General features: G+C 74.1%; 86 protein-coding genes and 2 pseudogenes. 47 read left to right on the top strand and 41 right to left on the bottom strand.

Annotation, left to right across the window (positions count from 1 at the left end; all coding sequences use genetic code 11):
• Positions 1-83: 83 nt before the first annotated feature.
• On the bottom strand, positions 84-1,208 hold the full coding sequence (locus ACWGJO_RS08650; RefSeq protein WP_452182784.1) for a HoxN/HupN/NixA family nickel/cobalt transporter: 1,125 nt from the start codon (positions 1,206-1,208) through the stop codon (positions 84-86).
• A gap of 258 nt (positions 1,209-1,466) precedes the next feature.
• Between ACWGJO_RS08650 and ACWGJO_RS08645 the strand changes: the two genes are divergently transcribed.
• The 5 genes from ACWGJO_RS08645 (at position 1,467) to ACWGJO_RS08625 (ending at position 7,510) form a co-directional block, all read left to right on the top strand.
• Positions 1,467-2,438 (top strand): hydrolase, encoded by a 972-nt coding sequence (locus ACWGJO_RS08645; RefSeq protein WP_452182783.1) that lies wholly within the window; start codon positions 1,467-1,469, stop codon positions 2,436-2,438.
• 148 nt (positions 2,439-2,586) lie between these two features.
• A complete protein-coding gene (locus tag ACWGJO_RS08640) occupies positions 2,587-4,437 on the top strand; it encodes a CocE/NonD family hydrolase (protein ID WP_452182782.1) in 1,851 nt (616 codons plus the stop codon).
• A gap of 57 nt (positions 4,438-4,494) precedes the next feature.
• Positions 4,495-5,199 (top strand): aspartate/glutamate racemase family protein, encoded by a 705-nt coding sequence (locus ACWGJO_RS08635; RefSeq protein WP_452182781.1) that lies wholly within the window; start codon positions 4,495-4,497, stop codon positions 5,197-5,199.
• Positions 5,200-5,911: 712 nt separating this feature from the next.
• A complete protein-coding gene (locus ACWGJO_RS08630; RefSeq protein WP_452182780.1) occupies positions 5,912-6,910 on the top strand; it encodes a helix-turn-helix domain-containing protein in 999 nt (332 codons plus the stop codon).
• 129 nt (positions 6,911-7,039) lie between these two features.
• Complete coding sequence (locus tag ACWGJO_RS08625) at positions 7,040-7,510, top strand: hypothetical protein (protein WP_452182779.1); 471 nt, start codon at positions 7,040-7,042, stop codon at positions 7,508-7,510.
• Between the two features lie 70 nt (positions 7,511-7,580).
• Here the strand turns inward: ACWGJO_RS08625 and ACWGJO_RS08620 are convergent, their stop codons facing one another.
• From ACWGJO_RS08620 to ACWGJO_RS08595, 6 genes and pseudogenes are all read right to left on the bottom strand, one after another.
• Positions 7,581-8,477, bottom strand: coding sequence for an aminoglycoside phosphotransferase family protein (locus ACWGJO_RS08620; protein ID WP_452182778.1), 897 nt, complete (start codon positions 8,475-8,477; stop codon positions 7,581-7,583).
• A gap of 113 nt (positions 8,478-8,590) precedes the next feature.
• A complete protein-coding gene (locus ACWGJO_RS08615; RefSeq protein ID WP_452182777.1) occupies positions 8,591-9,256 on the bottom strand; it encodes an HAD family hydrolase in 666 nt (221 codons plus the stop codon).
• A gap of 75 nt (positions 9,257-9,331) precedes the next feature.
• A pseudogene (locus ACWGJO_RS08610) lies at positions 9,332-10,057 on the bottom strand (putative Ig domain-containing protein); the annotation flags it as partial.
• Between the two features lie 204 nt (positions 10,058-10,261).
• Positions 10,262-10,879 (bottom strand): annotated as a pseudogene (locus ACWGJO_RS08605) (S1 family peptidase); the annotation flags it as partial.
• 163 nt (positions 10,880-11,042) lie between these two features.
• Positions 11,043-11,978 (bottom strand): hypothetical protein, encoded by a 936-nt coding sequence (locus ACWGJO_RS08600; RefSeq protein WP_452182776.1) that lies wholly within the window; start codon positions 11,976-11,978, stop codon positions 11,043-11,045.
• Positions 11,979-12,139: 161 nt separating this feature from the next.
• Positions 12,140-12,895 (bottom strand): hypothetical protein, encoded by a 756-nt coding sequence (locus ACWGJO_RS08595; protein ID WP_452182775.1) that lies wholly within the window; start codon positions 12,893-12,895, stop codon positions 12,140-12,142.
• A 299-nt stretch (positions 12,896-13,194) separates the two neighbouring features.
• Between ACWGJO_RS08595 and ACWGJO_RS08590 the strand changes: the two genes are divergently transcribed.
• Together ACWGJO_RS08590 and ACWGJO_RS08585 are read left to right on the top strand one after the other, a co-directional pair.
• A complete protein-coding gene (locus ACWGJO_RS08590) occupies positions 13,195-14,316 on the top strand; it encodes an alpha/beta hydrolase (RefSeq protein WP_452182774.1) in 1,122 nt (373 codons plus the stop codon).
• 71 nt (positions 14,317-14,387) lie between these two features.
• Positions 14,388-16,775, top strand: coding sequence for an ArnT family glycosyltransferase (locus ACWGJO_RS08585; RefSeq protein WP_452182773.1), 2,388 nt, complete (start codon positions 14,388-14,390; stop codon positions 16,773-16,775).
• A 78-nt stretch (positions 16,776-16,853) separates the two neighbouring features.
• Here ACWGJO_RS08585 and ACWGJO_RS08580 read toward each other — a convergent pair whose 3' ends face one another.
• From ACWGJO_RS08580 to moaA, 3 genes are all read right to left on the bottom strand, one after another.
• Positions 16,854-18,419 carry an alpha/beta hydrolase gene (locus tag ACWGJO_RS08580; protein WP_452182772.1) on the bottom strand — a complete coding sequence of 522 codons (1,566 nt, stop codon included), beginning with the start codon at positions 18,417-18,419 and terminating at the stop codon, positions 16,854-16,856.
• Positions 18,420-18,489: 70 nt separating this feature from the next.
• Positions 18,490-19,260: an HNH endonuclease family protein gene (locus ACWGJO_RS08575; protein ID WP_452182771.1), complete on the bottom strand. Its 771-nt coding sequence runs from the start codon at positions 19,258-19,260 to the stop codon at positions 18,490-18,492.
• Between the two features lie 142 nt (positions 19,261-19,402).
• On the bottom strand, positions 19,403-20,422 hold the full coding sequence (moaA, locus tag ACWGJO_RS08570; protein WP_452182770.1) for a GTP 3',8-cyclase MoaA: 1,020 nt from the start codon (positions 20,420-20,422) through the stop codon (positions 19,403-19,405).
• 130 nt (positions 20,423-20,552) lie between these two features.
• Between moaA and ACWGJO_RS08565 the strand changes: the two genes are divergently transcribed.
• The 5 genes from ACWGJO_RS08565 (at position 20,553) to ACWGJO_RS08545 (ending at position 25,709) form a co-directional block, all read left to right on the top strand.
• Positions 20,553-21,170, top strand: a complete 618-nt coding sequence (locus ACWGJO_RS08565) for a nucleotidyltransferase family protein (RefSeq protein ID WP_452182769.1) — start codon at positions 20,553-20,555, stop codon at positions 21,168-21,170.
• Between the two features lie 174 nt (positions 21,171-21,344).
• Entirely contained in the window at positions 21,345-22,193 is an 849-nt protein-coding gene (locus ACWGJO_RS08560; RefSeq protein WP_452182768.1) for a hypothetical protein, read from the top strand.
• A gap of 350 nt (positions 22,194-22,543) precedes the next feature.
• Positions 22,544-23,311: a hypothetical protein gene (locus ACWGJO_RS08555; protein ID WP_452182788.1), complete on the top strand. Its 768-nt coding sequence runs from the start codon at positions 22,544-22,546 to the stop codon at positions 23,309-23,311.
• A gap of 162 nt (positions 23,312-23,473) precedes the next feature.
• Positions 23,474-24,397 (top strand): (2Fe-2S)-binding protein, encoded by a 924-nt coding sequence (locus ACWGJO_RS08550; protein WP_452182767.1) that lies wholly within the window; start codon positions 23,474-23,476, stop codon positions 24,395-24,397.
• Between the two features lie 214 nt (positions 24,398-24,611).
• Entirely contained in the window at positions 24,612-25,709 is a 1,098-nt protein-coding gene (locus tag ACWGJO_RS08545; RefSeq protein WP_452182766.1) for a DUF2637 domain-containing protein, read from the top strand.
• 63 nt (positions 25,710-25,772) lie between these two features.
• On the opposite strand, the gene ACWGJO_RS08540 is transcribed toward ACWGJO_RS08545, so the two are convergent.
• A complete protein-coding gene (locus ACWGJO_RS08540) occupies positions 25,773-28,202 on the bottom strand; it encodes a SpoIIE family protein phosphatase (protein WP_452182765.1) in 2,430 nt (809 codons plus the stop codon).
• Positions 28,203-28,525: 323 nt separating this feature from the next.
• A complete protein-coding gene (locus ACWGJO_RS08535; RefSeq protein ID WP_452182764.1) occupies positions 28,526-28,900 on the bottom strand; it encodes an ATP-binding protein in 375 nt (124 codons plus the stop codon).
• Between the two features lie 703 nt (positions 28,901-29,603).
• On the opposite strand from ACWGJO_RS08535, the gene ACWGJO_RS08530 reads away from it, so the two are divergent.
• From ACWGJO_RS08530 to ACWGJO_RS08515, 4 genes are all read left to right on the top strand, one after another.
• Positions 29,604-30,314, top strand: coding sequence for an urease subunit gamma (locus ACWGJO_RS08530; RefSeq protein ID WP_452182763.1), 711 nt, complete (start codon positions 29,604-29,606; stop codon positions 30,312-30,314).
• On the top strand, positions 30,311-32,032 hold the full coding sequence (locus ACWGJO_RS08525) for an urease subunit alpha (protein ID WP_452182762.1): 1,722 nt from the start codon (positions 30,311-30,313) through the stop codon (positions 32,030-32,032). The genes ACWGJO_RS08530 and ACWGJO_RS08525 overlap by 4 nt, the downstream gene beginning before the upstream one ends.
• Positions 32,033-32,067: 35 nt before the next feature.
• Positions 32,068-33,117, top strand: a complete 1,050-nt coding sequence (locus ACWGJO_RS08520; protein WP_452182761.1) for an agmatine deiminase family protein — start codon at positions 32,068-32,070, stop codon at positions 33,115-33,117.
• 76 nt (positions 33,118-33,193) lie between these two features.
• Entirely contained in the window at positions 33,194-33,793 is a 600-nt protein-coding gene (locus ACWGJO_RS08515; RefSeq protein WP_452182760.1) for a TetR/AcrR family transcriptional regulator, read from the top strand.
• A gap of 101 nt (positions 33,794-33,894) precedes the next feature.
• Here ACWGJO_RS08515 and ACWGJO_RS08510 read toward each other — a convergent pair whose 3' ends face one another.
• Entirely contained in the window at positions 33,895-35,655 is a 1,761-nt protein-coding gene (locus ACWGJO_RS08510) for a protein phosphatase 2C domain-containing protein (RefSeq protein WP_452182759.1), read from the bottom strand.
• A 400-nt stretch (positions 35,656-36,055) separates the two neighbouring features.
• On the opposite strand from ACWGJO_RS08510, the gene ACWGJO_RS08505 reads away from it, so the two are divergent.
• The 4 genes from ACWGJO_RS08505 to pth all read left to right on the top strand — a co-directional run bounded on the left by ACWGJO_RS08505 (position 36,056) and on the right by pth (position 38,873).
• Entirely contained in the window at positions 36,056-36,523 is a 468-nt protein-coding gene (locus ACWGJO_RS08505) for a hypothetical protein (RefSeq protein ID WP_452182758.1), read from the top strand.
• Between the two features lie 101 nt (positions 36,524-36,624).
• Positions 36,625-37,290 (top strand): DUF3105 domain-containing protein, encoded by a 666-nt coding sequence (locus ACWGJO_RS08500; RefSeq protein WP_380547876.1) that lies wholly within the window; start codon positions 36,625-36,627, stop codon positions 37,288-37,290.
• Positions 37,287-38,066, top strand: a complete 780-nt coding sequence (locus ACWGJO_RS08495) for a DUF305 domain-containing protein (RefSeq protein ID WP_452182756.1) — start codon at positions 37,287-37,289, stop codon at positions 38,064-38,066. The genes ACWGJO_RS08500 and ACWGJO_RS08495 overlap by 4 nt, the downstream gene beginning before the upstream one ends.
• Positions 38,067-38,222: 156 nt before the next feature.
• A complete protein-coding gene (pth, locus tag ACWGJO_RS08490) occupies positions 38,223-38,873 on the top strand; it encodes an aminoacyl-tRNA hydrolase (protein WP_452182755.1) in 651 nt (216 codons plus the stop codon).
• Here pth and ACWGJO_RS08485 read toward each other — a convergent pair.
• A complete protein-coding gene (locus ACWGJO_RS08485; RefSeq protein WP_452182754.1) occupies positions 38,851-40,389 on the bottom strand; it encodes an MFS transporter in 1,539 nt (512 codons plus the stop codon). The two genes, pth and ACWGJO_RS08485, sit on opposite strands and share 23 nt — an antisense overlap.
• Before the next feature lie 192 nt (positions 40,390-40,581).
• On the opposite strand from ACWGJO_RS08485, the gene ACWGJO_RS08480 reads away from it, so the two are divergent.
• Both ACWGJO_RS08480 and ACWGJO_RS08475 read left to right on the top strand, forming a co-directional pair.
• Positions 40,582-41,112, top strand: a complete 531-nt coding sequence (locus ACWGJO_RS08480; RefSeq protein ID WP_452182753.1) for a MarR family winged helix-turn-helix transcriptional regulator — start codon at positions 40,582-40,584, stop codon at positions 41,110-41,112.
• A 43-nt stretch (positions 41,113-41,155) separates the two neighbouring features.
• On the top strand, positions 41,156-41,665 hold the full coding sequence (locus ACWGJO_RS08475) for a GNAT family N-acetyltransferase (protein ID WP_452182752.1): 510 nt from the start codon (positions 41,156-41,158) through the stop codon (positions 41,663-41,665).
• A gap of 167 nt (positions 41,666-41,832) precedes the next feature.
• Here the strand turns inward: ACWGJO_RS08475 and ACWGJO_RS08470 are convergent, their stop codons facing one another.
• Positions 41,833-42,342, bottom strand: a complete 510-nt coding sequence (locus ACWGJO_RS08470; protein ID WP_452182751.1) for a methylated-DNA--[protein]-cysteine S-methyltransferase — start codon at positions 42,340-42,342, stop codon at positions 41,833-41,835.
• Positions 42,339-43,997 carry a DNA-3-methyladenine glycosylase 2 family protein gene (locus ACWGJO_RS08465; RefSeq protein ID WP_452182749.1) on the bottom strand — a complete coding sequence of 553 codons (1,659 nt, stop codon included), beginning with the start codon at positions 43,995-43,997 and terminating at the stop codon, positions 42,339-42,341. Before ACWGJO_RS08465 ends, ACWGJO_RS08470 begins: the two co-directional genes overlap by 4 nt.
• Before the next feature lie 196 nt (positions 43,998-44,193).
• Here ACWGJO_RS08465 and ACWGJO_RS08460 point away from each other — a divergent pair, with 196 nt between their 5' ends.
• On the top strand, positions 44,194-44,652 hold the full coding sequence (locus tag ACWGJO_RS08460) for an ASCH domain-containing protein (RefSeq protein WP_452182748.1): 459 nt from the start codon (positions 44,194-44,196) through the stop codon (positions 44,650-44,652).
• Between the two features lie 63 nt (positions 44,653-44,715).
• On the opposite strand, the gene rsgA is transcribed toward ACWGJO_RS08460, so the two are convergent.
• Together rsgA and ACWGJO_RS08450 are read right to left on the bottom strand one after the other, a co-directional pair.
• The gene (rsgA, locus tag ACWGJO_RS08455; RefSeq protein WP_452182747.1) at positions 44,716-45,861 is read right to left on the bottom strand and encodes a ribosome small subunit-dependent GTPase A; all 1,146 of its coding nucleotides are present in this window, start codon (positions 45,859-45,861) and stop codon (positions 44,716-44,718) included.
• 375 nt (positions 45,862-46,236) lie between these two features.
• The gene (locus ACWGJO_RS08450; protein WP_452182746.1) at positions 46,237-47,391 is read right to left on the bottom strand and encodes a cytochrome c oxidase assembly protein; all 1,155 of its coding nucleotides are present in this window, start codon (positions 47,389-47,391) and stop codon (positions 46,237-46,239) included.
• Between the two features lie 288 nt (positions 47,392-47,679).
• Between ACWGJO_RS08450 and ACWGJO_RS08445 the strand changes: the two genes are divergently transcribed.
• A complete protein-coding gene (locus ACWGJO_RS08445) occupies positions 47,680-49,242 on the top strand; it encodes an FtsW/RodA/SpoVE family cell cycle protein (protein ID WP_452182745.1) in 1,563 nt (520 codons plus the stop codon).
• A gap of 102 nt (positions 49,243-49,344) precedes the next feature.
• On the opposite strand, the gene ACWGJO_RS08440 is transcribed toward ACWGJO_RS08445, so the two are convergent.
• Entirely contained in the window at positions 49,345-50,811 is a 1,467-nt protein-coding gene (locus ACWGJO_RS08440; protein WP_452182743.1) for a YihY/virulence factor BrkB family protein, read from the bottom strand.
• A 178-nt stretch (positions 50,812-50,989) separates the two neighbouring features.
• Here ACWGJO_RS08440 and ACWGJO_RS08435 point away from each other — a divergent pair, with 178 nt between their 5' ends.
• The 11 genes from ACWGJO_RS08435 (at position 50,990) to ACWGJO_RS08385 (ending at position 60,746) form a co-directional block, all read left to right on the top strand.
• A complete protein-coding gene (locus tag ACWGJO_RS08435; RefSeq protein ID WP_318264789.1) occupies positions 50,990-51,073 on the top strand; it encodes a putative leader peptide in 84 nt (27 codons plus the stop codon).
• Between the two features lie 198 nt (positions 51,074-51,271).
• On the top strand, positions 51,272-52,996 hold the full coding sequence (locus tag ACWGJO_RS08430; protein WP_452182742.1) for a nitrite/sulfite reductase: 1,725 nt from the start codon (positions 51,272-51,274) through the stop codon (positions 52,994-52,996).
• The gene (locus ACWGJO_RS08425) at positions 52,993-53,175 is read left to right on the top strand and encodes a hypothetical protein (protein WP_452182741.1); all 183 of its coding nucleotides are present in this window, start codon (positions 52,993-52,995) and stop codon (positions 53,173-53,175) included. Before ACWGJO_RS08430 ends, ACWGJO_RS08425 begins: the two co-directional genes overlap by 4 nt.
• Positions 53,156-53,857 (top strand): phosphoadenylyl-sulfate reductase, encoded by a 702-nt coding sequence (locus ACWGJO_RS08420; protein WP_452182740.1) that lies wholly within the window; start codon positions 53,156-53,158, stop codon positions 53,855-53,857. Before ACWGJO_RS08425 ends, ACWGJO_RS08420 begins: the two co-directional genes overlap by 20 nt.
• A gap of 47 nt (positions 53,858-53,904) precedes the next feature.
• Complete coding sequence (cysC, locus tag ACWGJO_RS08415) at positions 53,905-54,486, top strand: adenylyl-sulfate kinase (RefSeq protein ID WP_452182787.1); 582 nt, start codon at positions 53,905-53,907, stop codon at positions 54,484-54,486.
• Positions 54,483-55,421, top strand: coding sequence for a sulfate adenylyltransferase subunit CysD (gene cysD, locus ACWGJO_RS08410; RefSeq protein WP_452182738.1), 939 nt, complete (start codon positions 54,483-54,485; stop codon positions 55,419-55,421). The genes cysC and cysD overlap by 4 nt, the downstream gene beginning before the upstream one ends.
• 2 nt (positions 55,422-55,423) lie before the next feature.
• Entirely contained in the window at positions 55,424-56,764 is a 1,341-nt protein-coding gene (locus tag ACWGJO_RS08405) for a sulfate adenylyltransferase subunit 1 (protein WP_452182737.1), read from the top strand.
• Between the two features lie 244 nt (positions 56,765-57,008).
• Positions 57,009-58,163 (top strand): aliphatic sulfonate ABC transporter substrate-binding protein, encoded by a 1,155-nt coding sequence (locus tag ACWGJO_RS08400; RefSeq protein WP_452182736.1) that lies wholly within the window; start codon positions 57,009-57,011, stop codon positions 58,161-58,163.
• 121 nt (positions 58,164-58,284) lie between these two features.
• A complete protein-coding gene (locus ACWGJO_RS08395) occupies positions 58,285-59,097 on the top strand; it encodes an ABC transporter ATP-binding protein (RefSeq protein ID WP_452182735.1) in 813 nt (270 codons plus the stop codon).
• On the top strand, positions 59,084-60,001 hold the full coding sequence (locus tag ACWGJO_RS08390; RefSeq protein ID WP_452182734.1) for an ABC transporter permease: 918 nt from the start codon (positions 59,084-59,086) through the stop codon (positions 59,999-60,001). Before ACWGJO_RS08395 ends, ACWGJO_RS08390 begins: the two co-directional genes overlap by 14 nt.
• Before the next feature lie 10 nt (positions 60,002-60,011).
• Entirely contained in the window at positions 60,012-60,746 is a 735-nt protein-coding gene (locus tag ACWGJO_RS08385) for a sirohydrochlorin chelatase (protein ID WP_452182733.1), read from the top strand.
• Between the two features lie 3 nt (positions 60,747-60,749).
• On the opposite strand, the gene ACWGJO_RS08380 is transcribed toward ACWGJO_RS08385, so the two are convergent.
• The 7 genes from ACWGJO_RS08380 to ACWGJO_RS08350 form a co-directional block, all read right to left on the bottom strand.
• Positions 60,750-61,061, bottom strand: a complete 312-nt coding sequence (locus ACWGJO_RS08380) for a hypothetical protein (RefSeq protein WP_387693326.1) — start codon at positions 61,059-61,061, stop codon at positions 60,750-60,752.
• 9 nt (positions 61,062-61,070) lie between these two features.
• Entirely contained in the window at positions 61,071-61,346 is a 276-nt protein-coding gene (locus tag ACWGJO_RS08375) for a hypothetical protein (RefSeq protein WP_452182732.1), read from the bottom strand.
• Between the two features lie 284 nt (positions 61,347-61,630).
• The gene (locus tag ACWGJO_RS08370; protein ID WP_452182731.1) at positions 61,631-62,248 is read right to left on the bottom strand and encodes a hypothetical protein; all 618 of its coding nucleotides are present in this window, start codon (positions 62,246-62,248) and stop codon (positions 61,631-61,633) included.
• A 219-nt stretch (positions 62,249-62,467) separates the two neighbouring features.
• Entirely contained in the window at positions 62,468-63,181 is a 714-nt protein-coding gene (locus ACWGJO_RS08365) for a ricin-type beta-trefoil lectin domain protein (RefSeq protein ID WP_387693330.1), read from the bottom strand.
• A 330-nt stretch (positions 63,182-63,511) separates the two neighbouring features.
• On the bottom strand, positions 63,512-65,272 hold the full coding sequence (locus ACWGJO_RS08360; protein WP_452182730.1) for a DEAD/DEAH box helicase: 1,761 nt from the start codon (positions 65,270-65,272) through the stop codon (positions 63,512-63,514).
• 70 nt (positions 65,273-65,342) lie between these two features.
• Positions 65,343-65,549: a cold-shock protein gene (locus ACWGJO_RS08355; protein ID WP_030060364.1), complete on the bottom strand. Its 207-nt coding sequence runs from the start codon at positions 65,547-65,549 to the stop codon at positions 65,343-65,345.
• A 314-nt stretch (positions 65,550-65,863) separates the two neighbouring features.
• Positions 65,864-68,041 (bottom strand): MMPL family transporter, encoded by a 2,178-nt coding sequence (locus tag ACWGJO_RS08350; RefSeq protein WP_452182729.1) that lies wholly within the window; start codon positions 68,039-68,041, stop codon positions 65,864-65,866.
• 570 nt (positions 68,042-68,611) lie between these two features.
• Here ACWGJO_RS08350 and ACWGJO_RS08345 point away from each other — a divergent pair.
• From ACWGJO_RS08345 to ACWGJO_RS08335, 3 genes are all read left to right on the top strand, one after another.
• Entirely contained in the window at positions 68,612-70,846 is a 2,235-nt protein-coding gene (locus tag ACWGJO_RS08345; protein WP_452182786.1) for an MMPL family transporter, read from the top strand.
• A gap of 184 nt (positions 70,847-71,030) precedes the next feature.
• On the top strand, positions 71,031-71,924 hold the full coding sequence (locus ACWGJO_RS08340) for a phosphotransferase enzyme family protein (RefSeq protein ID WP_359909662.1): 894 nt from the start codon (positions 71,031-71,033) through the stop codon (positions 71,922-71,924).
• Between the two features lie 173 nt (positions 71,925-72,097).
• Positions 72,098-73,156: a polysaccharide deacetylase family protein gene (locus tag ACWGJO_RS08335; RefSeq protein WP_452182728.1), complete on the top strand. Its 1,059-nt coding sequence runs from the start codon at positions 72,098-72,100 to the stop codon at positions 73,154-73,156.
• Between the two features lie 132 nt (positions 73,157-73,288).
• Here ACWGJO_RS08335 and ACWGJO_RS08330 read toward each other — a convergent pair whose 3' ends face one another.
• The 6 genes from ACWGJO_RS08330 to ACWGJO_RS08305 all read right to left on the bottom strand — a co-directional run bounded on the left by ACWGJO_RS08330 (position 73,289) and on the right by ACWGJO_RS08305 (position 79,283).
• The gene (locus ACWGJO_RS08330; protein WP_452182727.1) at positions 73,289-73,756 is read right to left on the bottom strand and encodes a GNAT family N-acetyltransferase; all 468 of its coding nucleotides are present in this window, start codon (positions 73,754-73,756) and stop codon (positions 73,289-73,291) included.
• On the bottom strand, positions 73,753-74,454 hold the full coding sequence (locus ACWGJO_RS08325; protein ID WP_452182726.1) for an exonuclease domain-containing protein: 702 nt from the start codon (positions 74,452-74,454) through the stop codon (positions 73,753-73,755). Before ACWGJO_RS08325 ends, ACWGJO_RS08330 begins: the two co-directional genes overlap by 4 nt.
• Positions 74,455-74,786: 332 nt before the next feature.
• Positions 74,787-76,727 carry an FtsX-like permease family protein gene (locus tag ACWGJO_RS08320; RefSeq protein ID WP_452182725.1) on the bottom strand — a complete coding sequence of 647 codons (1,941 nt, stop codon included), beginning with the start codon at positions 76,725-76,727 and terminating at the stop codon, positions 74,787-74,789.
• Positions 76,724-77,473: an ABC transporter ATP-binding protein gene (locus ACWGJO_RS08315; protein ID WP_380545554.1), complete on the bottom strand. Its 750-nt coding sequence runs from the start codon at positions 77,471-77,473 to the stop codon at positions 76,724-76,726. Before ACWGJO_RS08315 ends, ACWGJO_RS08320 begins: the two co-directional genes overlap by 4 nt.
• A gap of 56 nt (positions 77,474-77,529) precedes the next feature.
• A complete protein-coding gene (locus ACWGJO_RS08310) occupies positions 77,530-78,045 on the bottom strand; it encodes a GNAT family N-acetyltransferase (RefSeq protein ID WP_452182724.1) in 516 nt (171 codons plus the stop codon).
• Between the two features lie 47 nt (positions 78,046-78,092).
• Positions 78,093-79,283 carry an SAV2148 family HEPN domain-containing protein gene (locus tag ACWGJO_RS08305; protein ID WP_359909683.1) on the bottom strand — a complete coding sequence of 397 codons (1,191 nt, stop codon included), beginning with the start codon at positions 79,281-79,283 and terminating at the stop codon, positions 78,093-78,095.
• 490 nt (positions 79,284-79,773) lie between these two features.
• Here ACWGJO_RS08305 and glgX point away from each other — a divergent pair, with 490 nt between their 5' ends.
• From glgX to treZ, 3 genes are all read left to right on the top strand, one after another.
• The gene (glgX, locus tag ACWGJO_RS08300; protein WP_452182723.1) at positions 79,774-81,897 is read left to right on the top strand and encodes a glycogen debranching protein GlgX; all 2,124 of its coding nucleotides are present in this window, start codon (positions 79,774-79,776) and stop codon (positions 81,895-81,897) included.
• Positions 81,898-82,077: 180 nt separating this feature from the next.
• Positions 82,078-84,564 carry a malto-oligosyltrehalose synthase gene (gene treY / locus ACWGJO_RS08295; RefSeq protein WP_452182722.1) on the top strand — a complete coding sequence of 829 codons (2,487 nt, stop codon included), beginning with the start codon at positions 82,078-82,080 and terminating at the stop codon, positions 84,562-84,564.
• Positions 84,564-86,336 carry a malto-oligosyltrehalose trehalohydrolase gene (gene treZ / locus ACWGJO_RS08290; RefSeq protein WP_452182721.1) on the top strand — a complete coding sequence of 591 codons (1,773 nt, stop codon included), beginning with the start codon at positions 84,564-84,566 and terminating at the stop codon, positions 86,334-86,336. The genes treY and treZ overlap by 1 nt, the downstream gene beginning before the upstream one ends.
• Positions 86,337-86,345: 9 nt before the next feature.
• On the opposite strand, the gene ACWGJO_RS08285 is transcribed toward treZ, so the two are convergent.
• Both ACWGJO_RS08285 and ACWGJO_RS08280 read right to left on the bottom strand, forming a co-directional pair.
• Complete coding sequence (locus tag ACWGJO_RS08285) at positions 86,346-87,239, bottom strand: transketolase family protein (RefSeq protein WP_452182720.1); 894 nt, start codon at positions 87,237-87,239, stop codon at positions 86,346-86,348.
• 107 nt (positions 87,240-87,346) lie between these two features.
• Positions 87,347-88,081, bottom strand: coding sequence for a thiamine pyrophosphate-dependent enzyme (locus ACWGJO_RS08280; RefSeq protein WP_452182785.1), 735 nt, complete (start codon positions 88,079-88,081; stop codon positions 87,347-87,349).
• A 78-nt stretch (positions 88,082-88,159) separates the two neighbouring features.
• Here ACWGJO_RS08280 and soxR point away from each other — a divergent pair, with 78 nt between their 5' ends.
• Positions 88,160-88,708, top strand: coding sequence for a redox-sensitive transcriptional activator SoxR (gene soxR / locus ACWGJO_RS08275; RefSeq protein ID WP_359909625.1), 549 nt, complete (start codon positions 88,160-88,162; stop codon positions 88,706-88,708).
• 43 nt (positions 88,709-88,751) lie between these two features.
• On the top strand, positions 88,752-89,675 hold the full coding sequence (locus tag ACWGJO_RS08270; protein WP_452182719.1) for a phosphotransferase family protein: 924 nt from the start codon (positions 88,752-88,754) through the stop codon (positions 89,673-89,675).
• Between the two features lie 7 nt (positions 89,676-89,682).
• On the opposite strand, the gene ACWGJO_RS08265 is transcribed toward ACWGJO_RS08270, so the two are convergent.
• Genes ACWGJO_RS08265 through ACWGJO_RS08255 form a run of 3 tightly spaced genes read right to left on the bottom strand, consistent with a single transcriptional unit; the run spans position 89,683 to position 91,402 of the window.
• Complete coding sequence (locus ACWGJO_RS08265) at positions 89,683-90,204, bottom strand: GNAT family N-acetyltransferase (RefSeq protein WP_452182718.1); 522 nt, start codon at positions 90,202-90,204, stop codon at positions 89,683-89,685.
• A 35-nt stretch (positions 90,205-90,239) separates the two neighbouring features.
• Complete coding sequence (locus ACWGJO_RS08260; RefSeq protein WP_452182717.1) at positions 90,240-90,893, bottom strand: formylglycine-generating enzyme family protein; 654 nt, start codon at positions 90,891-90,893, stop codon at positions 90,240-90,242.
• A 47-nt stretch (positions 90,894-90,940) separates the two neighbouring features.
• Positions 90,941-91,402, bottom strand: coding sequence for a hypothetical protein (locus ACWGJO_RS08255; RefSeq protein ID WP_452182716.1), 462 nt, complete (start codon positions 91,400-91,402; stop codon positions 90,941-90,943).
• Positions 91,403-91,542: 140 nt separating this feature from the next.
• On the opposite strand from ACWGJO_RS08255, the gene ACWGJO_RS08250 reads away from it, so the two are divergent.
• Complete coding sequence (locus tag ACWGJO_RS08250) at positions 91,543-92,118, top strand: helix-turn-helix domain-containing protein (protein WP_359909615.1); 576 nt, start codon at positions 91,543-91,545, stop codon at positions 92,116-92,118.
• Positions 92,119-92,188: 70 nt separating this feature from the next.
• Here the strand turns inward: ACWGJO_RS08250 and ACWGJO_RS08245 are convergent, their stop codons facing one another.
• The 3 genes from ACWGJO_RS08245 to ACWGJO_RS08235 all read right to left on the bottom strand — a co-directional run bounded on the left by ACWGJO_RS08245 (position 92,189) and on the right by ACWGJO_RS08235 (position 96,222).
• Positions 92,189-93,109, bottom strand: a complete 921-nt coding sequence (locus ACWGJO_RS08245; RefSeq protein WP_452182715.1) for a dihydrodipicolinate synthase family protein — start codon at positions 93,107-93,109, stop codon at positions 92,189-92,191.
• A gap of 1 nt (position 93,110) precedes the next feature.
• Positions 93,111-93,911, bottom strand: a complete 801-nt coding sequence (locus ACWGJO_RS08240) for an aldolase (RefSeq protein ID WP_387693372.1) — start codon at positions 93,909-93,911, stop codon at positions 93,111-93,113.
• Between the two features lie 220 nt (positions 93,912-94,131).
• A complete protein-coding gene (locus ACWGJO_RS08235; protein ID WP_452182714.1) occupies positions 94,132-96,222 on the bottom strand; it encodes a HelD family protein in 2,091 nt (696 codons plus the stop codon).
• Positions 96,223-96,536: 314 nt separating this feature from the next.
• Here ACWGJO_RS08235 and ACWGJO_RS08230 point away from each other — a divergent pair, with 314 nt between their 5' ends.
• The gene (locus ACWGJO_RS08230) at positions 96,537-97,250 is read left to right on the top strand and encodes a class I SAM-dependent methyltransferase (protein WP_452182713.1); all 714 of its coding nucleotides are present in this window, start codon (positions 96,537-96,539) and stop codon (positions 97,248-97,250) included.
• Between the two features lie 30 nt (positions 97,251-97,280).
• Here ACWGJO_RS08230 and ACWGJO_RS08225 read toward each other — a convergent pair whose 3' ends face one another.
• Positions 97,281-97,772: a MarR family transcriptional regulator gene (locus tag ACWGJO_RS08225; protein WP_452182712.1), complete on the bottom strand. Its 492-nt coding sequence runs from the start codon at positions 97,770-97,772 to the stop codon at positions 97,281-97,283.
• Positions 97,773-97,871: 99 nt separating this feature from the next.
• Between ACWGJO_RS08225 and ACWGJO_RS08220 the strand changes: the two genes are divergently transcribed.
• The gene (locus ACWGJO_RS08220) at positions 97,872-98,255 is read left to right on the top strand and encodes a tautomerase family protein (RefSeq protein ID WP_452182711.1); all 384 of its coding nucleotides are present in this window, start codon (positions 97,872-97,874) and stop codon (positions 98,253-98,255) included.
• A 468-nt stretch (positions 98,256-98,723) separates the two neighbouring features.
• A complete protein-coding gene (locus tag ACWGJO_RS08215) occupies positions 98,724-99,491 on the top strand; it encodes a hypothetical protein (protein WP_452182710.1) in 768 nt (255 codons plus the stop codon).
• Positions 99,492-99,602: the final 111 nt, after the last annotated feature.

Genomic DNA, 99,602 nt, shown 5'->3' with positions numbered 1-99,602 from the left:
GGCGCCCGCCCGGCGCGCCCCCGTAAAGCCCCGAGGGGCCGGTGCCCGAACCCCCGGTCACCGGCCCCTCGGTCCTGCGCGTCCTACTCGGACTTCGCGGAGGCGGGGGCGGCACCGGCCGCGGCACCGGCGGCCAGCCCGGCCGACCACTTCTCCTCGACGTTGCCGAGCTTCCAGTAGGCGATCGCCGCGGCCCAGGTGAGCACGAACAGTCCGACGATCGCGTAGCCGACGAAGTTGAGGTCCAGTGCGCCGATCCAGGCGATCGGACCGCTGGTGATGTCCAGCTTCTCGCCGAGCAGGCCGATCAGCTCGATCGAGCCGATCACCAGTGCGACCAGCACCGACAGCCCGGTGACGGTCAGGTTGTAGTAGATCTTGCGGACCGGCTTGGAGAAGGCCCACTCGTACGCGAAGTTCATGAACGAGCCGTCGATGGTGTCCAGCAGGCTCATTCCGGCCGCGAACAGGATCGGCAGCGTGAGCAGCGCGTACCAGGGCAGCGAGAAGGCCGCCGCGCCGCCCGCCAGCACCAGCAGGGACACCTCGGTGGCGGTGTCGAAGCCCAGGCCGAACAGCAGGCCCACCGGGTACATGTGCCAGGGCTTGGTGACGGCCCGGGTGACCCTGCCGAGGATGCGGTTCATCAGCCCGCGCCGCTCCAGCTGGCGCTCCAGCTCCGCCTCGTCGTAGTCGCCCTCGCGCATCCGGCGGAAGACCTTGAGGATGCCGTTGAAGGCACCCAGGTTGATCAGGCCGAGCAGCAGCAGGAAGGTGCCGGAGACGGCGACGCCGATCAGGCCGGTCAGCTCGTGCAGCGTCGAGTCGTCGGACTCCACCTGGCCGGCCAGTGAGCGGATGCCGAGGGCCAGCAGCGCGCAGAGGCCGAAGACGATCGACGAGTGCCCGAGCGAGAACCAGAAGCCGACCGACAGCGGCCGCTTGCCCTGGCCCATCAGCTTGCGGGTGGTGTTGTCGATGGCGGCGATGTGGTCCGCGTCGAAGGCGTGCCGCATGCCGAGGGTGTAGGCGGTCAGGCCCATGCCGGCGCCGAACACCTGGCCGCCGACGTCGTAGTGCTCGGGCTCGACCACCGCGAGCAGGGTGAACCAGCCGATGACGTGGAGCGCGAGGATGAATCCGCCCATTCCGGCCAGGCGGATCCACTCCTCACGGGTGAGCCGGTCGCGCCAGCGGGGGGCGGTCATCGTCGTGTCCTTTCGGTCGGGCGGTCGAAGCTGGGCCATCTTTCCGCCTAGGTGCGCGCAGTTGCAAGTCATGCGCAATTACGGATTCGCCTCCCCCCGGTCCCCCCGGCTTCCACCCCCCTCCCGAAGATCGTCACGACCCGTACAAGGCTTCGTAACCTCGGAGGGCTTTCACCCTGCGCTCTACGCGCGGATACTCCCGTTCTACGCGCGAAAACCTGAGCGCTGCCCCCTCAACTCCCCACGGAGGAACGGCACATGACGATCCGCATCCGAACCGCCGCGGCCCTCGCCGGAACGGCCCTGCTCACGGCCGGTCTCACCACCCCCGCCGCCACCGCCGCGCCCGGCCCCGCCGCGCCCGCCGCACTCACCGCGCCCGCCGCGAGGACCGCCACCGCCACCCCGCACCGGGTGCTGTTCGACAACAGCAAGGCCGAGACCGCGGGCAACGCCGACTGGATCATCAGCACCAGCCAGCCCGACCCGCTGGCCCAGAACGCCAACCCCACCACCGAGAAGAGCTGGACCGGCGCCCTGTCCGCCTGGGGCGTCGCCCTCCAGAAGACCGGCCAGTACAGCCTGAAGACCCTCCCGGCCGGGTCCACCATCAGCTACGGCACCGGCGCCGCGCTCGACCTCGCCAACTTCGACACCTTCGTGATCCCGGAGCCCAATACGCGCTTCTCCGCGGGCGAAAAGGCCGCGATCATGAACTTCGTGAAGAACGGCGGCGGGCTCTTCCTGGTCTCCGACCACAACAACAGCGACCGCAACAACGACGGCTGGGACTCCCCGAAGATCATCAACGACCTGCTGACCAACAACGGGGTGAACAACAACGACCCCTTCGGCTTCTCGGTCGACCTGCTCAACATCACCACCGACAACCCGCGCGCGGCCGACGCCCCGACCGACCCGGTGCTGCACGGCCCCTTCGGCACCGTCACCGGCTCCATCCTGCGCAACGGCACCACCTTCACCCTCAAGCCCGCCGACAACCCGAACGTCAAGGGCCTGGTCTACCGGACCGGCTACAGCGGCAACACCGGCGCGTTCTTCGTCACCAGCACCTTCGGCTCCGGCCGGGTCGCGATCTGGGGCGACAGCTCCCCGATCGACGACGGCACCGGCCAGTCCGGCAACACCCTGTACAACGGCTGGGACGACCCGGCGGGCACCGACGCCGCCCTCGCCCTCAACGCCACCGCCTGGCTGAGCAAGGCCTGACCGGGGGCGCCCCCACCGGGCCCCCACCGGGCCCCCACCGGGCCCCTCCCATCAGGCCCCTCTCACCAGGAAAACGGCCGCTCCCTCCCCTACTGTCGGAAATACCGAACCGTCGGAAGGCCGACGCCAGGGACCGATGGGAGCGGCCATGCCGTCCTACCCCTTCCACACCACCCGCGAGGACCTGCGCATCCCGCTGCCCGACGGCACCCGGCTGGGCGCCCGGCTGTGGCGGCCGGTCGGTGACGAGCCCGGCCCCGCGCTGCTGGAGTACTCCGGCGGCCGCCTCACCGACCGGACCGCCGCCGAGGACGCCCGCCGCCACCCCTGGTACGCGGGCCACGGCTACGCCGCCGTCCGGGTCGACACCCGCGGGCACGGCAACTCCGAGGGCATCCCCGGCGAGCCCGGCGGCGAACAGGAGCTGGCCGACGGCGCCGCCGTGGTCGACTGGCTCGCCCGCCGACCCTGGTGCAACGGCCGGCTCGGCCTGCTCGGCACCGGCACCGCCGGCACCACCGCCCTGCGGCTCGCCGCCCGCACCCCCGGCACCGTCGGCGCCGTCGTCACCGCCTGCCCCGAGGGCGGCCACCGGCTCGGCGGGGCCGTGCTCGCCGCCGACCTGCACACCCGGCTCACCGCCCTGGTCGCCGACGCCGCCCTGCCGCCGGACCCGCGGCACGTCGGCGACGCCTGGCGGGCCGCCTGGCTGGCCCGGCTGGAGGCGCTGCAGCCGCCCGTCGACGACTGGCTCGCACCCCGCGAGAGCACCGTCCCGGTGTCCGTGCCCACCCTCGCCGTGGCCGGCTGGGGCGACCCGTCCTGCTCCTTCGTGCTGCGGCTGCTCGCCGAGTCCCCGACCGCGCGCGCCCTGATCGGCCCCTGGCCGCACGGCCTGCCCGAGGCCGCCCTGCCCGACACCCTGCGCTGGTGGGACCACTGGCTGCGCGGCATCGACACCGGCGCCCTCAAGGAACCCGCCCTGCGCACCTGGCTCGCCACCCGCTGGACCGGGGACGAGGCCTGGCCCTCCCCCGACGTCCGGGAGATCCACTACGGCCTGGACGGCCCGCTGCGCACCGCCGGCACCGCCGCCCACGACCGGTACGTCCCGGTCCGGTCCCCGCAGCACACCGGCCTCAACGCGGGCGCCTACGTCCCCCACGGCCGTCCCGCCGACCGGCCGCCGGACCAGCGCGAGGAGGACGGCCGCTCGGTCTGCTTCGACTCCCAGCCACTGCCCGAACCCGTCGAGCTGCTCGGCGCCCCGACCGTCCGGCTGCGGCTGCGCGAGGACGGGGCACCCGTCCAGGTGACGGTGCGGCTGTGCGCGGTCGGCCCGGACGGCACCTCGGAGCTGGTCACCCGGGGTTTCCTGGTCGCCGACGGGCCGGACGCCGAGGTCGATCTCGCGGCCTGCGCCTGGACGGTCCCGGCCGGGCACCGGCTGCGGCTCGCCCTCTCCTCGGTCTACTGGCCCTGGGTCTGGCCCCCCGCGGAGGACACCGGGTACGGCGTCGACCCGTCCCGCTCCACCCTGAGCCTGCCGGTGCGCCACCTCGCCGCCGACGTCGGCGCCCCGCCCGTCACCTTCGAGCCCCCGATGCTGCCCGCACCGCTCGACATCCACCTCACCGAACCGCTCACCGTCCGGCCCGAACACCTCACCGTGCACGACATCGGCCGCCACGAGTGGCGCACCGAGCTCTCCCCCGCCACCGACGGCACCCGCACCCACCCCGACGGCCTGGTCCGCGACGAACACACCGTCACCGCCTACCGGGTGCTCACCGGCGCCCCGCTCAGCGCCCAGGCCCGCACCGACCGCACCGTCCGTCTGGAACGGCCCGACATCGGCTGGGACGTCACCGTCCAGACCCGCACCCAACTGCGCTGCGACGCCGAACACTTCATCAGCGTCGTCCAGTTGCGGGCGCTGGAGGCGGGCTCGGTGGTGTTCGCCCGGGAGTGGCAGCACCGAGTGCCCCGGGAGAGCTGATCATAGATTTCCTTATATACTTGCCTCATATTTCGATCCTGGCTTATAAACAGCTCCATGAAGACCACGAAGACCATCGGCCTGATCGGCGGCATGAGCTGGGAATCCACCGCCGAGTACTACCGCCTGCTGAACCGGCTCACCCGCGAGCGCCTCGGCGGACTGCACTCCGCCCGACTCGTGCTCTACTCCGTCGACTTCGCGCAGATCGAGCGGCTACAGGCGGCCGGCCGATGGGAGGAGGCCGGCGAGGTCCTCGCCGACGCGGCCCGGTCACTGGAGGCGGCGGGCGCCGACCTGCTGCTGATCTGCACCAACACCATGCACAAGGTCGCCGACCAGGTCGCGGCGGCGTCCTCCATCCCCCTGCTGCACCTGGCCGACACCACGGCGGCGGCCGTCCGGGCGGCGGGCCTGCGACGGGTCGGGCTGCTCGGGACGGCCTTCACGATGGAGCAGGACTTCTACCGCGGCCGGTTGGCGGCAGGCGGCCTGGACGTCCTGGTGCCGCAGGCGGACTCGCGCGCCCTGGTCCACCGGGTGATCTACCAGGAACTGTGCGTCGGACTGGTCCGCGCGGAGTCCCGGGCAGCGTATCGGCGGGTGATCGGGGAACTGGTGGCCGGGGGCGCGGAAGGGATCGTCCTCGGCTGCACCGAGATCGAACTGCTGGTCCGGCCGGAGGACAGCCCGGTGCCCGTCTTCCCCACCACCCGGCTGCACGCCGAGGCGGCGGTCGACGCCGCCCTGGCCGGCCTCTGACGGGTCCGGAGGCGGCCGTTACGCGAGGCGGCCTCCGGGCGGGGAGGGATCGTCGGACAGGGAAGGGCCGTCGGCGGATCAGGGCGTGGGCCAACTCGGCCTCGTCCCAGCCCCGTTCCAGCCACTGTGTGACGAGCAGTGCCAGAGCCCGCGCCTCGGCCTCGCCGAGGTGTAGGCGGGGTTCGGACCGGATCACCCTGAACAGGGTGGCCACGGCCGCCCGCGTCCGTTCATCCGGGAGGGTGGGTTCTTGTCCCGGGTCCTTTACGGGAGGGGCGACAGCGCCGCCGGTGCCCCGCCCACCGGAAGCCGGGCGGGGGGCAACCGGTGCCAACTGCGGCGTGTCGAAGACATGGGCCTCGGACCGGACCGTCCCGTCGGCCAGCCGGACCGTGTCGACCCGGTAGCACCCCGCGTCTTTCAGTTCCTTGAGGGCCCGCCGCACGGCACCCCGCCCCTGCGGACTGCTGTCCGCCATCTGCCGCCCGTCCTCCCGCCACCCGTCGGGACGGGAGAGCAGGCCCGCTCTCTTCGGGCGGCCCGGCCGTTCTCGGCCGGACCGCCCGAAGAGGGCACCGCTTCCGGCCGAAGCTGTCCGGCGCGGGGCCCCGCCCGAGGGCGGCCTCGTCGGCTGATCCCCTCCTCCCCGGGCCGGATCCGTCAGCGGTGTGAGAATGCCGGGACGGGGAAGGCCAGCCAGGGGAGGGCGAGCATGCTGACCGAGTCGGTGTACCGGACCGAGGACGTGGAACCACGGGACCGCTTCGAGTACTGGCAGCAGCAACTCGCCCGGATGATAGCGCCGTTCGACGTCCGCACCGAGCACAGGGCCGACTTCCGGTCCGAGGTGCGCGTCATGCCGCTCGGCGACCTGGCGCTCTGGACGATGGAGCACCCGCCGCTCGCCGCGAGCCGGTCGCCACGCCTGATCCGCTCGTCCACCGACCCCGAGCTGTACCTGTTCTCGCTTCCGTTCGGCGACACCGCCACCGCGGTCCGCTCCGACGGCCTCGGCGCCTACCGCCCGCACGACGTGGTCCTGCAGGACAGCGCCCGGCCCGTCCTCCTCCGGGCGAGCACCGATGATCCGCGCCAGCGGTTCCGCGGGGGCTGGCTGACCGTGCCCCGGCAGGCGCTGCCGCTGTCGCCGGACCGGATCGGCACGCTCACGGCCCGCCGGATGCCCGGGGACGCGGGCGTGGGCGCCCTGCTCGTCCAGCTGCTCGCCGGCATCGCCGCCGACCCCGGCGCCTACCGGGCCGGCGACGCGCCCCGGCTGGGCACCGTCGCCCTCGACCTGGTGTCGGCGCTGCTCGCCCACCACCTCGACGCCGAGGACGCCGTCCCGCCGGAGAGCCGGCGCCGGGCGCTGGTCCAGCGCGTCCGGGCCTTCATCCGCGCCCACCTGCACGAGCCGGACCTCAACCCCGGCGCGGTCGCCGCCGCGCACCACATCTCGGTCAGCTACCTGCACCGCCTCTTCGAGGGCGAGGAGGAGACCGTCGCCGCCTGGATCCGCCGCCAGCGCCTCGAACGGGCCCGCCGCGACCTCGCCGACCCGGCCCTGGCCGCCACCCCCGTCCACGTCATCGCGGCCCGCTGCGGGTTCCCCCGCGCCGCCGACTTCAGCCGCGCCTTCCGCGGCGCGTACGGGCTGCCGCCCCGCGACTTCCGGCACGGCGCCGCCGCGACGGCCACGGGTGGACGCTGAGCGAAGCGGACCTGGTCCCGCTGCTAACGACAACCCCCCCGGGGGGTCGGCAAGCTGATGCTGTGTCCACCACGGGGGCTCCTCCGGTGGACACGGACCGACACCAGCACCCTCGAAGGGGGAACATCCATGTCCAGCAACGGAACCCGGCCCCGCACGACCCTGCGATCCGCCGCCGCCGTCGGCATCGCCGCGCTGACGCTCGGGCTCACCGCCCTCGGCGGCGGTCAGGCCGTCGCCGCGCCGCAGGCCGACCCGCTCGCGATCGGGACGCCCGTCACCCTGTCGGAGTCCGCGATCACGGCGGACAGCCTGCCGTGCATCACCAGCCCCGGGGTCAAGACCTGCTTCGACAAGGCCGGCGACAAGGTGCTCGTGCTCGACACCGCGAAGGACGGCTTCTCCGCCGTCGGCCGGTGGAGCACCGACTACGGCCGCACCGGCGCGTGCCGCAACGCCCTCGGCGTCGGCCAGTGGGCGGAGTGCAACTACGACATGCGCGAGACGGGGCGCATCCAGCTGAACAACGCCCTCTACGACGGCGACACCGGGCTGTTGGTGCTGACCAACACGTACTCGGGCTGGCTGTCGATCGGCTGACCCGCCGGCGGCCCTGCGGCTCTCCGCCCGTACGGCGGGCGGAGAGCCGCAGGGCGCGGCGCCCGTCCCGCTACGCGTGGTCGGCCAGGACCTCGGCGATGACGTGGCGGGCGATGGCGGTCATCCTCGGGTCGCTGTCCCGGTAGTAGGCCACCTCCAGCAGGGCGATGGACAGGGCCCAGCCGCGGGCCCTGTCCCACATCGCGTCGTCGTCGGCGACGTCCGTACGGAAGGCAGTGCGGGCGGCGGCGGGCAGGACGTACCAGGCGGGGATCAGGTCGACGGCCGGTTCGCCCAGGCCCGCGCAGCCGAAGTCGATGACGGCGGCGAGCCGGCCGTCCGGGGACACCAGCAGGTTGCCGGGCTGGAGGTCCCCGTGGATCCAGACCGGGGGGCCGGCGGGCGCGGGGGTGGCCAGGGCGTGCTCCCAGGCGGCGGTCGCTGCGGCGACGTCGACCAGGTCCGGCACGGCCGCGATCGCCTTCCTCGTCCCGGTGTCCCGGTCCGCCAGCGACTCGCTGCGGTAGGCGGCGGGCGCGCCGGCCGGGTCGATCCCGCGCATCGCGGTCACGAAGCCGGCCAAGTCCCGGGCCAGCAGCTCGGGTTCGGCCGGCCGCCCGGCGTCCGGGGTGTCGCCGTCCAGCCAGCGCAGCACCGACCAGGCCCAGGGGCAGCCGTCGACCGGACCGCCCACGGCCAGCGGGACCGGCACCGGGACGGGCAGCCGCGGGGCCAGGCGCCGCAGCCAAAGGTCCTCCTTGGCGATCTCCTCGACCACCCCGGGGATCCTCGGGATGCGCACCACCAGCTCCGCCCCGAGCCGGTACATCGCGTTGCTGGTCCCGGCCGGTTCCACCGGCTCGACCGGCAGACCGGCCCACTGCGGGAACTGCTCGGCGACCATCCGGCACACCAGGGCCTCGTCGATGTCCAGTTCGTCGGGGTGCAGCTTGCGGGAGGTGGCCATGGTGCCCGACCCTGCCACCCGTTTGCCGGGCCCGGCAAGCGAATTGGCGCGCCCGCCCGGCCGCCTGCGCCCGCCGGGGCGAGCGGGTCGTTCTTCCGCCCGGAGGGCGGGGCCTACCTCTGGTGAACCGCGCCCGCGGCGATCAGCCCGGGCAGGTCCCGCATGTCGTCGAAGACCACGGTGCCCGGCCCCGCCAGCCGCTCCGCGGCCGTGACGCCGCCCGCGTAGCCGAGCGCGCGCATCCCGGCGGCGCGGGCGGCCTCGACGCCGGGCCGGCTGTCCTCGACCACCACGCAGGCGGCCGGGTCGACGCCCATCGAGCGGGCGGCGTGCAGGAAGAGGTCGGGGGCGGGCTTGCCGCGGCCGACCTCGGTGGCGCTGAAGATCCGTCCGGCGAAGTGGTCGTGGAGGCCGGTGCGGCCCAGCGTGTGGCGCATCTTCTCGTGGGTGCCGCTGGAGGCCACGCAGGTGGGCAGGGTGATCGCGGCGAGCGCCTCCGGCAGACCGTCCACGGGGGTCAGCCCGGCGTCGACCGCCTCGGCGTGCAGTTCGACGAAGCGCTTGCTCCACAGGACGGCCGTCTCGGCGCCCAGCCGTTCGGCGACCGTCGTCCGGTTGGCGGCCTCGGACCGTCCGACGAAGAGCTCGATCGCCTCCGCCCCGGTCAGCGGCCAGCCGTGCTCCTCCCCCAGGCGCACCAGCACCCGGACGGCGATCACCTCGCTGTCCACCAGGACGCCGTCGCAGTCGAAAATCACCAGCTCTATCGGCTTGATCATCCGACCAGCATAGGCCGGTGCGCACCCGAGGGCGGTGACCGGCGAACCGGCCACCGCCCCTTGGGCGTTACCCGGTCAGCCGGTCTGGACGGAGGTGTCGTCGATCACGAAGCTGGTCTGGAGCGAGGCGTCCTCGGTCCCGGCGAACTTCACGGTGACGCTCTGGCCCGCGTAGGCCGACAGGTCGAAGGTGCGCTGCTGGTAGCCGGCCGCGGCGTCCACGTTGGAGTAGGTCTTCAGCGCGGTGCCGTTGACCGAGACGGTCAGCTTGTCGTACGCGGTGCTGCCCGACTCGGCGGTGTCGATGTGCAGCCAGAAGCTCAGCGTCGCCTTGCAGCCCGACGGGATGCTCACCGTCTGCGACAGCGAGTCCGAGTGGGTCGAGCCGTAGCCGTTCATCCACGCCTTCCAGGAGCCGCCGTGGGCCGCCTGCGAGGAGCTGTTGTCCACCACGCCGCTCGACGTCGTCCACGGGGTGGCGGTGCCCGTCTCGAAGCCCGCGTTGCCCAGCAGCTGCGCCGGGGTGCAGCCGCCGCCACCGGTGGAGACCGCCCAGGTGAAGGAGGCGGAGGCCGACGTGCCCGCGGCGTCCGTGACGGTGACGGTCACGGTGGAGCTGCCCGCGGTGGAGACGGTGCCCGCGATGACGCCGGTGGAGGAGTTGATCGACAGCCCGGCGGGCAGGCCGGTCGCGGCGTAGGACAGCGGGGCGGTGCCGCCGGAGGCGCCGATCTGGAGGTTCACCGCGCCGCCGACGACGGTGGACTGGTTGCCCGGGTTGGTCACCGAGACGGTGCCGCTGCCGGCCGGCTTGGTGAGCAGGCAGCCGGAGACGTTGAGGTCGATGGCCCGGCTGGAGTTCAGGCAGGTGGTGAACCAGTACGTCTCCTCGCCGTAGCTCTGGCCCTTGAAGGCCTTGGTGGTGCCGTCGGCGGCCACCTCGCACGGGTTGTTGAGGGTGCACATGGCGCCGTCGTCATTGCCGGTGTTGTTGATGCCGATGATCCGCCCGCTGGCGGAATCGACGATCGGCGAACCGGAGGTGCCGTGCGTGGTGTTGCAGCCGGAGCTGTAGCGCAGCGAGTCGTGCCAGGTCCACTCGTCCTCGCGCAGGGTCGGCACGAAGCCGTTGACGGAGCAGTTCCAGGTCTGCTTCCAGTACGACGAGGGTATGTACATCGACGCGCCGTCGGTCGGGTGCGAGTCGCTGATGGTCAGCGCGGTGGCGCCGTACTTGGAGCTGATCGACCCGTAGGTGTCGGTGAGTTGGTAGAGCGCGACATCGGTGCCGGTCATCGTCGCGTAGAGCACCTTGTCGGCCTGGACGGTGCCCAGGCTGTTGCCCGCGCCGTTCAGCAGGGTGCCGCTGCGGCTGGCGGTGGCGTTCTGGATCACCTGGCCGGCCGAGGGCATGGTCGGCAGGCAGTGCCCGTTGGTGAGCATCAGCGCGCGGTCGCCGGCCACCGAGGTGGGGTAACGGACCAGCGAGGCCGAGCAGTTGCTCAGGGCGATGGTGGACGTCAGGTCGGCCGCCTGGACGGCCTGCGCGGGGGCGGCGGCGAAGGCCAGCCCGCCCGCGACGACGGCACTGGTACCGGCCACCGCGACAAATCTCTTGAACATGGCTCTCCTTGTGGGGGATCGCGGGGTGTACGACTGGTCGCCGACGCCCGCGCCGCACGAAAGTGCCATGGCCACTTCAAGAGGTCAAGGATTGTGACCGAACTCGCCACTGCCCGGCACGGGCTGTGCCACCCGAAGGCAACGACCCGTCCCGATATGCCCGTTACGGCTGCGGGAAAGCGTCCGGATCCACGTCCCCGGTCTTGGCGTTGCCGTCGGCCACCGGCTGGAGGGTGATCTCCCAGGAGGTCGCGGTCCGGCCGGTCTCGAACGGGAAGGTGTCCTCGAACTTGGTGAAGTGGCAGTTCCGGGTGAACGCCTTGGCGTCGGAGTCCCAGTCCGCGCCCCCGGAGACGTAGACCTCGTACGTCCCGTCCTCCACCCCCTCGACCTTGGCGTCCTGCCCCTTGCCGACGAACAGCGAGTGCACGGCCTTGCCGTTCAGCGCGAGCGACACCACGGCGTCCGCCTTGCCGCCGTTCTCGACCTTGAACACGCCCTCACCGCGCAGCTTCCCCTTGCGGACCATGGTGCCGTTGTCCAGCGCGCGGGACTGCTGCTGGGGCAGCGGCGGGACGGCGAAGGTGGTCGGGTAGCCTGCCGCGGTCATCTTGGTGAGGGCCGCCGTCACCGCCACGAGCCCCTGGGAGGTGCCCAGTTCGGCCTCGGCCGAGCCCAGTGCGCAGAGCTGGTGGGCCTTGATGCCGCTGCGGACCTTGCCCGCGTCGGTGGCCAGCGAGGTCATCGCCGCCGCCAGCTCGGTCTGCGCCGTCGTGACGGCGAGCGGCTGGTCCGCCCTGGCCAGGGACCGGGCGGCGCTCTGCGCGCTGGTGGCGATGCCGCCGAGCACGGTGTCGAGATCGGCCAGGCTCTTGGCACCGGTCACCTGGGCGAGCGCGGTGGTGACCGGGTCGACGCTCGCGGCGAGCACCGGGCCGTACGGCGGCCGGGTCGGCGTCGGCGTCGGCGTCGGCCGCGGGGAGGTCACCGCCCCCGCCGAACCGGACGCGGCCGGGCCGCCCGCCGAACCGCCGCCCCCGCCACCGGAGCACGCCGCCAGCACCAGCGCCGCACCGGCGGCCAGAGCGGCCTTCCCCACGAACCCCTCGGACCCCGTGAACTTCGTGAACCCTGTGAACCCCATGACCCCACCCCCGGGAAGCCTGGACCGCGCGCACACCGCGCAGCCACGCGGTCACACATGGTCCCGAGCGCGAACGACCCGCGTCAACCCATTACCTGGCGGTCACCCTTCCAGGGTCAGGGCTGCGGAGCAGTGTTCACGGTCTGCCACTCGACGTCGGCACGGGCGTCCCCCGACTTCGCGCCGAGGCCCACCTTCCAGGTCGTCCCGTCCGGCTTGAAGGCGTACGAGCCCTGGTACTTGGTGAAATGACAGTCCTGGGTGAACTGCTTCGCCTCGGGATCCCAGTCCACCCCAGTGGTGAGGTAAAAGTCGTACGAACCGTCCTCGACGCCGTCGATGGTGGCCAGCTGCCCCTTTGCCGCGTACACCGAGGCCACCGAAGCACCGTCCCGGGCGAGCGTGAAGACCGAGTCCACCGAACTCTTGTTGTCGAAGCGCAGCTCACCCTTACCGCCCTTTCCGCCCTCGCGGACCATGGTCCCGTTCTCCAGGGAGCGCGGCTGCGGCTGGGGCGCGGGCAACGGCGGGACGGTGAAGGTGGATTGGTACCCGGACGCCGTCAGCTTGGCCAGAGCCGCCGAGACGCCCGGCAGTCCCTGTCCGGCTCCGAGGCGTGCCTGGCCGACGCCCAGGCCGCAGAGCTTCTTGCTCCAGATGTCCGCAGTGATCGCCGAGGTCTCCGACACCAGCGCGTCCAGGGCGCTCACAAGCTCGGTACGCGCGGTCTCCGCCCCCGCCGGGGTCGTGGCGGAGTTCAGGGTCCGGCCTGCGCGTCCGGCGTTGGACCCGACGATTCCCATCGCCTTGGCGAGATCGGCCGGGGTCTTGGCCTCCACCGCCTTTCCCAGCCCGGTGCCAACCGGTTCCAAGGCCTGACTGAGCACCGTGCCGTACGGTGTCGCCGAAACGCTCGGCGCGGCCGTCCCACCGCCCCCGCCGGAACAGGCCGAGAGCACCGGCACCCCGCCAACCACCAGTCCCACCACACCCGAAGACCCCACGAACCGCACCGACTTCACAACTCCACCCCGATGACAACCCGTACACGGACCATGCACGTTCGGGGCGACATGCCGCCGAGAACCGGCCACCCCGGTCAACACGATTCGGACGATCATCACAAGGGCCCGCCTCGGGCCGTCTCCGGAGGTCAACTACGATCGGGCTCGTGCTCAGTCTCACCGGACTCCCCCTCCAGATCATCGCCTCCCTCCTCGCGATCGCCGTCTTCGCCGCCACCATGTGGCTCTGGCCGCGGTTCGGCGGGAAGGGCTGGAAGGCGTGGCTGGGCCGGCTCGGGGCGTTCCTCGCCACCCAGGTGTCGGTGCTGGCCGCGATGGGCCTGATCGCCAACAGCTACTTCGGCTTCTACAGCTCCTGGACGGACCTGCTCGGCACCAGCGGCGGGCTCGGCACGGTGGTCGACCACCAGCCCAACGCCTCCGGGGTGGCCGTCACCGGCGAGCAGAAGTTCTACTCCGCCCAGGGCTCGGACCCGGAGCGCTCCGGCCTGATCCAGAAGGTCGACGTCAAAGGAGCCGGCAGCGGTCTGACCACCGAGGCGTACGTCTACCTGCCGCCGCAGTACTTCCAGCCGGACTACGCCAAGCAGCGCTTCCCGATGGCCCTGGTGCTGACCGGCTACCCGGGCACCCCCGAGAAGCTGATCTCGCTGATGCAGTACCCGGCGTCCACGCTGAACGCGATCGAGCAGAAGAAGCTGCCGCCGACCGTCCTGGTGATGACCCGCCCCACCCTGGTCGGCGACCGGGACACCGAGTGCGTGGACGTGCCGAACGGCCCCCAGGTGGAGACCTTCTTCACCACCGACCTGCCCAAGGCCCTCGCCACCACTTACCGGATCGGCACCGACCCGGCCAACCGGGCGGTGATCGGCAACTCCACCGGCGGCTACTGCGCGCTCAAGTTCGCGCTGCGCAAGCCCGACTCCTACCGCGCGGCGGTCGCCCTCTCCGGCTACTACAGCGCCGCCCACGACGCGACCACCGGTGACCTCTTCGGCGGCAACGACCGGCTGAAGCAGGAGAACGACCTGCTGTGGCGGCTGAAGAACCAGCCGCCGGCCCCGGTCTCGCTGCTGCTGACCACCGCGAAGGACGAGAACAACCGCGACGAGACCGAGGCCATGGTCGCCGCCTTCAAGGCCCCGACCAAGATGTCCACCATCACCCTGGACACCGCCGGCCACAACTTCCACACCTGGACCCGGGAGATCCCCCCGGCCCTGGAGTGGCTGGGCGAGCACCTCACCATGCCGCCGTCCGCCTGACTTTCCGGATCACACGCGCCTCACAGCCCCGTCTCACGGTTCTCTCAGCAGCGCCACCCACCGTATGGCGCATGACCACGAGCAGCTACTCCCCTCCGGCCGGCGAACCGTGGCCCGAGGCCGCGAACCACCCGCCGCCGGAGGTGCCGCCCGGCCCTGCCCGGCCGGACCCGGCGCCGCTCTTCCCCGAGCAGCCCCTGCCGCCCGCCGTCCCCGAGGGTCCGGCCTCCTGGTCCGGCCGGCTGCGCACCCTCCCGGCCCGCGCCTGGCGCGGGCGCGCGGACGACCCGCGCTGGGTGCGCCCGGCCCTGCTGGCGCTGCTGGTCGCGACCACCGTCCTCTACCTGTGGGGCCTGAGCGCCTCCGGCTGGGCCAACTCCTTCTACTCGGCCGCCGTGCAGGCCGGTTCCCAGAGCTGGAAGGCCTTCTTCTTCGGCTCCTCGGACGCGGCGAACTTCATCACCGTCGACAAGCCCCCGGCCTCGCTCTGGCCGATGGCCCTGTCGGCGCGGATCTTCGGCCTCTCCTCATGGTCGGTGCTGGCCCCGCAGGCGCTGATGGGAGCGGCCACCGTCGGCGTGCTGTACGCGACGGTGCGCCGCCGCTTCTCCCCGCTCGGCGGCCTGCTGGCGGGCGCCGCGCTGGCGCTCACCCCGGTCGCGGCGCTGATGTTCCGCTTCAACAACCCGGACGCGCTGCTGGTGCTGCTGCTGACGCTGGCCGCGTACGGGCTGGTGCGCGCGGTCGAGGCGGCGGGCACCCGGTGGCTGGTGTTCACCGGGGTGGTGTTCGGCCTCGCCTTCCTCACCAAGACCCTGCAGGCCTTCCTCGTGCTGCCCGCGTTCGCGGTGATCTACCTGGTCGTCGCGCCCACCGGCCTGTGGCGGCGGGTGCGGCAGCTGCTGCTCTCGGGCGCGGCGATGGTCGTGGCCGGCGGCTGGTGGGTGGCGGTCGTCGAGCTGCTGCCCGCCTCCGCCCGCCCGTACGTCGGCGGTTCGCAGGACAACAGCTTCCTCTCGCTCACCTTCGGCTACAACGGCCTCGGCCGGATCAACGGCGACGAGACCGGCAGCGTGGGCGGCGGCGGCCGCGGCTGGGGCCGGACCGGACTGACCCGGATGTTCGGCACCGACATCGGCGGACAGATCGCCTGGCTGCTTCCGGCCGCGCTGATCCTGCTGGTGGCCGCCCTCTGGGCGACCCGCCGCTACGCCCGCACCGACACCGCCCGCGCGGCCTTCCTGGTCTGGGGCGGCTGGCTGCTCTCCACCGCGCTGATCTTCAGCTTCATGTCCGGGATCTTCCACCAGTACTACACGGTGGCGCTGGCCCCGGCCGTCGCGGCGCTGGTCGGCATGGGTGTGGACGGCCTGTGGCGGGCCCGGCACCGGCTGCCCTGGGCGCTGGTGCTGGCCGGGACGCTCGCGGTGACGGCGGTCTGGGCGTTCGTGCTGCTCGGCCGCAGCCCGGACTTCGTGCCGTGGCTGCGCTGGGCGGTGCTGGTCGGCGGGCTGCTCGCGGCGGCGGCGCTGGCCGCCGGTCCGCTGGTCGCCGGTCCGCTGGCCGCCGGGTCGCCGACCGGGCGGTTCTCCGGCCGGACCGGCGCGCGGATCGCCTCGGTGGCGGGCCTGATGGGCCTGGCGGCGGCGCTCGGCGGTCCGGCGGCGTACGCGGTGGACACCGTGAACACCCCGCACACCGGCTCGATCGTGACCGCCGGGCCGGGCGTGGACGGCGCGTTCGGACCGGGCGGCACGGGGCGCAAGGGCGGCAAGGGCTTCCGGGGCGGCGGCAACGGGCGCGGCTTCGGCCAGGGCTTCCCCGGCGGCCAGAACGGTCAGAACGGTCAGCCGGGCTTCCCCGGCGGGCAGGGCTTCCCGGGCAGCGGCGCGGGGGCGGGCACCGACCACGGCAACGGCCGCCACGAACGCGGCAACGGCACCGGTGGCGGAACGGGCAACGGCAGCGGCTTCCCCGGCGCGCAGGCCCCCGAGGGTACGGGCACCGGCGTCCCCGGAGGCCTCCCCGGCGGCGCCACGGCCGACGGCCCGCCCCCCGGCGGCATGGGCGGCCTGCTCGACGGCCCCAAGGTGACCGACGAGGTCGCCGCCATGCTGAAGGAGAACGCCGACCACTACACCTGGGCGGCTGCCACGATCGGCTCGCAGACCGCCGCCGGCTACCAACTCGCCACCGGCGAACCGGTGATGGCCCTCGGCGGCTTCAACGGCACCGACCCCTCACTGACCCTGGACGGCTTCCGGACGTACGTCCAGGAGGGCAAGGTGCACTGGTTCATCGGCGCCGGCGGCTCCCACCGCGGCTTCGGCGGCGCGGGCGGCGACGAGGGCGGGCAGCAGAACGAGTCCGCCCGGATCGCGTCCTGGGTGACCGCCCACTTCACCGCGAAGACCGTCGGCTCGACCACCTTCTACGACCTGACGGCCCCCACCTCCTGACGGTGGGCCCGCAACCCCGAAGGGGGCGTGCCGCGTTCGCGCGGCGCGCCCCCTTCCGCCGTCCCCGGCCGGCCGTCCTCAGTCGGTCGCGCAGTGGGTGCCCGCCTCCGGCAGCCGTCCGTCCACCAGGTAGGCGGCCACCGCGTCCCGGACGCAGCTGCTCCGGTAGTAGGCCATGTGCCCGTCGCCGTCCCGGGTGAGCAGCACGCCGTGCTCCAGCCCGCCGGCCAGCCGCTGCGCCCAGGCGTAGGGGGTGACCGGGTCGCCGGTGGAGCCGATCACCAGGACCGGCGCGCTGCCCTGCGCCCGGACGGGCTGCGGCGTCTCGGGCGAGCGGTACGGCCAGGCCCGGCAGTCCGGGACGAGCAGGGTGCCCGTCGGGTCGTGCCCGGTGGTCAGCGGGGCGCGGGCGGCGAGTTCGGCGAGGGCCGGGCGCAGTTCCGCGTCGGTGGGCGGCGGCGGGCCGTCGGCGCAGGAGATGGCGGCGAAGGCGTCGGCCACGCTCTGGTAGCGGCCGTCCTCGCCACGTCCGTAGACGCTGTCGGCGAGGGCGAGCAGGCTCTCCCCCTCGCCCCGGGTGACGGCCGGTTCGATGGCGTCGCGCAGCCCGGACCAGGACTGGTGGCCGTCGGCGAGCGCGTCCAGCACGGCGCCCCAGCCGAGCGCGGCGGTGAGCGTACGACCGTCGGCGGTGCGCAGCGGGCGCTCGCGCAGGCCGTCGAGGAAGCGGGCGAGGCGCTGCGGGGCGGCGGCCGGGTCGGGGCCGAACGGGCAGGAGTCCCCGTCCTCGGTGGCGCAGTCGGCGGCGAAGGCCCGGAACCCGTCCTCGGCGGCGACGGCCTGTTCGATGCCGAGCCGGGCGGTGGGGACGCCGTGCTCGACGGCGCCGTCGAGGACGAGCCGGCCGGTGCGCTCGGGGAACTCCTCGGCGTAGCGGGCGCCGAGGTGGGTGCCGTAGGAGAAGCCGAGGAAGTCCAGGCGGCGTTCGCCGAGGGCGCCGCGCAGCACGTCGAGGTCGCGGGCGGTGTCGCGGGTGCCGAGGTGCGGGAGCAGGTCGGCGTGCCGGGCCTCGCAGGCCTCGGCGAGGACCCGGCCGCGGCCGTAGTCCGGGTCGTCGGTGGCGTCCCACTCGTCGCGCGTGGAGTCGTCCAGGCACTGGACCGGGACGGTGTCGCCGGTGCCGCGCGGGTCGAAGCCGACCAGGTCGTAGCGGTCGTGCAGCGGCCCCTGATAGTTCTTCCAGCCCCAACGGACCATCTTGACACCGGAGTTTCCGGGCCCTCCGGGGTTGAGCAGCAGGGCCCCGAGCCGGTGCTCGCGGTCCGCGGCGGGCACCTCGGTGACAGCGACGTCGATGGTGCGGCCGCCCGGATCGGCGTAGTCCAGCGGCACCTTGAGGGTGGCGCACCGCACGACGGCCGTGTCCGGGTCGGTGCCGTCGTCGCCGGGGCAGGGCTGCCAGTCGATGTGCTGGTCGTAGAGCGCGCGCAGGGCGGGTGTCGCGGTGGCGGCGACCCGCTCGTCCAGCGGAGGCCGGGCGGCACCGCCCGTGCAGCCGCTCGACAGCGCGAGGGCGAGGACGGCGGCGAGGGCGGGCACGGCGCGCCCGGACGAGCGGGGGAACCGTGAAGTGATCGGGGGCACCGCCCACGAATACCATCCGACCTGCGTCCGAAGCACATCGCACCCGCCCCCGGCCGGGGTCGACGGTCCGTCAGCCGTCGCACTGCTGGAGCATGGCCTTCTTGTCGGCGTCGGTGACGGGCAGCTGGTACTTCAGCGAGACCTGGGCGAAGCGCACCGCGTAGGAGCAGCGGATCCCGGTGTCGGCGGGCAGCCAGGTGGCCGGGCCGGAGTCGCCCTTGGAGGCGTTCTGCGAGCCGTCGGCGGGGATCAGGTTGAGCGGGTCGTTGGCGATCTGGACGCGCTTGGCCTTGTCCCACTTGCTGGCGCCCATCTGCCAGTCGTAGGAGAGCGGCATCACGTGGTCGATCTGGATCTTGGAGGCCTGCTGCTTGGTCCACTGGACGCTCTTGCCGGTGTACGGGTCCCAGATGGTCATCGCGGTGACCGTACAGTCCGAGCCGTCCTTGTGCTCGACGCCGGTGCCGTCCCGGGCGAGCAGGTCGTTGCGGGTGTCGCACTTGTTGCCGCCGAACGGGACGCCGTCGACGTTGTCCGTCCAGGCGGGGCCGAACTCGTTGCGGTCGTAGCCGTCCTTGGTGCCGACGGCGGCGGTGGCGACCTTGGCGATGACGTCCCGGCCGGCCTTCCGGTCCTCGGAGGTGGTCAGCGGCGCCAGGCCGGGCTTGGTGCCGTCCGGGTTCTGCAGCGGGCTGGTGCCGGTGGCCCCGGCGGCGGCGCCGCCACCGGGCTTGGGACCGGTCGACTTGTGGTCGCGGCCGCCGATCAGCCAGCCGACCAGCGCGAGCGCGCATATCAGGAACACGGTGGCGGCGGACAGGGTGGTGCGGCGGGCGGGCACGGAGAACTCCCGGGATCAGGGGCGGGGTGACGGCGAACCAGCAGATCAGCCACCCCGAGAGCAGGTCAAGCCGACGCCACGGGCCGGCCCGGAGCATGTCGAAGCTCACACCCGCTCATGCCACCCCGCCCCATCGGGGCGTTCAGCCGCCGATGGCCGACATCGGACGGTCGGGCCGGACGAACCGCGCGCTGCCGATGGCGTGCCCGGGCCCCTTGCCCGCCACCGCCACCCGCCAGGCCGCCTCGATCGCCGCGTCGTCCGCCCCGCCGCGCAGCAGTGCCCGCAGGTCCGACTCCTCGGTCGCGAACAGACAGGCGCGCAACTGCCCGTCGGCGGTCAGCCGCACCCGGTCGCAGCCACCGCAGAACGGCCGGGTGACGGAGGCGATCACTCCCACGACCGCGTCCGTGCCGGCGATCCGCCACTCCTCCGCCGGGGCGCTTCCGGCCCGGCCGACCGGCCGGAGGTCGAACCGCTCCCCCAGGCACGCCAGGATCTCCTCCGCCGTCACCATCGCCGAGCGTTCCCAGGCGCCTTGCGCGTCCAGCGGCATCGACTCGATGAAGCGCATCCGGTACCCGTTCGCGAGGGCGAAGGCGGTCAGCTCCACGATCTCGTCGTCGTTCACCCCGCGCACCGGCACCGCGTTCACCTTCACCGGCCCCAGCCCGGCCGCCTTCGCCGCCGCCAGCCCCGCGAGCACGTCACCGATGCGGTCCCGCCGGGTGATCGCCGCGAAACGCTCCGGGCGCAGCGTGTCGAGGCTGACGTTCACCCGCCCCAGCCCCGCCTCCCGCAGCCCGGCGGCCGTACGCGCCAGCCCGATCCCGTTCGTCGTCAGCGACAACTCCACGCCCAGCGCCGCGATCCGCCCGACCAGCCCGGTCAGCCCCCGCCGCAGCAGCGGCTCCCCGCCCGTCAGCCGCACCGAGCGCACCCCCAGCCGCTCCACCGCGATCCGCACCAGCCGCACGACCTCGTCGTCCCCCAGCACCTCGGCACGCGCGAGCCAGGCGGGCCCCTCCGCGGGCATGCAGTACGTGCAGCGCAGGTTGCAGCGATCGGTCAACGACACCCGCAGATCGGTGTGGACCCGGCCGAAGCGGTCCACCAGCGGGCGGGGCGCGGCCCCGGGTACGGGTGGGGGTGCGGTGTTCATCGCCCCAGTACAGGGGGCCCGGGCCAGGCCCGGCCAGCGGCCGAACCGCCGGGCCGCGGCCGCCGCGCGCGGCTTCCCGTTGTGGCTTCCCACAATGCGCGCCCCGGCCCCGACCGGGCAGGCTGGCCCCATGCAGACTGCGCCGACACCCGCCGGACCGGGCCCGGTCGCCGCCCTGGTCCTGGCCGCCGGGGGCGGGCGGCGCCTGGGCGGGCGGCCCAAGGCCCTGCTCCGGTACGGGGGCCGGCCGCTGGTGGAGCACGCGGTGGCGGTGGTCCGGGCCGGCGGCTGCGCGGACGTCACGGTGGTGCTGGGCGCGCAGGGCGGACGGGTGCGGGCCACCGCGCACCTGCCGGGCTGCCGGCTGGTCGGCAATCCGGACTGGGCGCAGGGCATGGGCTCCTCGCTGCGGGCCGGCCTGGCCGCCCTGCCGCCGCACGCCACGGCGGCGCTGGTGATGCTGGTGGACACCCCGGGCGTCACCCCGGCCGCGGTGGCCCGGCTGCTGGCCGCCCACCGGGCGGGCGCCGAACTGGCCGCGGCGGCCTACGGCGGGCGGCGCGGGCACCCGGTGCTGATCGGCGCCCGGCACTTCGCCGAGGCGTCGGCGGGCGCCCGCGGCGACGCCGGGGCCCGCGCCCTGCTGGCGGCGCACGCGGCGGAGCTCGTCCTGGTCGAGTGCGCCGACGTCGCCGCCCCGGACGACCTCGACACCCCCGCCGACCTGGCCCGCTGGTCCGCCGGGTGAACGTCCCGGTCCGGCCCGCCGGACATCCCCCTCGGGGAGGATTCCGCCCCCACCCGAGCGGGCAGGATTCCCTGATCCGTCCCTGAGGATTGCCTCATTCCGCGCCCGGCGCCGGACATTTCGGGGAGCATGGGAAACGTCCCACCCACCCGCCCCCGACGGACGGAGCCCGCGATGGCCGGACTGCCCGACGACTTCACCGGACACGACCCCACGCGGCCGGGGCCGGGCGGTGGCGCCCGGGCGATCCGCTGCCCCGCCTGCCGCCGCGAGCACCTCTACGAACCGCCCTCCCTCCCCTGCCCGTGCGGGGCCTCGCTCAAGGTGCCGTTGCTGCGCGGCGGGGTGCCGGTGCAGGTGCGCTTCCGGTCCTGGGAGGACTCCTGGCTGAGCATGCGCTGCCCGCACTGCGGCCGCTCCGACCAGTGGCCGCAGCCCGAGTTCACCTGCAACTGCGGCGCGACCGTCCGGCTGCCGGTGGACCGCGCCACCCGGCTGGGCGGCGGCACCGCCGCCCCGCTCGCCGCCCCCGGCCCGCAGGCCGCCCGCCCGTACCCGGCCCACCCGATGAACGCGCCCGCCCCGGCCCCGCCCGCACCGCCCTCGGCCGGCCGTCCCCGCCCGTTCCGCCACCGCGCGCCGTTCCGCCCCCATCCGGTGCGCACCTCGCAGGACGCGGTGTTCACCGCCGCCCGCTACCTGGAGTGGCTGGGCTTCGACGACCTGGAGCTGACCGAGGCCCAGGAGCGCGACGGGGTCACCCTGCTCGGCAGCCGGATGGTCGCCCAGGTGGACACCTGGACCGAGCCCGCCGACGTGAAGGCGGTCGAGTGCCTCTGGCTGCAGACCCTGCACGCCGAGGAGATGGCCGCCGCGATGTTCACCCTCGCGGGTTATTCGCACCAGGCCACCGTGCGCGGGGAACAGCTGCTGGTCGCCCTGTTCAGCCTGGACCTGGCGGGTGTGCCGCAGCCCGCGAACGGCGCCGCCGAGGCCCTGATGGAGACCGGCTGGACCTCCTGACCCGCCGGGCGGCCCGCCGGGCCGCCCCCACCTCCGCCCCCACCTCCCCCTCCCGTGTCTCCTCCGGCGTCTCCTCCCGTGCGCACCCCTAGATCATTTTTCCTCCAAAAGCAACAACCTTCGCTCGTGATCTGGTGCACAAGCTCACCCCCGTGTTGAATTGCGGCCACAGCGCGGGCCTTTCGCCCTGTCGTCGCCATGCGTGCGGGTCGTGGCGGCAGGGCCTCAGGGGCAGGTCCGCGCGCTTGCCGGATGGCGCACACAAGGAGGTGGCGTTGTCGGAGCACGGATGGAACCCGAGCGGCCCGGAGGAGCGGGAGCGGGCGGCAGCGGAGGAGCCGGGCGACACCGTGTGGCGGCTGAGGTCCCGGGGGTGCTGGCAGGAGGCCGCCGAACTGCTGCGGCCGCCCGCCGAGCACGACCCGGAAGCGGCCCTGGGGCGGGCCGAACTCCTCATCGAGCAGTGCCTGTTCACCGCGGCGCACTGGACCCAGGCGGAACAGGCGCTGCGCCTGGCGGAGGCACTGGCCTCCGGCACCGAGCAGCGCGCGGCCGCCGCCTGCGCCCGCGGCTTCCTCGCGTACGTGGCGAGCGTGCTCGGCCCGCGGGACCGGCTGGACGAGGCGCAGGCCGCCCTCGGCCGCACCTCGGCGCTGCTGCCGCCGGACGCCCCGGGCCGCCCGCTGCTGGACTTCCGGCGCGGACTGGTGGCCGAGAACCTGCTGCGCGACCGCAGCGCCGCGTGGATCGCCTACCGCCGGGCGCACGAGGGCGCCGGCGAGCGCGGGGACGAACTGCTGCGCTCGTACACCTGGCGGCACCTGGCCGCGCTGGCGCTCTCGCGCGGGGACCGCGGGAACGCCCGGGAGGGCTTCGAGGCCTCCCTGCGGCTGCGCGAGCAACTCGGCTTCACGGTGGGGGTGGCACCGGCGCTCGCGGCGCTCGCCGAGGTGTCCGAGCCGCCCGAGGCCGCGCGGCTGCGGGCCGAGGCGGCCCGGCTGGTGGCCGGCCTGGGCGGAGTCCCGGTCTGGCTCGCGCGCCAGTTGGCCGCCTCCCGTGCGCCGGGGCCTCCCCCGGACGGGCGCATCGCGAGCGAGACCGGAGGAACGATCAGCTAAGGTGAGGCTAACCTGGCCGGGGGGAGCAGTACCCCGGCCAGGTCGCCTTGCCGTTCCCCGGGCACCGCCATGCCCCGGTCCGGCCGCGTCCGACGGGCCCGTGCCGCCGGGCACCGCCGGGCACGGACCATGGGCGCCCCGGTCGACCCGATGGGGCCGCCCATGACCGCGAGCAGCACCCGGCCCGGCCCCAGGCCGCGGGTCCCCCGCACCAGCGGGACGCGCACCGCCGTCCCCGCCCCCGCCCCCACCACCCCGGGCGCCCCCTCGTACCACCGGCTGTCCGGACTCACCCCCGTTCTGACGGTGCGCTGCGCCCCGCCCCGGCGCCGCGACGGCTGGCTGCCCGCCGCCGACCTCACCACCCGCCCCGAGGCGGTGCGCGAGCTGATCGCCCACGACGCCCGGCAGGGCCTCGCCCGCTACGGGCAGCCGCTGCGCCCGGACGTCGCGGCCGGCTTCGGGCTGCACCGCTTCGTCTGGCCGGTCTCGCTGCTGTTCACGCTGCCGTGGTTCCTGGAGCGGCGCGTCCCGCTGCTCGCCCCGCGGGACGTCGCGCTGCGCAGGCGCCCCGACGCGGTCGAACTGACCGTCCGCGCGGCGGAGTTCGCCTGCCTGCCGGAGGACCGGGCGGCCGGCTCCGGGCAGGCCCGGACGGTGCCGGACGAGCCGGCGCTGGCCGCCGCCCTGCGGTCCGCCCTGGGCGCCTTCCTGGCCCCGGTGCTCACCGCCTTCGGCCCGGAGGCCCGGCGCGGACCCCGGGTGCTCTGGGCAATGGCCACCGACGCGGTGGTGGAGGGGCTCTGGTACGCGGGCGGGCTGCTCGGGGAGCAGGAGCGGGCGCGCACCGAACTGACCGCGCTGCTGGCGCCCGGCGGGGCCCTCGACCCCGCGCACACGCCCGGCGCGGACGACCGTCCCGCCCCGGCCCCGACGCCCTTCACCCCGGGCGCCGGTTTCGCGCCCCCGGCGCCCGGGGCGGAGGGCGCCCCGCCCCCGGACCGGTCCCGGGCCAGTTGCTGCCTCGTCTACACCGCCGATCCGAGGGACATGTGCGGCGGCTGCCCGCGCGTCACGCGGCGTTGACGAAAAGCCGTTCGACATCGGGTTCGAAAAGCCCGCCATTCCTGGAAAAACCCACGTCGCATTCCTATGACCATGCGATGGTCACCGGGTCAGAAATCCCTCTCCTCAGCGCATTGACGGCGAATCGGCCATTCCTCCGCGCGCAATCCGCCATGATGGTCCCCGCCATCACGGCGCAGAAAAGCGACGCAGGAAAGCGAGGCCGGTTCCGGCGATGAAATTGTCCGACATACCGCTCGGATGGGCGATCACCGCGGTCGTGGGACTGCTGGTCAGCGCACTCCTGGTGGCCCTGCTCCGAAGCCGGGGGGCCACCTCCTCCACCGCCGGCCCCGATTCCTGGGAACGTTCCGAGGAACGGCGCCGCCGCAAGGAATCCCTGTACGGCGGCGCCTCCTACACCCTGTTGTTCTGCTGCGCCGGCGTCGCGGCCGCGCTCTCCTTCCACGGCCTGGTCGGCTTCGGCGTGCAGAACCTCGGCCTGTCCGGCGGCTGGGAGTACCTCGTCCCGTTCGGGCTCGACGGCGCCGCGATGTTCTGCTCGGTACTCGCCGTCCGCGAGGCCAGCCACGGCGACGCGGCGCTCGGCTCCCGGCTGCTGGTCTGGCTCTTCGCCGGCGCCTCGGCCTGGTTCAACTGGGTGCACGCCCCCCGCGGGCTGACCCACGCCGGCGCCCCGCAGTTCTTCTCCGGCATGTCCCTCTCGGCGGCGATCCTCTTCGACCGGGCGCTCAAGCAGACCCGCCGGGCCGCGCTGCGCGAACAGGGCCTGGTCCCCCGCCCGCTGCCGCAGATCCGCATCGTCCGCTGGCTGCGCGCCCCGCGCGAGACCTACGCGGCCTGGTCGCTGATGCTGCTGGAGAACGTCCGCAGCCTGGACGAGGCGGTCGACGAGGTGCGCGAGGACAGGCGGGAGCGCACCGTCGAGAAGCAGCGCCGCAAGCTGGCGGGGCGCCGGGAACGGGCCGAGATCCGGGCGATCAACCGCTCCAACAGCGCCTGGCGGCGCGTCGGCGGTGCGACGGCACGGCGGCCGGAGGCCGGCCCGGAGCCCGCCGTGGCCCCCGGAGCGGGGCGTCCCGGGGTGGAACGGTCCGCGGCGGAGCGGGTCCGGGCCGAACGTCCCGGGGTGGAGCGGGCCGCCGCGCCGCGCGAGGTGGCGCCGGCCGAGGGCGCGGTCGTCCAGCCGGGCCTGCCGGCGCGTCCGGAGCGGCGCACCATCGACCTCACCATGGAGGAGGACACCGTCACCCTGCCCCGGCTGGACTCGCTGGAACGCAAACTGAAGGACCTGGAGCAGCAGTTCGGCTGATCCCCTCGGGCCCGGCCCCCGGGCGGCGCGCCGCCTCCCCGGGGAGCCGGAACCGAACGGGGGTCAGGCCGCTGCCGCCGCCGTCCCGCTGAGTTCGAACCACATCCGCTTGCCGGTGCCGCGCGGCTCCACGCCCCAGGAGTCCGCGAGCGCCTCCACCAGCATCAGCCCGCGCCCGGAGGAGGCCTGCTCCCCCGGCGTCCGGCGGGTCGGCCAGAGGTCCGACTCGTCCTCCACCTCGACCCGCAGCCGGGCCCGGCCGCCGTCCGCCTCCGGCTCCCGGTAGAGCCGGGCGGTGAACATGGCGTCCCGGTCGGTGTGCCGGATGGCGTTGGTGACCAGCTCGGAGGAGAGCAGCTCGGCGGTGTCGATGAACTCGGCCACGCCCCAGCGGCGCAGCGCGTCGCGCAGCTCGGCCCGCACCTCGGCCACCCGCGCCAGGTCGGCCTGGCCGATCCGGCGGCGCAGCTGCTGGGCGGTCAGGCCGCCGGCCGGGCCGTCCCAGCGCAGGAGCAGCAGCGCTATGTCGTCCTCGCGCTCGTTGGAGTCGGCGGCCTGGGAGGCGATCCGGTCGGCCAGCTCCTCCAGCGGGTCGCGGGCGGCCTGCGCGGCGTCCGGCAGCGGGCGGGCGAGCGCCCGGGTGAGCCGGGCGACGCCCTCGTCCAGGTCCATGCCGCGCGCCTCGACCAGGCCGTCCGTACAGAGCAGCACGGTCTCGCCCGGGTCCAGGCTGAACCGGGTGACCCGGTACTCCTGGTCCGGGTCGATGCCCAGCGGCAGCCCGCCGGCCACCGGCACCACGGCGGCGGTGCCGTCCGCGCGGCGCACCACCGGGTCGAGGTGGCCGGCCCGGACGGCGTAGACCACGCCGTAGTCCACGTTGACCTCGGCGTAGGCGCAGGTCGCGAAGTGGTCGGTGTCGAGGTCCGCGAGGAAGCGCGAGGCGCGGGCCATCACGGCGGCGGGCGGGTGGCCCTCGGCCGCGTAGGCGCGCAGCGCGATCCGCAGCTGGCCCATGATCCCGGCGGCGTGCACGTCGTGCCCCTGGACGTCGCCGATCACCAGGCCGACGTGTCCGCCGGGCAGCGGCACCACGTCGTACCAGTCGCCGCCGATCTGGAGGCCGGAGCCGGCCGCGAGGTAGCGCACCGCCGTGGTCACCCCCGGGACGGACGGGACGGTGCGCGGCAGCATCACCCGCTGGAGGCCGGCCGCCAGCTCGTGCTCGGCGTCGTGCAGCCGGGCCCTGGCCAGCGACTGGGCGACCAGCCCGCCCAGAGTGGTGAGCAGGGTGCGCTCGTCCGCGTCGAGCTCGCGCTCGTCGTCGAAGCTGACCACGCACACGCCGATCGCCCGGCCGCTCGCCACCAGCGGCAGGTACGCCCAGGAGCCCCGGCCGCTGCGGCTGGTCGGCTCCCACACCTCGGGGTAGCCCTCGCGGAACTCCTCGCGGGTCGAGACGAAGACCGGCGTACGGTGGCGCAGCGCCTCGGCCGCCGGGTGCCCGGGCGGCAGCACGGTGCGGTCCCAGACCGCCAGCGTGTCGGCGCGGTAGCCGGAGGCCCCGAGGATCTGCGCCCGGCCGGCCTCGAAGGAGGCCAGCACCAGGCCGTCCGGCGGCAGCCCGGGCAGCGGCAGCTCGGTGAACACCCGGGCCACGTCACGCACGGTGACGGCTTCGGAGAGGGCGCGCGCCGCCTCCTTGATGAACCGGGAGCGCTCCTCGCGCAGCAGGGCCATCCGGTCGGCGTGGTCCCGCTTGTGCAGCTCGACGGTGGCGTCCCAGACGAAGCCGACCATCCGGGAGGCCCGGCCGAAGGCGTCGGCGAGCACCCGGCCGCGGAAGCGCACCGCGCGCATGCCGCCCTTCGCCCCGACCGTGCGGTAGTAGGCGCCGCACTGGCCCAGCTCGGCCACCGCGCGCTCGACCCGGCGGCGCACCACGGGCGCGTCCTCGGGGTGCAGCAGGGCCAGGAAGGAGGCGGCGGTGCGGTCGAAGCGACCCTGCTCCAGGGCGTCCAGTCCGACGATCGTGCAGGCCCGCTGGTCGCCCTCCAGGACGTCGCGGCGGATGTCCCAGTCGAAGGAGCCGATGCCGTTGGCCGCCATCGCGGGCTCCAGCCAGTCCGGCATGGTGTCCGCGGAGGACGGCGGCAGTCCGCCCGACAGCACGGGCGCCAGCCGGGCGGCGGCGAGGCTCGGCGACGGGCGCACCGCGGAGCCGCGGCGCGTGGGCTGGGCGGGCGGCCGGGCCCGGCCGGTCCCGGTGGTGGTGGCGCCGGCGACGGGCTGCCCGGCAGTGCGCGGCTCCGGGGCGCCCGGCTGCTCGGCGACGCGCGGCTCGACGGCCCGCTGTCCGACCGCTCGCGGCCTGGCGGCTCTCGGGTCGGCGGTGCGCGGCTCCACGCTTCGCGGTTCCACGGTTCGCGGCTCGACGGCGGGCGCCGCGCCGGGAGGAAGTGCCGGCCCCGGCGACTCGGGCTCAGTGGGCATGCTGCTCCTGCCGCTGCCGTGGCGGACCGCGCCGACCGTCCGGACGGGCCGCATGGCGGTGTGATGGGTCGTGCTGGATAGGACGGTGCGACGGACGGTGGCCAGTCGAGGTTCGGTCTCCCCGCTGCTTCCCGCACGTGGACACACATTCCCACCATCCTGGCCAATGTTCGGCCGAGCGGCAATGCCAACGGGCCGGAAACCTTCCGTTCCGCCTTCTGTTCCGGGCTTCCTTCGACAGCGAATCAATCGACGGCGAACAATCGTACGACCCCGGCGGCGGCCCCGGTGACGGGCCCGGGGCCGTCGGGCCGTGGCCGGGATCAGGGCGTGGCGAGTTCGAACCAGGTGACCTTGCCGTCGCCGCGCAGCTGTACGCCCCAGGAGTCCGCGAGCGCCTCCACCAGCAGCAGGCCGCGCCCCGAGGTCGCGTACTCGGCCTCCGGACCGCGGCGGCGCCCGGGAAGTCTGCTGGTGCCGTCCTGCACCTCGATCCGCAGCCGGTGGTCCGAGTCGAGCACCGCGTCGAACACCGCGCCCTTGCCCGTGTGCAGCAGCGCGTTGGTGACCAGCTCGGAGGAGAGCAGCTCGGCGGTGTCGGACAGCTCCGGCACCCCCCAGTGGCTCAGTGCCGAACGCAGCCGCCGCCGGACCGCGCCCACCCCGACCAGGTCCGCCGGATCGAGCGTGAGGTGCAACCGCCGGTGCAGGGCACAACCCGGAGCCGGTGCACCCGGCAGGGTCGTCCCGGCGCTGCCGGTCGGCCCCTGGACCGGCCCGGACCGGTAGGCGTCGCCGGAACTCGTCCGCTGCCGCGGGAATCGCGACTGACCGTCCATCAACCCATGCCCCCGCCCTGAAATCCGGGCCCCCGCCTCCGGATCCCCCGCCGGCCGGGTGGCCCCCTCGTTCTGACCACTCATCCTCATGCCCAGTTGACGGCGTTTGCAACAGTGTGCGTCCGATCACGTGGGGTGAAAGGGGCACGGGGTGGTTCGCGTGATCCAACTGCCCGCGCCGGACAGGTTTGCGAAGCGCAGAGGCGATTTTCGAGGGCGCCGTCACCCGATCCCGCGCACACCCGGCGCCCGTACGGACCGTGCGCCCGACCGCGCGCCCCCGCCCCGCCACCGCTGCGCGCCGACCCGGGCGGCGGGTCCGGGCGGCGGGCTCCGGGTCCGGGCGTCGGACCGCGGACCCTCCCGGCCCGCCGCCCACGTCCCGTCCCTCACCCCCATCCCCCGCCCAGCAAGCCGAACCCCCGCGGAGCGGCAACGCTGGACAGGGCGGCCCGGTGCGGGTTCAATGACCCGAGATGTTTGAACGACGTTCTAACATTGCCCCTGGCGGCCCCCAGACCCCCGAGCCGACCCCCTCCCCGGCGACCGCGAGCGAGGAACCGTGCGACTGACCCCCACCGAGCGGGACCGGCTGCTGATCTTCACAGCAGCCGAGCTGGCCCGCGCCCGCCGCGCCCGGGGCGTGCGCCTCAACATCCCCGAGGCCACCGCCCTGATCGCGGACACCGTCTGCGAGGCCGCCCGCGACGGCCGGCGCCTGGCCGAGGCCATCGAGGCCGGCCGCTCCGTGCTGACCGCCGACGACGTCCTGCCCGGCGTGCCGGACGTGGTCACCGTCGTCCAGGTCGAGGCCGTCTTCGAGGACGGCACCCGCCTCGCCGTCGTCAACGACCCGTTCAAGGGCGCCGGCTCCCTCGGCGACGAGGCCCCCGGCGGTGCGCTGATCGGCGACGGAGCCGGCTACGACCCGATCGAGGAGACGCTGCTGCTCCCCGTGCACAACACCTCCGCGGTACCGATCTCGGTCACCTCGCACTTCCACTTCTTCGAGGCCAACCCGCGGCTGGCCTTCGACCGCGCCGCCGCCTACGGCACCCACCTGGCCGTCCCGGCCGGCTCCTCGGTGCGCTTCGACCCCGGCGCCACCGTCGAGGTCGGCCTGGTGCCGATCGGCGGCGGGCGGGTCGCGATCGGTTTCGCGGGGCTCGTGGACGGCCCGCTGGACGCGCCCGGCGCGAAGGAGGCCGCCCTGGCGAAGGCCCGCGCCACCGGCTACCTCACCCACTTCGACGACGCGGAGGTCGAGTCGTGACGTCCATCACCCCGCACGACTACATCTCGGTGCACGGCCCGCGCGCCGGGGACCGGGTCCGGCTCGGCGACAGCGGACTGATCGTCCGCGTGGAGTCCGACTCCCAGGCGCCCGGCGACGAGTTCCTGGCCGGCTTCGGCAAGACCGCCCGCGACGGCCTGCACCTCAAGCCCGCCGCGGTCCGGGACACCTGCGACGTCGTGATCAGCAACGTGCTGGTGATCGACGCGATCCAGGGCATCCGCAAGACCTCGATCGGCCTGATCGGCGGCCGGATCGCCTCGATCGGGCGGGCCGGCAACCCGGACACCCTGGACGGCGTGGACGTGGTCGTCGGCACCGGCACCACGATCGTCTCCGGCGAGGGCCTGATCGCCACCGCCGGCGCCGTCGACACCCACGTCCATCTGATGTCCCCGCGGATCATGGAGGCCTCGCTGGCCTCCGGCGTCACCACCGTCATCGGCCAGGAGTTCGGCCCGGTCTGGGGCGTCGGCGTCAACTCTCCCTGGGCGCTGCGCCACGCCTTCAACGCGTTCGACGCCTGGCCCGTCAACATCGGCTTCCTGGGCCGCGGTTCGTCCTCCGACGAGGCCCCGCTGATCGAGGCGCTGGCCGAGGGCGGGGCGTCCGGCTTCAAGGTGCACGAGGACATGGGCGCGCACACCCGCGCCCTGGACACCGCGCTGCGGGTCGCCGAGGAGTACGACGTCCAGGTCGCCCTGCACACCGACGGGTTGAACGAGTGCCTGTCGGTCGAGGACACCCTGAAGGTGCTGGAGGGCCGGACCATCCACGCCTTCCACATCGAGGGCTGCGGCGGTGGACACGTCCCCAACGTGCTCAAGATGGCCGGTGTGCCGAACGTCATCGGCTCCTCCACCAACCCGACGCTGCCGTTCGGCCGCGACGCCCTCGGCGAACACTTCGGCATGATCGTCTCCGCGCACGACCTCAAGGTCGACCTGCCCGGCGACGCCGCGATGGCCCGCGACCGCATCCGGGCCGGCACCATGGGCGCCGAGGACGTCCTGCACGACCTCGGGGTCATCGGCATCACCTCCTCCGACGCCCAGGGCATGGGCCGGGCCGGCGAGACGATGCGCCGCACCTTCGCCGTGGCCGGCAAGATGAAGGCCGAACTCGGCCCGCTCGACGGCACCGGCTCGTACGGCACGACGGAGGGCGGCGACGACAACGAGCGCGTGCTGCGCTACATCGCCAAGCTCACCATCAACCCGGCCATCGCCCACGGCCTCTCCCACGAGGTCGGCTCCATCGAGATCGGCAAGCTCGCCGACATCGTGCTGTGGCGCCCGGACCACTTCGGCGCCAAGCCGCAGCTGGTCCTCAAGGCCGGATTCCCCGCGTACGGCGTCACCGGCGACCCCAACGCCTCCACCGACCGCTGCGAACCGCTCGTCCTGGGGCCGCAGTTCGGCGCCCACGGCGCGACCGCCGCCGACATCTCGGTGGCCTTCGTCGCCCGGGCCGCCGCCGACGGCGCGTACCTCGACCGGGCCGCCGACGGGCTGCCCACCCGCCGTCGCAGGGTCGGCGTCCGGGGCACCCGCGGCATCGGACCGCGCGACATGGTGCGCAACACCCGCGTGGGCCACGTCGAGGTCACCGAGACCGGGCTGGTCTCGCTCGACGGCTCGCCACTGCGCTCCGAACCCGCGGACAGCGTCTCGCTCAGCCGCCTCTACTTCCTCTGACCCCCCGCCAAGGCCCCAGACCTCTTGAGGACTCGATGATGACCACCCCCACACCCGCCTCCCTCGGCTACCGGATGCCCGCCGAGTGGCACCCGCACGAGCGCACCTGGATGGCCTTCCCCACCACCAACCCCACCTTCGACGGCCCCGAGCAGCTGCACGCCGCCCGCCAGGCCTGGGCCGCCGTCGCCGACACCATCGTCGGGTACGAGCCGGTGACGCTGATCGTCAACACCGGTGAGACCGAGGAGGCCCGCAAGTACGTCTCCGAGCGGGTCGACATCGTCGAGCGCCCGCTGAACGACGCCTGGATGCGCGACATCGGCCCGTCCTTCCTGATCGACGGCAAGGGCTCGCTGGCCGCCGCCGACTGGATCTTCAACGGCTGGGGCGCGCAGTCCTGGGCCCGCTGGGACAAGGACCAGCACATCGCCGAGCACATCGGCGAGCTGACCGGGGTGCAGCGCTTCGCCTCCCGGCTGATCAACGAGGGCGGCGGCATCCACGTCGACGGCGACGGAACGGTGCTGGTCACCGAGACCGTCCAGCTCGGCGAGGGCCGCAACGCCGACTGGACCAAGGAGGAGGTCGAGGCCGAGCTGCACGCCTTCCTCGGCACCACCAAGGCGATCTGGCTGCCGCGCGGACTCACCCGCGACTACGACGAGTTCGGCACCCGCGGACACATCGACATCGTCGCCTCCTTCGTGCGCCCCGGCGTCGTGGTCGCCCATGTCCAGCCCGACCCCTCGCACCCGGACCACGAGGTCTGCCGCGAACTGGTCGCCGTGCTGCGCGCCTCGACCGACGCCCGGGGCCGGCCTCTGGAGGTCGTCGAACTGCCCGCCCCCACCGTCCTGCTGGACGAGGACGGCGAGCCGGTCGACTACTCCTACATCAACCACTACGTGGCCAACGGCGCGGTCGTCCTGTGCGCCTTCGACGACCCGCGCGACCAGGAGGCCGCCGCCATCCTCGCCGAGGCCTACCCGGGCCGCACCGTCGAACTCGTCGACGCCCGCGAGATCTTCGCGAACGGCGGCGGCATCCACTGCATCACCCAGCAGCAGCCGAAGGCGCTCTGACGCCCCGTCCGGGCGGGGGCACCGCGCCCCCGCCCGGACGGCTTCCGAAGCCCCGTTCCACTGAGGAGACCCGCACATGGCCGACCCCCGCCCGCGCCGGCCGGCCCGCCCCCGCGAGGAGGTCTTCGCCACCGCCCGGGCCGCGATCGCCGAACACGGGCTCGCCGGACTCACCATGGCCGGGCTCGGCAAACAGCTCCAGATGAGCGCCGGGCACCTGCTCTACTACTTCGGCAGCAAGGACCAGCTGCTGCTGGAAACCCTGCGCTGGAGCGAGGAGCAGCTCGGCGCCCGCCGCCGCGAGGCCCTCGCCGACCGCACCCTCGACCCCTGGCAGCGCCTCGACGCCTACCTGCGCCTCTACCTGCCGGAGGGCGCGGGCGACCCCCGCTGGATCCTCTGGGTCGAGGTGTGGGGCCGCTCCCCCGCGAGCGCCGAGATCCGCCAGGGCCAGCAGGAGATCGAGGCCCCCTGGCAGGCCGACCTGGTCGCCCTCATCGAGGAGGGCGCCGCCGCCGGCCACTTCACCCCCGGCCCCGCCGCCGACCGCGCCCAGCAGATCCGCGCCCTGCTCGACGGCCTCGCCGTCCCCATCGCCATCGGTCTCCCCGACGCCCACCGCCCCGCCGCCCTCACCCAGGCCACCGCCGTCACCGGCATCCTCCTGCGCACCTGAACCCTGCCCGCGTGAGAAGTCGGCCCGGCCGACTTCACACGCGCGGGGCGGGGGTGGGGCCGGATCTGGTCGTTGGGCGGGTTGGGGTGGGACGTGCGGGGTCACTCGGTCCAGATGGCGGCGGCCGTGCGGTCGTCGGCGTAGCCCTTGGCGCGGACCTGGACCTGGCGGAGGAAGTCGACGGTGCCCGGCGGGTGGGGGTGGGCCCAGTGGGTGGAGAGGAAGTGCGCGACGGCCGGCTCGTCGGCGATGGGCCGGGCGAGGCCCGGGGTGCACAGGAGGAGGATGTCGCCCGGCGTCGCGGGGACGAGCCGGAACCGGAACGGGCGCGGGCCGGGCACCGGGGCCTCGGGGAGCGGCGGCTGACCGTCCGGGTGGTGCAGCAGCCGGGCCGCGTAGGCGTCGATCCAGTGCCCCGAGCGCAGCAGGTAGAGCCCGCCCGGACCGACGCCGAAGGCCGCACGGTAGCCGGCCTCCGGGTCCAGCGACACCATCAGGCAGTGCAGCGACGCCGGGGACGGGGTGTCGTCCCCCTCCGGTTGCGGCGCCAGGGCGCGCAGCGGGGCGGCCGCACCGGTGGCCAGGCGCTGGAGGCCGTAGCGGAGCCGGTCGCGGGCACCGTCGCACAGGTCCGCGGCCAGGCCGGCCCGGCTGCGCCCGATCGCGGTGGCGAGCTGGTGGCACGCCTCCCCGCTGGCGGCCGCGATCGCCTCCGGGGTGACCGTCTCCTCCTCCGCGGCTCCGCCCGTACGGTCGAAGCCGCCGAGGACCGCGAGCAGCAGTCCGTCCGGGCCCTCGCCGAACCGGGTGACCAGCAGGGAGTCGCGGCGCGGCTCACCCCGGTAGCGCGCGGAGTCGCCCCGGACGGAGGCGGCGCGCAGGACGGACGGACCGTACTGGGCGCCGTCCAGCACGGTGTCCGGGACGAGCGCGCGCAGTGCGTTCGGGTCCGCCTCGGGTACGGCCGTCGGCTCGGGTCCGTAGGTCGGCGGGCGCTCGCCGACGTGCGGGACCGCGGCGCCGCCGTCGGCGAGCGGTGCACGGACGGCCAGGCGGGGGTCGGGGACGGCGGCGGCCTGGGCCACGGGCTCCGGGTCGGGTTCCGAGGCATGGACGGGTTCGGGCTCGGGAGCGGAGATGGGGGCGGGGGCGGGGGGCTCGGACTTCTCCGCCTCCCCCAGCGGCACCAGTTCCTCGGGGTGCTCGGGCTCCTCGGCAACGGCGGGTTCGGGATCCGGCTGCGCCGGTTCGGGGGCGGGCGGCGGGGTGGGCTTCTCCAGCGAGACCGGGTCCGGGTCCGGGTCCTGCTCGGGTTCCGGCTCGGGCTCGGGCTCGGGTACCGGTGCCGGTTCCGGTTCCGGTTCCGGTTTGGGTGCGGGTTCCGGGTCCTGTTCCGGGTCCTGCGCGTGCGCCGTCTTCGGTGCCTCCTCGGCGAAGTCGGGGGCCGGGAACCGGTGGGTCTCCGTGGAGGTCCGCTGACGCCCGATCCCCTCCGCTCCGCCGATCACGCCGACTGCGGTGTCGAACCAGTCGTCGATGCTGTCCCGGCCTGCCGAGCGCTCCGAGCCCTCAGAACCCGCCGCGCCGTCGTGCTCCCCGCAAGCCGCTACGGCCGCCTCCGGCTCAGGCTCAGGCTCGGGCTCAGGCTCAGGCTCGGGTTCCGGGTCCGGGTCCGGGTCCGGGTCCGCCGAGCGCTGCTGCCCGATGAGCCCGGCCGCCGTGTCGAACCAGTCGTCCACGCTGCCGTCCCCCGGGTCGGCGTGCGGGGTGTCCGGGAGGGTGCCCGTCGGACCGTCGTAAACGGCATCCCACCAACCGTCGTCCGGCCGGTGCGGCTGTGCGGGTGCACCCTGCTTGCTCATCTGGCGGCTCCTGGTCGTTCCGTGGTCGCGCCGCCCCCGGCGGGCCGGGCTGACGACATTGTTCTCCACCTGCGACGACCCTGTCCGGGTTTCGGCGACAACCGGTCACCCACCGGAACATCCCGGCCACCGCGCTCACCAGGCGGTTCACCAGGCGGTTCACCAGGCCGTCCGCGGTGGCGTCGCCCGGTCGTCCGCTCCCGTTCCGTCCGTGCTTGCCGGATGTGTCCGGAGCAGGGCGTTTCCTGGCCATCCGGGTGTGCGGGCCCCCGAAAATGAGGGCCGATGGGGGGCATCGCATCACTCGTTCGGCTGATTAAATGTGCGCATGACCGCGTCGGCCCCCAGTTCGCCCCGACCGGGGAGGGCCGCGTCCGCGGGCCGCCCGGCAGGTGGGCTGTTGGTCCTGCTGCTCGTCACGCTGTTGACGCTGCTGCCCTGCTCGGGCCAGGCGAAGGCGGTGGACGGCTCCGGCCAACCGGCGCCGCACGCTGCTCCGGTCAGCGCCGTCACCGTCGTCAGTGTGGTCAGTGTCCAGGTCGCCACCGGGCACTCCTCCTACACCGGTCACGCCGCGAAGGTCACCGAGTCCGCGAAGTCCTCGGACCACCACCGGACGGCCGAGGAGCAGGGGCACTGGATCCTCTGCACCGCCGACGGCCAGCCCCCGCACAACAACGGCTGCTCCAGCCATCCGTACTGCTCGCAGGACGCCCAGCTGCCGAACCCGCCGCCGCAGCCGCAACCCGCCGTGTCACCGCTGACCCCGGCCGCGCCCGAGGCGCTGCCCCGGGTGGTGCCGACCGGTCTGCTCGACGGCGCGCACCCGGTGCCCGATCTGCACGAACTCCAGGTCCACCGGTCCTGAGTGGAACCCACCGCCGGCGCAGCCGCCGACGGATCCGTTTCTCCTCTCACACCAGCTGACCGCCGCCACCGACCGGTGCGGCGGGGACAAGGACGACCATCATGGGTTCCGCCTCCAAGCAGTCCAACAAGCCCGGCGGCAAGCAGGACGGCCTCGACCGCCGCGCCCGGATCGCCGAGCTGCGCGCCGCCGAGCAGCGCCGCGACCGCCGCAACAAGATCGTCGCCTCGGTGGCGGCCGGCGTGCTGGTGATCGGTGCGATCGCCACCGGCACCTGGATCGTCATGGACCAGAACCAGAAGAAGAAGGACAAGGAGACCGCCGCCAGCGCGGACATCCCGGGCGTGAAGACCTTCGGCGAGCTGAGCCGCACCCACGTCAAGGACAAGGTCACCTACCCGATGACTCCGCCGGTCGGCGGCGACCACAACGCGATCTGGCTGGACTGCATGGGCCACGTCTACGACCAGCCGGTCGAGAACGAGCGCGCCGTCCACTCGCTGGAGCACGGCGCCGTCTGGGTGACGTACAACGGCAAGGCCACGCCGGACGACGTCAAGACCCTCTCCGACCGAGTCAAGAAGACCCCGTACTCGCTGATGAGCCCGTACCCGGACGAACAGGGCACCATCACCCTGAACGCCTGGAGCACCCAGCTGACCGTGGACAGCGCCAGCGACCCGCGGGTGGAGCAGTTCTTCACCAAGTACGTCCAGGGCAAGCAGACCCAGGAGCCGGGCGCCTCCTGCACCATGGGGCAGATGTGACCGCCGACGCGGGCCGCCCCGGCGAGGCCGTGACGGCGGACAGCGCGGACGGCGCGGACGGCGCGGACGGCGCGGGCGCCATGGAGGCCGTGGACGCCGCGGCGGACGGCGTCCGGGAGGTGGGGGCCCCGCGCCGCCGCCGCATGTGGTGGCCGGCCGCGCTGGCCGCCACCGTCGCGCTGGCACTCGGGGTGCCGGCCCTGGTGGCGAGCGGGACCTCGGCGTCCGGCTCGTCCACGCTGTCCGTCCCCGCGAACGACTCCCCCGAGGCCGGTTTCGCCCGCGACATGGCGACCCACCACCAGCAGGCCGTGGACCTGTCGTTCGTCGTCCGGGACCGCACCGCCGACGAGCCGACCCGCACCCTGGCCTTCGACATCATCAACACCCAGGCCAACCAGCGCGGGATGATGATGGGCTGGCTCGACCAGTGGGGGCTGCCCCAGCACTCGACCGCCACGCCGATGGCGTGGATGAAGATGGGCCACGAGTACCAGGCCCACGACGGTTCGCTGATGCCGGGCATGGCCACCAACACCCAGATCGCGAAGCTGCGCACGCTCAGCGGGCGGGACGCCGAGGTGTACTACCTCCAGCTGATGATCGAGCACCACAAGGGCGGCGTCGACATGGCCCAGGGCTACGTCGACAAGGCCCAAAACGATGCCGAGAAGCGGCTCGCGCAATCGATGGTGGTCGCCCAGACCTCCGAGCTCCAGCTGATGACCGACATGCTCAAGGAGCGCGGCGCCGAGCCCGGCGTGCCCGCCTCCTGAGTGCTCGTTCCGCGGGCTCGCCCTGCGGCTCGTACGTGTCCCTCGGGTCCGGGTGTCCCCGGGTCCCGCACGTCCTACAGGTCCTACAGGTCCTGCAGGTCCCGCGTGTCCCCGGCCGTCCGCCGTCTTCCCCCCACCCCTCCGGAGAACCCTCGCATGACCCCCGACGCCCCCTGGCTGATCGCCGGCCTGGGCAACCCCGGCCCGTGGTTCCGGCTCACCCGGCACAACGCGGGCTTCCTCGCCGTGGACCGGCTGGCCGAACGGCACGGCGCCCGGTTCCGCCGGCGCGGGATCGCCACCCTGGTGGCCGAGATCGCCGTCGACGGCCACCGGGTGCTGCTGGCCAAGCCGCTGTGGTGGTCCATCAACCTGTCCGGCCGCCCGGTGGCCGCGCTGCTGCGCCGCCACGGCGTCCCGGTCGAGCGGCTGGTGGTGGTGCAGGACGACCTGGACTTCGCCTTCGGCTCCGCCCGGCTCAAGCGCGGCGGCGGCCCCGGCGGCCACAACGGGGTGCGCTCGGTGGGCGAGGTGCTCGGCACCCGGGACTTCGTCAGGCTGCGGTTCGGCATCGGACGTCCACCGAAGGGCCAGAGCGTCGGGGACTTCGTGCTGAAGAAGTTCTCGGAGGATGAACTGGCCGCCATGCCGGGCGAGTTGGACCGCTGCGCGGAAGCTCTGGAGACGCTGGTGCGGCGCGGCCTGAACCGCGCCCAGGACGCCCTGAACGCACCGGGGCCCCCGCACGCCCGTACCGACGCGCGACAGCGGGGCCCCGCGCCCCTCAAGCCCGGACGGGCCGGGTGAGCAGCGCCGCCACCGCGGCGACGGCGGCGAGGACGAGCAATACCGTCCGCCCACCGGACTCGGCGCCCGCCAGGTGGACACCAAGGACGGACAGCGCCATGCCGAGCGCCGTGCCGAGACTGCGGGCCGTGTTCACCATGCCGCCGCCGACCGCCGAGCACTGCGCCGGGATCGCCCGCATCACCAGCGCGTTGTTGGCGGGCAGCAGCAGACCCAGCCCGTAACCGGCGATCAGCAGCGGGGCCACCGCCGCGTCCGAGGCCGGCAGCAGGGCGAACAGCAGCAGCCCGCCGGCCGCGAGCAGCGCACCCCAGCGGCACCTGGTCACGTCCGACCAGCCCCGGGGCAGCAGCCCGCCGCCGACCGTCGCGGCGAACGCGAACCCGGCGGGCAGCAGCGTGATCACCAGGCCCGCGTGGGCCGTCGACACCCCGGCGCCGGTGAGCAGCACCGGGCCCAGCACCAGCGGGCAGAACAGCAGCAGATAGCCGATCAGCCCCACCGCCAGGCCGGAGCGCACGCCCGGGGTGTTGATCAGCCCGGGCGCCAGGATCGGCCGGGCGGCCCGCCGTTCCTGGCGCACCAGTGCCAGGGTCAGGGCGGCGGAGGCGAGCAGCAGGGCTGCCACCGCCCAGCCGGGCAGGGGCAGGCCTGAGGCGGTGGACAGGGCGAGCAGCAGCGAGGTGGTCGCCCCGGTGAGCAGCAGCAGGCCGGGCAGGTCGAAGCGGGCGGCGTCGCCGGTCGCGGTCCGCCGGGTCACGGTCCGGCGGGCATCGTTGCGGTGGGCATCGTTGCGGTGGGCATCGTTTCGACGGCCCTCGGCGCGGTGGGCTTCCCCCCCGGGGGAGTTCGCAGGGCGGGGGCCCGGTACGGCGGCGGGGGCGCCCGCCGCCCGGGTGCGGGGCAGCAGGAACCAGCCGGCCAGGATGCCGAACGCCGCGATCGGCACATTGACCCAGAACACCCAGCGCCACGAGGCGTGCTCGACCAGCAGCCCGCCGAGGCTGGGCCCGAGCGCCAGGCCGAGGCCCTGGGCGGAGGCCTGGATGCCGAGCGCGCGCCGCATCGCGTGCTCGGGGACGCCCCGCGCGACCAGGGCGACGCTGTTGGCCTGCATCATCGCGGCGCCCACCGCCTGGACGGCGCGGCAGCCGACCAGCACCCAGAGCCCGCCGGCGAATCCGGCGCCGAGCGAGGAGAGGCCGAAGACCGCGAAGCCGCCGATGTACATCGTCTTGCGGCCGACCAGGTCCGACAGCCAGCCGATCGGGGCCAGCAGGGCGACCAGGACCAGCAGGTAGGCGAGGGCGACCCACTCGACGGCGGCGAAGCCCGCGTCGAAGTCGCGGCCGATGGCGGGGAAGACCAGGGCGATGACACTGGCGTCCAACTGGCCGAGGAAGGCGCCGAGACAAACCGTGCCGACGGCGAGCCAGTGGGCATGGCGCCAGCCGGCTATGCCGCGCGGCCGGGGCCGCTCGGTGAGCAGCCGCGAGGCGAGGGCGGTGGCGTTCATGAGTACAAATATATCGGATACAGATATGTTCTCTCTACGAGCAGCTCGTTCCACGACAGGATGTGTCCCACGGTACGGACGGTGCCGGACGGACGCCCGCGGCGGGGCCTGCGACAGAGCCGCGACACGGCACGGCCCCGGGGCCCCGACCGGCCGCCGAACCGCCCCGTACCAGGCGATACGCTGTCCGCCATGCCGTCGTCACCACACGTTCCCGACCCCGCCACCGCAGGCCCCGACCCGGCGGTCGAGCACGCCCGGCAGCTGACCGACACCGTCACCCGGCTGCGCCGCGCGCTGCGCAGCAGCATCCGCACCGACTACCCGTGGGAGTCCCTGCCGATGGCGCAGGTCGAACTCCTGCAGACACTGGCCGCCGCGCCGCTGCGGGTCGGCGAGCTGGCCGCACGGCAGCGGCTCGCACCCAACACCGTCAGCGGACTGGTCGGGAAGCTGCTCGACGCCGGCTTCGTGGACCGCCAGGCCGACCCCGGCGACCGCCGCACCGCCCGGATCGCCCTCACCCCGGCCGGCCGGCGACAGCTGGACGACTGGCAGCACGCCCACGAGCGCCGCATCGCCACCGCGCTCGGCACCCTCGACCCCGCCGACCGCGCGGCGGTCGTCAACGCCCTGCCGGGCCTGGAACAGCTCGCCCGCGCCCTCGCACAGCCGGGCACAGGACCCGAGCCGGCACCCGCCCAGGAGCCCGCGGCCGGGTGAAAACCACTGGCCGCCGCGTTCGCCCGCCGCTACCGTCCCCGGCATGACCAGCACAGCGGTACGGATCGAGCCCTGGACGGACGACGACCTCGCGCTGCTGCGCCGGGTCAACACGCCGGAGATGAAGAAGCACGTCGGCGGGCCGGAGAGCGCCGAGCAGCTGCTCGTACGGCACCGGCGCTACCTGGACTTCGTCCCGTCCGGGCTCGGCTGCATGTACCGGATCGTGCTGCTGCCCGAGGGCGAGGCCGTCGGGACGGTCGGCTACGGCACCCGGACGTGGGAGGGCCGGACCGTCCACGAGATGGGGTGGAACGTGCTGCCCGGCTTCCAGGGCCGGGGCATCGCGGTCGCCGCGACCCGCGCGGCGGTCGAGGCCGCCCGCCGCGAGGCCGCCCACCCCCACCTGCACGCCTTCCCCTCGGTGGACAACCCCGCCTCCAACGCGGTCTGCGCGAAGGCCGGCTTCACACTGCTCGGCGAGACGAACTTCGAGTTCCCGCCCGGACGGCTCATGCGCAGCAACAACTGGCGGGTGGAACTGCGGAGTTGAGCGTTCTGCGGTGGGGGGCTCGGTGGTGGCGGGCTCGGCAGGGCTTTCGTGCTTGAAGGTCCGGTGCTTGAAGGTCCGGTGCTTGAAGGTCCGGTGCTCGGGCGTCGGGAGCTCGGACGTCGGGGGCTCGGACCTCGGGGGCTCGGACGTTCGCGGCACCCCGGCGGTCAGAACAGGGTGCCGCTCTCCAGGTCCAGCAGCCAGCGCTTGCGGTCCACGCCGGCGGCGAAGCCGGTGAGCGCACCGCTGGCTCCGAGCACCCGGTGGCAGGGGCGGACGATCAGCAGCGGGTTGGCGCCCACCGCGCCGCCGACCACCCGGACCATGCGCGGCTCCTGCCCGGCCAGCTCGGCGAGTTCGCCGTACGTGACGGTCTTGCCGTACGGGATCTCGTCCAGTGCCGCCCAGATCCTGCGGCGGAACTCGGTGCCCTCGGGCGCGAGCGGGAGGTCGAAGCCGGTGCGCTTGCCGGCGAAGTAGTCGGTCAGCTGGGCCACCGGCTCGGCGAGCGCCTCCGGGTCGAGGACCCAGTCGTCGGCGGGCTCGGCCAGGGCGTACTTCTGGCCGGGCACGGTGACCGTGGCCAGCGCGGCCGGTCCGCCCTCCTCGGGCAGGACGCCGCTGAGCAGCAGCCGACCGAAGGGGCTCTCCATGGTGGTGTAGACGGTGGTGCTCATGCTCGTCCGTTCTCCGTTCCGGTACTGGTGTCGCTGGTGTTGCCGGTGCTGATGCCGGTGTTCGTGGGACTGGTACTCGCGGAGCCGGTGCTCACGGGGCCGGTGCTCACGGGGCCGGTGCTCACGGGGCCGGCCCACAGCCGGTGGACGGCGTAGGAACGCCACGGGGCCCAGGCCTCGGCGGCGCGGTCTGCGGACTTCGGGTCCCCCGCGGCGCCGAGACGGAGCAGGCCGTGCTTGACGCCCACGTCGCTCGGGAGGAAGACATCGGGGTCGGCCATCGCCCGCATCCGCAGGTAGCCGACCGTCCAGGGGCCGATGCCGGGCAGGTCCAGCAGGCCGGCCGCGGCCTCCTCCCGGTCGACCCCGCTGTCGAGCCGGACCACGCCCTCGGCCAGCGCGGCACACAGGCCGGTGAGCGCGCGGCGGCGGGCGACGGGCATCGCGAAGTCCTCCGGATCGGCGGTGGCCAGGGCGGCCGCGGTCGGGAAGAGCAGCCGAAGGCCGCCGCTGGGCTCGGGCAGCGCGGTGCCGTACTTCTCGGCGAGCCGTCCCGCCAGGGTGCGGGCAGCGACGACGCTGATCTGCTGGCCGAGGACGGCGCGGACGGCGAGCTCGTGCGGGTCCACGTGGCCGGGCGAGCGCAGGCCGGGGCGCTCGCGGACCAGCGGGCCGAGCAACGGGTCGGCGCCGAGCTGCTCGTCGACCGCGAGCGGGTCGGCGTCCAGGTCGAAGAGGTTGCGCAGGCGCTGGACGGCGGTCGGCAGGTCGCGCAGGTCGGCGAGCAGCAGGCGGCAGTCGAGCCAGCCGCGGGTGGGCGGCTCGCCCGGCGCCAGGCCGTCGACCTCGGCGATGCCGTGGCCGTACGGGAGCGCGAGGGTACGACGGTACACGCGCACACCGGGCCGCGCGCCGGGGACGACCTCCTCCACGCCGGGGACGGCGCGCAGGGCGAGGAAGTCGATCAAGTGCTCGCTGTCGAGCGCGCCGCGGTAGGCGAGACGCAGGGTGAGGCCGCCGGCCGGGGTCGCGCTGCGGCGGCCGGCGGCGACCTCGGCTCGCAGACCACTGGGAGTGCGGTCGTAGACCTCGCGCACGGTGTCGTTGAACTGGCGGACGGAGGCGAAGCCGGCCGCGAACGCGACATCGGTGACGGGCAGTTCGGTGGTCTGGAGGAGCAGTCGGGCGGTCTGCGCGCGGCGGGCGCGGGCCAGCGCGATCGGGCCGGCGCCGAGCTCGGCGATCAGCTGGCGCTGCAGCTGGCGGGCGCTGTAGCCGAGGCGGCCGGCCAGGCCGGCAACGCCCTCGCGGTCCACCACGCCGTCACCGATCAGGCGCATCGCGCGGCCGACCAGGTCGGCGCGGTGGTTCCACTCGGGCGAGCCCGGCACGGAGTCGGGGCGGCAGCGGCGGCAGGCGCGGAAACCGGCCCCCTGGGCCGCTGCGGCGCTGGGGTAGAAGACGCAGTTGACGCGCTTGGGGGTCACGGCGGGGCAGCTCGGACGGCAGTAGATGCCGGTGGAGGTGACCGCCGTGAAGAAGACCCCATCGAAGCGGGAGTCGCGGCTGTCCACGGCTCGGTACCGGATGTCGTCGTCGATCACGTTGTCCAGTTTGCGGCACTGGGCGGGGGGTGACTGGCGGGAATCGGACATCGCCGTTGATCGCTGCTTCGGGGGCCTCCCCCTCCCCCTCCCCCTCCCCCTCCCACCCGCCACCCGCCACCCGCCACCCGCCACCCGCCATACCGTGAGCCCACGGCTCACGGCCCACAACCCGCAGGCCCACCGCACCGGCCCGGGGCCCTGAAATTCGCGAGCCCGCCGAGCGCCCCGCCGTTACTCTCGCGGCATGAGCGAGCAGCAGCCCTACACCGGCCCGGACGACCCGCGCGTCATCGCCCTGCCCCCGGCAGAGTTCGCCTTCCCCGGCCCTCTGCGGGACCAGCTGGTCGCCGCGATCCTCGACGGTGCCAAGACCAGCACCACCGGCCTGATCGCCGACTACGAGCACGAGAGCGAGCCCCTGCCGCTGCCCGGTGAGCGCTCCGCCGTCCTCGACTCGGACGGCCGCGGGGTCGCCGTGATCGAGACCACGGACGTCCGGGTGGTCCCGCTCGCGGAGGTCGACCTCCAGCACGCCCTGGACGAGGGCGAGGGGTGCACCAGCGTGGCCGAGTGGCGTGCGGTGCACGAGCGGTTCTGGCGCAGCCCGGAGATGCTCGACGCCCTCGATGACCCGGGTTTCACCGTGGACGACACCACTCCGGTGGTCCTGCAGCGCTTCCGCGTGGTGGCGGACCTCCGCTGAGCCGGGCGGGCCCGGCGGGCCCCGGCCGGCGGCCGTTTCGCGGCGGCCGGCCGGTGCCCGGGCTCAGCGCTTCACCGGACCTCCCACGGCTCGCATCGACTTGGTGATCGTCTTCCACTTCTTCAGCCGCGCCTTGGCCACCCGGGCGTCCGTGCGCGAGGCGATCCAGTCGTTCTCGCGCTGGAGCTTGAGGTAGCTGTCCATTCGGCGCTGCGGCAGGGTGCCGTCGGCCAGCGCCGCCTGCACCGCGCAGCCGGGCTCGGTGTGGTGGCCGCAGTCCTGGAAGCGGCACTCCTCGGCCAGCTCGGCTATGTCGGCGAAGGCCAGGTCCACGCCCTCGCCTCCGTAGAGGCCGACCTCGCGCAGCCCGGGGGTGTCGATGAGCACGCCCCCGCCGGACAGCGGGATCAGTTCGCGGGTGGTCGTGGTGTGGCGGCCCTTCTGGTCGACCTCGCGGGCCTCCTGGACGGTCATCACCGCGGAGCCGGCCAGCGCGTTGGTGAGCGTGGACTTGCCGACGCCGGACTGGCCGATCACCGCGGTGGTGCCGGGGGTGCAGGCGCGGAGCACGTCCATGCCCTCGCCGGTCTCGGCGCTCACCACGAGCACCGTGACTCCGGGGGCGACCGCCTCGACGTCGGACCGGATGAAGTCGGCGTCGTCGACGAGGTCGGCCTTGGTGAGGACGACCAGCGGGTCGGCGCCGGACTCCCAGGCCAGGGCGAGGAAGCGCTCGATCCGTCCGAGATCGGGGTCGGTCGCGAGCGAGGAGGCGATCAGCACGGTGTCGACGTTGGCGGCCAGCACCTGGCCGTCGGAGCGCTTGCCGGCCACCTTGCGGATGATCGCGGTGGAGCGCGGCAGCAGCGCGGCGACGGAGGCCATCGGCTGGGCGTACAGGTCGACCGCCGCCCAGTCGCCCGTGCACGGGCAGTTGATCATGTCGGCATCGCCCACCGGCCGGGTGTCGAACCGGACGGTGCGCGGCTCGCCCGTCTCCGGGTCGGCGATGACGGCGTCGCACCGGCCGCGGTCGACCCGGACGATCCGGGCCGGGAGCAGCCCGGCCTCGCCGAACGGGGTGAACAGCTCCGCGAGCTCGGCCGTCCAGCCGTAGCCGGTCAGGGCGGAGGCGTCGGCGGAAGTCGAAGAGGAGGAAGAGGCAGAGGAGGGAGAAGAGAACGACGAAACGGAGGCAGCGTTGAACAACGCAGTGGCCCTTCGGGAGGAGATGATCCCGGCGGGCTACGGCTGGCGCGAAGGGCTCAGCCGGCGGCCGGGAAAAGGAGGTGAACGCGAGTGCTGCCCTGGGCAGCTATCGGGGCGACAACGACCACGGGGTTCACCTCCTGCTCTCTACTCCTCGGGCGGCCCAATGGCCCCCGAACCGGATGTGTCACACGCTAGCGGGGCGGGGGATTGTGGCCAACCTATTTTTGACCTGCGGAAACGCGAGGAAGCGGTCGCCAGAGCGGCCTCTGAGGACCAAAATTGGCCCGCCTTGCAAGGCCAGACGGTGCCCCGCGCCGCCGTCCGCCGCCACGCGCATCCGCCGCGGCTCGACCACCCTCGCCGGGACCCGCGCTACGCCCCGTACCGGTGCTTGAGGTTCGGGTCGTCCAGCCACCACGGCCGCATCCCGGTCTCCTCCTCCTCCTCCGGCCCTCCCCCCGCCCGCGCCCGCGCGGCGGCCGCCGCGAAGCGGGCGTCCAGCTCGGCGTCCACCGCCTCGGTCTCCTCCCGCCCCTGCACCACCATCCGCCGCACCAGCGCGGCCAGGAACGGCAGCCCGACCAGGTCCCCCAGCACCCAGAACGCGTTGCCGCCCCAGGTCTGGTCCTGCGCCGGGCTCGGGCCCCACGGCCGCCCGAGCGCCAGGTAGTAGTGCTCGGCGACCAGGTGCCCGCCGTAGATCAGCACGATCCCGAGCCCCGCGTCGAAGATCACCTCGGCGAAGGTGATGAACAGCCCGACCAGGTGGGGGTACTCGTGCCCGACCGGGTCGAGCTGCAGACGCGGCCAGAAGTAGGCGAGGCCCAGCAGCACCAGTGCCAGGTGCAGCACCACGTTCCCGATCCCGCTGGACACCGACCACTCGTACCAGGGCGTGAAGTAGAGCAGCCACGGCGGCGCCATCAGCAGCGCGGTGGAGACCGCCGGGAACATCAGCACCTTGGACGGGCGGCTGCGCAGCGCCCGCAGGACGCGTTCCCGCCGGGCCGCCGGTGCCGCCTCGACCAGCAGGGAGACCGGTGCGCCGAGCGCGAGCAGCAGCGGAACGACCATCAGCAGCAGCACGACCTGCACGGCCCGGTCGGTGAAGAGGATCCGGTCGTACACACCGAGGCCGGAGCAGGTGCACCAGACCCACAGCAGCAGCCCGCCGAGGAACGCGGCGGTACGGGTGGGCTGCCAGCGCCCGCCGCCGGACCCGGCCGCGCGCCGCCCGTCACCGGCCCCCACGGCCGCCCGGGCACCCACCGCGCGTTCACCTACCGCGCGTTCACCTCCCGCCCGGTTGACCCTGCGCACCGCCGCCAGGTACCAGACACCGAGCAGCACCGACAGCACGAGCACCAGCGGCTCGGCCGTCCAGGAGGTCGCCAGGTCGGACCACCGCCACGGCGGCGGCCCGCTGTAGGCGAGCACCGAGGCGGGACCACCGGTCGGCCCGCCCGACGGCCCGACCGTCGCGCCACCCACCGACCCGACCGCCGCGCCGCCCACCACTGCGTTCATCCGCCCGCTCACCTCGCTCGTCCCGGCGGTCCCCGGCCGGTCGGGCACCCCGCGCCGGGGCTCCCCGGCGCCCGGCCATGATGTCCCCGCGCGACGGCCCCGCCGCACCCGGGGCCCGCCTCTATACCCGGGCCTGAACAAAGCTTTACCGAGCCCCGACAAAGCTATGCCCGGGCAAAGTTCTGCCCTGTTCCCGCTCCTTCCGGCAACCGCGGCGAAGACACAAACGTCTGGCAGGATGCGCCGTCGGCGAGACCCGCCACGTGCTCGACAAGGGGATGACAAGAGGTGCGAACCACTGCACGCGGCGACGGCCGCCGACTCGCGGCGCGCCACCGCAACATCGAACTGGGCCTGCTGGCCCTCGCGGTGGCCGTCTGTCTGGCGGGACACGTCGACGCGAACCTGGCGCTCACCGGCCGGATGCCGCCCGGGCTGCTGGTGCACGGCCTGTCGTTGGGCGCGCTGGCCGGGGCGGCCCACCTGGCGGTGCGCCGGTTCGCCCCGTTCGCCGATCCGCTGATCCTGCCGCTGGGCGTCTTCCTGACCGGCTTCGGGCTGGTGCTGCTGGACCGGCTGGACTTCAGCTACAAGGCCGCGCACGCCGCCAAGGGCGACTACCAGAAGCTCCCGGCCGCGCCCTCCCAGCTGATGTGGGTGTTCATCTCGGTGGCGGTGGCACTCGCGCTGATCGTCCTCGTCAAGCACCACCGCTTCTTCCAGCGCTACGTCTACCTGCTGATGGCGGGTGCGCTGATCCTGCTGGCGGCGCCGGTGTTCTCCCCCGGCGACAGCTTCGGCGCCAAGCGCTGGATCCGGCTGTTCGGGCTCTCCTTCGAGCCGGACGAGTTCGTGAAGGTCGCGATCACGATCTTCTTCGCGGGGTACCTGATGGCTGCCCGGGACGCGCTGGCGCTGGCCGGGCGGAAGGTCTGGGGGCTCACCCTGCCGCGCGGACGGCACGCCGGCCCGGTGCTGGCGATCTGGGTGGTCAGCCTGCTGGTACTGATCTTCGAACGCGACCTGGGCACCTCGCTGATCTTCTTCGGCATCTTCATCGTGATGCTGTACGTGGCGACCGAGCGCACCAGCTGGGTGGTGCTCGGCCTGCTGATGGCGGTCGGCGGCGCGGCGGTGGTCGGCACCGTGGAACCCCACGTGCACGGCCGCGTCGAGGCCTGGCTGCACCCGCTCGACTACTACAAGCCGGTGCACGACAAGGCGATCTCCGAGCAGCCCGCCGAGGCGCTGTTCAGCCTGGGCACCGGGGGCATGACCGGGACCGGCCTGGGCTCGGGACGGCCCTGGCTGATCGGCTTCGCCGGGCGCAGCGACTTCATCTTCACCACCATCGGCGAGGAGCTGGGACTGGCCGGGGCGACCGCGATCCTGCTGGTCTACGTGCTGCTGATCCAGCGCGGTCTGCGCACCGCGATCGGCCTGACCGACCCGTTCGGCAAGCTGCTGGCCACCGGTCTGTCGGCGGCGCTGGCGCTCCAGGTGTTCGTGGTGGTCGGCGGGGTGAGCGGGCTGGTCCCGCTGACCGGCAAGGCCCTGCCGTTCCTGGCCGCCGGCGGTTCGTCGCTGCTGGCGAACTGGCTGATGGTGGCGCTGCTGATCAAGCTGAGCGACTCCTCCGGACGCACCGCCCTGGACCCGCCCCGGCCCTCCCCCGAGCCGCTCCCTGCCCCGGCCCCCACAAACCCGAACCGGACGCACCCGGACCCGCCGGCCCCGACGCACCCGAACCCGTCGGCCCCGTCCCCCGCCGCCCCCGGCACGACCGACCCCTCCGCCGTGACCGAGCTGCGCCCCGCCCACGACCACCCATCGCACCGGGCCGCCACCTGACCCGTCGTCCGCCGGCCCCGCCCGCCCCACGCCCGCCCGAGCGACAGGGCCTCCCCCGCACCCGCGGGAGAGGCCCTGTCCGTTCCTGCCGTTTCGTTCCGCCTACCGCTGGTCCCACGGCGGCCGGGGCGGTCGCGGCGGGTACCCCGGCGGCGGCTGCCCGGGCGGCCCCTGCGGCGGCCCCGAACCGGGCCCGGACACAGGCCCGGACGCAGGCCCGGACGCAGGCCCGGACGCAGGCCCCGACACGGGCCCCGACACGGGCCCGGAAGCAGGTCCGGAAGCAGGTCCCGACGGCGGCCCCGGCGGAGTTCCCGGCCCGCCCCCCTGCGTCGGCCCGGCCGGCCGGTCGCTGTCCGGCGGCGGCGGTCCGGGCCGGTGGTGCGGCCCGCCGCGGGCGGTGAGCCGGCCGCGCACGTTGTCGGCGGCCAGCACGTCGGCCCACCGCTCCGGGTACTCGGAGGGCACCTCGACGTCCTCGCCCTCGTCCTCGCCCCACTCCTCCTCGACTCCCTCGGCGAGCCCGAGCTCGCGGGCGCGCCGGGCCCGTTCGACGGCCCGCCGGGCGGCGACCTCGCGGACCACGGCGGCGGCCGCCTCCTCGTGGGCGCGCTCGTTCTCGGCGCGCGCGTCGGCGGTCTCCAGGGTGGGCCAGCGGCGGTCTATCGCGGCGTTCATCGCGGCGCCGATGAGCACCGCGAGCGCCACCACGAAGATCCACAGCAGCACGGCCACCGGCGCCGCCAGCGAGCCGTACACCGAGGGGCCCTCGACCGAGCTGACCAGGTAGACCCGCAGGCCGACGCTGCAGAAGACCAGCACCACCAGGGCGACCAGGGCGCCGGGGATGTCCTCGCGCCACGGGGTCGAGACCGGGACGGCCAGGTGGTAGAGGGTGGTCAGCGAGACGGTCAGCAGCACGATCGCGACCGGCCAGTAGAGGGCGCCGACCAGCCCGGACACCCCCGGCACCGCGTTCTCCAGCAGCCCCGGACCGACCATCAGCAGCGGCAGCACCAGTGAGCCGATCACCAGGGCGCCGAAGTAGAGGCTGAGCGACATCAGCCGGGTCTTGACGATGCCCCGCTTGCCGTCGAGCCCGTACATGACGGTGATGGTGTCGATGAAGATGTACAGGGCCCTGGAGCCGGACCACAGGGACAGCAGGAAGCCGATCGAGACGAGGTCGGGCCGGGTGCGGTCGAACACCCCGTCCAGCAGCGGGACCACGACCTCGTTGACGGAGGAGTCCGACAGCACCGTTCCGGAGGCCGAGAGGATGCTCTTCTTGAGCCCGGCGATGGTGCCCGCGCCGACGAACTCGTCGAGGTAGCCGAGGGTGCCGGCCAGCCCGAGCAGCAGCGGCGGGATCGACAGCAGGGTGAAGAAGGCCGCCTCCGCGGCGAGCCCGGTGACCCGGTACTCGACGCAGGTGTTGGTGGTGTCCCTGACCAGCTCCCACGCCGTGCGGCGCCAGGTGGCCTGTTTCGCCGCCCGCCGCGCGCCCTTGCCCCTGCGCCGGGAGGGCCGCTCGGCGTTCGGTCTGCTCGTATCGCCTGCTGCTTGCACAGGGCCCACCGTATCGGGCCGGGGCCGCGCGGTTGATCTCCCCGGGGGTACGGGCGCGTGGCCGGACGCCCCGGCGGGGAGCGGCGGGAACGTCCGGATGTCTCGCCTGACGAAACCTCAACGTCCAGTATTCGGATGTTAGTGGACCGCGAGTCCCGCGCCGTGCGAATCTCTTGCCATGTCTAGCGCCGGAACCACCCTAGTAGGCCGACTCCACGTCGACCTCCTTCGCGTGTCCAGCGCCATCTGTCCGGTGACCTGAGCCCGACCCCGCCGCACCACCGCACCCGGCGCCGACCTCCCCCGCAATCCCCGTCGCAGCGGATGCGCAGGCGCCCGCCCGGTCCCGGCCACTGCCCTCAAGGCCTTGAGAAATCCGCAGGTCAGAGCGGCACCGCACGGCCGAGCACGCCCCGCGACCTATTCGGCGCCAGCGCCACCTGCCCCGAAGGACTTCACCATGGCCACCTCCTCCGAGACCGTCGAGCCCACGGCCGACCGCGCCGCCGAGCGCCGCCCCGCAGCGGCCCGCAAGGCGACCCGCCACCGCGGCGAGGGCCAGTGGGGCATGGGCCACTACACCCCTCTGAACGCCAACGAGCAGTTCAAGAAGGACGACGACGGTCTCAATGTGCGGACACGTATTGAGACGATCTACGCGCACCGGGGCTTCGACTCGATCGACCCGGCCGACCTGCGCGGCCGGATGCGCTGGTGGGGGCTCTACACCCAGCGCAAGGAGGGCATCGACGGCGGCAAGACCGCGATCCTGGACCCGCACGAGCTGGACGCCGAGTTCTTCATGCTCCGCGTGCGCATCGACGGCGGCCGGCTGACCGTCCCCCAGCTGCGGGCGATCGCCGAGGTCTCCGAGCAGTACGCCCGCGGCACCGCCGACCTGACCGACCGCCAGAACATCCAGTACCACTGGATCCGGATCGAGGACGTCCCGGCGATCTGGCAGAAGCTGGAGGCCGTCGGCCTGTCCACCACCGAGGCCTGCGGCGACACCCCGCGCGTCATCCTCGGTTCCCCGGTGGCCGGCATCGCCGAGGACGAGATCATCGACGGCACGCCCGCCATCGAGGAGATCCAGCGCCGCTTCATCGGCAACCCGGACTTCTCCAACCTCCCGCGCAAGTTCAAGAGCGCGGTCTCCGGCTCCCCGCTGCTCGACGTCGCGCACGAGATCAACGACGTCTCCTTCGTCGGCGTGGTCCACCCCGAGCACGGCCCCGGCTTCGACCTCTGGGTCGGCGGCGGCCTGTCCACCAACCCCAAGCTGGGCGTGCGGCTGGGCGCGTGGGTCCCGCTGGAGGAGGTCGCCGACGTCTACGGCGGCGTCATCGGCATCTTCCGCGACTACGGCTACCGGCGCCTGCGCAACCGCGCCCGGCTGAAGTTCCTGGTCGCCGACTGGGGCGTGGAGAAGTTCCGCCGGGTGCTGGAGGACGAGTACCTCGAGCGCCCGCTGCTCGACGGCCCCGCCCCGGCCGAGCCCGCCGCCCGCTGGCGCGACCACGTCGGCGTCCACCGGCAGCAGGACGGGAAGTTCTACATCGGCTTCGCGCCGCGCGTCGGCCGGGTCGACGGCAAGCTGCTCGGCCGGATCGCCGACCTCGCCGCCGCCCACGGCAGCGACCGGGTGCGCACCACCGCCGAGCAGAAGATGATCGTCCTCGACATCGCCGAGGAGCACGTCGACTCCGTGGTGGCCGGCCTGGAGGCGCTCGACCTGCGGGTCACCCCCTCGCCGTTCCGCCGCGGCACCATGGCCTGCACCGGCATCGAGTACTGCAAGCTCGCCATCGTCGAGACCAAGGAGCGCGGCCGCACCCTCATCGACGAGCTGGAGCAGCGCCTGCCGGACTTCGCCGAGCCGCTGACCATCAACATCAACGGCTGCCCGAACGCCTGCGCCCGCATCCAGGTCGCCGACATCGGACTCAAGGGCCAGCTCGTCACCGACGAGCACGGCGAGCAGGTCGAGGGCTACCAGGTGCACCTCGGCGGCGCGCTCGGCCTGGAGGCCGGCTTCGGCCGCAAGGTCCGCGGCCTCAAGGTCACCAGCGCGGGCCTGCCCGACTACGTCGAGCGCGTGCTGACCCGCTACCGGGCCGACCGCACCGAGGGCGAGCGCTTCGCCCAGTGGGCGGCCCGGGCGACCGAGGACCAGCTGTCGTGAGCGAGCGAGCGGCCCCTTTCTTCTGCCCCTACTGCGGGGACGAGGACCTGCGCCCCTCCGAGGCCGGGCACGGCGCCTGGGAGTGCCACGGATGCCGCCGCGCCTTCCAGTTGAAGTTCCTCGGCCTGCTGTCACCGACCAACCACGGGGGTACGTCACATGAGCAGCACGGCGACTGACTACGCGTCGTTGGCGGAGAGGGCCGGGCGCGAGTTGGAGGAGGCCTCCGCGCAGGAGGTCCTCGCCTGGGCGGCCGAGACCTTCGGCGGGCGGTTCTGTGTGACCTCCTCGATGGAGGACGCGGTGGTGGCCCATCTGGCGTCCTCGGTGTTCCCGGGGGTGGATGTGGTGTTCCTGGACACCGGGTACCACTTCCCGGAGACCATCGGGACGCGGGACGCGGTGGCCGCGACCATGCCGGTCAACGTCATCACGCTCACCCCGTTGAAGACCGTCGCCGAGCAGGACGCCGAGCACGGGCCGCGGTTGCACGACCGCGACCCGGACCTGTGCTGCTCGCTGCGCAAGGTCGAGCCGCTCGACCGGGGCCTGGCAGGCTACGACGCCTGGGCGACCGGGCTGCGCCGCGACGAGTCCCCGACCCGGGCGAACACCCCGGTGGTGTCCTGGGACCCCAAGCGCCGCAAGGTCAAGATCGCGCCGATCGCCCGCTGGACCCAGCAGGACGTGGACGCCTACGTCGCCGCCCACGGCGTGCTGCTCAACCCGCTGCTGTGGGAGGGCTACACCTCGGTCGGCTGTTCCCCGCTGTCCTGCACCCGCAAGCCCGCCGAGGGCGAGGACGCCCGGGCCGGCCGCTGGTCCGGCTCCGGCAAGACCGAGTGCGGCATCCACCTCTGATTATCCGTCAATTCTCGTGTAAGGAAAGAACCGTGACAGCTGACACCTTGGCCGCCGGCGGAGCCGTAGAGGCGGCCCGCGCGGCCGTTCCCTGCGAGCGCGGCGCCACCGTGTGGCTGACCGGGCTGCCGAGCGCGGGCAAGACCACGCTGGCCCTCGCCCTGGCCGAGCGGCTGCGTGCCGAGGGCCACAAGGTCGAGGTCCTGGACGGCGACGAGATCCGCGAGTTCCTCTCCAAGGGCCTCGGCTTCTCCCGCGAGGACCGCCACACCAACGTCACCCGGATCGGCTTCGTCGCCGAGAAGCTCGCCGCCAACGGCGTCAAGGTCCTGGCCCCGGTGATCGCCCCGTTCGCCGACTCCCGCGCCGCGGTGCGCGAACGGCACGCGGCCGCCGGCACCGAGTTCCTGGAGATCCACGTCGCCACCCCGGTCGAACTGTGCGCCGAACGCGACGTCAAGGGCCTCTACGCCCGGCAGGCCGCCGGCGAGATCACCGGCCTGACCGGCGTGGACGACCCGTACGAGGCCCCGGAGCGGCCGGAGCTGCGTCTGCAGACCCGGGGCCGCGAGGTCGCCGAGTCCGCCGCCGAACTGCACGCCTTCCTGACCGAACGGGGCCTGGCATGACCACCGTGACCGACACCTCGGTCCGCACGGACGACAACCCCTTCGCGCTGTCCCACCTGGACGCGCTGGAGGCCGAGTCGGTGCACATCTTCCGCGAGGTCGCGGGGGAGTTCGAACGCCCGGTGATCCTCTTCTCCGGCGGCAAGGACTCCATCGTCATGCTGCACCTCGCGCTCAAGGCCTTCGCCCCCGCGCCGGTGCCGTTCTCGCTGCTGCACGTCGACACCGGGCACAACTTCCCCGAGGTCATCGACTACCGCGACCGCGTCGCCGCACGGCACAACCTGCGCCTGCACGTCGCCCACGTCCAGGACTTCATCGACCGCGGCGTGCTGCGCGAGCGCCCCGACGGCACCCGCAACCCGCTGCAGACCGTCCCGCTCCTCGACGCGATCGGGACGGGCCGCTTCGACGCCGTGTTCGGCGGCGGCCGCCGCGACGAGGAGAAGGCCCGCGCCAAGGAGCGCGTCTTCTCGCTGCGCGACGAGTTCGGCGCCTGGGACCCGCGCCGCCAGCGCCCCGAACTCTGGTCCCTCTACAACGGCCGCCACGCCGTCGGCGAGCACGTGCGCGTCTTCCCGCTGTCCAACTGGACCGAACTCGACGTGTGGCAGTACATCGAGCGCGAGGGCATCGAGCTCCCCGAGATCTACTACGCCCACGAACGCGACGTCTTCACCCGCTCCGGCATGTGGCTGACCGCCGGCGACTGGGGCGGCCCCCGGGAGGACGAGCCCGTGCAGCGGCGCCTGGTGCGCTACCGCACCGTCGGCGACATGTCCTGCACCGGCGCCGTCGACTCCGACGCCACCACCATCGAGGCCGTCATCACCGAGATCGCCGCCAGCCGCCTCACCGAGCGCGGCGCCACCCGCGCCGACGACAAGCTGTCCGAGGCCGCGATGGAAGACCGCAAGCGCGAAGGGTACTTCTAGACATGAGCACTGCGACCCCGGAAGCCACCGGCGTCCAGCACACCGCCGCCGCCACTTCGCTGCTGCGTTTCGCCACCGCCGGCTCCGTCGACGACGGCAAGTCCACCCTCGTCGGGCGCCTGCTGCACGACTCCAAGTCCGTCCTCGCCGACCAGCTGGAGGCCGTCGAGCACGCCTCCCGCAGCCGCGGCAAGGACACGCCCGACCTCGCGCTGCTCACCGACGGCCTGCGCGCCGAGCGCGAGCAGGGCATCACCATCGACGTCGCCTACCGCTACTTCGCCACCCCCCGGCGGCGGTTCATCCTCGCCGACACCCCCGGCCACGTGCAGTACACCCGCAACATGGTCACCGGCGCCTCCACCGCCGAACTCGCCGTCGTCCTCGTCGACGCCCGCAACGGCGTCGTCGAGCAGACCCGCCGGCACGCGGCCGTCGCCGCGCTGCTGCGCGTGCCGCACGTCGTCCTGGCCGTCAACAAGATGGACCTCGTCGACCACGCCGAACCCGTCTTCGCACGGATCGCCGCCGAGTTCACCGCCTACGCCGCCTCCCTCGGCGTCACCGACGTCCTCGCCGTCCCCATCTCCGCCCTCGCCGGCGACAACGTCGTCGAACCGTCCTCGCACATGGACTGGTACGGCGGCCCCACCCTCCTCGAACACCTGGAGACGGTGCCGGTCGGCAGCGACCCGAGCGCCGAGCCGGCCCGCTTCCCCGTCCAGTACGTCATCCGCCCCCAGACCGAGGAACACCCCGACTACCGCGGCTACGCCGGCCAGCTGGCCTCCGGCGTCCTGCGCGTCGGCGACGAGGTCACCGTCCAGCCCTCCGGCCACACCACCACCATCACCGGCATCGACGCCCTCGGCCGCCCGACGGACATCGCCTGGGCGCCGCAGTCCGTGACCGTCCGCCTCGCCGACGACCTCGACATCTCCCGCGGCGACCTCATCGCCGCGGGAGCCGCCCCCACGCCCACCAAGGACATCGAGGCCACCGTCAGCCACCTGAACGAGCGGCCGCTGCGCGCCGGCGACAAGGTGCTGCTCAAGCACACCACCCGCACGGTGCGGGCGCTCGTCAAGGCGATCACCTACCGCATCGACATCGACACCCTCGAACAGCGCTCCGGCGCCGACGGGTTGAACGTCAACGACATCGGCCACGTGGTCCTGCGCACCGCCGAGCCGCTGGCACTCGACGACTACACCACCAACCGCCGCACCGGATCCTTCCTCCTCATCGACCCGGCCGACGGCGCCACCCTCACCGCCGGCATGGCGGGCGAAGCCTTCGACACCGTACGCGCCACGGACACCACAGAGGAGGACTGGGTCTGATGCCCAGCGAGGCGTTCTCGGGCATGGACAAGGAAGGCGGCCGCATCGGCAGCGGCGTCCTCGGCAGCGGCCAGGGCGGCCTGACGCGATGTGCGGGCCGACAGGGCTGAGAACGCCCTGTCACCGGGCTGTCCTTCCCCCACAGCCGCCCGGCTTGCCCCGGCACCCCGCTGCCGCAGCGCCACCTTCCGATCGTCCGTCCCGGACCGCTTCCTGACGGTCCGTCCGCGAACAGGACTCCACCATGGCACCGAACCCGACGCCTTCGCATACCCGCCTTCGCCCCAACGCCGGCCGGATCAGACGCACCGCCGCGACCGCCGTTGCCGGCCTGACCGCCGCCGCCCTGCTCTCCGCCTGCAGCTACGGCTCCAAGGCCGACGACAAGGCCAACACCGCCGCCACCGCGGCCGGTTCGGCCACCGGCGCGAAGCTGTCCGCGGACACCGTGAAGATCGGCTACTTCTCCAACCTCACCCACGGCACCCCGCTGGTCGGCCTCCAGGAGGGGCTGTTCCAGAAGGAGCTCGGCGCCACCCAGATCAAGACCCAGGTCTTCAACGCGGGCCCGGCCGAGATCGAGGCACTGAACGCCGGCTCCATCGACATCGGCTGGATCGGCCCCTCCCCCGCGATCAACGGCTACACCAAGTCGGACGGCCAGTCCCTGAAGATCATCGGCGGTTCCGCCTCCGGCGGCGTCAAGCTGGTCGTCAACCCCGACAAGGTCTCCTCGCTGGACGACCTCAAGGGCAAGAAGATCGCCACCCCGCAGCTGGGCAACACCCAGGACGTGGCACTGCTCAACTACCTGGCGGGCAAGGGCTTCAAGGTCGACGCGGCCTCCGGCGCGGGCGACGTCTCGGTGGTGCGCACCGACAACAAGGTCACCCCCGACGCCTACAAGCAGGGCTCCATAGACGGCGCCTGGGTGCCCGAGCCCACGGCCTCCAAGCTCGTCACCCTCGGCGCGAAGGTCCTGCTCAACGAGAAGGACGTCTGGCCGGACAAGAAGTTCGTGATCACCAACATCATCGTCTCGCAGAAGTTCCTCAAGGAGCACCCGGACGTGGTGGAAGCCGTCCTGCGCGGCTCGGTGAACACCAACGCCTTCATCAAGGCCAACCCGGACAAGGCCAAGGCCGACGCCAACGAGGCCATCAAGAAGGAGGCCGGCAACGCGCTGGAGCCGGCGATCCTCGACCCGGCCTGGGCCGACATCGACTTCCTGGACGACCCGCTGGCGAGCACCCTGCAGTCCGAGGCCGACCACGCCGTCACCGCCGGGCTCCTCAAGAAGCCCAACCTGAACGGCATCTACGACCTCACCCTGCTGAACAAGGTCCTCGCGGCCAAGGGCCAGCCCGCCGTGGCGGACGCCGGACTCGGCTCCAAGTAACTCCGAGGTCCGGCCCCGCCCTCCCGGTCGATCCCCGATCGATGCCCACCGCCGCGGGCGGGGCCCGGACCCCGGCTCCGACTCTCCCGCCAGCCCGACCACTGACGCAGGAGGTGCCCGGATGACCCCGGCACTGACCACCTCGGCCGACCCCACCGACGCGGCCGCCCTCGCCGCGGCCGACGGCACGCCCGCCGTCCGCATCTCGCACGTGCACAAGTCCTTCGGCCGCGGGAGCGCGAGCACCCACGTCCTGGACGACATCACCCTCGACGTCGCGCCCGGCGAGTTCGTCACGCTGCTCGGCGCCTCGGGCTGCGGCAAGTCCACCCTGCTCAACCTCGTCGCCGGTCTCGACGCACCCACCGCCGGCGACATCCAGGTGCCCGGCGGCCGCCCCGCCCTCATGTTCCAGGAGCACGCCCTCTTCCCCTGGCTCACCGCCGGCAGGAACATCGAACTCGCCCTCAAGCTCGCCGGCGTCCCCCGCCCCGAACGCCGCACCGAGGCCGAACGCCTCCTCGAACTCGTCCGCCTCGACGGCGCTCACGGCAAGCGGGTCCACGAACTCTCCGGCGGCATGCGCCAGCGCGTCGCCATGGCCCGCGCCCTCGCCCAGGGCAGCCAGGTGCTGCTGATGGACGAACCCTTCGCCGCCCTCGACGCCATCACCCGCGACGTCCTCCACGACGAGATCACCCGCATCTGGGCCGAACGGCAACTCACCGTCCTCTTCGTCACCCACAACGTCCGCGAAGCCGTCCGCCTCGCCCAGCGCGTCGTCCTGCTCTCCTCCCGCCCCGGCCGCGTCGCCCGCCAATGGCGGATCGACCTGCCCCAGCCGCGCCGCATCGAATCCGCCGGCGTCGCCGACCTGTCCATCGAGATCACCGAAGAACTGCGTGGGGAGATCCGTCGCCATGGCCAGCACTGACACCACCCCTGTCCTGGAGAAGAACGACAGGGTCCCGCAGGGCGCGAGCGACACCGCCGGCGTCGGCGCGGGCCTGGACGCCCTGGACACCGTCACCGCGCAGCGCGGCTCGCTCGGTGAGGTGTTGCGGAGCAAGGCGTTGCCGCCGCTGGTCGGTGTGCTCGTCGTCCTCGCGCTGTGGCAGGGGGCGTACAGCCTGGAACTGACCTCCGCCTACAAGCTGCCCAGCCCCGCCGACGTGTGGCGCTCCGCCCAGGACCTCTGGTACCAGGGCACGCTGTTCTCGATCATCTGGACCAGCGTGTGGCGCGGCCTGTCCGGGTTCCTCCTCGCCGTGGTCATCGGCACCCCGATCGGCCTGGTCGTCGCCCGCATCAGACCGGTGCGCACCGCCATCGGCCCGGTCCTGCAGGGCCTGCAGTCCCTGCCCTCCGTCGCCTGGGTGCCCGCCGCCGTCATCTGGCTCGGCATCAACGACTCCATGATGTACGCCGTCATCCTGCTCGGCGCCGTCCCCTCCATCGCCAACGGCCTGGTGGCCGGCATCGACCAGGTGCCCCCGCTGTTCCTGCGCGCCGGACGCACCCTCGGCGCCACCGGCCTCAACGGCGCCCGCCACGTCCTGGTCCCCGCCGCCCTGCCCGGCTACCTCGCCGGCCTCAAACAGGGCTGGGCCTTCTCCTGGCGCTCCCTGATGGCCGCCGAACTCGTCGCCTCCTCCCCCGATCTCGGCCGCGGCCTCGGCCGGTTCCTGGAGGACCAGCGCGAATTCTCCGACATGTCCGGCGTCCTCCTCGGCATCATCCTCATCCTCTTCGTCGGCATCGCCATCGAACTCCTCGTCTTCACCCCCGTCGAACGCCGCGTCCTGCGCAACCGCGGCCTCCTCACCACGAGCAAGTGAGGCACCGCTGATGCCCGCCCTCCTCCTGATCGCCCACGGCAGCCGCGACCCGCGCCACGCCGCGACGGTGGCCGCGCTCGTGGAGGAGGTGCGGGCGCAGCGGGCCGGCATCGAGGTCGCCACCGCCTATCTGGACCACTGCGCGCCGCGGATCCCGCAGGTGGTCGGGCGGCTGGCGGACGCGGTAGCGGTGCCGCTGCTGCTCAACCGGGCGTTCCACGCCAAGCACGACATCCCGGCCGCGCTGCGCGCCGCCGGCTCCCGGCTGCCGGTCGCGGACGTGCTCGGCCCCTCGCCCCTGCTGCTCGCCGCCCTGGACCGCCGCCTCGCCGAGGCCGCTCCGGCGCTCGGCTCGCCCGCCGTCCGGGCCCGTACCGGCGTCGTGCTGGCGGCGGCCGGCTCCTCGGACCCGGCCGCCGACGCCGCGACCCGCGCGGTCGCCGCCGAGTGGCGCCGTACCCGGGGCTGGGCCGCCGTCGAGGTCGCGTACGCCTCCGCCGCGGGCCCGCGTGTCCCCGACGCCCTCGCCGCCCTGCGCGCCGCGGGCTCCGAGCACACCGCCGTCGCGCCCTACCTGCTGGCTCCGGGCCTGCTCCCCGACCGCATCGCGGCCGCCGCCGAGGAGGCCGGGGCGGATGTGCTGGCTCCGGTCCTCGGCCCGTCCCCCGAGGTGGCGGCCCTCCTCCTGCAGCGCCACGACGAGGCCCTGCGGGCCGCCGAAGCGGCCCCGGCCCTCACCGCCTGAGCCTCACGAAGCCTTGCGGTGCTGGTACTCGGCGACCGCGGCGGTGATCACGCTGAGCGGCACCGGCTCGTCGACGTCGGCGATGGCGGCCTCGATCCACTCCCGCATGATCGCCGTCGGCTTCAGCCCCCGCTCCCGCGCACGGCGCCGAACCTCGTCCATCACCGGTTTGGGCAGCCGCAGCGAGGTGGTGATCATCACCGACTCGGCCGCCACCGGCTCTCCCGGCTCGGCGCTCATGATCTCGTCCTCGCTCAGCTCGTGCGTCTCGTAGTACTCGGCGATCGCTTCGAGGTCCGCACCGTTGTCAGTCATCCGTCACCTTCAACTCGTCCGTTTGAGGAACAAGCGCCTCTCGGCGGCTGTCATGTCGCGGGCCGTGGCGCAGTACCACGCCGACGGCACCGCCGCGCTCCGCGCCAACAGCACCAACAGGTACCGCCCGGGCCGCGTCACGCCGTGGCACAGGGTCGTCCCCTGACGGCCGCCCGAGAACCAGTGAGGGCGGCAGAACACGACGTCCTCGACCTCCTCCGGATCCACTCCGTGCCTGGCGATGTGCTCCTCGGAGCGCTCGGTCCAGTAGATCTCACTATGCACGAGCAGCAGCGTGTTGCAAACGCATTGCACGGCTCAAGCCGCCGTCACTCGGGCGAGTGACGGCGGCCGGGAGCAGCGACGGCGCGCGCCGCACGGGCCGCACGCCGTCGCGGCCGCCGGCACCCGGGTGACACCCGGCGCAGGGTGAAGGTGTCCGTCGGGTGCCCGGCGTTGGCCTCGGCGAGGCCGCCGGCGAGCCGGTAGAGGCTGCCTGCCGGGCCGCCGACCAGCGCGGTGGGGGTGGGGTCGGCCGAGGGGCGGACGGCGGCGAGGCGGGCGGTGCGTCAGTGGTCCTCGGAGCGCAACTCGACCTCGGCGTCCCGTCCCGCGCCGAAGAAGGCGTTGGTGACGCCCGCGATCGAGCCGTCCGGGCGGCCGAGCAGGCCGTCCAGGTGGAGCAGCGCCTGCCCGCCGGCCACCTCGACGCGCCGCAGCGCGGCCGGGTTCCCCGACGGGACCTGCCACAGGGTGCCGTCGTCCCACTTGCCGAGGATCAGCCGGCCGTCCCGGTGGACGATGCCGTTGAGGCCGTACGCGCCGGGGGCGGGGGCCAGTCGCGGGTCGCGCAGCAGGACGGCGGCGCTGCCGTCCGGGGCGACCCGGTAGACGACGGGGGCGAAGGAGTCGGTGACGTACGCGGTGCCGTCGGGGCCGATCGCGATGTCGTTGGCCAGGTGGCCGGCGCCGTCGGCGGCGACCGCCGCGAGGTCGGTGCAGAAGAGGCGCCGGCCGGTGTCCAGGTCGTAGGCGCCGATCCCGGCGACCTTGCCCAGGGTGGCGGTGGTGCTGCGCTCGCCGATGCCGTTGTCGAGGTTGGCGACCAGGACGCGGCGGTGGACCGGGTCGATCCGCAGGCCGGCGGTCTCGATCAGGGTGCCGGGGTCGTCCACCAGGGTGCGCACACCGGCGTCGGTGCCGACGGCGGAGACGGTGCCGTGCCGCAGCGAGCCGAGCAGGAAGCGGTGGTGGGCGGCGTCCCAGTCGCCCGACTCGGGGACGAGGCCGGGCGCGCGGCCCCGGCAACGACGGTGGCCCCGGCCCCGGTGTAGCGCGGACAGCGGTCCGCCGCCCCCCCCCGGCGCGGGGGCGGCGGACCGGGAGCGGCGGACCGGGGACGGCCGTCAGACCGGGAGGTTCCACTTCTGGTTGGCGGCGCCGTTGCAGTCCCAGATGCCGAGCTGGTTGCCGTTCTCGGTGGCGAAACCGAGGTCGTCCAGGCAGCGGCCGGACTGCGGGTTGAGCAGCGAGCCGTCGGCCCGGGCCTGCCACTGCTGGGCGCCGGTGCCGTTGCAGTCCCAGATCTGCACCTTGGTGCCGTTGCCGGTGTTGCCGCCCGACACGTCCAGGCACTTGCCGAGCGCGCGGATCGTGCCGTCGACGCCGATCCGCCACTTCTGCGCGACCGAGCCGTTGCAGTCGTAGATCTGGACGGCGGTGCCGTTGCCGAGGTTGGCGCCCCGCACGTCGACGCACTTGTTGACGTAGCCGGTGATCTGGCCGGTCGGGCCGGCCGGCGGCGCGGCGCCGAGGACGACGCGCGGGAACATCACGGAGTCGCCGATCATGCAGGAGGCGGACACGGTGCCGTCGCCCATCCCCAGGCCGCCGATGGCCGGGCGGGAGAACTGCACGGTGTGGGTGGAGTTCCAGTAGAGGCAGTTGGCGGTCACGGTCCAGGTCTGCATCGGGTCGAGGCCGCTACAGCTGCCGACGGCGTTCCAGGCGGAGGTGTAGGCGGCGCAGGCGGGGGCGGCCTGGGCGGCGGTGGCCGGTGCCACCACGGCGGCGGCCCCGGCGAGCAGGGCGGTGGTCAGCAGGGCGGAGGTTCGGCGCATGGGAGGGTCGTCCTTCCGAATCGGGGAATCACGTCGACTCACCGCCCACGCCCCGTCGGTGACGGTGCGTCGGATGTGTGGGCCGCGTGAAAGACTCGGGGGTGCGCGGTCGGCCGTCAACCGGCAGGTCACCGGCAGCTGCCGGGTGCGGTGGGGCTGAGCAGGGACGTTGTCCCGGGCGGCAGTTTCGCCGGGTCCGCACGGCCGCGCCGTCGAGGGGCGCGGAAGCGGGGACGTCACGGGCGGGCCGGGCGGATCGCCGGGCGGGCCGGACAGCGCACGGCCCGGCTCCCCCCTGGGGAACCGGGCCGTCGTCGGAACGGAAGGACGTCAGTCCGTCTTGCGGCGCTGGCGGCCGGTGCCGTAGTTGGAGCCGGACTTGGAGCCGCTGCCGGGCTTGGCGCGGCCCGAGGAGCGGCCGATGAAGCCGGCCGCCTGCGGGCGGTCGCCCTGGGCGGCGGCGCCCATGCGCTGCTTGGGGCGGGGGCGGCGCGGGTTGCCGTTCATGTCGACGTCGGCGGGCAGCGCGGAGCGCTTGCCGGAGCGGCGGCGCGGGGCACCGGACTTGGCCCCGGCGGGCTTGTCGGCGCCGTCCTTGGCGCCGGACCCGGCCTGGGCCGCCACGACCGGTACGGCCAGCGTCACCGCGACGCCGCTGGGCGTGCGGGCGCCGGTGATCCGGGCCAGGTCGGCGTCGCCCGGGCGGATCTTGGTGACGGTCGGGCGGATGCCGGCGACCGTCATCAGCCGGTTGACCTCGCGGCGCTGCTCGGGCAGCACCAGGGTGACGACCGTCCCGGACTCGCCGGCCCGGGCGGTGCGGCCGCCGCGGTGCAGGTAGTCCTTGTGGTCGACCGGCGGGTCCACGTTGACGACCAGGTCCAGGCCGTCGATGTGGATGCCGCGGGCGGCGACGTTGGTGGCGATCAGCGCGGTGACGTGGCCGTCCCGGAACTGGTCCAGGACCCGGTTGCGCTGCGGCTGGGACTTGCCGCCGTGCAGGGCGGCGGCCTTCACGCCGTTGGCGAGCAGCTGCTTGGCCAGCCGGTCGGCGCCGTGCTTGGTGTGCACGAACATGATCACGCGGCCGTCGCGGGAGGCGATGTGCGCGGTGGCGGAGACCTTGTCGGTCTGCTCCAGCTGGAGGACGTGGTGGTCCATGGTGCTGACCGCGCCGGCCGAGGGGTCGACCGAGTGGGTCACCGGGTCGGCGAGGAAGCGCTTGACCAGCCGGTCGACGTTGCGGTCCAGGGTGGCGGAGAACAGCATCCGCTGCCCGCCCTCGGCGACCTGCTCCAGCAGCTTGCTGACCTGCGGCAGGAAGCCCATGTCGGCCATCTGGTCGGCCTCGTCGAGGACCGTGATCGCGACGTCGGAGAGGTTGACGTCACCGCGCCCGATCAGGTCGTCCAGCCGGCCCGGGGTGGCCACCAGCACCTCGGTGCCGCGGCGCACCGCGTTGGCCTGCCGGTTGATCGACATGCCGCCGACGACGGTGGTGATCCGCAGGTTGACGGCGGTGGCGTACGGGGTGAGCGCCTCGGTGACCTGCTGCGCCAGCTCGCGGGTGGGCACCAGCACGAGCGCCAGCGGGTGCCGGGCGTCGGCACGGCGCCCGGCGGTGCGGGCGAGCAGCGGCAGGCCGAAGGCCAGGGTCTTGCCGGAGCCGGTGCGGCCGCGGCCGAGCACGTCGCGCCCGGCGATCGAGTCGGGCAGCGTGGCGGCCTGGATCGGGAAGGGCTCGGTGACGCCCTCGCGGGTGAGCGCGGAGAGGATCGCCCTGGGCAGTTCCAGCTCGGCGAAGGAGGCCGCCGGGGGCCGGGGCGGGGTGCCCTGGACCACGGTGAACTCGGTGGCCTCGGGCACGGCGGCGGGGCGGCCCTGCTTGGGGGCGCCGCCGCGGTTGCGCGGCTTGCGCGGGCGGTCGCCGCCGGCGGTGCGGCGGGCCTGGTCGGTGGTGCGGGGGCCGCGGTCGCGCGGCGGGCGGGCAGGGGTGGTCACGGAAGCTCCGTAGGTCGGTCGGCAGCCCGGGCTGCGGGCTGGTCGGCCGTCGGAGGATTTGCGTGTGCCGCCCCGGCCGTACGGCGGCATGAGCGGGGGCCCGCACCGTGCGGTGCGGGCCCCCGCTTCGCGATGATCGCGAGTCAGCGTGGAGCTGACGTCAGCCGATGATCTGGATGTTCTCGGCCTGCGGGCCCTTCTGGCCCTGGGTGACGTCGAACTCGACCTTCTGGCCCTCGAACAGCTCACGGAAGCCCTGAGCCTGGATGTTCGAGTAGTGGGCGAACACGTCGGCGCCGCCACCATCCTGCTCGATGAAGCCGAAGCCCTTTTCGCTGTTGAACCACTTCACGGTGCCGGTAGCCATAACCGTCTCCTCTAACTGGGGCATCAGGGACCCACACCTCGTGGATCCCCAAGTAGCCGCGATCCCCATCCGGAGACTGAAACACCGGACAAAACAAATGCGCCTGTCGGTTGGAACCAGCAGGCGCACACCACGTTCATGGGAACCAAAACTGCAACTGCATCGACTGTAGCACGGTGGAACCGGGCGTGACCGGGGATTTTCCGCCTCGGAGATCACGTTTGGCGGCTCCGGCAAAGGGGCAGCGGCGCCCCGCCGAAGCGGGACGCCGCCTGTCCTCTCGGACCCGGTCGGACCAGGGCCGACCGGTCGGGTCAGCGCCGGCCGGCCGGCTCCGGCACGCCGTGCGCGCCGGGCAGCGGGGCCGGGCCCTCGCCGTGGCCGGGGTCGGCGCCGTGGCCGGGCCACCAGGCCTTGTTGCCGATCAGCGCGGTGAGCGCCGGGGTGAAGAACATCGCCATCACGAAGGCGGCCAGGATGATGCCGAAGGCCATCGCGAAGCCGAACTCCAGCATGAAGATGTTGCCCGCGAGCATGAAGGTCGCGAAGGACGCCGCCAGGATGAAGCCGGCCGCCGCGACGGTCGGGCCGCCGTGGCGCAGCGCCTCGCGCGCGGCCTCGCGCGGGTTGCGGCCCTCGCGGGCCTCCTCGCGGAGGCGGGCGATGATCAGGATGTTGTAGTCGGTGCCGATCGCCACCACGAAGAGGTAGATGAGGATCGGCAGCATGAACATCAGGCCGGTCTCGCCGCCGAGGTTCTGGAAGAGCAGCGTGGTGGCGCCGAGGGTGGCGGTGAAGCCCAGGCCGACCGAGGCCATCAGGTACCAGGGGGCGACGACGCTGCGCAGCTGCAGGCCGAGGATGAGCAGGATCAGCAGACCCGCGATCGGGAAGACCAACTTGTAGTCGTGGGTCATCGCGACGTTGATGTCCTTGTAGATGGCGGTCAGGCCGCCGACCTTCGCCTCGGTCCCGGCCGGTACCTGGCCGTGCGCGGCGTCCCGGAGCCGGGTGAGGGTCGCGATCGCCTCGTTGCTGTCCGGCTTGTCCTTCAGCATGACGGTGAAGTCGGCCGTCACGCCGTCCGCGCTGAGCTGGGGCTTCGGCGCGGCCTGGGCCACTCCGGAGACCTCGCCGAGCTTGGCGGCGTAGGAGTCGAACGCGCCCGGGTCGAGCTTGGCGCCGGTGGTGCTGGTGAGGAAGACGTGGGTCGGGTCGGCCGCACCGGCGGAGAAACCGTTGATCATCTTGTCCTGGACGACCATCGACTCCTTCTCCTTGGGCATGGAACTGCCCGCGAGGTCGAAGGTGCCGTTGTAGCCCAGGGCGCCGACGGACAGCGCCAGCAGCACGCCGCCGGAGGCGAGCGCGACCACCGCCGGGCGCTTCTGCACCATCCGGCCGAGCGCGGCGAAGCGCGCGTCGTTCGGCTCCCGCATCCACTTCTTGCCCGGCCAGAACACGGCACGGGCCGGGATGACCGCGAGCAGGGCCGGGGCCAGGGTGAGCGAGGCGAGGGCGGTGACCACCACGGCGATGGCCAGTGCGGGGCCGAGGGCCTTGAACATGCCCAGGCTGGAGAGGATCAGCACGGCGAAGGCGACGGTGACGGCGCCGGCGGCCGAGGCGATCGCCTCGCCGACCCGTCCGACGGCGTTGGCCACGGCCTCCTTGCGGTCGTCACCGGCCCGCAGCCGCTCGCGGTAGCGGAACGCCAGGAAGAGGAAGTAGTCGGTGCCGACGCCGAGCACGACGACGATCAGGATCGCCGAGAGTATCGGGGTGCTTTCGAGGCCGAAGGCCTTGGTGGCGTAGTTGATCAGGCCGTTGGAGGTCGGCATGGCGACCACGAGCGAGACCAGGAGCGGCAGCAGGCCGGCCAGGATGCTGCGGAAGATGATCCCGACGATGATCGCGACCAGGACGATCGTCGCCAGTCCGATGAGGGCGTCGGCCGAGCCGGAGGCGTCCTGCTGGTCCAGCGACTGGGCGGCGGCGCCACCGAGCTGGAACTTGACGTCGGTACCCGCGCTGAGTGCCTTGCCCTCCTCGCGGAGGTGCTTGGCGACGTCGCCGAACGCCTTGGGGTCCTGCTGCTTGGTCTTGTCGATGGCGATCGGCGCGAGCGCGTACTTGCCGTCCTTGGACGTGGTCTGCTCGCCGACCGGGATGATCTTCTCGACCGCCTCGATCTTCTTGTCCGTGAGGCCCTGGACGATCTTGGCCATCGCGGCCTTGTCGCCCTCGTTCAGCGCCCCGCCGTCGTTGCGCTCGAAGAGTGCCAGCGCGGACGGCGTGAAGCTGGCCGGGAACGCCTGCTCCTGGAGCGCGGCGGCCTGGATCGACTCGTAGTGCTTGGGGAGGAACGACGCCTCGTCCGTCTGCGCGGTGATCTTCGGCGCCGTCGCGACGATGGCGACCATCGCAACGACCCATGCGGCGATCACCCACCACGCACGGCGAACGACGAATTGTCCTAGTCGGTGGAACATGCTCGTGATGCCTCCTGGGCATGGTTCACCGCAGCCCTTGGGGGACGGGACGCTGGGCGACGGCAGGACCGGCTCGGGGAATGCCCGGCGGGCACTCCCTTGCCGGTCGGCAGGTAAGTGGATCTGGGGCATCATCCTACGAGCACTTGCTTGCCGCCCGGCAAGGAGCCCCCGTGTGCTTCAACCCCCGTAGGCCGCCCCGAAGCGGCCCCGCCCAGTTTCCCCCGCCCACAGCGCTCTTGACCTCGTGCTCCGGGTGGATCCATCTCCCCCTCAGGGTGGAGGCGCATCCCCTACCCCCCGGGAGGAGGTCTAGGGGTCCGGGGGTAGGGAAAACCCCACCCAGGCCCCGAGGACAACACCAGGAGAGGGCCACCCGCCAGCCGGATTACCCGTCAACCCCCGCTTCCCTACTGTCGATCGGGACGCCGGACAGCAGCCGGCGCACCGCGACCGGCGGCTCCCCGACCCAGGGCCGCCGCCGCTCCCGTCCGGCGACCACCGCCGCTCTCCCAGGGGGGAAGACCCACCGTGAAGCCCGTGAAGTCCAGACTCGGCCCGGCGGCCGCCATGGGCGCCTGGAGCGCCCGGCACCGCAAGACCGCCGTGTTCGGCTGGCTGCTCTTCGTCGTCCTGGCCGCCGCGCTCGGCAGCGCGCACGGCAGCACCAAGGTGACCGAGGCCGAGTCGATCCCCGGACAGGTCTCCCGGGCCGCGCGGATCCTCGACGAGGCCGGGCTGCAGAGCCCGGCGGGTGAGACCGTCCTGGTCCAGAGCACCGCCCGCAACGCCGACGACCCGGAGTTCCGCGCCGCCGTCGGCCAGGTGATCGCCGCGGTGAACGGCACCGGAGAGGCCGCCGAGGTCCGCTCGCCGTACGACACCCGGGCGGTCTCCGCGGACGGCCACTCCGCGCTCGTGACGCTGACGCTCAAGGGCGACCGCGAACAGGCGCCGGACCACGTCCAGCCGGTGCTGGACGCGGTGGCCGGCGTGCAGCGGCAGCACCCCGACCTCACCGTGGTCCAGCTCGGCGACGCCAGCTCCGGCAAGTGGATGCGGGACCAGCTCACGAACGACTTCGCCCGCGCCGAGTGGACGGCCGTGCCGCTCGCCCTCGGCATCCTGCTGATCGCCTTCGGCGCGCTGGTCGCCGCCGTGCTGCCGGTGGTGCTCGCGCTCACCGCCTTCGTCGCCGCCGCCGGGCTGGTCGCCCTCAGCAGCGGGTTCCTGCACACCAGCGGCGACGCCTCCTCGGTGATGCTGCTGGTCGGCCTCGCCGTCGGCGTCGACTACTGCCTCTTCTACCTGCGCCGCGAGCGCGAGGAGCGGGCCGCCGGGCACGACGCCGCCACCGCGCTGGCCGTGGCCGCCGCCACCAGCGGCCGGGCCGTACTGGTCTCCGGCGTCACCGTGGTGGTCGCCATGGCCGGCATGTTCCTCACCGGGATCGCCACCTTCAAGGCGATGGCCTTCGCCACGATCGTGGTCGTGATCACCGCCGTGCTCGGGTCGCTCACCGTGCTGCCCGCACTGCTGTCGATGCTCGGCGACCGGGTCGAGAAGGGCCGGGTTCCGTTCCTCGCCAGGCCGCGCCGCCCGGCCGCCGGGGACCGGAGCGGCGGACGGTTCTGGAACGCGGTGCTGACCCCGGTGCTGCGCCACCCGCTGGCCGCCACCGTCCTCGCCGGCGCCTTCCTGCTGGCCGTGGCCGCGCCGCTGCTCACCATGCACACCGCCAAACTGACCTTCCAGCAGCAGCTGCCCGCGGGCAACGCCCTGGTCGCCGCCTCGCAGAAGATCGAGGCCGCCTTCCCCGGCAGCCCCGCCCCCGCCACCGTGGTGATCAGGGCCGCCGACATCGACTCCCCCGCGATGACCGCCGCGATCGCCGAGCTCAGGGCCAGGGCGCTGGCCGGCGGACGGATGCACGGGCCGGTGGAGGTCACCGTGCACCCCGACAAGAACGTGGCCACCGTCGACATCCCGCTCAACGGCACCGGCAACGACGCCACCAGCAACGAAGCCCTGCGGAGCCTGCGCGAGGACCTGGTGCCCGCCACCGTGCTCGCGGTGCCCGGCACCGAGGCCCCGGTCACCGGCCAGACCGCCGGCTCGTACGACTTCAACCGGAAGATGACCGGCTCGATGCCGCTGGTCCTCGGCTTCGTGGTGCTCTTCGCCTTCCTGCTGATGCTCACCTCGTTCCGCTCCCCGGTCGTCGCCGTCACCGCCGTGGTGCTCAACCTGCTCTCGGTGGGCGCCGCGTACGGGGTGCTGACGCTGGTGTTCCAGCACGGCATGGGCGCCTCGCTGCTGGGCACCGCGGGGGTCGGCGCGGTGGAGTCCTGGGTGCCGCTGTTCCTCTTCGTGATCCTCTTCGGACTCTCGATGGACTACCACGTCTTCGTGGTCTCCCGGATCAAGGAGGGCCACGACCGCGGCCTGCCGACCCGGGACGCGATCGCCCACGGCATCCGCTCCACGGCCGGGGTGGTCACCAGCGCCGCGGTGATCATGGTGGCGGTGTTCTCGGTCTTCGGCTCGCTGTCCATGCAGGTGATGAAGCAGATGGGCGTGGGCCTGGCGGTCGCGGTGCTGATCGACGCCACGGTGATCCGCGCGGTGCTGCTGCCCTCGGTGATGACCCTGCTCGGCGAGCGCAACTGGTACCTGCCGCGCTGGCTGAACTGGCTGCCGGACCTCTCGCACGGCGAGTCCGTCCCGCCGACCGGCGCCGACCGGGCCCCGCACGGGCCGCCGGCCGCCCCGGCGCAGGGGGCGCGCCACCGGGCCGAGGTCTGAGCCTCCCCCGGCACCCCGGAGTCCGGCGTCCCCGACCCCTCCGAGACCCGTCCGGGACCCGTCCAGGACCCCTCCGACCCGCCCGACGCCGGGCTCCGCAGCGCGCGGGGCCCGGCGTCCTTGCGTCATGATGATCACCGTCCGGGGTTCCCCGGATGAACGTCGGCGGAACGGAAACCCAGTCATGATCCCCTTCGACGAGGGCCGCGCCCGGCTGCTGCTCGCCCGGGCCTGCGAGTCGGCCGGGCTGGCCGCCCCCGACGGGGCCACGCTGCTCGCGCTCGGCGAGAACGCCGTCTTCGACCTCGGCGACCCGGCCGTGGTCGCCAAGGTCGGCCGCGGCCCCGAGCTGTACGACCGGGCCCACCGCGAACTGGCCCTGGCCCACTGGCTGGCCGGCCAGGACGTCCCGGTGGTCCGCCCGTACGACGCGGTGGCGCCCGAGCCGCAGCTGGCCGACGGCCACCCGGTCACCTTCTGGCACCGGCTCGCGCCCGCCGTCCGGCCCGCCCGCCCGGTCGACCTCGCCCCGCTGCTGCACGCCCTGCACCAGCTGCCGCTGCCGCCCTTCACGCTCGGCCGGCGCGACCTGCTGGCCCCGGTCGAGCGCTGGCTGGCCTCCGCCGAGGGCCACGTGGACCCGGTGGACGTCGCCTTCCTGCGCCACCGCCGGGACGCCTTCGCGGCCGCCCTGCCCGACCTCGTCCCGCAGCTGCACCCCGGGGTGATCCACGGCGACGCGCTGCCGCGCAACCTCCACATCGGTCCGGACGGGCCGGTGCTGCTCGACCTGGAGTTCATGGCGAACGACCTGCGCGAGCACGACCTGGTGGTCCTCGCCCTCAGCCAGGACCGCTACGGCGTGCCCGTCGAGGAGTACCGCGCGTTCACCGGGGCGTACGGCTGGGACGTGCGCGAGTGGCCCGGCTTCACGGTGCTGCGCGGCGCCCGGGAGACCGCCAGCGCCTCCTGGGTGGCGCAGCAGGCGGCCAGCAACCCGGCCGCGCTGAAGGAGTTCCGGCGCCGGGTCGACTCGCTGCGGGACGGGGCCACCGAGGTGCGCTGGTACCCCTTCTGACGGCCCTCCCCGTTACCCGTGGAGCGGCGGGGCCGCCAGCGGGGCGAGTGTGAGAAGACTCTTACGGCGGGTCGGTCCGGTCCGCAACCGCGGAACGTACGATCGGCGTCCTGTCGGACAGTCGTCCTGACCCGAGAGATCGGCACCGCACTCGCACCTCAGGAGCCGCCGCCATGCACCGGACCGCCCGCCGCCCCTCCGCCCCGACCCGACCGTCCCGATCCAGGCGCCGGCTGCTCGCGGGCTGCGTCGCGGTGGCCGCCGCCCTGGGGCTGGCCGCCTGCGGGACCGCCAGCGGGGCGCTCCGGCCGCCGAGCGCGGCGGCGCCGTCCGGGACGCCGTCGCCGGCCGCCACCGAACCGGGCGGGACGCCGGCGACCACTGGTGCGCCGGCGCCCGGATCGGACGCCGTGCCACCGGGCGCGGGCTCCCCGGCCGCCCCCGCACCGGCCGCCCCCGCACCGGCGGTGCCGGCGAAGCCGAGGCCGACCGCGGCCACGGGCTCCCCCGTCTCCACCGTGCCGACCACGCCCGCCACGCCCCCCACGCCCACCGCTCAGGCCACCCAGGCCCCACCGGTCACCCCGACCGCCACGCCGTCCTCGCCCACCGCGCCGCCCCCGCACACCGGGGCGGGCACCGTGATCGGCTCCACCGCCTCCGGCGGCCGCACCGTGGCGCTCACCTTCGACGACGGCCCCGGCCCGGCCACCGGCCAGATCCTCGACCTGCTGGCCCAGTACCACGTCAAGGCCACCTTCTGCCAGATCGGCCAGAACGCCGCCGCCAACCCCGCCATGGTCAAGCGCGTCCTGGCCGCCGGGCACCGGCTCTGCGACCACAGCGTCCACCACCCGCAGCCGTTCGCCGAGCTCCCGCACGACAAGGCCGTGGCCGAGATCACCGACGCCCGGAACATGATCGTCCAGGCCGGCGGCCCCGGCACCGGGGTCGGCTGGTTCCGCGCCCCGGGCGGCGGCTTCAACGCCGACAACGAGCACATCACCGCGAGCCTCGGGATGTCCTCCCTCGGCTGGTCCGTCGACCCGCGCGACTGGGCACGTCCGGGCACGCCGGCCATCGTCTCGGCCGTGCAGAAGCAGCTCAGGCCCGGCGGCGTGATCCTGATGCACGACGGCGGCGGCGACCGCAGCCAGACCGTGGCCGCGCTCAAGCAGCTGCTGCCCTGGCTGGTCGCCCAGGGCTACACCTTCGACTTCCCGGCCGCGTAGGGCCGTCGGGGCCTCGGCTCCGCCCGGAGCGCTCCGGGCGTTTCCCCCGCTCTCCCCCGCATCCCCCGCTCTCCCCCGCGTCCCCGGCTCCCGTACCGCGGACGGCTCCCGTACCGCGGCCGTCCTGGCGCGTCAGGGCACGCGCAGCCGGTAGACCTGCCGGGAGCCGCCCTCCGGGCCCGGGGCGGCGGCCTCGGCCGGGGTGAAACCCAGCCGCTCGTAGAAGACCCGGGTGCCGCTCTCCACCGCGCCCGGGTGGTCCGGGCCGAAGGTCACCACCTCGACGGCGGCCGGGCCCCGGACATGACGGCGCAGCACGTCCTCGACCAGCTCCCGGCCGACACCGGTGCCCCGGGCGCGCCCGGCCACCACCAGCCAGTGCAGGTGGTGCGGCCCCGGGCCCGCGGCGCCGAACAGCAGGCCGCCGAGCAGCCCCTCTCCGTCCTCGGCGACGGTCGCCCGGCCGCCGTCGATGCCGGCGCGCACCGCACGGTGGAACCCCGGCTCGGCGACCATCGGGCCGAACCAGTGCTCGACCTCGGCGGCGAGGGCGAGGAAGCCGGGCAGGTCGGCGGGGCGCGCGGGCCGCACGGCCGTCACCGGGCGGGCCAGCGCGGGTCGACCACCGCCTGCGGGTCCTTGCCGCGGCGCAGCCAGTCCTGGAGGCCCTCGGCCCACTGCCGGTACCAGTCGATCTGCCGGCGGTGCAGCTCGGCGGGCTCCAGCGCCCCCACCTCGGCCGGGTAGCGCCCGGCCAGCGCGACGGCGACCCGGACGGCGGCGAGCGCGTCGCTGCCCGCCTCGTGGGCGTCCGTCAGCTCCACCCCGTACAGCTCGCAGACCCGCTGCAGGGTGCGCGAGCCCTTGCGGTACTTGTCCACGGCCCGGTCGATCACCAGCGCGTCCAGCACCGGCCCGACCGGCCTGCCCAGGCGCTCGGCGAGCGTCGCCAGCCCGTGCCGGCGCAGCTCGGCGTCGAGCAGCGACAGGTCGAACGGCGCGTTGAACGCCACCACCGGCCGCCCGGCGGCGATCCGCTCGCACAGCGCGCCGGCTATCTCCTCCACCGCCTCCTTCGCCGGCCTGCCCTTGCTCCGCGCCACCTCGTCCCCGATCCCGTGGATCGCCGCCGCCTCGGCGGGTATCGGCACCCCGGGGTCGAGCAGCCAGTGCGCGGCGCCCACCCGGGCGGCCCCGACGGTGTCCACGAGCGCGGCCGTGACGATGCGGTCCACGGCCGGGTCGGTGCCCGTGGTCTCCAGGTCGAAGCCGACCAGTGGCTGCTGCCACCAGCTCATCAGGTGTGTCCTTCCGTCCTGCCTCTCGAAACAGCCCCTATCATCACCCGGCCCACCGACAACCCGGCCCGCGGGGAGCCCGGTCACGGGCCCGCCCGGGCCCGGGCGGGGGCGAAGGGGCCGCCCCCGAGCGGCGCCCCGGTCCTGCCCGTGCCCCCGTGTCGGCCCGGTGCCGCACCGTTCGCGGCCGGCGCGAAGAGCGCCGGCCGGGCGTCCGGCGGTGGCATCGAGCCGCCCTGCGCGGCCGTGCCGGACCCGTGGTGCTGCTGGGAGCCCGTCATGCCGACCGCCCCGGTCGCGGGGTGCGACCGGGGCGGGCGGGACGGGGTGGGCTAGCGGGACGGGGTGGCGAGGGCGAGGCGGCTGGGGAGGACGCTGGAGGCGACGGCGAGCAGCAGGCACAGGGCCGTGCCGGCGCCGAGCGGTGCCCAGGGCAGTCGCAGGGCGACGGTGGCCCGGCCGGCCAGGATGCGGTGGTTGAGCAGGGCGGTGGTGCCGTACTGGGTGAGCGCGGTGACGGCGAGGGCGAGCAGCGCGGCGGTGGCGACGACCAGGACGGCCTCCAGCGCGACCATCCACGTGACCTGGCGGCGCACCGTCCCGGCCAGCCGCAGCACGCCGAAGTCGCGCCGGCGGTCGGCGGTGCTCATCACCATGGTGTTGACGATCGCGATCAGCGCGTAGAGCAGGGCGGGCCCGAGGATCGTGGTGGTGGCGATCCAGGCGTAGTGGGCGCCGGGGTCGGGCCCGGGGTCGTGGGCGTCGGTGAGGGTGCCGCCGAGCCGGTCGGCCGGTTCGACGTCGAGGTGGACGGCGGCGGGGCGGGCGCCCGCCAGGTGGCCGGCGACGGCCTCGCCGCTGAGCAGGACCTCGTCCAGGCCGAGCTGGGTGCGGTAGACGAGGGCGAGCCGCAGGCTGGTGACGGTGCCGTCGGCGAGGCGCAGGTTGACCTGGTCGCCGAGTTTCCAGCCGTGGCCGCGGACCTGGTCGGTGGAGGCGGCGAGGGTGGCGCCGCGCAGGTCGGCGGCGCTGCCGCCGACGGCGGGCAGTGTCCAGGCGGTGGCGAGGTCGCCGTCGACGACGGTGGCGGCGGACGGCGCGCTCGCGGGTGAGTCCTCGCCGTGGTCGTCGAAGGCGGGGGCGGCGGCGCCGAGGCCGGTGACCACGGTGGCGGTGGTGGCGGTGGCGTGCAGTCCGGGGCGGGCGGCGGTGAGCCGGTGGGCGGCGTCGGCGGGCAGTGGGGCGCCGCCGGGGCGCAGCACGTACGCGGCGGCGGTGAGGGCCCGGTTCTGGGCGGTCATGGCGTCGGCGAAGGCGGCGGTGGAGCCGACCACGGTGCCGGTGAGCGCGATGGCGAGGAAGGCCGGGGTGGCGGTGGAGACGGTGCGGCGCACGGCGGTGAGGGCGTTCTGCCGGGCGAGCAGCGGGGCGGCGGCGACGGCCCGGGCGAGCGGGGCGCTGAGCAGTCGCAGCAGCGGCGGTACGACGGCCGGTGCGAACAGGGCGAGCGCGGTGATGGCGAGCAGGTCGGCGCCGAGCACCCACTGGGAGGCGAGTTGCGGGTCGTCGGGCTGGTCGCCTGGGGCGGGGGTCATGGTGGGCGCGGCCAGGTAGTAGCCGACGGTGCCGGCCAGGGCGGTGAGGCCGAGCAGCGCGCAGGTCCAGCGCAGCGGGGTCATGGCCGCGCGGTCGGCGGCGGCGTCGCCGAGCGCCTCGACGGCGCGCACCCGGCCGGCCCGCAGGGCGGCGGTGACGGCGCCGAGCAGGGCGACGAGGAGGCCGACGGCGGCGGCGAGCAGCATCGGCCCGGCGGCGGGATGTGCGGTGAATCCGTCGGGGGCGGCGCCGCGGGCGACCAGCCAGGCGGCGAGCGCGGGTGCGCCGGGCAGCGACAGCAGGCAGCCGCTGACGGCGGCGGCGAGGGCGACGACGGCGGCCTCGCCGGTGATCAGCCAGACGATCTGCCGGGGCGTGGCGCCGACGGCGCGCAGCATCGCGATCTCCTGGCGGCGCTGGGCGACGGCGAAGGCGAAGGTCCCGGCGACGACGAAGACGGCGACGAAGGCGGCCATCGCGGCGGTGAACTGGAGCACCTTGTGCAGGGAGGGCGCGCCGAGCGGGGAATCGTCGCCGGCGGTGTCGTGGAGCAGGCTGCCGGTGGTGGCGACGAGCAGGACGCCGAGGGTGAGGGCGACGTAGGAGCCGGCGAAGGCGGACTTGTGACGCCGCAGGCTCGCGGTGGCGACCGGCAGCAGGGTGGTGATCGAGGTCATGCCGCCGTCTCCAGGGCGGTCATCCGCTCGGCGACGTGCTGGGCGGTGGGGTGGGGCAGGTCGTCGACGATCCGGCCGTCGGCGAGGAAGAGCACGCGGTCGGCGTAGGCGGCGGCGACCGGGTCGTGGGTGACCATGACGGTGCTCTGGCCCTCCTGGTCGACGAGGTCGCGCAGCAGGGCGAGGACGTCGCGGCTGCTGGCGGAGTCGAGGGCGCCGGTCGGTTCGTCGGCGAACAGCATGCGCGGTCGGGTGATCAGCGCGCGGGCGATCGCGACGCGCTGCTGCTGGCCGCCGGAGAGCTGGGAGGGCAGGTGTCCGGCGCGCTCGCCGAGGCCGACCTGGGCGAGTGCCCGGCGCACCTGCGCGGGGTCGGGGCGGCGGCCGGCCAGCCGCAGCGGCAGCCCGACGTTCTGCTCGGCGGTGAGCGAGCCGACCAGGTTGAAGGCCTGGAAGACGAAGCCGATCCGCCGGCGGCGCAGCACGGTGAGCTCGGTCTCGCCCAGTGCGCCGAGGTCGGCCCCGTCCAGGGTGACCCGGCCGCTGTCGGGCCGGTCGAGGCCGGCGCAGCACTGCAGCAGGGTGCTCTTTCCGGAGCCGGAGGGGCCCATGACGGCGGTGAAGCCGCCGCGGGCGAACTCGACGTCCACCCCCCTGAGCGCCCGTACGGCCTCCGGGCCGGTTCCGTAGGTGCGGTGTACGTCGTCGAGGCGCAGGACGGCCCCGTTCTCCCCCGTGATCTTCACAGCAGCCACACCTACCACGGTGGCCACGGCCCTGACCAGGTGCTTTGGGGGAATCGTTATGCCGTCAGCCGCCGTTCCTCGACGAGGACTTCGGCGCGGACTTCGGCGCGGACTTCGGTCCCGCCGACGGGGCGGTGCAGGAGAACGTCGACCGGGTCCTCGTGGACGACGGTGAAGCCGTGGCGTTCGTACAGCCGCTGGGCGGCGCTGCCGCGGAGGACGACGAGGCGGAACGGTTCTCCGGCGGCGTCGGCCTCGGCGAGGAGGTGGCGCAGGACGGCGGTGCCCAGGCCCCGCCCCTGGAGGTGCGGGGCCAGGTAGAACAGCTCCAGGTGGCGTCCGCCCCGCTCGTCGGGGCGAACGGTGACGCAGCCGGCGAAGGCCCGGTCGACCAGGAGTACGGAGGTGTACCTGGTCGAGAAGGACGCCCTCACCCGCTCCCGGGAGCGGGCCGGGTCCCAGCGGCCGAGGCGTTCCAGGTCGGCGCGCATGACCTGGGCCTTGAGGTCCGTGACGGGTTCGAGGTCCTCGGGCGCGGCGGGGCGCAGGCTCCAGTCGGGGTCGGTGGTCACGGTCCGCAGTCTGGCAGCCGCGTCACCGCCCCGACCAGCCGTTTTCGTCAGGACACCGGCCGGGAGTCGGCCCAGACGCCCTCGAACTCCTCGCGGTAGACCTCCAGCAGTCCGGCCTCGGTGCCGCCGGGCTGCTGGCCGGCGCCGCCGCGCAGCACCAGGGCCGGGGACTCCATGCCGCGGGCGCGGCGCAGGTAGGGCTGGATGACGCCGAGGTCGCGGCCCTGCCGGCGACCGCCCGCCTGGCCGGCCGTGCGGGGCCCCTCGACCAGGTAGGCGGTGAAGCGCGGGGTTTCGTCGAAGACCCGGATCTCGAAGCCGCCCTGGTCCCGCAGCCGGGCCCGCACCCGCCGCACGTGCATGATGTTCATTTCGATGGAGCGCGACAACTCGCTGCGGCCGAGGCCGAGTTCGCGTTCGCGACGGCGCACCGCGCTGCTCGCCGGATTGAGGAAGAGCAGCCGCACCCGGCAGCCTTCGCCGGCCAGGCGCACCAGGCGCTTGCCGGTGTAGTTCTGGCAGAGCATGCCGAGGCCGATGCCGAGGGCGTCGAGACGCCGGGCGCCGTCCAGCAGGTCCTCGACGGGGAGGTCGCGCTGGAGCCGGACCCGGTCGGCGTGCACGGCGACGACGTCCGCGTACCGGCCGGCCACCAGGGACTCGACCACGTCGGCGGGCACCCCGCCGGCGCCCCCGTCCAGGACGGCCAGCAGCCGGGCGGCGGCCCGCTCGGTCTGGGCCAGCACGGTCTGGGTGAGCACCCGGTTGCGGGAGACCACGTGCCGGGCCACCTCCAGCTCGTCGAGCGCCAGCTCGATCTCGCGCCGGTCGGCCAGGTAGGGCTCGAAGCAGGGCCAGTGCTGCACCATCAGTTCGCGCAGCTGGGGCAGGGTGAGGAAGACCAGCGGGTCGTCGTCGGCCGGGTCGAGGAGGTAGCCCTTGCGGCGGCTGACCTCGCGCACGGCCCCGGCCCGGTGCGCCCACTCCTCGCCGGCCGGCCCGGCGGCGGCGGTGACCCAGTCCTCGCCGTGGGCGGGGGCGTAGATCGGGTGCAGCACCTCGTCGACCAGGGCGCGCAGCCGCTGTTCGACCAGGTTGAGCCAGACGTAGGCGCGGCCGGACAGCCGGACCCGCTGGTAGGCGTCCTCCCATTCGCCGGCCGACCAGGCCAGTGCGGGTATCTCGACCGGGCCGCCCTGGGCGGGCACCAGGGCCCGGCCGGTCAGGGTGGGACGCATGACCACCGTGGGCGCCTCGCTGCGGGTCGCGCCCCGGTCGGGGCCGCCGGGCCCGGAACCACGGCCGCCGGCGGGGAACACCATGCGCCACCTCATCTGGTTGCTGCGGCCGGCCCCCGCGGGCGCGGGGACCGTCGAAAGCCTGTCGGCCCGCCCCCGGGCGGCCGGACGATCAAGGGTACTGCCCGCCGCGAGCCGATCACAGCCGGATGTCCGGGGCCCTCCCGCACCACCGGAGCACTCTTCACACGAATGCCCGACGGGCGCTCGTTCGGCCCAACCCGGGCCGGATGTCCCGGCCCCCGGGGAGGGGCTCGGGGAGTATGCCCTGTGCCGCGCGTCACGGCGGCTGTGCCGTGCGTCACGGCGCACGGTCACGCACATGCCCGGCCGCCCGGCCGGGAAGAGAGCGTCCGGGCCCCGGCAGGCGGCCGGTCCCGTTGTCGGAGCACACGTCAGTTTCCGTCGGCAGCAAGGAAGTTGAGAAGTCATGCAGGTCTGGCCCGGTACGCCCTACCCGCTCGGCGCCACCTACGACGGGGCCGGCACCAACTTCGCCGTGTTCTCCGAGAGCGCCGACCGGATCGAGCTGTGCCTGATCGCCGAGGACGGCTCCGAGACGGCCGTCGAGCTGCGCGAGACGGACGCCTTCGTCCGGCACGCCTACCTCCCGGGCGTCCAGCCCGGCCAGCGCTACGGCTTCCGCGTGCACGGCCCGTACAACCCCGGCCTGGGTCAGCGGCACAACAGCGCCAAGCTGCTGCTGGACCCGTACGCCAAAGCGATGAGCGGGCACATCGACTGGGACGAGTCGGTCTACGGCTACCACTTCGGCGCCCCCGAGCGCCGCAACGACCTGGACTCCGCCCCGCACACCATGCACTCGGTGGTGATCAACCCGTACTTCGACTGGGGCACCGACCGGCCGCCGCGCACCGACTACCACCGCACCGTCATCTACGAGGCCCACGTCAAGGGCCTGACCCGGCTGCACCCGGGCATCCCCGAGGAGATCCGCGGAACGTACGCGGGCCTGGCCCACCCGGCGGTGATCGAGCACCTGGCCAAGCTCGGCGTCACCGCGATCGAGCTGATGCCGGTGCACCAGTTCGTCCGCGACCACCGGCTGCGGGACCTCGGCCTCGCCAACTACTGGGGCTACAACACCGTCGGCTTCTTCGCCCCGCACTCCTCCTACTCCTCCACCGGCGACCGCGGCCAACAGGTGCAGGAGTTCAAGTCCATGGTCAAGGCGCTGCACGCGGCCGGGATCGAGGTGATCCTGGACGTCGTCTACAACCACACCGCGGAGGGCAACCACCTGGGCCCGACGCTGTCGCTGCGCGGCCTGGACAACGTCTCCTACTACCGCCTCGCCCGCGACCAGCGCTTCTACGAGGACACCACCGGCACCGGAAACAGCCTGCTGATGCGCAGCCCCCACGTACTCCAGCTGATCATGGACTCGCTGCGCTACTGGGTCACCGAGATGCACGTGGACGGCTTCCGCTTCGACCTCGCCGCCACCCTCGCCCGGCAGTTCCACGAGGTGGACCGGCTGTCCTCCTTCTTCGACCTGGTCCAGCAGGACCCGGTGGTCTCCCAGGCCAAGCTGATCGCCGAACCCTGGGACCTCGGCGAGGGCGGCTACCAGGTGGGCAACTTCCCCCCGCTGTGGACGGAGTGGAACGGCATGTACCGGGACACCGTGCGGGACCTGTGGCGCGGTGAGAACGCCACCCTCGCCGAGTTCGGCTCCCGGCTCACCGGCTCCGCCGACCTCTACCAGGACGACGGCCGCCGCCCGATCGCCTCGATCAACTTCGTGACCTGCCACGACGGTTTCACGCTGCGCGACCTGGTCTCGTACAACGAGAAGCACAACGAGGCCAACGGCGAGGACAACCGGGACGGCGAGTCCTTCAACCGCTCCTGGAACTGCGGCGTCGAGGGCCCCGCCGCCGACCCGGCCATCGAGGAGCTGCGGGAGCGCCAGCAGCGCAACTTCATCGCCACCCTGATGCTCTCCCAGGGCGTGCCGATGCTCTCGCACGGCGACGAGCTCTGCCGCACCCAGCTGGGCAACAACAACGCCTACTGCCAGGACAACGAACTCACCTGGGTGCACTGGCCCGAGGGCGACGGGCCGCAGGCGCGGCTGCTGGAGTTCACCCAGGGGATGATCTGGCTGCGCCGCGACCACCCGGTGTTCCGGCGGCGGCGGTTCTTCCACGGGCGGCCGGTGTCCGCCTCCGGCGGCTTCGACGACCTCACCGACATCGCCTGGTTCACCCCGACCGGGGAGGAGATGACCAAGCGCAACTGGGGCGCCAGCTACGCCAAGTCGCTGACCGTCTTCCTCAACGGCTACGCGATCTCCGAACCGGACCGGCGCGGCGGCCGGATCGTCGACGACTCCTTCCTGCTGATGTTCAACGCCCACTCCGAACCGCTGGAGTTCACCGTGCCCGCCGACCACGGGCAGGAGTGGCAGGTCGTCGTCGACACCACCCGGCCCCGGCTGCCCGCCCCCGGCACGGGCGCCCGGGTCAAGGCGGGGGACGCCCTCTGGCTCACCGACCGCTCGCTGATGGTGCTGCAGCGGCCCGCCTAGGTGCTCCGGTCCGTGCCGGCGGTGCCGCGGCGGCCGCCCGGGGGCGTGCCGGCGGTGCCGCGGCGCCCGGCCGGGCCGGTCGCCGAACGCGGCGCGGGCCCTTCGGACGGCCGGGGGCGGTCACCTGTTCGGGCCAGCAGCGGGTCTTGGCGGCGGCCTCCCCCGGGTACCTATGGAGCTATGACCCCCGCCGCCGAGCCCGCGCAGCCCCGCCCGGCCGCCACCGTCCCCTCGTCGTCGTACCGCCTCCAGCTCCAGCCCGGCTTCACCCTCCGCGACGCCACCGGCGCCGTCCCCTACCTGGCCGCCCTCGGCGTCTCCCACCTGCACCTGTCCCCGCTGCTGGAGGCCGTCCCCGGCTCCACCCACGGCTACGACACCGTCGACCACACCCGGATCAGCGAGCAGCTCGGCGGCGAGTCGGCGCTGCGCGAACTGGCCGCCGCCGCGCACCGCCACGGCCTGCGGCTGATCGCCGACGTGGTGCCCAACCACATGGCCGTGCCCGCCCCCGAACGGCTCAACCGGCCGCTGTGGCAGGTGCTGCGCGACGGTCCCGACTCGCCGTACGCGCGCTGGTTCGACATCGACTGGACCGCCCAGGCCGGCCCCGCCGACGCCCCCGGGCGCGGCCGGGTGCTGCTGCCGCTGCTCGGCGACCGGCTCGGCGCCGTCCTGGACCAGCTCACCGTGGACGCCGCGGGGGCGCCTCCCGGCCGCCCGGCGGGCGGAGTGCTGCGCTACCACGAGCACGAGCTGCCGTTGCGCCCCGGCACCGAGGAGCTGCCGCTTTCCGAGCTGCTCGGCCGCCAGTGGTACCGGCTCGCCTGGTGGCGCCTGGCCCGCACCGAGCTCAACTACCGGCGCTTCTTCACCGTCAACGAGCTGATCGCCCTGCGGGCCGAGGACCCGGAGGTGTTCGCCGCCACCCACGCCGTCCTGCTCGGACTGCACGCGGACGGTGTCCTGGACGGCTTCCGGATCGACCACCCGGACGGGCTCGCCGACCCGCGCGGCTACCTGCGGCGCCTGGCAGCGGCCACCGGCGGGCAGGCGGGAGGCGCGGCCGGGGCGTACGTCGTGGTCGAGAAGATCCTCACCGGCGAGGAGCGGCTGCCCGAGGACTGGCCGGTGGCCGGCACCACCGGCTACGACGCGCTGCGCCGGATCGACGGCGTGCTCACCGACCACGCGGGCGCCTGCCGGCTGGCCGGGGCGTACGAGTCCTTCCGGCACGGCGGCCCGGTCCGGGACCTCTGCGCGGACCCGCACCCCGCCGTCGCCGAGGCCCGGCGCGGGCGGGCCGACATGGCCGGGCCGGACGGCGAACTCGCCGCCGAGGTCGACCGGCTGGTGCGGATCGCGCTGCGGATCGGCGCCGCCGAGCCCGCGCACGCCGACCACTCGCCGGGGCAGCTGCGCGCCGCGCTCGGCCGGCTGCTCACCGGCTACCCGGCGTACCGGCCGTACGCCCTGCCCGGCGAGGCGGTCCCGGCCGCCTCGGCGGAGCAGCTGCGGGCGGCCCTGGAGGGCTCCGCCGACCCGACCGACCGGCTGGTGGCCGCGCTCGCCCTCGGCGAGCTGGGCCGGGGCGCCGACAAGGACGAGTTCTGCACCCGCTTCGCCCAGACCGCCGCCGCGGTGGCCGCCAAGGGCGTCGAGGACACCGCCTTCTACCGCTGGAACGCCCTGCCCGGCCTCAACGAGGTCGGCGGCGAGCCCGCCCGGCCCGGACTGCGCCCCGCGGACTTCCACGACTGGTGCCGCTACCTGGAGCGCACCTGGCCGCACAGCATGACGGTGCTCTCCACCCACGACACCAAGCGCAGCGCCGACGCCCGGGCCCGGCTCGCCGTGCTCGCCGAGCGGCCGGACGCCTGGGCCGCCGAGGCCGCCGCCTGGTCCACCGCCGCCGGCCCCGGCTTCGACCCGGACGCCGACTGGCTGCTGTGGCACACCCTGGTCGCCGCCTGGCCGATCGACCCGGACCGGCTGGTCGCCGCCCTGCTCAAATCCGCCCGCGAGGCCAAGCTCCACACCTCCTGGACCACCCCCGACCCCCGCTACGAGCGGGCCCTGGAGCAGCGCGCCCGCGCGGTCCACGCCAACCCCGGGCTGCTCCCCCGGATCGAGGGCGCCGTCCACGCCCTCGCCCCGTACGCCCGCGCCAACACCCTGGCCGCCGCGCTGCTGCACCTCACCGTGCCGGGTGTGCCGGACCTCTACCAGGGCAGCGAGGAGCCGCTGTACACCCTGGTCGACCCGGACAACCGGGGCGTGGTGGACTTCGGCGCGCTCGCCGTGCGGCTCACCGACGCGGCCGCGCCGCGCCCCGGCGACCTCGCCCGGGAGAAGCTGCACCTCACCACCACCGCGCTGCACCTGCGCCGCACCCGCCCGCTCGGCCCGTACCGGCCGCTGCACGCGGCGGGCCCCGCCGGTGACCACCTGCTGGCCTTCGCCCGGGGCGAGGGCGTGGTCACCGCCGTCACCCGGCTGCCGTACGCGCTGGAGCGGGCCGGCGGCTGGCGCGACACCGTGCTGGAGCTGCCGGCCGGCGGGCCCTGGACGGACGAGCTGACCGGGCGCGGCCTCCCGGCGGGCACGGTGCCGGTGACGGAGCTGCTGGCGGCCCTGCCGGTGGCCCTGCTGACGAGGAGGGACTGATGCCGCGCTACCAGGTGTGGGCGCCCAACGCCGCCTCCCGCGTGCGGGTCGACGTCAACGGCTTCGCCTACGACCTGGCCCGCTGCCCGGACCGGGACGGCTGGTGGTCCGGCGAGGCCCCGGCGGGCGACTACGCCTTCCGGCTGGACGACGGCCCGCCGCTGCCCGACCCGCGCTCGGCCCGGCAGCCGCACGGCCCGGAGGGGCCCAGCCGCGCGGTGGACCACGCCGCGTTCCGCTGGTCGCGGCCCGTCCGGCACGGCCGGGCGCTGCCCGGCGCGGTGCTGTACGAGCTGCACGTGGGCACCTTCACCGCCCGCGGCACCTTCGACGCCGCCGCCGAACGCCTGGACCACCTGGTCGAGTTGGGCGTGGACTTCGTCGAGCTGATGCCGGTCTGCCCGTTCCCCGGCCGGCACGGCTGGGGCTACGACGGGGTCTCGCTCTGGGCCGTCCACGAGCCCTACGGCGGACCCGAGGGGCTCAAGCGCTTCGTGGACGCCGCCCACCGCAAGGGCCTCGGGGTGGTGCTCGACGTGGTGCACAACCACCTCGGCCCGTCCGGCAACCACCTTCCCGCGTACGGCCCGTACTTCACCGACCGGCACCACACCCCGTGGGGCTCGGCGGTCAACCTGGACGCGCCCGGCTCGGACGAGGTGCGCGCCTACCTGATCGGCAGTGCGCTGGCCTGGCTGCGCGACTACCGGATCGACGGGCTGCGGCTGGACGCCGTGCACGCCCTCGCGGACGACCGAGCCGTCCACTTCCTGGAGGAACTCTCCGCCGAGGTGGGGAGGTTGGCGGTCGCCACCAACCGGCCGCTGTTCCTGATCGCCGAGTCCGACCTCAATACCCCGGCCACCACCGCCCCGCCCGAGGCGGGCGGACAGGGCATCACCGCGCAGTGGAGCGACGACTTCCACCACGCCCTGCACTGCGCGCTCACCGGCGAATCCCAGGGCTACTACGGGGACTTCGCGCACGCGCCGCTCGCCGCCCTCGCCAGGACGCTCACCCGCGGGTTCTTCCACGACGGCACCTGGTCCTCGTTCCGCGGCCGCCGGCACGGACGCCCGTTCACCCCGCCCGGCAACGGCCACCGGCTGCTCGGCTACCTCCAGACCCACGACCAGGTCGGCAACCGGGCGCTGGGGGACCGCGTCTCCACCAGCCTCTCCCCCGGCCGGCTCGCCTGCGGCGCGGCGCTGGTGCTCACCTCACCGTTCACCCCGATGCTCTTCATGGGCGAGGAGTGGGGCGCCGCCACCCCCTGGCAGTACTTCACCGACCACACCGACCCGGACCTCGCCGAGGCCGTCCGGCAGGGCCGGCGCCGGGAGTTCACCGGGCACGGCTGGGCCGCCGAGGCCGTCCCCGACCCCCAGGAGCCGGCCACCGTGCTGCGCTCGGTCCTCGACTGGACCGAGCTCCGGCGCGCGCCCCATTCCGAACTGCTCACGTGGTACCGGACGTTGATCCGGCTGCGGCGCGAGCGCCCGGAGCTGTCCGACCCCGACCTCGGCGCGGTGCGCGCGGACTTCGACGAGGCGGCGGGCCGGCTGGTGGTGCACCGGGGGCCGTACCGGATCGCCGTCAACCTCGGGCCGGACGGGGCCGCGCTGCCGCTCGGGGCCACCGGGCGCGAGGTGGTGGCGGCCTTCGGGGCGGCGGAGCTGGAGGGGACGGCGGTGCGGCTGGCGGCGGACGCGGTGGCGGTCGTCGCCGTGCAGCCCGGCCGGACGCTCACCGGCACGACGGGCTCACCGTAGCGGCCGGGCTCACCGGAGGAAGGTGCCGATCCGCTCCCGGAGCGCCGGGGCGTCCAGGCCGTAGGCGGCCAGGTGCTCCGCGATCGAGCCGTAGTGCCGGTGCTCCTCGCGCGGCACCCCCAGGCCCAGCACCCGGTGCGGGCGGTCGGCGAGGGCCGCGTGCGCCTCGTTCGCGGAGGTGCCCGCCAGGTACGGCTCGACCAGCACCACGTCCGCCCGGTCGCCGAGCGCCGCGCGCAGCCCGGCGGCGTCGAAGGGGCGCACCGTCGCCGCGTACAGCACGGCGACGTCCAGGCCCTCGGTGGCCGCGAGCACCGCGTCCAGCATCGGCCCGACGGCGAGCACGGCCCCGCGCGAGCCGGACCGGACGGTGGTGAAGCGGCCCGGCTCGACCGGCACCGCGGCCGTGTTCCGGTGCTCCGAGAGCCGGACGTACACATTGCGGTCGCCGTCCGCGTAGGCGTGGCGCAGCAGTTGCTCGGCCTCGTCCGGGTGGCCGGGGACGTGGACCGTCCAGTCCGGCAGGGTGTCCAGCAGGGCGACGTCTCCCGGGGACATGTGGGTGCGGCCCCCGGCCGGCCAGTCGTACGAGCCCGCCGCGCTCACCAGCACGGCGCCGACGCCCTGGTGGACGAGGTCCAGCTTGACCTGTTCGAAGGGCCGCTCGATCAGGAAGCTGGCGAAGGTGTGGGCGATCGGACGCATCCCGGTGAGCGCCAGACCGCCCGTCGCGCCGATCAGCAACTGCTCGCGGATGCCGACGTTGACCACCCGGTCGGGGTGGCGCAGCTGTGCCGGGGCGAAGGCGGCCGCGGTGATGTCGGCGAGCACCACGGCCAGCCGGGGGTCCTCGTCCAGCAGGCGGGTGGTCACGTCCACGAAGCGCTCGCGCATGGTGTCCATCGGTGAAGTTCCTCTCGGGGGCTCGCTCTTGGCCTGATCGGTCGCGGCAGGGCGGGTCGTGGTGGGGCGGGTCGTGGTGCCGGCGGGCGGGGGCTGCCGCCGGGTGCTCAGTGCTGCTCCTTGGGCTCGACCCGGGCGACCACCACGTGCGGGCGGCCCGGGTGCTCCGCGGTGTACGCGCGGTGCAGCGCCTCGTGATCGCGCCCGTCCACCGTGGCGGTCGACCAGCCCTCGGACGCGAAGCGCTGGGCGATGCCGCCCTGCCAGCCGTGCGTGGCCGAGGAGTTGTCGATCACCACCACGTGCAGCCGCTCCAGCCCGTAGGCCCCGGCGAAGGCCACCGCCTCGGCGTTGGAGCCCTCGTCGAACTCCGCGTCGCCGACCAGCACCCACACCGCCGGGTCGGTCAGGCCCTGCGCCCGCAGCCCGAGCGCGGTGCCGACGGCCAGCGGCAGGCCGTGTCCGAGCGAGCCGGAGGCGATCTCGACGCCCGCGAGCAGGGTGCGGTCCGGGTGGTGGCCGAGCGGCGAGTCGTAGCCGCCGAAGCTCGGCAGCACGGCCGGGTCGAGGAAGCCCTTGGCCGCCAGGACGGCGTAATACGCCATCGGGCCGTGGCCCTTGGAGAGCAGGAAGCGGTCGCGGTCCTGGGCCTCTGCGGTGTCCGGGGTCACCCGCAGCACCCGGTCGTACAGCACCCAGAGCGCGTCCAGGGTGGAGGTGGCGGCCGGGCCGTGCTTCTCGGCGCCGGTCATCAGCGCCATCAGGGCGGGCAGGTCCTCGAACCGGGTGTCGGTCGCGGCGGTCGCAGTCGTGGCGGTCGCGGTCGTGCCGGTCGCAGTCATGGCGGTCGCGTTCGTCGTCATGACCACGATGGTGCAACTTAAAGCCGACTTGAGGTCAAGCGGCTACAGTGGGTGCCCATGACCGCCCACTCCGACGGCCGCCGGGCCCCCGGCCCGCACCACGGCGACCTGCTCACCATCGGCCAACTCGCCCGCCGCAGTGGCCTCGCCGCCTCCGCGCTGCGCTACTACGAGAGCCTCGACCTGATCCAGGCCACCCGCACCTCCGGCGGCCAGCGCCGCTACACCCGCGGCACGCTGCGCCGGATCGCCTTCATCCGGGCCGCCCAGCGGGTGGGCCTCTCCCTGGACGAGGCGAAGGTCGCCCTCGACCGCCTCCCCGAGCGCCCGGCCCCCAGCGGCACCGAGTGGGACCGGGTCGCCGCGTCCTGGCAGAGCCGGATCGACGAGCAGATCGCCGAACTCCAGCGACTCAAGGCCAAGCTCACCGGCTGCATCGGCTGCGGCTGCCTGTCCCTCTCCCGCTGCGCCCTCTACAACGCCGCCGACCGCGCCGGCGAGGCCGGCCCCGGCGCCCGCTACCTGCTCACCCGCGACCCGGACGGCGGACCCGAGCCGGTCCCGTCGGGCATGGAGACCTGCGGCACCCGCCCGGAGGGGCACTGAAAACCCTTTGCGCCGGGGCCGTTCGCCTGCCTACGGTACGCCCGTGCTGCCCTTGGTGCTGACGGACGAGGAGTGGGACGCGGTCGTCCCCGACGAGACGGTGATGCGCCCCGGCGCCGAGGCGCTCTGCGCCCGGCTGGGCGTCGGGGGCCTGCCCCTGGAGCGCTTCCCGGAGGGCTCCGTGCCGGTCTACGCGGTCGGCGACGCGCTGGTGCTCAAGCTGTTCCCGGCCGTCTCCGCCCGGGACGGCATCGTCGAGGAGCGCGTGCTCACCCGCCTGGACGGCGCACTGCCGATCCCCACCCCGACCGTCCACGAGGCCGGCGAGTACGTCAACGGCTGGCGCCACGTCCTGATGTCCCGCCTGCCCGGCGAGGGCCTCGCCCCGGCCTGGCCGCGCATCCCGCAGGCCGACCGCGAGCGGATCGCCCGCCGCTGCGGCGAGGCGCTCGCCGCCCTGCACGCCCTCGACCCCGAGCCGCTCGCCGACGTCCTCGGCCCCGGCGACTGGCCGGCCTTCCTGGCCCGCCGGGCCGCGGGCGCGGTGGACCGCCAGCGCGAACGCGGGCTGGCGCGGGAGTGGCTGGAGCAGATCCCGGACTTCCTCGCCGCCGCCCCGCTCCCCGCCGCACCCGGGCGCTCCCTGCTGCACACCGAGTTCATGCGCGAGCACCTGCTCACCGACCCCGCCGACGGCTGGCGCCTCACCGGCCTGATCGACTTCGAGCCCGCGATGATCGGCGACCCGGCCTACGACCTGGTCGCCGTCGGACTCTTCACCACCCGGGGGGACCCGCACCTGCTCGGCCACCTGCTGAACGCCTACGGCCGCCATTTCGAGCCCAGGCTGCTGATGGCGTGCACCCTGCTCCACGTGTACAGCAACCTGCCGTGGTACCTGCGGGAGTTGAAGCCCTCGGCACGGACGCTGGACGCCCTCGCCGAGGAGTGGTTCGGGACCGCCTAGCCACGCCCTACGGACGCGGGTCGGTGCGCAGCAGGCTGTACCGGACGACATCGCGCCACTCGCCGGCCCGGAAGGTCACCGCGCGCTGCACGCCCTCCCGGGTGAAGCCGAGCTTCTCCAGGACGCGCTGCTCGGCCAGGTTGCCCGCCTCGGTGTCCGCCTCCAGCCGCATCACCGGGGAGTGCGCGAACAGGTGGTCCACCAGCAGCCGTTGGGCCCGGGTGCCGATCCCGCGCCCGCGCACGTGCGGCAGCAGCTGCACGCCGATGCTCCAGTACGGGGCGGACGGCCGCACCCCGCTGCGGTTGGCGGCGACGAAGCCGCCGAACCTGCCCCCGACCTCGACCGCGAGCATCCACTGCCCCTCCTCCAGCAGCCCGCTCTCCAGCCACCGGCGGCGGTACCGCTGCGGATCGCGCCAGCCGTACCACTGGAACTCCCCCAGCATCTCCGGGTCGTTCACCAGCCCCTCGACCACGGGGAGGTCGGCCTCGGCTATCGGGCGCAGGGACACTGATTCTTCACTCATGCAGGCGCCAACGCCCGAGCGGACGCGACGGTTCCTCAACCGAGCGGCGGCCGGGGATCGGTGCGCGGCAGGCTGTGGATCGAGCGGGCGAGCCGGAATCCCACGTCGTCGATCCGCAGCGTCGGGTGGCTCCGGCGGCGGACGGAGGCGCGGCAGCTCCAGTGCTCGTCGAACCAGCCGCCGCCGCGCAGGACGCGGTACTCGCCGTACACCTCGGGGTCGTACCGGTCCCAGCACCACTCCCAGACGTTGCCGAGCAGGTCGTACAGCCCGTGGGCGTTCGGGCGCAGCCCGCCCACCTCGTGCGGGCGCTCGCCCGAGTTGCCGCGGTACCAGGCGATGTCGTCCAGCGGGCCGTAGCGCGGGCCGTCCGTGCCGGCGCGGCAGGCGTGTTCCCATTCGGCCTCGGTGGGCAGCCGGTAGCCGTCGGCGGCGCGGTCCCAGGACACGTCCTCGCCGTCCACCTCGTAGGCGGGCGCGAGGCCTTCGCGCCGGGACAGCTCGTTGCAGTGGCGGACGGCGTCCAGCCAGGAGACGCTGTGCGCGGGGCGGCGGTCGCCGGTCGCGCCCTCGTACTGCTCGCGGGTCACCGGACAGGCCGCCAGCCGGAACGGGGCGACGTCGACGGCCCAACTGCGCCGGGTGCGACGGTCGGAGAGGGTGACCCGGCCGGACGGTACGGTGATCATCCGACGATCCTAGGGCGTGTCGGTCGCGGCCGGGGCCCTGCGCCGGGTCACAGGGCCGGCAACGACAGCGCGAAGCCCGCGAGCACCGCCCAGCCGACCGGCACGGCCCCGCCGGCGGCCCAGGCGAAGCCCGCCGCCGGGCGGCCCCGATCCCGACCCCCGGCCCGCTGGAAGCCCGCGGTCAGGCCGGCGATCGCGGCGACGGGCATGGCGAGGCAGGACAGGTAGACGGCCCCGTACCAGATCGGCACCACGGAGATCATCCCGAGGAACGCGAACGGGGCCGACACCAGCGCGACCACGACGCCGGCCGCCGTGCAGGCGACGCGGAGCCGCTTCGGGTCGGAGAAGAACGGCGGCACGGCACAGGCCGCGACGCACACCAGCGCGGGCGCGGAGAGGATCGCTCCCACCGGCCCGTAGCCCGCCACCGCGAGGATCACCGGCAGCAGGAACGCCCCGACCCCCAGCCCGGACAGCCACCGGGCACTGACCGGCACCTCGACCATTCTTCCCCTCCGCCTGCGGAACCGTTCGGTGCGGGGAAGCTAGCACGCGCGGGCGGCGCGGGGCACAGCGGGCGGTCGCCGCCGGTCGGGCGGGCCGGACCGATAATGGACCGGACGATTCCGTGGGTGAGAGGTGGCGCATGGCCGGCAGGTTGCGGGTGCTGAGGAAGCAGAACCGGCTCAGCCTGGAGGCACTCGCCGAGCAGGTCGGCGTCACCAAGAGCTACCTCTCCAAGGTCGAGCGCGGCATCAGCGACCCGTCGATCTCGACGGCGCTCAAGCTGGCCCACGCCCTCAAGGTCGACGTCGGCCGGCTCTTCTCGGACGAGGTGGAGCCCGAGCTCGTCACCGTCGTCCGGGCCGGTGAGCGCACTCCCGTCGGCACCGGGGCGGGCTCCGGCGTCTCCCGTTACGAGGGCATCGCGACCGGGCTCAGCGGCAAGCGGATGGTGCCGTTCATGATGTACCCGCCGACCGAACCGGCGGACCCGCCGTTCAAGTCGCACACGGGCGAGGAGTTCTTCTTCGTCCACGCGGGCACCGCCGTGCTGGAGTTCCCCGAGCGGAGCGTCGAACTCGGCCCCGGGGACAGCGTGTACTTCAACTCGGCGCTGCCCCACCGCTGCCGGAGCACCGGGCCGGAGCCGGCCGAGATCCTCGTGGTCATCCACGACGACCCGGACGGCCCCTCGGACCGGGTTCCCACGCTGCCCTGACGGGCCCGGCGGACCCGGGGCCGCCCTGAAGCCGTCCCGAGCCCGGCTTCAGGGCGGCCTCACGCCGCTGTCAGGCCTTCGGCCCGGCGCCGTCCGCCAGGGCGACCCCCGCCGCGGACAGCAGCGCGGACAGCTGCGCCGTCCGCGCCCCGTCCAGCGGCAGCAAGGGGTGCCGGGGCTCGCCGGCGTCCAGGCCGCACAGGGCCAGGCCCGCCTTCACCGTGGTCGGCAGACCCCCGCCGAGCAGGAACTGCAGCACCGGCAGCTGCCGGTAGAACACCCGGCGGGCCGTCTCCGGGTCACCGGCGCGCACCGCCCGGTACAGGTCGAGGGTGAGCTCGGGGATGAGGCAGGGTGCCGCCGTGCACCAGCCGGCCGCGCCGGCCGCGAACGCCTCCAGGGCCAGCGGGTTGGAGCCGTTGTAGAACGGCAGGGCGCCGTCGGAGAGCTGGGTGAGCCGGTGCATCCGCTGGATGTCGCCGCTGCTCTCCTTGACCATGGTGATGTTCTCCACCTGGTCGACCAGCCGGTGCATGAGTTCCGGGCGGAGGTCGACCCCGGCGGTGGCGGGGTTGTTGTAGATCATCAGCGGGATGCCGATCGCGTCGGCGATCTCGGTGTAGTGCCGGGTGATCTCGCGTTCGTCCAGCCGCCAGTACGAGAGCGGCAGCACCATCACCACGTCGGCGCCGGCCCGTTCGGCGAACCGGGCGCGGCGGACGGCGCTGCGGGTGGTGAGGTCGGCGATGCCGACGACGGTGGGCACCCGGCCGGCGACGGCCGCCACCGACGCCTCGGCGGCGGTGTACCACTCCTGGTCGTCGAGGTAGGCGCTCTCGCCGGTGGAGCCGAGCGGGGCGATGGCGTGGCAGCCGGAGCGGACCAGCCGGTCGATCAGCTCGGCGAGCCGGTCGAGGTCCGGGCCGCCGTCGGTCGCGGAGAACGGGGTCACCGGGTAGGCGATGATCCCTTCCAGGGTGGTGGCGCGCATCTCAGGAGTCCTTCCGGGTGACGAGGGCGTCGCCGTGGCCGGCCCGCAGGGCGCGGCGGGCGTAGTAGGCGAAGTTCGCCTGGCCGCGCTTGGGGGTGGAGATCCAGTCGTGCGCCTCCTTGGCGAGCGGTCCGGGGATCTCCTGGATCTTCCCGGCGGCCCCGGCGAGGAGCTGCAGCTCGGCGGCCCGCTCGAAGAGCAGGGCCAGGGTGCACGCCTCCTCGACGGTTCCGGTGGCGACCAGCTGGCCGTGGTGGGCGAGCAGGAGGGCGCGCTTGTCGCCGAGGGCGGCGGAGATGATCTCGCCCTCCTCGTTGCCGACCGGGATGCCGGGCCACTCGTCCAGGAAGGCGCAGTCGTCGTAGAGCGGGCACATGTCCATGTGCGAGACGACCAGCGGGGTCTCCAGCATCGAGAGCGCGGAGACGTGCAGCGGGTGGGTGTGGATGATGCAGTTGACGTCCGGACGGGCCCGGTAGACCCAGCTGTGGAACCGGTTGGCCGGGTTGGCCATCCCGTCGCCCTCCAGGACGTGGAGGTCCTCGTCGACGAGGAGGAGGTTGTCCTCGGTGATCTCGTCGAAGCCCAGGCCCAGGCGCTGGGTGTAGTAGGTGCCCGGGCGTTCGGCCCGGGCGGTGATCTGGCCGGCCAGCCCGGAGTCGTGGCCGGCGTCGAACAGGATGCGGCAGGTCAGGGCCAGTTTCTGGCGCACCGTCCAGTCGTTGTCGGGGATCGCGGTCCGCATCCGCTGGTGGGCCAGGTCCACCAGGTCGGTCTTGCCCGTCTCGAACGTGTCGGCCATCGCCGTGGTTCTCCTTCGCTCTTCGGTCGGAGCGGTCCGCCGGGGCGCGGGGTGCGGCGCGCACCGGCGGGCCGCGGGCAGCGGCGACCCGCCCGGCGGCGCCGCGGAGCCCCGGGAAGACACATCATTCACTTTAGGACACCTTGTGTCCTCGCGTCGACGGGTCACCCACCACCAGGACCCCGGAACGCGGAACGCGGCCCCTCCCGCGGGGGCCCCGCTACACCCCGGCCTCCCGAAGGGCGATCGTGCACAGCCGCTTGGTGGCGCGGGTCAGGGCGACGTACAGGTCCCGTTCGCCCGCGGGCCGGGCGGCGGCGATCCCGTCCGGGTCGACCACGACGGCCTCGTCGAACTCCAGGCCGCGCGCCTCCGACGCCGGGACCAGCCGGGCGTACCGCTCGACCCCGGCGGCCGCCAGTTCCGCCATCCGGCCGTCCGCGCACACCACGCCGAGCAGCTCGCCCGGATGCGCGGCGGCCTGCGCCCGCAGCTCGCGCAGCAGCTCACCGGCGAGCCGCTCCGGCGCCACCGCGACGGACCGGGGCTCCTCACCGTGCCGGATCGACCGGACCGGCGGCTGCCCCGGGGCGATCCGGCCGAGCAACTCCCCGGTGGTGGCCAGGATCTCCCGCGTGGTCCGGTAGCTGACGGTCAGTGTCCGCAGGTCGAAGCGGCGGCCGACGTGCGGGGCGAGCGCCTCGTGCCAGTCCCGTGCGGTCGCCGCCGGGCCCGCCTGCGCGAAGTCGCCGACCAGTGTCATCGACCGGCCCGGGCACCGGCGCAGAACCATCCGCCACTGCATCGCCGTCAGCTCCTGCGCCTCGTCGACGACGACGTGCCCGAAGGCCTGCTCGGGCGGCCCGTCGACCAGGCTCGCCGCCTCGTCGAGGAGCGGCACGTCGGCGTCGGCCCACGGCGCGCCGGGCGTGCGCAGCAGCGACGCCCGCTCGTCGTCGCCGAGGTGCGGCAGGCGCGCGGCCAGTGCGTCGGCGTCGGCCAGCAGGGCCTCGACGACCTCGCCCGGCACGAGCCGCGGCCAGAGCTCCTCGACGGCCCGGTCCACGTACGCGTCGTCCAGGAGCGCGGCCCGGACGGCATCGGCGTCGAACTCGTCGGCCCCCGTGGCGGGTTCGTCGTCGACGCCGAGCCTGCGCAGGTCCCGGGCCGCCATCCGGTCGAGGTCGATGCCGGTGAGCAGCGCGACCTCGGCGTCGATGCGCTCCAGCGCCTCGACCGTGCCGCGGGCCAGCGCGCCGGTCAGGGAGTCCACCAGCAGCTCCAGGAACAGCCGGCGCGCCCGGTTGTGGGCGAGGCCGCTCGCCTGCGCCGCCGACCGCGCCCCGGCGACCTCCGCCTCCTCCAGGCGGACCCACTCCCGCCCGACCCGGACGGTGAAGTCCCCGCCCGGGGCCTGCCGCGAGCGGACCGACCCGGCCAGCGCGTCGGCCAGTTCGGCGCCGCCCTTGAGGCGCGCCGCCCCGAACCCGTCCACGGCGCCCGGCGCGACGCCGGCCAGTTCCTCGCACGTCGCCAGGACGACGTCGTTCTCCCCGAGCGAGGGCAGCACCCGGGAGATGTAGTCGAGGAACCGCGCGTTCGGACCCAGCACCAGCACACCGCGCTCGGCCGCCTTCGGGAACGCGTACAGCACGTACGCGGCGCGGTGCAGCGCCACCACCGTCTTTCCGGTGCCCGGGCCGCCCTGCACCACCGTCACCCCTCGGTGCGACGAGCGGACGATCGCGTCCTGCTCGGTCTGGAGCGTGGCGACCGCCGTCCCCATCCGCCCGGTCCGCCGCTCCCGCAGCGCCGCCGCCAACGGGCCGTCCCCGACGACGTCCCCGGCGGCCGGCTCCGAACCGTCCAGCAGTTCGTCGCTCACCCCGACCACCGTACGGCCCGTCAGGCTCAGATGGCGGCGCCGCCGCAGCCCCAGGGGGTGGACCGGCGTCGCCTCGTAGAAGGCCCGTGCCGCCTCCGCCCGCCAGTCCACCAGCAACGGCAGGTCGTCCTCGTCCCGTTGCAGCCCCAGCCGCCCGACCCGCAGCACCGTCCCGTCCGCCAGGTCGATCCGGCCGAAGACCAGCCCGCCCTCGGCGCCCTGCAGCCGGCGCACCTCGCCCGCCAGCCGCCCGGCCGCCACCTCCCGCTCGTACACCTCGCCCGCGCCGTCCGCCGCCGACGCGAGCACCCGCCCCAGCTGCTCCCGTGCCCGGGCGAGCCGCTCGTCGAACAGCTCGCCGATGACGGACACCTGCACCCGCTCCAGCTCCACCTGCTGTGCGGCGTTGTCGTGGATCTGCGACAAGGAAGAGCCCCCTCTCGATTCGACCCGCCACTATGCAGAGGAAATCCGGGGAAGTAAATGTTGACTTGTCCGGTTCGCATGTGGCCCCCGAATCCCGTACGGCACTTTTCCCGGCGGAATTCCGGTACGCCGCCGAGGCGCCTCTCCCCACCCCGCGAAAACGCCCTTTCCCGGCCCCGGGCGGGGGTGTCGCCCCGCGCCGGCCCGGGGCCCGGCCACTCCGGCCGAACCGTGCCCCGGAAGCCCCAACAGCCCATCGCACAGCGGCTCTTGAGCCCTGAGAGCCCGCCCGCCGGACGGCTAGGATCGGCGGAATGAACCGTACGATCCGCACCACCGAAGACGTCCTCGCCCTCCTCGACGGCCTCTTCCCGCCGGCCGGACCGTTCTGGGACCAGTTCTACGCGGACCGGTCCGCCGAACGCCCGTTCTTCACCCCGAAACCGGACGAGAACCTGGCCTCCTACCTGGACCGCGGCCTGCTCGCCCCCGGCCGGGCGCTCGACCTCGGCTGCGGCGCCGGCCGCAACGCCGTCCACCTGGCCTCGCTCGGCTTCGAAGTGGACGCCGTCGACCTCTCCGCCACCGCCGTGGCCTGGGCCGAGGAGCGCGCCCGCGAGGCCGGCGCGGGCACCGGCCTGCGGTTCCACCGGGCGAGCATCTTCGAGGCCCGGCTCCCCCACTCCCACTACGACCTGGTCTACGACTCCGGCTGCCTGCACCACCTCCCGCCGCACCGCCGGGTCAGCTACCTGGCCCTGCTCGACCGGGTGCTGGCACCGGGCGGGCACTTCGCCGTCACCGCCTTCGCGGCCGGCGCGACGGGCTCCGAGCGGACCGACGAGGAGCTCTACCGGCTCGGCGCCCTGGAGGGCGGCCTGGCGTACTCGCCGGACGAACTCCGCTCGCTGTTCCGCGAGTTCACCCCGCTGGAGATCCGCCCGATGGCCGCCCAGGGCCCCGGTTCGACGCTGTTCGGCGTCCCCTTCCTCCTCACCGCGCTCTTCCGCCGGGCCCCCGGCCGCTGACCGGCCTCCCGCCCGGCGCCCCGGCCGCCGTCAGTCCCGCTCCCGTCCCACCGCCGCCTCGTACGCCAGCAGCGTGTCCACCACCAGGCGCCGCTGCGCCGGGTCGAGCGGCCCGAGGGCCGTGCGCCAGGCGACGGCCCCCGGGGCGAGCCAGGCCTCGATCGCGGACAGCCGGGCGGGGGCGATCGCGACGATGCGGCGCCGGCGGTCGGCCTCGTCCTCGCGCCGTTCGAGGATGCCCTGCCGACTGAGGTCGCCGACCATCAGGCTGACCGTGGTGGGGGCGACCTCCAGCCGGGCGGCGAGGTCGTTCACGCCCATCGGTCCGTCCAGCAGCAGGCAGGCCAGCAGCGACAGGTGACGGGGCGCCAGTGCGAAGCCGCGCAGCGGCTCGGGGACGGGGATCCGCTTGGCCCGCCCGACCAGCCGGGGCATCAGCAGCAGCATCGACCGCACCGCGTCGTCGAGCCCCTCCCCGGTCGACGACGGCGTGTTCGGCGATTCCCCTTCGGCCGTTGACATCGCACACCCCTCCTCAGTTACCTTTGACATCAAAGCTGTTTTATGTGCAAAGCGAACCCGTCAGCCCATGGTACGAACCGAGCCGAACGGAGCCCCACCATGCCGCACCTGAGCCTGCACATCCGCGAGGAGTCCCTCGACCCCGAGGTCGAGCGGGCCCTCATCGCCGGCCTCACCGAGGCCGTCACCTCCGTCTTCGGCGAACGGGTCCGCCCGCTGGTCGCGGTCGAGCTGATCGGGGTCCCCCAGCGCCGCCGGGGCATCGGCGGACTGCCGACCGAGGAGGTCGCGCCGGTGGTCCTGCTGAGCCTGCGGGAGGCGGCCTACCACCTGCCGCAGGTACCCGACGCGCCCGCCCGTCTGGTCGCGGCGGCCACCGCGGCGATCACCGGCACGCTCGGCGAGGCCGTCGGACGGCAGACCGTGGTCACCCTCGACGGCGTCCCGGCGGGCCGCTCCGGGATCGGCGGCCGGGTCGCCTGACCGGGGCCACCCCGCGGATCCGTCGCACGGCGCCGCGCACCCGCCCCCACCAGCCCGGATGCGCCGCCCCGGCCCGCGCGCGGAGGCGGCCGCGCACCCCTGGAACCCTCCGCGCCCCGCCCACCGCACCCCTCCGCACCCGGTCACATTCACCCCATGAGCCCCACCAGTCCCAAAGGGAATCCGGGCCTCCGGCCGGAACCCGGCTTTGCGACCGGCGGTCCGGTGGCATAGGTTTCGAGCGCCGTCGACACACCATCGACCCTGACCGGCCATCAGTCACGGGGCGGACAGCGGGGCGAGGGGCCAGACGGCCGCATGCACAGGGGAGGAGCTGCCATGCCGCAAGCCCGCGACCACGGGTCGACCGGGCGGCGGGGACGGACGGACGGCGCCGCGCACCAGCGGCCCACGGCCGGTGCGCGCCCGACCCCCGCCCACGCCACCGGACATCCGAGGAACCGTCAGTTGCGCACCACCAGAGTCGTCACCGCCACCGCCGCAGCCCTCGTCTGCCTGGGCGCCCTCAGCGCCTGCGGGCCGGACAACGGCAGCCAGGACGCCAACCCCGCCCTCCCCGCCGCCACCACCGGGCCCAGCGTCAACCCCAACAAGCCCAGCGGGTCCGACAAGGGCATCCCGGACAAGGCCTGGATGGACACCAAGAGCATCCCGATGGACGAGAGTTACCACTACACACCGCTGGCGGCCAACGCCAAGCAGCTCTCCGGCCAGGTCCAGTTCAAGGGCATGGAGCTGTGCCGCGCCGCGGTCGCGAAGGACGACGAGCCGCTGTTCACCGGCACCGCCTCCGCCCGGGCCTCGGTCGGCTTCGGCGGGGACCGCTGGACGGCCGAGCAGACCCTGCTGTTCCACGGTGACCCGACCCGTAGCAGCGGCACCAAGCAGAGCACCAACCTGGCCCAGGGCCGTCTGACGGAGGCGGTCAAGTCCTGCGCCAAGACCGCGCCCGGCGCCACCGTGAAGGTCGACAGCGCCCCGGACGCGCCCTACTTCGCCGCCGTCCTGACCGTCCCGCAGGCCGACGGCAGCACCGTCACCCTGCACGAGTACGTGGTCAGCGACGGCGGCGCGGTCAGCGAACTGGCGGTCTGGGCCACCACCAAGGCCGGCGCCCAGCCCAAGGACGCCTGGAAGGCCCCCGAGGACAAGTACGTCGGCACCGGCATGACCGCACCGATGTGCGAGGCCCTCCCGGGCTGCGACGGGCACTGACGCCCGACGGGCCCTGACACGCCGCGGACGGCCGCCCGGGCCCGTCCGGTCCCCTGTTCCGGACCCGCCCCGGGGGCGCCGACGGGGCCGCGCCCGCGGCCCGGGCTCGGA

It is taken from the genome of Kitasatospora sp. NPDC054795, from assembly GCF_053611565.1.
The sequence above is the reverse complement of the archived record's forward strand: the minus strand, read 5'-3'. Positions and strand labels throughout refer to the sequence as shown.

What these genes read in the sequence shown, in the direction of transcription:
- ACWGJO_RS08265 (WP_452182718.1), bottom strand. Translation starts at nt 90,204, where the DNA reads ATGAGTGAAGAATCAGTGTCCCTGCGCCCGATAGCCGAGGCCGACCTC.
- ACWGJO_RS08620 (WP_452182778.1), bottom strand. Translation starts at nt 8,477, where the DNA reads ATGGCCACCTCCCGCAAGCTGCACCCCGACGAACTGGACATCGACGAG.
- ACWGJO_RS08320 (WP_452182725.1), bottom strand. Translation starts at nt 76,727, where the DNA reads ATGACCTCGATCACCACCCTGCTGCCGGTCGCCACCGCGAGCCTGCGG.
- ACWGJO_RS08650 (WP_452182784.1), bottom strand. Translation starts at nt 1,208, where the DNA reads ATGACCGCCCCCCGCTGGCGCGACCGGCTCACCCGTGAGGAGTGGATC.
- glgX (WP_452182723.1), top strand. Translation starts at nt 79,774, where the DNA reads ATGCAGGTCTGGCCCGGTACGCCCTACCCGCTCGGCGCCACCTACGAC.
- ACWGJO_RS08450 (WP_452182746.1), bottom strand. Translation starts at nt 47,391, where the DNA reads ATGAACGCAGTGGTGGGCGGCGCGGCGGTCGGGTCGGTGGGTGGCGCG.
- ACWGJO_RS08420 (WP_452182740.1), top strand. Translation starts at nt 53,156, where the DNA reads ATGAGCAGCACGGCGACTGACTACGCGTCGTTGGCGGAGAGGGCCGGG.
- ACWGJO_RS08285 (WP_452182720.1), bottom strand. Translation starts at nt 87,239, where the DNA reads ATGGACACCATGCGCGAGCGCTTCGTGGACGTGACCACCCGCCTGCTG.
- ACWGJO_RS08380 (WP_387693326.1), bottom strand. Translation starts at nt 61,061, where the DNA reads ATGACTGACAACGGTGCGGACCTCGAAGCGATCGCCGAGTACTACGAG.
- cysD (WP_452182738.1), top strand. Translation starts at nt 54,483, where the DNA reads ATGACCACCGTGACCGACACCTCGGTCCGCACGGACGACAACCCCTTC.
- ACWGJO_RS08500 (WP_380547876.1), top strand. Translation starts at nt 36,625, where the DNA reads ATGGGTTCCGCCTCCAAGCAGTCCAACAAGCCCGGCGGCAAGCAGGAC.
- ACWGJO_RS08465 (WP_452182749.1), bottom strand. Translation starts at nt 43,997, where the DNA reads ATGTCCGATTCCCGCCAGTCACCCCCCGCCCAGTGCCGCAAACTGGAC.
- moaA (WP_452182770.1), bottom strand. Translation starts at nt 20,422, where the DNA reads ATGAACACCGCACCCCCACCCGTACCCGGGGCCGCGCCCCGCCCGCTG.
- ACWGJO_RS08325 (WP_452182726.1), bottom strand. Translation starts at nt 74,454, where the DNA reads ATGAGCTGGTGGCAGCAGCCACTGGTCGGCTTCGACCTGGAGACCACG.
- ACWGJO_RS08520 (WP_452182761.1), top strand. Translation starts at nt 32,068, where the DNA reads ATGATGACCACCCCCACACCCGCCTCCCTCGGCTACCGGATGCCCGCC.
- ACWGJO_RS08355 (WP_030060364.1), bottom strand. Translation starts at nt 65,549, where the DNA reads ATGGCTACCGGCACCGTGAAGTGGTTCAACAGCGAAAAGGGCTTCGGC.
- pth (WP_452182755.1), top strand. Translation starts at nt 38,223, where the DNA reads ATGACCCCCGACGCCCCCTGGCTGATCGCCGGCCTGGGCAACCCCGGC.
- ACWGJO_RS08305 (WP_359909683.1), bottom strand. Translation starts at nt 79,283, where the DNA reads ATGCGTCCCACCCTGACCGGCCGGGCCCTGGTGCCCGCCCAGGGCGGC.
- ACWGJO_RS08390 (WP_452182734.1), top strand. Translation starts at nt 59,084, where the DNA reads ATGGCCAGCACTGACACCACCCCTGTCCTGGAGAAGAACGACAGGGTC.
- ACWGJO_RS08540 (WP_452182765.1), bottom strand. Translation starts at nt 28,202, where the DNA reads ATGCCCACTGAGCCCGAGTCGCCGGGGCCGGCACTTCCTCCCGGCGCG.
- ACWGJO_RS08360 (WP_452182730.1), bottom strand. Translation starts at nt 65,272, where the DNA reads ATGCCGCCGTACGGCCGGGGCGGCACACGCAAATCCTCCGACGGCCGA.
- ACWGJO_RS08255 (WP_452182716.1), bottom strand. Translation starts at nt 91,402, where the DNA reads ATGGTCGAGGTGCCGGTCAGTGCCCGGTGGCTGTCCGGGCTGGGGGTC.
- ACWGJO_RS08485 (WP_452182754.1), bottom strand. Translation starts at nt 40,389, where the DNA reads ATGAACGCCACCGCCCTCGCCTCGCGGCTGCTCACCGAGCGGCCCCGG.
- ACWGJO_RS08460 (WP_452182748.1), top strand. Translation starts at nt 44,194, where the DNA reads ATGAGCGAGCAGCAGCCCTACACCGGCCCGGACGACCCGCGCGTCATC.
- ACWGJO_RS08400 (WP_452182736.1), top strand. Translation starts at nt 57,009, where the DNA reads ATGGCACCGAACCCGACGCCTTCGCATACCCGCCTTCGCCCCAACGCC.
- ACWGJO_RS08615 (WP_452182777.1), bottom strand. Translation starts at nt 9,256, where the DNA reads ATGATCAAGCCGATAGAGCTGGTGATTTTCGACTGCGACGGCGTCCTG.
- ACWGJO_RS08545 (WP_452182766.1), top strand. Translation starts at nt 24,612, where the DNA reads ATGAAATTGTCCGACATACCGCTCGGATGGGCGATCACCGCGGTCGTG.
- ACWGJO_RS08625 (WP_452182779.1), top strand. Translation starts at nt 7,040, where the DNA reads ATGTCCAGCAACGGAACCCGGCCCCGCACGACCCTGCGATCCGCCGCC.
- ACWGJO_RS08515 (WP_452182760.1), top strand. Translation starts at nt 33,194, where the DNA reads ATGGCCGACCCCCGCCCGCGCCGGCCGGCCCGCCCCCGCGAGGAGGTC.
- ACWGJO_RS08335 (WP_452182728.1), top strand. Translation starts at nt 72,098, where the DNA reads ATGCACCGGACCGCCCGCCGCCCCTCCGCCCCGACCCGACCGTCCCGA.
- ACWGJO_RS08280 (WP_452182785.1), bottom strand. Translation starts at nt 88,081, where the DNA reads ATGACTGCGACCGGCACGACCGCGACCGCCACGACTGCGACCGCCGCG.
- ACWGJO_RS08565 (WP_452182769.1), top strand. Translation starts at nt 20,553, where the DNA reads ATGCAGACTGCGCCGACACCCGCCGGACCGGGCCCGGTCGCCGCCCTG.
- ACWGJO_RS08340 (WP_359909662.1), top strand. Translation starts at nt 71,031, where the DNA reads ATGATCCCCTTCGACGAGGGCCGCGCCCGGCTGCTGCTCGCCCGGGCC.
- ACWGJO_RS08645 (WP_452182783.1), top strand. Translation starts at nt 1,467, where the DNA reads ATGACGATCCGCATCCGAACCGCCGCGGCCCTCGCCGGAACGGCCCTG.
- ACWGJO_RS08480 (WP_452182753.1), top strand. Translation starts at nt 40,582, where the DNA reads ATGCCGTCGTCACCACACGTTCCCGACCCCGCCACCGCAGGCCCCGAC.
- ACWGJO_RS08640 (WP_452182782.1), top strand. Translation starts at nt 2,587, where the DNA reads ATGCCGTCCTACCCCTTCCACACCACCCGCGAGGACCTGCGCATCCCG.
- ACWGJO_RS08405 (WP_452182737.1), top strand. Translation starts at nt 55,424, where the DNA reads ATGAGCACTGCGACCCCGGAAGCCACCGGCGTCCAGCACACCGCCGCC.
- treZ (WP_452182721.1), top strand. Translation starts at nt 84,564, where the DNA reads ATGCCGCGCTACCAGGTGTGGGCGCCCAACGCCGCCTCCCGCGTGCGG.
- ACWGJO_RS08635 (WP_452182781.1), top strand. Translation starts at nt 4,495, where the DNA reads ATGAAGACCACGAAGACCATCGGCCTGATCGGCGGCATGAGCTGGGAA.
- ACWGJO_RS08240 (WP_387693372.1), bottom strand. Translation starts at nt 93,911, where the DNA reads ATGGCCGACACGTTCGAGACGGGCAAGACCGACCTGGTGGACCTGGCC.
- ACWGJO_RS08430 (WP_452182742.1), top strand. Translation starts at nt 51,272, where the DNA reads ATGGCCACCTCCTCCGAGACCGTCGAGCCCACGGCCGACCGCGCCGCC.
- ACWGJO_RS08585 (WP_452182773.1), top strand. Translation starts at nt 14,388, where the DNA reads ATGACCACGAGCAGCTACTCCCCTCCGGCCGGCGAACCGTGGCCCGAG.
- ACWGJO_RS08630 (WP_452182780.1), top strand. Translation starts at nt 5,912, where the DNA reads ATGCTGACCGAGTCGGTGTACCGGACCGAGGACGTGGAACCACGGGAC.
- ACWGJO_RS08345 (WP_452182786.1), top strand. Translation starts at nt 68,612, where the DNA reads ATGGGCGCCTGGAGCGCCCGGCACCGCAAGACCGCCGTGTTCGGCTGG.
- ACWGJO_RS08470 (WP_452182751.1), bottom strand. Translation starts at nt 42,342, where the DNA reads ATGAGCACCACCGTCTACACCACCATGGAGAGCCCCTTCGGTCGGCTG.
- ACWGJO_RS08510 (WP_452182759.1), bottom strand. Translation starts at nt 35,655, where the DNA reads ATGAGCAAGCAGGGTGCACCCGCACAGCCGCACCGGCCGGACGACGGT.
- ACWGJO_RS08350 (WP_452182729.1), bottom strand. Translation starts at nt 68,041, where the DNA reads ATGTTCCACCGACTAGGACAATTCGTCGTTCGCCGTGCGTGGTGGGTG.
- ACWGJO_RS08260 (WP_452182717.1), bottom strand. Translation starts at nt 90,893, where the DNA reads ATGATCACCGTACCGTCCGGCCGGGTCACCCTCTCCGACCGTCGCACC.
- ACWGJO_RS08220 (WP_452182711.1), top strand. Translation starts at nt 97,872, where the DNA reads ATGCCGCACCTGAGCCTGCACATCCGCGAGGAGTCCCTCGACCCCGAG.
- ACWGJO_RS08395 (WP_452182735.1), top strand. Translation starts at nt 58,285, where the DNA reads ATGACCCCGGCACTGACCACCTCGGCCGACCCCACCGACGCGGCCGCC.
- treY (WP_452182722.1), top strand. Translation starts at nt 82,078, where the DNA reads ATGACCCCCGCCGCCGAGCCCGCGCAGCCCCGCCCGGCCGCCACCGTC.
- ACWGJO_RS08245 (WP_452182715.1), bottom strand. Translation starts at nt 93,109, where the DNA reads ATGCGCGCCACCACCCTGGAAGGGATCATCGCCTACCCGGTGACCCCG.
- ACWGJO_RS08250 (WP_359909615.1), top strand. Translation starts at nt 91,543, where the DNA reads ATGGCCGGCAGGTTGCGGGTGCTGAGGAAGCAGAACCGGCTCAGCCTG.
- soxR (WP_359909625.1), top strand. Translation starts at nt 88,160, where the DNA reads ATGACCGCCCACTCCGACGGCCGCCGGGCCCCCGGCCCGCACCACGGC.
- ACWGJO_RS08435 (WP_318264789.1), top strand. Translation starts at nt 50,990, where the DNA reads ATGTCTAGCGCCGGAACCACCCTAGTAGGCCGACTCCACGTCGACCTC.
- ACWGJO_RS08230 (WP_452182713.1), top strand. Translation starts at nt 96,537, where the DNA reads ATGAACCGTACGATCCGCACCACCGAAGACGTCCTCGCCCTCCTCGAC.
- ACWGJO_RS08550 (WP_452182767.1), top strand. Translation starts at nt 23,474, where the DNA reads ATGACCGCGAGCAGCACCCGGCCCGGCCCCAGGCCGCGGGTCCCCCGC.
- ACWGJO_RS08365 (WP_387693330.1), bottom strand. Translation starts at nt 63,181, where the DNA reads ATGCGCCGAACCTCCGCCCTGCTGACCACCGCCCTGCTCGCCGGGGCC.
- ACWGJO_RS08225 (WP_452182712.1), bottom strand. Translation starts at nt 97,772, where the DNA reads ATGTCAACGGCCGAAGGGGAATCGCCGAACACGCCGTCGTCGACCGGG.
- ACWGJO_RS08475 (WP_452182752.1), top strand. Translation starts at nt 41,156, where the DNA reads ATGACCAGCACAGCGGTACGGATCGAGCCCTGGACGGACGACGACCTC.
- ACWGJO_RS08385 (WP_452182733.1), top strand. Translation starts at nt 60,012, where the DNA reads ATGCCCGCCCTCCTCCTGATCGCCCACGGCAGCCGCGACCCGCGCCAC.
- ACWGJO_RS08560 (WP_452182768.1), top strand. Translation starts at nt 21,345, where the DNA reads ATGGCCGGACTGCCCGACGACTTCACCGGACACGACCCCACGCGGCCG.